The sequence below is a fragment of the Rhodococcus sp. MEB041 genome (assembly GCF_030208955.1).
In the GTDB taxonomy this organism is placed as follows: Bacteria; Actinomycetota; Actinomycetes; order Mycobacteriales; family Mycobacteriaceae; genus Rhodococcoides.
The window spans coordinates 115,344-228,607 of record NZ_JARVSZ010000004.1; the positions used below are offsets into that span (position 1 = coordinate 115,344).

Here is a 113,264-nt window from a genome sequence, read left to right on the forward strand (position 1 = left end):
CCCCATCGTGCGTCGCATCGCCCTCGGGTCGCTCCGTAACAAGCTGCTCATCATCCTGCCGATCGCGCTGCTGCTGAGCCAGTTCCTGCCGTGGCTGCTGACGCCGATCCTCATGGTCGGCGGTGCCTACCTCAGTTACGAAGCGATGCACAAGATCTGGGGCGCCATCTCCGGACACGGCGCTCACGATCACGAGGAGGACGGACCTCGCGACGAGGACGCTGTCGTCGCCGGAGCTGTGCGCACCGACCTCATCCTGTCCGCCGAGATCATGGTCATCGCGCTCGACACCATCGCCGCCGAGGGTTTCTGGAGCCGACTGATCATCCTGGCCGTCGTCGCCGTGGTGATCACCGTCCTCGTCTACGGCGTTGTCGGTCTCATCGTGAAGATGGACGACATCGGTCTCCGGTTGGCCGACACCTCGTCGGGCATCGCGCAGACCGTCGGGCGCGGCCTGGTCAAGGGCATGCCCAAGGTCATGGCGGTGCTGTCCGTGGTGGGCACCGCGGCGATGCTGTGGGTCGGCGGCCACATCCTGCTCAACGGCATCGACGAGCTGGGCTTCCACCCGATCTACGAGTTCGTCCACCACATGGAGGACGCGGTCCACGACGTCGCCGGTATCGGGGGTGTGCTGGCCTGGATCGTCAACACGCTGGCATCCGCGCTGATCGGTCTCGTCGTCGGCTCCATCGTCGTGGCCGTGATGACCGGGGTGTCCTCGTTGCTGGCCAAGCGTCGCGGTGGGGCTGTCGCACAGGAGCACTAAGCTCTCCTCCCATGGCGGGAGTGTTCGAACGGCTGGTCGGTCAGCACGAGGTGGTCGCCGAGCTGTCCGACGCGGCGGCGGCTGCGCGTGAGGGTGACATCGGTTCCCGCATGACGCACTCGTGGCTGTTCACCGGGCCTCCCGGGTCCGGCCGCTCCATCGCCGCTGTCTGCTTCGCGGCTGCGCTGCAGTGCACGGATCCGGACGTCATCGGGTGCGGCCACTGCCACGCCTGCACCACCACCATGCACGGCACCCACGGCGACGTGCGCCGCATCGTGCCGCAGGGCCTCAGCATCTCGGTCAAGGAGATGCGCGAGGTGGTGCAGATGGCAGCGCGTCGCCCCACCACGGGGACGTGGCAGATCGTGGTCATCGAGGACGCGGACAGGCTGGGCGAGCGCGCCTACAACGCGCTCCTCAAGGCGGTCGAGGAGCCGCCGGCCCGCACCATATTCCTGCTCTGCGCACCGTCCGTGGATCCGGAGGACATCGCCGTCACCATCCGCTCGCGCTGCCGGCACGTGGCTCTGGTGACGCCCAAACCCGCGGACATCGCACGCGTACTGCGGGAGAACGACGGCCTGGACGAGAAGACCGCCGCGTGGGCCGCCTCGGTGGGCGGCGGACACGTGGGCCGCGCGCGCCGCTTGGCGACGGACCCCGAGGCACGCGAGCGACGGCAGCGGGCACTGGGCATCGCCAAGGCGGCGCTCCGCCCCGCCACCCAGTACGCGGTGGTCGAAGAACTGGTGAAGGCCGCCGAGTCCGACGCGGTGCAGATCAACGCCGACCGCGACGAGCGGGAGACCGACGAACTGCGGACGTCCCTCGGCGCCGGCGGCACCGGCAAGGGTGCAGCGGGCGCGCTGCGCGGATCCGCCGGCGTGCTCAAGGAACTGGAACAGCGGCAGAAGTCGAGGCGCACTCGAACCGGTCGAGACTCGCTGGACCGGGCACTCATCGACCTCGCCGGGCTGTACCGCGACGCTCTCGCACAGTCGTACGGCGCCTCGTCGACGATGACGCACCCCGACATGGAGGACCAGGCCCGTGGCCTCGCCTCGGTGTCGACTCCCGAGTCTTTGCTGCAGTGCATCGAGGCGATCCTCCGGTGCCGCGAAGCCCTGGAGATGAACGTCAAGCCCAAGTTCGCGGTCGACGCGATGGTCGCCACACTGGGCGCGGCGGCCCGCTGACCCCCGTTTTGGGTTCGGGCGGGGGGACCGGTTAAACTTGCGATGGCTCCTCCGGGAGCCGCGCCGCCTTAGCTCAGTCGGTAGAGCATTTCACTCGTAATGAAAAGGTCAAGAGTTCGATTCTCTTAGGCGGCTCCACACAGTTCAGAAAAAGCGGCCTCGCGATACGCGTGGCCGCTTTTCTGGTCTCTGATCCCCTGTCCTAGCCGTTGACATCCATCTCTGCGGGAGCCTGTCGCACCGAGAACAGATTGCCGAACGGATCGAGCAGCTGGCACAGACGTTCACCGGTGAAGACCGTCTTGGGTCCCCGGTGTGCAACCGCTCCGTGGGCTGTCCAGTCCGCGACGATCGCATCCACGTCGGTCACGGTCCAGTAGGCGGAGACTCCTGCCGGCCCGGACGAGTTGTAGTCGTCGTTCTCGTGCAGCGTGAGCCGCACCCCGTCGATGTCGAAGGCCACCAGTGCCCCGCCCCGCTGGATCGGTGTGCGACCCAGCCGGGCGGAGTACCACTCGACTGCGGCTTCGAGATCGTCGACGAAGTAGAAGACGTTGCCGACGGGCCCGAGGGCGAGGGGGGTGGTCATCGGGCGAGGAAGTCGAGAATGTCTGCGTCCAGGGCCTTCTGGTAGTCGCCGTAGATGCCGTGCGGTGCGCCCGGGTACACCTTCAACGTGCCGTCCCGGACGAGGTCGATGGACTTCAGGGCCGCCGCCGCGATGGGGACGATCTGGTCGTCGTCACCCTGGGCGATGAAGATCGGGACCGTCAGCGCCTTCAGATCCTCGGTGAAGTCGGTCTCGGAGAACGCTCTCACGCAGTCGTAGGCGGCAGCGAGGTTGACGAGCATTCCCTGACGCCAGAAGTCGTCGATCGCGCCTTGCGAGACCGCGGCGCCGTCACGGTTGGCGCCGAAGAACGGCTGCGCGAGATCCTGGTAGAACTGCGAGCGGTCGGTCAGCACGCCGTCGCGGATGTCGTTCAGTGCCTCGATCGGGGTGCCCTCCGGGTTGGACTCCGACTTCAGCATGATGGGCGGGACGGCGCCGGCAGTGATGACGCGGGCGACGCGGGATCCGCCGTGCTGGGCGGCGTAGCGGACGACTTCGCCGCCGCCGGTCGAGTGGCCGATCAACGTCAGTTCCTGCAGATCCAGAGCCTCGACGAGCTCGGCGAGGTCACGGGCGTAGGTGTCCATGTCGTTGCCGGTGTAGGTCTTGGACGACCGGCCGTGTCCGCGGCGATCGTGGGCGATGGCCCGGTAGCCGGCGTCGGCGAGCAGCTTGAGCTCGACCTGCCAGGCATCCGACGACAGCGGCCATCCGTGGCTCAGCACCACGGGCTTTCCGGTGCCCTGCTCGGTGTAGTAGATCTCGGTTCCGTCGGTGGTGGTGATGTAGGGCATGGCGACCTCCAGGTTTCGTGGGTCCCGATCAGTGGCTGACGACAAGGTTCCTGCACGCCTGACCGGGGGTCGTCACGTCCGGCCGGGGTCTCGCACTACCGGTCGGCCGGTACGCCGAACAGGTGTTCCTCCTTCTCGGTCGTACCGGTCACCGTGTAGGACAGAGCCTCGGTCATCCGCTGGTGATCCGACTCGGTCCAGCGCTCACGGTGCTGCCGCTCGAGATCGCCCCACGACCGGGCGGTGAACTGCTCGACACGCAGAGACGGGTCCTCGCCGTTCCTGAACAGTGCCCAGGAGTACCCGCCGGTCCGGCGGCGAGCTTTCCCGACGGCCGCCATGGCGCGGTCGAAGTCGGTCGTCGAGTCGGGCCGCACCCGGTACGTCACCGAGACGACCACGGGGCCGTCGTCGGGTTCGGGTTCGAACATCACCATCGGTGTCGGCCACGCCGTCGACACCCCGCGCGGCAGCGTGCCGGTGTCGGCGCGCAGAGGCAGGACCGTGACGCTGGCGGCGGTGACCACCAAGAGCACCGCCGAGATCAGTAGCGCCGCAGCGAAACCGACGTGCGACGCGACCAGACCCCAGACGAACGAGCCCAGCGCCTGGGAGCCCATGAACACCAACAGGTAGATCGACATCCCCCGAGCTCTCACCCAGTGCGCGAGAGAGAGCTGAATCGCCGCGTTGAGTGTGGTCAGGGTGGCGATCCACGCGGCGCCCGACAGCAGCAGCAACGGGACGGCCGCGCCGGCGGGGAGGTAGGCCACGGAGACGACGCCGACGGCATAGGTGACCGCGGACAGTGCCAGCACGGCGTTGCCCGACATCGACTGTCGCAACCGCGGGTAGAGCGCCACGCCGGACACTGCGCCGACACCGAGCATTCCCAGGACGAGCCCGTACCCCGACGCGCCGAAGTGCAGGTGGCGCGACGAGGCCAGGGGCAGCAGGGCCCACAGCGCCGATGCCGGGAAGGCGAACAGGGCCGAGCGCAGCAGGATCCGGCGCACGATCGGTGCGGACTGCATGTAGTGCAGCCCGGTCAGCATGGACCTGCCGAGGCGCTCTCGGTCGACGGACCGGTCGTCTGCGGGCCGACGCCACCAGACGAGCGCGCCGATGATGACGACGAACGTCAGGGCGTTGATGGCGAACACCGCGGCGGGTCCGGCCGCAGCCACGATCACGCCGCCGATGGCCGGGCCGACGGCGCGCGCACCGTTCACGGTCACGCCGCCCAGGGCGGATGCTGCCGGGATCTGTTCGGCCGGGACCAGTTCCGGCTGAATGGCCTGCCATGCGGGAGACGACAGCGCGGAGCCGCACCCCAGCAGGAACGTCATCGCCAGCAACATCATCGGGGTCAGCACGTCGGTGAAGGCGAGCACCGCGGTGGCCGTCGCGGCGACGGCGGTGTACGTGCTGATCGCGATCAACAACCTGCGCCGATCGAGCAGATCGGCGAGTCCGCCGGCGAGGAGGGCGAAGAACAAGGTGGGCAGCAGGCTGGCCGTCTGCACGAGGGCGACCACGGTCGCGCTGCTGTTCTGCTCCACCAGGAACCACTGTGATCCCACCGTCTGCATCCACAGGCCGATGTTCGACACCAGCTGAGCGATGAACAGCGTGCGATACACCCTGCCACGCAGCGGCGCCCATGCTGAGGACGAGTGGGTGTCGGGGCCTGCGGCGAGGTCGGCGGTCATGGGTGGACCTTCCGGTCGGTCGATGCGTGCGCGGTGGCGACGATGCCGCCAGGCATATCACGACCACCGGGCGGTGTCGAGACGGCGCAGCACGGGTCGTCCATCCGCCTCCTCGCGGTGAGGATGAAGCCCGAGCCACATCCTCGACGTGGTCACGGCGGCGTGAGGACCGAATCCACTGCATGCTGGAGAATGGCGGTCGCTCGGTGCAGCGTGGCGGGATCGGTGGGCATCGCCCGGTCCCAGAACAGGCCGTCGAGAACCGTGTTGAGGAACGCGGCGTTCAGCGACTGATCACCCTGTGGCGCTGCACCTTCGGCGGCGAGAATGTCGAGCCACTGCTCGACTCTCCGTTGCGCTTCCTCGGCGAAGGACGCGTAGGCGGCTCGGATGTCTGCGGTGGGTTCGGGTACTGCGAACGCCTCGACGGTGCTGATCAACGCGCGCCGCGCCTGCGCACCGACGGCAGGCACCAGAACCTGCTCGAGGCAGCGCACGAGGCGATCCCGAGCTGGTATCGATCGGTCGTGGATGACGTCGGCGTCCGGTGTCACCACGTCGTAGATCGTGGCGAGAACGGCCTCGCGCAGTGCGCGCTGGGTGGGGAAGTGATGACGGAGAGATCCCATGCTCACTCCGGCGCGCGCGGCGACCGATCGCACGCTGAGTGTCGACGCCGGATCCTCACCGATCATCTCGCAGGCAGCGATGAGTATCCGCGCCCGCGTGTCCGGGCCGGGTTCGTCCGGTGTCGGCATCGCGTCCCCTCTGTTCCTCTGCGCTCGTTCCTGCTCTGAGCAGGACCGATCACGCGACCAGCACAATGTGCTAGCACGGTGTGCTAGCGTCGTCGCCATCGTTCGCGACAGTACAGCGTGCTAGTGGCACGGCCGGCGGAAGAGGAGCGAATCATGTTCGATCGAGTCAGGCGCCGCCGCGCGGCTCGTCTGGGTGCGACCCGGCGACGGGCGAGCACTGCAGCCGTTCCGATGGTGGCAGTTGCTGGGACGTGCGCTGTTTCATCTCCCACCGTCGGGCCCCCATGAGCCGGAATGGTCCGTCGACATCCGACACTGGCAGGACCAGGCCTCCGGTTCTGTCACGGCCGATCTGTACAGAGACGGTCTGTGCGAAGCACGGTCGGCACTGCCCGCCGCGTTCCCCGTCGAGGACGGCCGCATCGAGGTCGCGATGAGTGGTTTCGGTGTCAAGCGGTGCCATCTCGTCTCCGCTGACGGGAGCGAGCGGCAGCTGAGCCCCGACCCTCGCTCGGCCGAAGGGCGCCGGGCCCGATTCGACAGGCGGCACCCCGCGGCGAGTTCGGTCATCGGCGTCGTCTCGATCGCCCTCGTTCTCAGCGGAGTCCTGTCGCTCGCGGTGTATCTCGTCGAGACGGTGTCTCGAATTCCGCCGATCGCCGAGTCGGTCGGTGTCATCGCCGCACCGATCGATCTGCCGACGTGGTCGACGGTCGCCTCCACCGTCGGTGCCGCCGTGGGCAGCACGGAACGCGCTCTGCGACTGCGTTATCACTGGCTCGACGCCGCCGGCAACTGATCGGCCGTCGGCCACCTCTGCTACCGAATGGACATCCCGTGAACCGATACGACACGCGTACCGCTGCGGTGGCCGCGATCAGCCTCGTTCTCGTCGGCTGCTCGACGACCTCCACCGCGTCTCAGCCCGATGCTGCAGTGCAGCAACCATATTCCATGCCCGACCTCGAGTGGTCCTCATGTCCCGACGACGTCGGTGACCCAGCGGAGGAACCGTCGCGCCTGCAGTGCGCGTCGGTGCCCGTGCCGATCGACTACGACGACCCCGACGCTGGACAGATCGACGTCATGATCTCTCGGCTGCCCTCCCAGAAGCCGGAGGAACGGCGAGGGGTGCTGTTGCTCAACCCGGGCGGCCCCGGTGGTACGGGGCTCGACCAACCGACGTTCCTGGTGAATCGGGGCATGCCGCAGTCCGTGCTGGACAGTTACTGCCGGAGAAGGACGCCCAGTGTCCTCGGGCGACGCAGTGAGCACCGGCTGACGCCGTGACATCTGTCATGACCGGTCGATGACAGTGTCACCGTATCCGGTGCACGCAGGCACTGGCAGCGGTCGGTCAGCTCGACGACTCTGGTTGTCGATGAACACATTCGACCGGATCGACCGAGGCGCAAGGAGGGCGACATGACGAACCCGCCGCACGACAGCACGCAGGACGCACCGACCACCGATGCCGGCGCGAGGGTGGTGGACAGTCTGGGTGGCACCAGCGGCATGATCCGCACCGCGATACCGGTGATCGTGTTCGTCGTCGCGAACGCCGTCTGGACGCTGCCGGTCGCGATCGGCGCCGCGGTGCTCGTCGCACTGGGACTGACCGTCCATCGCGTCCGAGGTGGTGAGTCGATCGCCGGGGCGAGCGGCGGTCTCGTCGGCGTTCTCGCCGCCGGCGCCGTCGCGGCGATGAGTGGCAGTGCGAACGGCTACTTCCTTCTCGGCATCTGGACCAGCCTGGTGGCCGGCGTCGTGGTACTCGCATCGGTGCTGATCCGCCGACCGGTGACCGGCCTGCTGTGGAACGCGCTGCACGGCAACCGATATGCCTGGCGACGGAACTCCTCGGTGCGCCGCGCCCACGACGTCGCCACTCTCACCTTCGCGGTGCTCTTCGGTGCCCGGTACCTCGTGCAGGACTGGCTGTACGACACCGACGCCACCGGCTGGCTCGCCGTCGCGAGAATCGCGATGGGTGCGCCGTTGTTCGCGGTCGCCGTGGTGGTCACCGTCTGGGCGTTCCGGCGCTCGACCAACCACTTCGTCCGTTGAGACACACCACTGACAGACAGCTCGACACCCGCCCCACCAGAGGAAAGGACCTCCCATGACCACTGCACCCGATCTGATCGCGATCGACGACCTCTTCGGCCCGCCCGCCGCGGTCGGTGCCCGAATCTCTCCGGAAGGCAACAGAATCGCCTTCCTCGCACCGTGGAGGAACAGGCTCAACGTCTGGGTGCAGGACATCGCCCCGGATCTCTCCGCCGTGGGTGATGCACGATGCGTGAGCGCTGACGAGACCCGCAGCGTCACGAACTTCCAGTGGACCGACGACCCCCGGTGGCTGCTGTACCTGCAGGACAGCGGAGGCGACGAGAACCACCACGTGTTCCGTGTCGATCTCGACGATCCCCGCAGTCCCGCCGTCGATCTCACGCCGTTCCCCGGCGCTCGTGCGATCGAACTCCTGCCCGTGCACGGGAGTGCAGGCAGCTACACGGTGATGCTCAACGCGCGGAACCCTGCCGAGTTCGACCTCCACAGGATCGACGTCGCGACGGGTGAGATCACCGTGATCGGACGCAGCGCCGGGCCGGACCGGTTGCTGATGCTCGCGGAGGACGACACGCTCGTCGAGCAGGAGATGACCGACGACGGCCACCTGCTCCTGTCCCGGGTCACCCCGTCGGGAACACGGAATCCGATCGCGTCGATCGACGCGACGGACTACCCGATCGGGATCACCCCGACTCAGATGACCCCGGACGGTACAGGCTTGTGGATGGGCTCGACCCGCGGCCGCGACCTGACGCACCTCGTGCGCCTCGACCTCGACACCGGCGAGGAGACCGTCGTCGACTCGCACCCGACGTTGGAACTCGACGCAGCCCGCCGCGCTGTCGAACAGACATCGTCGCCCTTGATCTGCGACGCCGAGACCGGCGGCCTGCTCGGGGTGCGATACCTGGGCGAGCGCCAGGAGATACGGGTCCTCGACGAGCGCTTCGGAGAGGTTTTGGCAGCACTCGAACTGCTCTCGGACGGCGATGTCGGCGAACTGTCCTCGGACCGGAGCGGACTGCGCTGGACCGTCAGTTTCGTGCACGATCGGGATCCCGCCGTCACCTATCTCTACGACCACACCACGGGTGCGAGCCGCCAGTTGTTCCGTCCGTATCCGCATCTCGAGCCGACCGCGATGGCGCCGATGGAACCGGTGACCATCGAGGCGCGCGACGGGCGTGCGCTGCCGTCCTTCCTGACGTTGCCTCTCGGCGTCGACCCGACCGCGCTGCCGATGGTGCTGTTCGTCCACGGCGGCCCATGGTATCGCGACTCGTGGGGTTTCGATCCCGCCGTGCAGATGCTCGCCAACCGCGGGTATGCGTTGCTGCAGGTCAACTTCCGCGGTTCCACCGGCTACGGGAAGGCTCACACCAACGCTGCGGTGGGGGAACTCGCGGGCGCGATGCACGACGACCTGGTCGATGCGGTGGAGTGGGCCGTACAGCAGGGGTACGCCGATCGTGAGCGCGTCGCGATCATGGGCGGCTCGTACGGCGGGTACGCCGCGTTGGTCGGCGCGACCTTCACCCCCGACGTGTTCACCGCGGCGGTCGATCTGGTCGGCATCTCGGACCTCGCCAACTTCATGAGGACACAACCGTCCTTTCTCCGGGCCAGCCTGGTCACTAACTGGTACCGGTTCGTCGGCGACCCGAGTGATCCGGAGCAGGAAGCGGACATGCTCGCGCGGTCCCCGATCAGCCGTCTCGACGCGTCCACGGCGCCCCTGCTCATCGCGCAGGGAGCCAACGACCCTCGTGTCACCAGAGCCGAGTCCGACAACGTCGTCGCCACCCTCCGCTCGTGTGGGGTCCACGTCGACTACCTCGTCTTCGACGACGAAGGACACGGGTTCGTCAACCCCGAGAACACCATCGCGTTCTACCGCGAGGTCGAGCGGTTCCTCGCCCAGCACCTGGGTGGGCGCGGACATTCCGCGAGTCCCTCGTCCGTCCACGCACCGAGCGGGTCGCTGTCGTGAGCCGCAGAACGGCAGGAGTCACCGTGGCAGTCACTGCGCTGGTGCTCGCCGGGTGTGCGCAACCGCGGACCGAGCCGGATCTGAGCAGTGTTCACGACCGGGACGTGGCCTTCGAGTCGTGTGACGGGTACGCGGTGACGTCGGCCGATGCCACTGCGTTCGCCGCCGACCCGACCTTCGAGTGTGCTCGCGTGACCGTGCCGTTGGACTACGACGATCCCGACGGTCGGACGGCGCAGATCGCCCTGCTGAAGGCACCCGCGCGGGGTGAGCGAATCGGGTCACTGCTGCTCAATCCGGGTGGGCCCGGTGGGCCGGGAATGAGCATGGCCGCCGCGGGTGCGACGACCTTGGCGGACAGTCGCGTGACCGAACACTTCGACCTGATCGGCTTCGATCCTCGCGGGGTCGGTGCGTCGACACCGGCGATCGACTGTTTCACCGATGCCGAGAACGACGCCGGCGAGGCGTACACCACGGTGCTGACCGGCTCGAGAACGCTGACGGAGAACGACTCGCGTCGCCTGGTCGAACGCTGCGCCGAGCGCTCGGGCGGCGACGACGTCCTCTCGGCGGTCGGAACTCGAGATGCCGCGCGGGACATGGACATTCTGCGAGAGGTGCTCGGCGACGAGAAACTGAGCTACCTCGGTCAGAGTTACGGAACGCGACTGGGAGCGGTGTACGCCGAGATGTTCCCTCAGAACGTGCGCGCCATGGTCCTGGACGGCGCCATCGACCCCGCTCAGAGCACGGCCGACCGCAGAGTCGACCAGTTCACCGGCTTCCAGCGCTCGTTCGACGAGATGGCCGCGTCCTGTGCGGCGTCTCCGGACTGTCCGCTGGGCCCCGATCCGAGCAGGGCGGTCGAGAGGTTCCAGGACATCGTCAGGCCTCTCGTCGAGGATCCCATCGTCACCGAGAGCGGTCGGCGCCTCGACTTCGACGCTGCATACGGAGCGGTGGTCGCGGGACTCTACGACTCGACGGTGTGGCCTGTCATCATCCGAGGAATAGCCGAGGTCACTGCGGGACAGGGAGACACGCTGCTGAAGATCCTCGACGTGTTCGGCGGCCGCGACGAGGACGGCACCCACCCCAACTTCAGCGAAGCGCTCTACGCCGTCAATTGCATGGACGAGGACCGCAACACACCGGAGGAGGAAGTCGAGCTCAAACGGAGAATTCAGGAGATCGCGCCGTTCACGGACGCGGGACTCGGTCCGGAGGGGGCTCGTGATCCGTGCGAGTTCTGGCCGGCCGAGCCGACACTCGGAATTCCCTACGCACAGGATGTCGAGGGCGTTCCCGACACTCTGACGATCTCGATCACGGGTGATCCGTCCACACCCTACGAAGGGGGTGTGAACCTCGCGGACACTCTGGGCGGAACGCTGCTCCCCGTGGACGGCGAGCAGCACACCGTCGCGATCTCCGGTGCGAATGCCTGCGTGAACGACATCGTGGCCGACTATCTCGTCGAGCTGGCCACACCCGAGGCAGGGACTCGCTGCACCCTCTGAACGCTCGCTCAGGCGGTGCGCGCGAGGTGAAGTCGCAAGCGCAACACGGCGTCTCGCACGCGAGTCTTGACGGTGGCGTGAGGTACGCCGAGCCGCTCGGCTGCTTCGCGGCAGGACAGGCCCTGGAAGTAGACCAGGTCGACTGCGCTCCTCTGCAGACTGGTCAGTTCGATCAGCGCCTTCGTCAGCAGATCGTTGTCGGCGTTCGTCCACACCGCTTCCCAGACGCCGTCGTGAGCGCGGTCGAAATGCGATGCGGTGTACGCCGTGTCCCGCCTCGCCGACGCCGTGTCGGAGCGCGAACGGTCGATCGCTCGTCGGCGCGCGAGAGTCGCCAACCAGGCGTGAGGTGTCCCTCGGTCGGAGTCGAACGTTCCGGCCGAGGTCCACACCTGGAAGTACGTCTCCTGAGCCGTGTCCTCGGCGCGCGCACGGTCTCCGAGAACTCGCAACGCCGCTGCGAACACCACGGGTCGAGTGACCAGCATCAGTTCGACCATCGCGCGGTCGTCCCCGGAGGCGATCAGGCCGAGCAGGACACCGCATCGGTCGCGAAGGTCTCGGTCCAGCGCAGCGGCGTTCGCCTCGGTCGCTGCACGATCGGACCGATCGACATCGAGAAATGACGGGCGCGCTCGTCGCGGAGATGCGTACTCCGCCGTGGTCATGGGCTGATTCTGCATCATGCGGGCCCCGACGCTCGCATGAACGGACACCGCGTATCTCGCGTCGTGCGCCGTGCGGTCCGTTTCCTGAGCAGCGGGCGACCAGGAGTTCGTGAATCGCGCCAGTCTCGGTGTCCGGGAGTGTTCGAGGGTCGGTAACCCGTGAGAAGCGCCGTGAGATCGGATGTGTCGTTGCTCTCCCGGGTTCCCGACCGACTCCGACTGATCGGCGTCGGGTGACTCACGGATGGTCGACAGGCCGGGGCAGTGTCCCGTGTCGGATCAACTGGTCGTAGATGCCCTCGAACATCGTCGCCATCTCCTGCACCTGAGGGGGAGTGAGGGCGTCGAAGAAGACGGACCGCACGAAGTCGATGTGTCGCGGTGAGACGTCGGCGAGGGTGTCGTTGCCATTGTCGGACAGTGCAACTCGGGTCACTCGACGGTCGTCGGGGTCGGTCGTAAGGGTCACGAGTCTCCGTGTGCTCAGGCTGCGGAGCTGATGCGAGACCCTGCTGCGCTCGGAGCCGATGCGGGTGGCGAGGTCGGACACCGAGAGCGTGCGCTCGGGATCGCTGACCAGCGCCACCAGCACGTCGTAGTCGGCCAGAGAGATGCCGTGATCGCCGCGCAGGTGGTGATCCATCTCGTAGCGCAGCCGCAGGTGCACCTTCATGTAGGCGTACCAGGCCCGTGTCTCCTCCTCGCCGAGAAAGGCGTAGGGAGACTCGGATGCCACGTCGTACTCGGTCATCGTCCTGTTGTACCCGGCCGCCGACGGACGGTCCGCATCGAGGCGGGCACCGACCTCAGGTGAGGATGACGGTGTAGACCTGTGCCAGGAGGCCGTCGCGAACGATGCCGACATCGGCTCCGCGGACGACGGGATCGGAGCCCTCGGGGCCGAGTGCCCACGCCAGGTAGCCGGCGTCCTGCATGAGGTGAACGCTGCCGTCCGCGGTGAACACGAATCCCGGTGCATCGTCGAGGATCGCCTGCACCTTGGCATCGAGTGCGTCGTGGCCCTGCACCCGAGCCTCGGCATCGGAGAAGACGACGTCCTCCGTGTACGTCCGCGCGATTGCGGCCCGCCTCGCCGCGGGGTCCCGTTCGCCGAAGACCTGCAGGAGGTTGGCGTGCATCAGCAGCTCGATCGACTCTGCCATCGCTGGGCTCCAGTTCCATATGGGTGAAGGTTCACCCAAATTAGGCGCGGCCGGTCTCCACGTCAACCGCGTCGCGAGAGGGTGGCGCCACAATGGAACGGGTCAATGGACCGTCCGTGGGGGATCTGCCATTCATGCCCGAGTCGACCTCCGGTGATGGATCCTGATCGTGGAGATCGAGAGTGTGGTGTGACCTGCCGGGTCACCCTCGCGGTCAGAGCTGAGTCGGGCGATGAACTATGCGGAAATGTCCACCGATCTGTTGCAGGAACGGTACGAGCGGCTGGTGACGGACCGCCGTTCCGCCATTGCCCGCGACGCGCCACCGGACGACGTCGTGTCGGTCTCCAACGAGTGGACCCGGGTGCGCCGCGAGTTGGACCGTCGCGCCCGTCGAGTTCTGTGATCGACGAAACCCGTGGGCTCGATCTTCCGCCCCCTGCGGCGGTGCTGAGAGACGATGGGGGTGTGCTCGACGACGATCGAATTCCCCGTGATCCCCCGACCCCCGACGTCCCGACGCGGTTGCGGCGCGCCGGAGCCGGCGGAGTCGCCACGGTGGAGAAGACCCTCGCCGTGCTCGAGGTGGTGGCCGATCGCGGCGGCGCCACCGCCAAGGAGGTCTCCGAGGTGCTGGGCTTCCCGCTGCCCACGACCTACCGTCTGCTGCAGGTACTCGTCGGTTGCGACTACCTCGTTCATCTCCGAGCGCGACAGCGGTTCGAGCTGGGATACAAGTTGGCTCGTCTCGGTGTCAGCCTGCATCGCCAGGTCGGCGTGCCTGTGTCGGTGCGGCAGCGTATCTCGAAGCTGCACGAGACACTGGGGACGGCAAGCTACTTCGCCGTCTACCGCGGGTCCGACGTTGTGGTGGCGCATGTCGCCGACTGCGCCACCCACCCCCGCATCACGCCGCTGAACTTCGGTTTCCACGAGGCCGGGCACGCGACTGCCTTCGGCAAGATCCTGCTCGCTGCGATGTCCCGCGAGGACGCAGCCGAGTACCTCGACACCCATGGCACCGAGCGGCTCACGTCCACGACCATCACCGACCGCGACGAACTGGAACACCACCTCGCAGAGGTGTCCCGTCGTGGGGTGGCATGGGAGCGTGGGGAGTTCGTTCCGACGAAAGCGTGCGCTGCAGTGGCTGTCCATGATGCGTCGGGTGCGGTCATGGGAGCCGTGGCCATCAGCACCCCCGATCGGGAAGTGGACCGTCGACGGGCGGCCGAGGTGGAGCACGCGTTGCGGTCCGCGGCGAACGAGATCAGCCGGTGGTTGCGCACCGGCTGACCTCGTCCGCGTCAGGAGAACTGGATGCCACCGTCCACGAGCATCGTCTGGCCCGTGACGTAGTCGGAATCCGGAGATGCCATGAAGCTCACGAGCTTCGCCACATCGTCGGGCACCGATACTCGGCCCAGCAGGATCGACTGGGCGTTCTCGGCGAGCGCCTCGCCCTTCTGCTGGCCGTGCTTCGCGGCGAGCTTCTCGTCGATGAGATCCCACATCGCCGTGCCGACGATGCCGGGGCCGTAGGCATTGACGGTGATGCCGTGTTCGGCCCACTCCATGGCCGCGGCCTGGGTGAGACCGCGTACGGCCCACTTCGTCGCCGAGTAGGGGCCGAGAAGTGCGAAGGGTCGGAACGCGACGATCGAGGCCGCGCCGATGATCTTGCCGCCGCCTCCCTGCGCGATGAACTGGTTGGCCGCGGCTCGGTAGGAATTGAAGACGCCTTTGACGTTGACGTCGAAGATCTTGTCGAAGTCGGCGCTGTCGTACTTCAGCAGCTCTTCGACCTGGGCGATTCCGGCATTCGCGACGAAGACGTCGAGGCGCCCGCCTGCGTCCACTGCGGTACGCACCAACGATTCGACCGAGGATTCGTCCACGACGTCGACCGCGGCGCCCGTGGCCACACCGCCGGCACCGACGATCGTCTCGACGGTCTCGTCGACACCGTCCTTCGAACCAGGCAGGTCGGCGACGACGACGTGAAGACCGTCTCGGCCCAGGCGTTCGGCGATACTCTTGCCGATTCCTCGGGCTGCTCCGGTGACGACGGCGACGCGTGGGTTCTGGCTCATGGAGACCTCCGTGACTCGGTGAATGATTCTCATCCAGATCACACCCGCACGGTCCCGGGCGTCCAGAGTCGTTATCGCGGAGTGAGAACGGGGACGTGTGGACGGTTCTGTCCGCGGGCACGCCGAACTCGAGCAGAGAACGCAGCACGAGCGGGGCGAAGTGCAGGACTGACGGGGCGCCTCAGCGCCCGAGGAAATGCGGATCGCGCCCGATGAATCCGAGAAGCCTCGTCTGATCGTCGGCGTCGTCGGGTACTGCGACAGCCGGCCCGTACTGGCCGGACGACCGCATGAGCTCCTCGATCGGCCGCATGCCGTCGACCAGTTCGGCGCAGTAGTCGGCGTCGAGTGAGAGATCCTGCCCGCCGGCCGCGGCGAGGTCCCACGAGTGCATGAAGACGTCGGGTACGTAGAACTGGCCGACCGCCGCGGGAAGTGGCATCTCGCCGATCATCGGATGGTGGAACGGGGTCGCGGCGTCCGGCCCGTCCAGCACTCTCTGCACGGCGTCGCTGTGGACACGCCAGGCATCGACCGGGTCCTCGAGTGGTGAGCGCCCACGATCGAGTTCCAGCCCGGTGGCCGTCGCCAGAAACGCCGGGAACCAGTTGACGAGGTGCGCCACCACATCCCGTGCGGTCCAACCGTCCACGGGCGCCGGGGCATCCCAGGCCGACGTGGACTCGACGAGCGTGGTGAAGGTCGCGGCGACGGCGCGGTGACGGTCGGCGGTCTCGCGCGGCAGTGTCATGCGCGCACTGTGCACCGTCGTCGCCCTCACGTCAATCGTTCGCGAGCGAGTCCGAGCCGAGCAGGGTGCCCGTGTCGGCGGGCGCTCGGATCGTTGCGTCACCGGTCTCCCCGCGCACAGGATGCGACCCGAATTCTGTCTGTGCCGCTGCGCTGTTCGACGGTGACGGGTCATTGATATCGAGCCCCGGTGAACTCGAACGGCGGGTGAGTCGACGTCGGCGTGAACAACGTGGATACGACGTGGATCAGGCGACGACGCCGTGCGGTCGTCAGCCGAATTCGGGTGTCGGTCCGAAGTGGGGAAGTCTCGTCGACAGTGGTTGCCGAGCCGTCGACTGTTCCGGGCGACCGTGCGCGATGAGTCCGAGTTCTGCGATGTGAGAGTCGAACGCATCGCGACCGACCCGGGTCAGCTCGACCCACGTCACCAGTCGCGAGTCCCCGCGGGAGAGTGATGTCGTCTTCTTCGTCGACACGTAGCCCTCGTCCGACAGAGCTCGGAGATGTTTGGACAGAGACGCATCGCTGATCTCGAGGGTGTCGCGGATGATGGCGAAATCGATCTCGTCGACTCGGCGTAGAAGCCCGCAGATGCGCAGCCGGACCGGTGCGTGGATGACGGCATCGAATCGTGGTTCGGGGCCCCGATCCTCGGTCACGACCGTGGTCCGGAGTGCGCCCGGCCGGACGGGCGTCGGACGTCGTCTGCGTGCAGATGGCGGCGATACTCGCGGTCGAACAGGCGGCCGCCGAACAGCACGAGCACGAAACACAGCGCCTGTGGCACGAGGACCCACCACGCGGACAGAGATGACACCAGACCGTAGGAGACGCTCAACGATCCGAGCACGGTCACCAGCAGCCCACCGAGAACACACCACCCGACCACACCCACTCCTGATGGGCGTACCCCCGTCAGGCGGGGATAGAGCACCGTCGTCACGATCGCGGCCGCGACCAGAACAGACGTCGACACCGAACGCACGTGGCCGTCGGGCAGCGACGGTGTACCGACGTACAGGGCGGTCAGTGCCGCGAAGGTCGGATAGAACCATGTCGGCGCCACGAGATTGTCGGCGAGAACGACTCGGTCGGCATGGATCTCACTCAGCAGGGCGCGAGCATCGTCTGGCGACTGATGGCTTTCCATGACGGAAACACTAACACTTTCCGTACCGGAAAGTGTTAGGTTCGACGGGCCATGCAGTCCACTCGAGGAGGGTCATGAAGAAGCGCCCGATCAGCACTCGCGCCGTCGTCGTCACCGGCGCCCTGACGGCAGTCGTCACGGTGGGTGGCACCGTGAACGCCGGTGCGCAACCGATGTACTTCTCACCAGAGCACCGCATCCACACTCTCGCCGAGGTTCCCCAGTGCCTCGCCGGAACGGTCGATGTCAGAGTGACCAGCGGCTACACCCCTGACGAGATTCACGCTGACTTCACGACCCATCTGTACAGCCCCGCGTGGGTGGGGCTGGCCGACTACGAGTGCTACGTGACCATGTACGCGGACTGGCACAATCACGACACCGGCGCTCGCGGTACCGCTGAACACCGAGTGGCGAGCTGGCGTTTCCAGGGCCCCAACGTGACCAACCCCTATCTCGACATCGACACGGGTGCAGGACCGGTCACCGTCACGTTCAGGACGAACACCCCGCACACGCCGAGCCCCACTTTCGAGGTGCCGGCCCGATGACGGCGATGCGGACGTTCGTCGTTCCGATCGCTGCACTGTGTGCGTCGGCTCTGGTGGGGTGTTCCGGCGGGGATTCCGCGACGGATGCGGGGACCACGGTGGCCACGTCGACGGTGGAGTCGACCACCGCGACATCGGCGGTGAAGTCGACCACCGCGACACCGGCGTCGGAGGAGTCCGCTGCCACCCCACCGGAGCAAACTCCGGAGGAAGCGGCCGATCTCGTGCCCGGGGGTGCGCCCTTCCAGCCGTCCGGCAACGAGGCAGGCAACGTCGATCCCGCGGTGTTCCTGACCGAACCCGGGAAGTACAACTTCACGTCGCCGATGGGAAACCTGCACTGCGGTATCTGGGCGTCGGACGGTCCAGAGGGACGAGTGGGATGCCAGGCCGAGGACGGCCGAAACCCAGTCGAGGGTGCGCAGTGTTCGAACGCGGCCAACGACAAGGTGGCAATTCGTGTCACCGGTGCGGGTTCGGGGAGCTTCTGCACGACGCAGGGCATCTACGTCGATCAGAACGCTCTGGTGCTCGACGTCGGCCAGGTGCTCTCTGTCGACGGGGTGGTGTGCAAGTCCGGGCCGGACGACATCATCGCCTGCACCGCACCCACGGGCGGGTTCACGTTCTCCCGCGACATCAACTACACGTACTGACCGACGTCAGGGAACGAGGTTGCCGATCTTGGCGGAGATGGTCGAAGTGAGAACCTTCGCGACGACGAGAGCCAGGCCGGGAACCGGAGCGTCGAATCCGATGGTGTAGTCGAGAGCGGTGCCGCCGTCGGTCGTCGGGGTCAGGCGCTGGGTGCCCCAGTGTCCGCGCAGCGGTGAGCCCTTGGTGATCTTGTACTCGATGAGGGTGTTCGGTTCGGAGACGATCGTCGTCTCGTGGAAGGCGGGCAGCGGGCCGAGCTTCAGTGCGCGCGTGGAGCCGACACCGTTGCGCGAGCTGTCTCCGTCACGAACACGCGTGATCTTCGCTCCGAACAGGGGGCCGAGGTTCTCGTGCTCCGACAGGGCTGCGAACACGACATCCGGTGCGGACGTGAACGTGTGGGTGACGTGGACGCGCGTGGGTGCTGCCATCAGAGGGACTCCTGTTCGATGCGGGACCCGATCATGTCAGCACCGGTGCCGCTGTTCCGAGCCGGGAGGCGCCGACGGTCTCGTAGGGTGACGCGGTGTCCTCGAACGAGATGCCTGCGGGTCCCTCCTGGCCGACGCTTCCGTCCCACAGGTCGTGGCTCGACGGCGAATCCGCCCGGTTGCTCGACTTCGGCCGCACTCTCGATCACCCGTCGGGAGGCGCGGCGTGGCTCGACGACACGGGCGAGCTGGACCTGACGCGGCCGGTGTTCACCTGGATCACCGCGCGCATGGTGCACGTGCAGTACCTCGGTGCGCTGCTCGGGCATCCGGGCTCTCGCCGCAGAGCCGACCGACTGTTCGACGGACTCCTGACGGTGCTGCGCGACGACCGACACGACGGCTGGGTCGAGTCGACCGACGACGCGACCAAGTCGGCCTACACGCACGCCTTCGTCGTTCTCGCGGCGTCGACGGCCACCGCGGCGGGTCACCCTCGCGGACCTGCACTGCTCGCCGAGGCACTCGCCGTCGTCGATGCCCGGTTCTGGGACGACCGCAGTGGCATGTGCGTGGACACCTGGAACGCCGACTGGTCGGAACTGGACGACTATCGCGGGATCAACGCGAACATGCACATGGTGGAGGCGATGCTCGCGGCAGTGGACGCCGGCGCCCCCACGGTGTGGCGCGAGCGGGCCGCTCGCATCTGCGACAGCGTCATCGAGTGGTCCGAGGCCAACGACTGGCGCATCCCCGAACACTTCACCACCGAGTGGGAACCGCTGCTGGAGTACAACTCCGACAGTCCGGCCGATCAGTTCAAGCCCTACGGTGCGACGGTCGGTCACGGTTTCGAGTGGTCGCGCCTGATGCTGCAGGTCTCCCTCGTGGCCACCAGCGCGCGCGGCCACGACCACGTGGACGTCGCTCGATCGCTGTATCGGCGCGCCGCTGCCGACGGATGGCAGGAAGGGTCGACGCCCGGCTTCGTCTACACGACCGACTGGACCGGCCAGCCCGTCGTGACCCAGCGATTGCACTGGGTGCTGTGCGAGGCGATCGCCGCCGCCGCGACCCTGCTGCGGTGGACCGGAGAAGGGCAGTACGAGAACGACTATCGCGCGTGGTGGGATCACGCAGCCGACTGCTACGTCGACCGAGCGCGCGGATCGTGGCACCACGAACTCGACGAGCACAACGCCGTGGCGACGAGTGTGTGGGGCGGGAAGCCCGACATCTACCACGCAGCCCAGGCGGTGTGGATCAGTCGGTATCCCACGGGATCGAGCCTTGCGGCGGTGCTGAGCGGCGGTATGCTCGATCCACGGTGACCCGATGCCCGTCCGCGTCGTCGCACGGTTCCCCTACTGCATCGGGATCGACATGGCATCACGTACCGCCGACGAGGGAATTCGCCGGCACCGTCCCTCTCGACCGCGGCGCGATGGCGCGGCGCTCCGGTACCTCGACGAGTGGCGTGACCACGTCGAGCGCACGGAACGGCGCGTCGCTCGCGGTGGCGCCCACCCCGTGTCACGTGCATGGGAATGGACCGGCCCCACGGGGTGTCCGATGTGTGACGGTGACCTTCCGACCGATGCTCGGGCGCGTCTCGCCGGGCTGCTGCACAACGGCGGGCGGCGCGCTCATCGCCTCGCGGTCGCCGTCGACACCCTCGATACTCGCTTACGCTCGGCGACAGTCGAATCGGAGCGACCGCGATCGATGCCGTGGTGGCAACGACGAGTGCCGTGGATGTGACGCAGTCATCCGGACCGTCCCCAGTGCCCCACCGCCTCGTCGAGGGTGAGAACGTCCGCGTACTTCGCCCGCAGGTCGAGCAAGTTCGACTCGTGCATCCCCGCCTCCCGATCACCACATGCGTCCGCGACCACGAGTGGCCGGAATCCGTGTTGCAGAGCGTCGGTGGCGCTGGCGCGGATGCAGCCACTGGTGGTCAGGCCGCAGATGTAGAGGGTGTCGACACCGCGTGCGGTGAGGGTCGCGGCGAGCGACGTGCCGAAGAAGGCACTCGCGTACTGCTTCGTCACGACGGTCTCGCCCGCTGCGGGCCGCGGGGCCGACGGGAAGTCGCCGAGATCCGAGCCCTCCTCGAACACGCTCAGCGCCGGGATCTTCCGCATGAACAGCCCGCCGTCGGCGCCGCCGGCCTGATAGCTCACGCGAGTGAAGACGACCGGTACCCCGGCGTCGCGGGCTGCCGCGACGAGAGTCGCGGCAGCGGCGACGGCGTCCTCCACGGGAGCGCGCAGGGGCGACCCGTCGACGAGGTACGCCTGCACGACGTCGATCACCAGTACCGCCGCGCTGCGCCCCGGTCCGAGATCGCCGGCGAAACCCGACTCGCGATACGACCCGAGCGTGTCCGTCACGCGCGCACCGCCTTCCGTACGTTGACGGGCGGACGTGGCGCCGGCAGACCGGTCTCCTCCTCGCACCGTTCGAGGATGACCTCGAGGGACGGACCCTTGTCGAACACCTCGATCTCGCCCCGCTCGGCTGCCATGCTCTCGCGTCGGCCCGCGGATGCGTCGGCATCGATGACACCGTCCGCGTCGCAGACGACGCCGTAGCCGGTCAGAGCGCCGTCGGCGCTGACGAGGCCGCGACGCACCTCGAGCGCCACCAGCTCGGGATCGCGCGTCAGCGGGTCGCCCCAGCCGCCGCCACCCCACGTCACGAAGTGCAGCACATCGCCCCGCGACACCTCGACGTCGTGAATCTTGCTGGGGAGGATCTCGGTCTCACCCGACGCGCGGATCAGCCACTTGCGTCCGCGTGCACCGGGTTTGCCGCCGTTCACACCCCACGGATAGGTGAGCCAGCGATCATCGTGGATCGCGATGGTGCCCGGCTCCTCGAAGTAGTAGGCCACGTCCACGCCGTTGCCGCCGCGATGCAGACCGGCGCCGCCCGTGTCGGTGACCGTCTCCCACCGCTCGATGCGCAGCGGGTAGTACGACTCCAGGTACTCGCAAGGGATGTTGACGAACGACGGCCACAGCGAATGTCCGTCCGGACCGTCACCCATCGGTCGGCCGGGGATGCCGCCGAAACCGATGGAGTACAGCTGGAACCACTCACCGTCCCGCGGTCCGCCGTCGTAGTGGCCCGAGTACATGAAGTGGGGTGACGACGAGAACCCGGCGGCGTTGAGGATGTCGGGATTGTTCTTGCCCAGGAGCCCACCGAAGAGGTCGAACACCCGCCCGATGCCGTGGTTGCGGCCGTTGAGCGCCGCGGGATAGCGCGGTTTCCAGAACGAGTCCTCGGGAATGGTGACGTCGATCAGCGGATAGAAGCCGTCGTTCCAGAGGATCTGCGGATCCGCCACGGTGATGACGTAGATCCCGAAGAACATCCGGACGAGGTTCTCGTTGATGAAGTAGTTGATCGGACCGACCGCCTGCGGCGCCGCCTTGCTGAAGTCGAGGTGGATCTTCTCGCCGTGCCGGGTCAGTGTGATCGCGAGTTCGTAAGGCCCGTAACCACATCCGTCGTCGCAGATGAAGTCGTTGAACTCGATCGTCTCACCGTCGACGAAGAGCATCGCGAGCAGCACCTTCATCGCCTGGTAGTTGCGGTCCAGCAGTGCGTCGAGGGCGGACAGGTAGACGTCGACACCGAATCTGTCGCACAACTCGACGATGCGCCGGGACGCCGTCGAACACGCGGCGACGAGACCGTTGAGATCGGCTCTGTTCCAGTCGGGCTTGCGGACCTGGTTGAGGATGATGTCGAGCGCGGTCTCGTTGAGCTGCCCCTCGCTGTACAGCTTGAAGGGCGGGATGATGACGCCCTCCTCGAAGATGGTGTGCGCGTCGGTGGGCATCGACGACGGGGTCTTTCCGCCGACGTCGGACATGTGGCCGAACATCGACGACCATCCGACGACGCGGCCGCTGTGGAAGATCGGCAGCACGATGAGCCAGTCGTTGGCGTGGCTGATGGCGGCACCGCACGCGTACGGATCGGAGGTGAGGAGGATGTCGCCCTCACCGACGGTCCCGTTGAAATTGTCGAGGAAGTCGGGCACGGACAGACCGAACTGCCCGACGACCATCTTCCCGCTCGGATCGGCGATGAGCGGGAACTCGTCGTGCTGCTCGCGGATACCGGGTGAGAGTGCGGTACGGAAGAGCACCTCGTCCATCTCGTATCGCGCGTTGCGGAGCGCGTTCTCGATGATGTCGAGCGTGATCGGGTCCACGGGAACCGTGGTGAAGGGCGTGGTCGAGGTCTCGATGATCGTGGCCATCAGGTCTCCTGAGATGAGTTCCGGGCGAGAGGGGATCAGCGGGGAGCGATGAGAAGGCTGGCGCTGGAATGGACCGTCGCGGCGTGACCGGAGAGGACCAACGTGGTCGAGTCCATCTCGGTGATCACGGCGGGTCCCTCGACGACGTTGCCTGCCAGCAACTTCGCCCGGTCGTAGATGCCGGCCTTCGCGTACTCGCCGTCCATCCACACGTCGTTCGTGGACACCAGTGCGGCCGACGGATCCGCACCGCCCTCCTCGAGCGGCTGGAACGCCACGTCCGGTCGCGGCCCGCTGACCGTGACGCGCAGGTTGATGACCTCACGTTCGTTCTTCAGCAGGAAGGAGAAGAGACGCTCGTGCTCGGTGTCGAATGCCGTTCCCAGAGTGGACAGCAGATCGCCGGACTCGAGTGCGCTCGCGTCGAGGTCTACGGGGATCTCGAAGCCCTGGCCCTGGTACCGGAGATCCACCTGGTACTTCGCCGTCTGCTGATCCGCGGGCACGCCCTCGGCCGACAGTCGTGCGGCCGCGGACGTCGCGAGTTCCGCCAGGGCGGTGCGCAGCTCGGCGTCGTCGGTGTCGGAGAACGCACGGATCATCGTGCGAGCGCTCTCGTCGCGGACGCAGGTGGTGGCGTCTCCGTAGGCGCAGAGGACGCCGGGCGACGGCGGGACGATGACGGGCCACGCGCCGGTGAGACGCCCGAGTGCGTTGGCGTGCAGCGGACCTGCGCCACCGAACGACACCAGTGCGAAGTCGCGGGGGTCGTAGCCTTGCTGCACGCTCACCAGTCGGAGTGCGCCGAACATGTTCTCGTTGACGATGTCGACGATGCCCGACGCCGCTTCCTCGGGACTGCCGAGCCCGATGGCGTCGGCGATGGTCGCCACTGCCGTCCTGCTCGCGTCGACGTCGAGGCTCACCTCACCGCCCGCGAGGGCGGCAGGCAGGTACCCCAGCACGACGTTGGCGTCGGTCACCGTCGGCTCCGTGCCGCCGTTGCCGTAGGCCGCAGGCCCGGGGTCGGCTCCCGCGGACTGCGGACCCACCCGCAGCGCCTTCGTGAGCTCGGGGACATGGGCGATCGACCCGCCGCCGGCGCCGACCGTCCGGACGTCCACACTGGTGGCGCGCACAGCGAGGTCGCCGACCTTGGTCTCACGACCGATCCGCGGCTCACCGCCGAGGACCAGTGCGACGTCCGTCGACGTGCCGCCCATGTCGAAGGTCAGGAAGTCGGAGTAGCCGGCCTGCTCGGCGAACCACACCGCGCCGGTGACGCCTCCCGCCGGGCCCGACAGCAGCAGGGACACCGGTGACTCGGCCGCCTTGGCCGACTGCACCAGGCCACCGTCACTGCGCAGGATCGACAGCGGCGCCGTGATGCCCTTGTCCTGCAGCGACCGGTCGAGGTTCCGCACGTAGCGGGAGACCTCCGGCTGCACGTAGCTGTTGGCCACCGTCGTCAGAGTGCGTTCGTACTCGCGCATCTCGGGAAGCACCTGGCTCGAGATGGAGACCGGAATGCCGGGCAGTTCGCTCTCCGCCCAGGCCGCGACCTGCTTCTCGTGCGCGTCGTTCGCATACGAGTTGATCAACGAGATGGTCAGCGCCTCGATGCCCGCACCGGCCAGTCGACGCAGTTGCGCGCGGGCCTGCTCCTCGTCGAGAGGAGTGATCTCCGACCCGTCGGCAGCCAGTCGCCCGACCACCTCGACGGTGTTCTCGAGCGCCGCGAGCGGTTCCGGCTTGGGCCAGATGATCCACCCCGCGAGCCCGCCCGGGACGAAGGAGCGCGCGATCTGCAGCACCTGGCGAAACCCGTCCGTGGTGACGAGCCCGACGCGCGCACCACGTCCCTGCAGGATGGCGTTGGTCGCGACCGTGGTGCCGTGCAGAACCTGCCCGATCTCCGACGGCTCGATCTCGGCCTCCGCGCAGACCTTCGCGATGCCGTTGAGCACACCGATCGACTGGTCCGCAGGGGTGGACGGTGTCTTGGCTCTGAAGGTGGTGCCGGTCGTCTCCTCGAGAAGCAAGACGTCGGTGAAGGTGCCGCCGACGTCGACGCCGAGTCGATAACGCATGGTGTTCTCCCGTGCTATGAGGGTGAGAGGAGCGAAGGTCAGATGATGCCGCGCTCCGCGAGCGCCGCCCGGTCGGATTCCGTGACTCCGAGGAGTCGTCCGTAGATGTCGGAGTTGTGTTCCCCCAGTTCGGGTCCGGCGTGCCGGACCGAGCCGGGACTGTCGCTGAGCTTCGGTGCGACGTTCGCCATGGGGATCTCGCCGAAGTCCGGGTGCGCCAGGCGCACGATGGCCTCGCGCGCGGCGAAGTGTGGATCGTCGAACATGTCCCGCGCCGTGTAGATGCGCCCGGCGGGAACGCCCGCCTCGTGCAGAAGGTCGAGCACGGTGTCGGTGTCGAGGGCGGACGTCCAGGCCCCGACGATGTCGTCGAGCTCGGTCATGTTCTTCCCGCGCGCCTCGTGGTCGCGGTAGCGGGGATCCTCGATCAGGTCGGTCCGGTCCATCGCGGTGACCAGTCGGCCGAACACCGAATCCTGGTTGGCCGCGACGAGGATCATCTCGCCGCCCAGGGTGGGATAGACGTTGCTGGGCGCGATGTTCGGCAGCACGGAGCCGGTCCGCTCACGCTGATACCCGCCGATCTCCCACTCGGGCAGCAGGGATTCCATCATGGCGAGCACCGCTTCGTAGATGGCCGAGTCGACGAGTTGCCCCCGTCCGGTGTTCTCCCGGTGATGCAGCGCGGTGAGGACGCCGATCGTGGCGAACACGGCTGCGAGTGAATCACCGAGGGAGATGCCGGTACGAGACGGCGGCATCTCGGGATTGCCGGTGACGTAGCGGATTCCGCCCATGGCCTCGCCGATGGACCCGAAGCCCGCCCGCGGTGCGTAGGGGCCGTTCTGGCCGTACCCGGTGACCCTGGCCATGATGAGGCGCGGATTGATCTCCCGGAGTGCGTCGAACCCGAGGCCCCAACGCTCCATCGTGCCGGGGCGGAAGTTCTCCACCACGATGTCGGCGTCCGCGATGATCCGGCGGGCGAGGTCCTGACCCTCGGCGCTGCGCAGGTTGCAGGTCACGGACTTTTTGCCGCGCGCGACGACGGGCCACCACAGGGACTTGCCGTGCGGCTTCTCCCGACCCCACTGGCGCATCGGATCGCCGGTGCCGGGCGGCTCGAGTTTGATCACCTCGGCGCCGAAGTCGGCCAGCAACTGTCCGCAGAAGGGGCCGGCGAGAAGCTGACCCATCTCCACGACACGCAGATCGGACAGTGGGCCGGTGGGGGCCTCGCTCATGAGGACTCCTTCGTCTCGTCGGTCGTGAGGGCTTGGAGCAGAACATGTTTGGCGGCGCGGACGTGGGCGCGCATCACCGAGTCCGCCCACGTCTCGTCGCCGGCGCGCAGAGCCGCGACCAGGTCGCGATGGTGGGCGTGACTGCGTGCGAGATCGACGGGGGCATAGCGATGGAAGGTGCGCATCACCAACGGCAGCTGGATCACCGCTCCGAGCATCGAGATGAGGCGGGTGCTGGCCGCGGCAGTGCGCACGATGGCGTGGAACTCGTCGTTGAGCTGCGCCATCAGGTCCAGGCGTTGATCTGCTCCCTCCCCGGCCGCGGTTTCCATGAGGTCGCACAGCTCGGCGAGTCGGTCGATGTCCTTCTCGCCGATACGTGAGGCCGCCCGTGCCGCGGCCATGGCCTCGAGCGTCATCCTCAGGTCGTAGATCTCCTCGAGGTCGTCCGCCGTCCACTGGTACACCCGAGCCCCGCGATGCGGCAGAACCTCGACGAGTCCCTCCATCTCGAGCTGTCGCAGCGCCTCACGCACCGGTGTCCGGCTGGTCTCGGTGAGTTCGGCGATCTCGACCTCTCCGAGACGTGCACCGGGCGCATACGTCCCGGACACGATGCTGTCGCGGATGTGCGCGTAGACGCGGTCGACGGCCCTCGCCATGGATGCGACTCCCTGTGGTCGATGGTGAATTGTTCACAATGTAGGCCCATGACGATGGCGTGTCCCGGTAATCGTCGTTAAATTCTCGTTTCCGATCCGCTATTGCATACAACGGGGTGTCGGCGCAAGATGGGCCCATGACTGCGGTGCAACTTGTCGAGGTGGGTCCCCGTGACGGACTGCAGAACGAGGACGCTGTCCTCTCCGTCGACGACAAGATCGAACTGATCACGCGCAGCGCCGCCTCGGGTGCCACGCGCATCGAGGCGGTGAGTTTCGTGAATCCGAAGCGGGTGCCGCAGATGGCCGGCGCCGAGGAGGTCATGGCAGGCGTCCCGCGTGACGGCTCCGTCTCCTACATCGGATTGGTGCTCAACCGACGTGGACTCGACCGCGCGCTGGCGGCCGGCGTCGACGAGGTCAACGTCGTGGTCGTCGCGACGGAGGAGTTCAGCAGGCGCAATCAGGGGTGCTCCGTCGACGAGGCGGTGGCGGCGGCGCACGACATCATCACGGATGCGCGTACGGCGGGGGTGCCGGGCACGGTCACCATCGCCGCATCGTTCGGGTGCCCGTTCAGCGGTGAGGTGGATCCGGCGCGAGTCGGCGAACTCGTCGCGCGGATCGCCGAATGCGCACCGGCCGAGATCGCCCTCGCCGACACCATCGGCGTGGGAGTGCCGGCGCAGGTTCGTCGACTGGCGGAGCTCGCCACCCGGAACGCTCCGAACATCCCGCAGCGCTGGCACTTCCACAACACGCGCAACACCGGTTACGCCAACGCGCTGACAGCACTGGAGACGGGGGCGCAGGCCCTCGACGCCAGCATCGGCGGCTTCGGTGGGTGCCCGTTCGCACCCGCGGCCACCGGGAACATCGCGTCCGAGGACCTGATCTACGCGCTCGACCGCTCCGGCGTCGAGACGGGAGTGAGCATGGACGTGCTGGTCGACGCCGCGGCGTGGCTCGGCTCGGCGCTGGGCAAGGACGTGCCGGGGTTCCTCGGGCGTGCGGGTGGCTTTCCACCACGGTGACCTGCGGGAAAGACGGCCGTGACTCGTGTTCCCGCGGGAGTTTCGTGTTCCCGCGGTAGATGCAACGCCTACGGGAACACGAAAGGCCAGCGGGAAGGCCGGAGGCCGGCCGTTTCTCAGCGGGAAGGCCGGAGGCCGGCCGTTTCTCAGCGGGAAGGCCGGAGGCTCAGACGACCCGGAACCGTTCGAGGACCACGAGAGTCGAGTCGTCGATGGTGAGGCCGGCCAGCGTGTCCGCCATCTCGTCGGATCGCCAGAAGCGTTCGTGCCCGGCACGCCATGCGGCGACGTCGGCGTGACCCTCACCCTCCGCGACGGCATGCGTATCGTCGACGTCGCCGAGAGCGCTGACGCGTACATCGGTGATCTCGATGACGCAGGCAGTGGCGCCGCCGGAGTCGATCACCCTGTGACGCTCGCCCACTCGGGGCAGCGGCTCGTTCTCGTACTCCACCCGCAGTGAGGTGGTCGCCGTCTTGCGGCCTGCGCCTATCGCCGACACGAGGGCATCGCGTAGCGGCCCGGGGAAGGCGAACTCGGCCACGGGGAGAGAGTCGATGTCGGCCATTCCTCGAGTATGGCGCACGCGGGTCGGGGTTCCCGCGGACGTTCCCGGTTGCTGCGGACGCTGCAACACCTACGAGAACCTGTGCGGTCAGCGGGAAGGCCGGAGGCCGGTCGAGGTCAGCGGCTCAGCGAGTACACGAGCGTGTCCGTCCACTCACCCTTGCACCAGCAGTCCTGCAGGCGCAGTTCCTCGTCGCGTAATCCCACGCGCTGGGCGAGACGTGCGGAGGCTGCGTTGCGCGCGTCCATCTCCGCGGTGACGCGCCGGACCCGGTCCAGAGCGAGTACCTCGTCGAGCACTGCCTGCACCGCTTCGGTGGCGTAGCCGTGGCCTGAAACGTCGCGCGCGAAGGTCCACCCGAGTTCGACGGTGTCCTCGGCGACGAACCACGCGGAGACGGTGCCGATCACCCGGCCGTTCAGCTCGACCAGAGCATTCAATGCCCCCGTGTCGAGACTCGTTCGCTCGCACCGTCTCTGCACTGCGATCCGTGCGTCCTCCGCCGTCCACGGCTCGTGCATGAGGTACCGGCAGACCTCGGGATCGGTGTAGAAGTCGAGCCGGTGCTCGTCGTCGGGGGAAAAGGTGCGCAGAGTGAGCCGGGCGGTGACGGCGACGACGGTCACGAGGGCGGCCTCGTCACCGCTGCCAGGACGAGGAGAAGAGCCGCCGCGGCGCCACCGACCAGGAATCCTGTACCGGGAGAACGGGAGTCGACCACCACGCCGATACCCGCGGAGGCGAGAGCAGCGCCCGCGTTCACCGCGGTGTTGATCCAGCTCGACGCCTCGGTGCGCACGTCGGCGGTGGTGAGGTGATCGGACAGCAGGTACCCCGTCACCAGGGCGGGCGCGATGCAGAAGCCCAACAGGAACAGTCCGACGTGCAGCGGCACCGTGGTCGAGACCAGCGACAGCACGGAGGTGAGGACGGCCATCATCAGGACCGTCGTCAGAAGTCGACGGGTCAGCGAGCCGGCCCAGCTCCGGCGCCCGTACAGCAGTCCACCGCAGACACTTCCGGCTCCGAGCGCCGCGAGAAGCGTTCCGGCCGATCCGATGGCTCCCTGCTTCGCGGCGAAGGCTGTGGCGGCGATCTCCACGGTTCCCAGGACGGCCCCGACCCCTGCCATCGCTGTCAGGACACCGACGAAGCCGGGCCGGCGGAGTGGGCGCGACGAGGGAGTGGTCCCTGTCGTGCGCGGGCCGTGTCCGCGCGAGTGCTGGCTGGTGGTCATGCCGACCGTGCCGACGACGGCGACGCATCCCGTGGCGGCGAGTGCGATCGACGGGGACAGGGCGGTGACGAGGGTGGCGCCGAGGAGGGGACCGATGGTGAACATCGACTCCTCGCTCACGGCATCGAGACTGTAGGCGCGGGTGCGGGTCGGCCCCGGCTGCGTCAGCGAGCTCCAGACGACACGCATCGAGGCACCGAGTGGGGGAGGGAAGAATCCGGTGACCAGACTGCCGAGCACCAGGGACCAGGCCGGGGCATCGATGTACGTCAGAACGGCCAGAGTGCCCAGGGCCGTGGCGAATCCGACGGCCATCGAGACGAGGGCTCGCCGCTGACCGATGCGGTCGACGAGACGTGCCCGATACGGTGACGCCACCACATTGGCGACACCGAACGCACCCGTCGCGGAACCCGCGACCGCGAACGATCCGGTGGCACGCTGCACCGCCAACAGGATGACCAGTCCGACCATCGCGAAGGCCAGGCGGCCGAGCAGTGCGGGGAGGAAAGCGCGTGCGGCACCGGGTAATCGGACGATGCCGAGATAGCCGAGCGGATCCGCGGCGCGGTCGTCAGTGGGAGGAGGGTACGCCACCGGTCACCATGTCGAAGACGGCGTCGAGTTGAGCCCGGCCCTCGTCGACGTCGGGGTGGCGCTCGGCGATCTGGTTCAGCAGGGCGCGCTGGAAGATGCCGTCGATGGTGATGTAGGCGGTGGCCGGCGTGAGAACAGGCGCCGCTCCGACGAGTTCGCAGTACCGGGCGACGACGCGCCAGATCATCTCCTCGCGCCGGGACTCGATCTCGAGGACGTCGGCGCGGAAGGAGGAATCGAACAGGCTCTGATTGCGCAGGTCGTACCAGAGGCGGTGGATCGCCGCGTCGGCGAGCAGAGTGCCGAAGAAGGTCTCGGTGAACGAGCGTCGCAGCTGCTCCGCGGACTCGGCCCCGGCGACGACGTCGTCGTACCGCGTCACACAGATCTCCTCGTACTGCCGCACGGCATGCGCGATGAGATCGAGCTTGTTGGAGAAGTAGTAGTGCAGGACGCCGTGCGAGTACTCGGAGTTCTGAGCGATCTCGCGGAGGCTGGTGCGGGCGTAACCGAGTTCCGCCAACGTCGCGAGAGTCGCCAGTGCGAGCTCGCTGCGACGCGCCTCGAACTTGTCTCGAGAGCGCTCCTCGACGCGAAGTCGGGGGTCGGTGGTCTGGGTCACCCGGAAAGCATACCGCCGCATCGACGAACTCTTGACAGTCGTCAAGATTTTTCTTGACGACTGTCAAGACTTGTCCCTAGTGTTGCCTGCATCACATCGAACAGCGGATGTGATTCCACGCGAAGAACGCTTCGAACAAGGAGAGCGGACATGACGAGTTACGACCTGACCGGACGAACGGCACTGGTCACAGGCGGTGCGCAGGGCCTCGGCGCGGGAATGGCGCAGGCTCTCGCGGCGGCAGGAGCGTCCGTCGCCATCGCCGACATCAATGCCGCGGGTGGTCAGGAGACGGTCGAGGCGCTGCGGGCCACAGGAGCGAAAGCGGAGTTCGTCCAGCTCGACGTCACGGACGACGCGGCCTGGGAGGCGGCGGTCGAGTCGACCATCGGCGCACTGGGCGGCCTCGACATCGTCGTCAACAACGCGGGTATCGAGGTCACCAGTCTCATCGCCGATCTCGACGCCGAGGCGGCGTCCGCGATGCTGCAGGTCAACGTCATCGGCACCGCACTCGGCGTGAAGCACGCATTCCGCGCGATGCGCCCCGGTGGCAAGGCCGGCAAGGGCGGATCGGTGGTCAACATCGCCTCGGTCGCCGCCACCATCGCGTTCCCCGGAATCAGCCTCTACTCCGCCACGAAATCGGGCATCGACCGACTGACCCGGGTCGCGGCCGCCGAATCGGGAAAGCTCGGCTACGGCGTGCGCGTCAATTGCATCTATCCGGCACTGACCCCGACCGCGATGGGCAACAAGCTCGCGGTCGACACCGCGGAACTCGGCCTGTTCCCGTCGGTCGAGGCGGCAGTGCAGACCGTCGTGGAACTGACGCCCCTCGGTCGACTCGGCCAGGTCGACGACATGGCGGACGCCGTGGTGTTCCTGTCGTCCGACGCCGCGAAGTTCATCACCGGCGCGGGGCTCCCCGTCGACGGCGGCATGGGCATGTGACCTGCCGCCCCACCAGCACGGCTCTCGACCACCCCACTTCGAACCAGGAGATCAACCATGCCCACTGACAAGCGCGTCGTCGTCTACGGAGCGTCCGGCTACACGGGTCGCCTCATCTGTGAGTACCTGCGCGAGTACAACATTCCCTTCCTGGCCGCCGGCCGCGATCACGCCCGCCTGAAGGATGCCGTGAGTGCCGTGCCGGGTATCGACACCGTCGAGCACGAGATCGTCGAGGTCGAGCACACCGTGGAGGCGCTGACCGAGGCCTTCCGCGGCGCGACCGTGGTCCTCAACACCGTGGGACCGTTCGCCCGCTACGGCCACGAGGTGGCGCAGGCCTGCCTGGCCATCGGTGCGCACTACACCGACACCAACGGCGAGCAGAACTGGATGATCGACGCCGAGGCGCAGTACAGCGCCGACTTCGCCTCGCAGGGACTGGTTCTCACGCCGGGCCTCGCGCAGATGTACTCCATCGGTGAGATCGCCGCGAACATCTGCCTGGAGAACCCGGGTCTGAACAGCCTCGACATCCAGGTGTTCTGGAAGGGGCACCCCACCGTCGCCTCGACCAACACCATCCTCACCAACGCCGCGTTCTCCAAGGCGTACTACCTGGAGGAGAACGAGTACGTCGAGTGGCCCGCCGACGCCGGGCTCTACACCGTGAGCGTTCCCGGTCAGCACGATCTCGGCCTGGCGTTGCCGTGGGGCGGCACGTCGCATCCGGTCTGGTTCAAGAACGACCCGCGGGTCACCACCGCGAAGGCTCTCGGCGGTGTCTTCAATCCGCCTCTGATGAAGGCGGTTCCGCTGTTGGTGGCCGCCGCGCTCGAACAGATGGAGGGCAAGTCGGACGAGGAGAAGTACCGCATCATCGACGAGCAGTCGTCCGCGATCCGCAGCGAAATGCCGCCCCGGGAGAACCCGCGCCTGAACACCTCGCTGGACTCGGTGTACGCATCGGGTCCGCTGGGCCGCGCACACTGCGTCATCCACGGCAACTGCAACTACAAGCAGACCGCACTGCTCAACGCACACGGGGCTGCCGCACTCCTGCAGGGAGCTCCACGCAAGGTCGGATTCGCCTCCAGCTGTGAGGCGTTCGGTCATCGCGAGTTGCTCGGCACGCTGCGGGCGTTCGGTCTGGTCCTGGACCCGATCGTCTCCGTGCACCGCTGAGATGCGACTCTCCGACTACCTGGACAAGGGCGTCTCGCTCGGCCGTGGGGCACCGTGCCTCACGGCCGGGGGTGACACCTCCACCTACGGTGAGGTGTACGACCGGTCGGTCGAGATCGCCGCGGCGCTGCAACACGACGGTGTCGAGGCCGGCGATCGCGTCGCCGTCCTGTCCGGTAACGATCCGCTGGCGCTGACGTGCGTGTTCGGCATCTCGCGCGCCGGCGCGGTGTGGTGCCCGGTGAATCCGCGGAACGAGGCCGACGAGAACCGCCAGCTGTTCGATCTCTTCGGATGCCGAACTCTGTTCTTCCAGAGCCGATTCACCGATCTGGTCGACCGGATCCGAGGCGATCTGCCGCACCTCGTGCGACTGGTCTGCCTCGACGGTGACACGGAGTGGTCGATCCCGTTCGAGTCGTGGCTCGCCGAACACCGCGGCGAGCTCGACGCGGACAGGCGGCCGCCGCGCGGGCTCGCGATGCTGGCGGGAACGGGCGGCACCACGGGAAAGCCGAAAGGGGTGCGGCTGACCGAGGACAACATGATGACCTCGACGGCGCTCGCGCTGATGAGCTATCCCTTCGGTGTGCGTCCGCGGTATCTCGCGCTGGCGCCGCTCACGCACTCCGCCGGTGTGCTGACGTTCCCGATCCTGAGTCTCGGCGGCGAGGTGGTCATCATGGCGGCCCCCGACATCGGGGAGTTCCTGGCGCTGATCGAACGGCACCGCATCACCCATGCGTTCCTGCCTCCGACGGTGATCTACGGCGTGCTCGACCACCCGGATCTGGATCATCGGGACCTGTCGTCTCTCCGCTGCCTCTGGTACGGGGCGGCGCCGATGTCGCCGACGCGGCTCGAGGAAGCGCTCACGCGCATCGGGCCCGTGCTGGGGCAGCTGTTCGGACAGACCGAGGCGCCCAACATGATCGCCACCCTGGCGCCGGCGGACCACTTTCGTCCGGACGGCACGGTGGCGACGGAACGGCTCACCTCGGCCGGTCGTCCGACACCCTTGACCACGGTCGCGATCATGACCGAGAAGGGCGACCTCGTCGGCACCGGTGAGCGTGGCGAGATCGTCGTGCGCGGTCCCCTGGTCATGGACGGCTATCACGACAATCCGGCGGCGACGGCAGAGGTGGGCGCTCACGGTTGGCACCACACGGGCGACATCGGGTACCTCGACGACGACGGGTTCCTCTTCGTCGTCGACCGTGCCAAGGACATGATCATCACGGGCGGATTCAACGTCTACTCGGCCGAGGTGGAGCAGGCACTGCTCGCGCATCCCGCGGTCAAGGAGTCGGCCGTGGTGGGACTTCCCGACGAGAAATGGGGAGAACGGGTCGTGGCGGCTGTCGAGCTGCGCGCCGGGCAGGAGGTGGATCCCGCCGCACTGATCGCCTTCGTCAAAGAACGCATCGGCAGCGTGAAGGCGCCGAAGAACATCGAGGTCTGGGATCTCCTGCCCCGGTCGAAGGTCGGAAAGATCCTGAAGAACGAGGTCAGGTACACCATGACGATGTAGTGGGTGGGTCGCTCGACCTCTGTACACGGCGGACGGCCGGGCCTACCGTGAACGGACCGATCGGTACGCCCAGCCAGGAGGTCCATCATGTCTCGTCGAATCACCCGCGCACTCGTCGGCGCCACCGTGGCGGGCGCCGGAGCCGCCGCGATCGTGTTGTCCGGCGGGCCAACGGCGACCGCAGCACCGTCGATCGGCCCGCTCTACTTCCAGACCTTCGGCGAGTTCTACTTCCCGCCCGCAAAGAATTGCCAGCAGACGGCGGCGGAGTACCGGGAGCGTGGCGACATCATCCTCGTGAACTGTGCTCCCGGCTTCGCCTTCGGCACGTACCAGCTCGTCGGTATCCGAGCAGGCTTCGGTAGCTGACCCCGAGCCCACCGGCGCAGTCGCTACGGTGGGCGGATGCCATTGTCGCCGCGGGTACCGGACCTCGGAGCCCTCGATGTGATGGTGTCCGTCGCCCGGTTGGGCAGCATGACGGCAGCGGGCCGCGAACACGGGTTGAGTCAGCAGGCGGTCAGCGCGCGAGTGCGTGCTGCGGAACGGGACATCGGTGTCCGCATCTTCGATCGCGGGACGAGCGGTGTCGCCCTGACCCCCGAGGGCGTCGCGGTCATGGAGTGGGCGGGCGGCATCCTCGACTCGGCCGAGAAGTTCGCGACAGGAGTGACATCGCTTCTGCGCGAGGGCAATGCGACGCTGACCATCGCCGCCAGCATGACCATCGCCGAGCACCTGGTTCCCGCGTGGATGCTCTCGATGCGCAGGCAGTCACCCGACGTCCAGGTGCAGATGCGACTGATGAACTCGGCGGAGGTCGCCGAGCAGGTGCTGGACGGGCGCGCGGACATCGGGTTCGTGGAAGGGCCCGACGTGCCGGCCGGACTCGGCGTCGCCGTCGTCGCGCACGACGAGTTGATCATCGTCACGGGACCGTCCCACCCGTGGGCGACGAGTCGCGTGGCCTCGCTGGAGCTGCTGCAGACGACGGCTCTGGTGCAGCGTGAGCCCGGGTCGGGAACCCGCACCACGTACGAGAGTGCCGTTCGCCCCACGGTTCCGCCGCTCATCGAGCTCAACTCCGTCACCGCCGTCAAGTCTGCTGCCATATCGGCGAATGCGCCGGCGGTGGTGTCGTCTCTCGCGGTGGAGGGGGAGCTGCGGAGCGGCGCGTTGGTGCGCATCGTCATCCCCGGACTGGCGATGACACGGGAACTGCGCGCGGTCTGGAGCCTGTCGTCGGCGTTGCGCGGTTCCCGTCGCGACTTCGTCGACATCGCCGCTGCTCGGCGGTAGCCCACAACCAGCAGTTGTGGGGTGACAAGAGCCCGACCACTACAGACTCTGGCCGTCCCGGCGCACTGTGAAGGCATGACGACTTTCCGGACCGCCACACCGCACGGGATGCTCCGCGACCTCGACTCGCCCGGCAGCGTGATCGAGCACATCACGCCGAACTGGTTCGCATCGGTGATGGGGACCGGAATCGTCGCCACTGCCGCAGCAACGCTGCCCGTGCAGAATGTCGTGCTCCACATGGCAGCCGTCGTCATGTGGCTGCTCGCCTCGACTGTCCTCGTCGTCGTGTCGACCCTGTTCGCCGCGCACTGGCTCGCGCACCGCCGCGTCGCGCTGGCGTACGCGGCCCACCCCGTGATGATGCAGTTCTACGGCGCGCCGCCCATGGCTCTGCTCACCGTCGGTGCCGGTGCGAGCCTCGTCGGCGTGGACATCCTCGGGCAGAGCCTGGCCACCTCGATCTTCGTCGTCCTCTGGACGGTGGGTACCGCGCTGGGGCTCGCGACCAGCGTCGTCGTCCCGTACCTGATGATCACCCGCCGCCGCAGCGCCGACACGGTCGCGCTCCCGGCATGGCTGATGCCCGTGGTGCCGCCGATGGTCTCGGCATCCACCGGTGCACTTCTCCTCCCGCACATCGCCGACGGGCAGTGGCGGCTCGCGATGCTCGTCGGCTGCTACGCGCTGTTCGGATTGGCACTCGTGACCGGGCTGATGGTGACGACCGCGGTTCTCGGTCGACTGCTGCACGGCGCCGTCCTCCCGGTCCAGGCTGCACCGACTATATGGATCACTCTCGGCGTCATCGGCCAGTCGGTCACCGCGGCCAACCTCCTGGGTGCCGATGCGGCGATGGTGTTCACCGGTGACCGGAGCGAGGTGGCGGTGGTCCTGCGTGCGGCGGGAATCCTCTTCGGAATGGTGATGGGCGGCTTCGGAGCGATGATGTTCGCCCTGGCCACGGCGCTGACCGTGCACGCGGCGCGCCGAGGACTGCGCTTCTCGTTGGCATGGTGGTCGTTCACCTTCCCGGTCGGAACATGCGTCACCGGCGCGGCGGCGTTGGGGCGCGCGCTGGAGTCGTCCGTCGTCGAGGCACTGGCGGTCGTGCTGTTCGCCGTGCTGGTGACGGCGTGGACGACGGTGGCGACGAGGACGGTGCGCGAGGCGTATCGCGGCCGGGTGTTTCTTCCGGCGTGAGAGTCGCACGACGGCGAAGTGGGCACACTGGAGGCATGGAGATCACCGGCCACCTCACGCCCGACGAGTTCTGGACCCAGCAACGCGCGATCGAGGATCAGATCCGCGCCGAGTCGACCACCTTCCCGACCTACACGGTGAACGGGTGGAACGGGGTGCGGGTGATGGGCCCGTGGTCGCGGGAGAACGACGTACTGACCAGCGTGACACTGCGGCACGGTGAGGTCGACTGGGACGGCGACGACATCGACGGTCCCTTCGTCGAGGTCACCACCACCACGAAGGACGCGCACCGCACGGCGCTGAAGGCGATGCTGTCGGCGATCGGTCTGACGCCGATGTCGCCCGAGTACAAGCGGCGACGTGAGGCCATCGCGGCGACGGAGGCGCGTCGCGTCGTCGTGCCGGTGAACGGCGCGGACACCGACTTCGAGATGCACGGCGGGCAGGAACGGTGGTGGGCGTCGGCGACGGTGGGCGACCACGGTGTGGTGATCGAGGCGCGGCACCACCCTGTCGAGGCGGTGGCGCTGACGTCGGAGACCGACATGGAGCCCTATCTCGACGGCCTCCGCGCCGCGATCCGTACGAGTCGGGGCGAGTGATGGCACTGCCCTCGCACGGCCGATTCCCCTACTCGCCCATCACGTCCCGTCCGTCGTTCTCGTGGCCGGGCGGCGCGTCCCTCGCGGTGTACGTCGCCGTCAACTGCGAGCACTTCCCGTACGACGACGGAGCTCCCGGGCTGGGATGGACGCCGGGAATGGACCAGCCGAACACCTACAACTGGGGTTGGCGCGAGTACGGCAACAGGGCGGGCGGCTTCGCGTTGGCCGACACATTGCGCGACAGCGGAATTCGTCCGACTCTGCTCGTCAACGCCGAGATCTACGAGCACGCTCCCGATCTGGTGGCGGCGTATCGCGCACTCGGCGCGGACGTCGTCGCCCACGGCCGCACCAACGCCGAGCAGCCGAACCAGCAGGACGAGGACGCGGAACGTCGCACCATCGAGGCGGTACGACGGGCGATCGAGTCACACGAGGGTTCGCCGCCTCGGGGTTGGATGAGCCCCGGCGCGAACCCGAGCCGGGTGACGGAGGACCTGTTGGCGGAGCAGGGATTCGAGTACACGCTCGACTGGCCGATCGACGACCAGCCGGTGTGGATGGCCACGCGCGGTGGACCTCTACTGAGTGTTCCGTACCCGCACGAGGTCAACGACCTTCCGGTGTTCGTCCATCACCACGGGTCCGCGGAGGATTTCGAGCACATCGTCGTCGACTCGTTCGACGAGCTGAAGGAGCAGTCGCGGCGCGCACCGCGCGTGTTGGCCATCTCCACCCACACGTTCCTCACCGGGCAACCGCACCGGCTCAGACGCTTTCGTCGCGCGCTGGATCACCTGACGTCGCACGCCGACGGTGTCTGGTTCACCACCGCCGGCGACATCGCCGAGCACTATCGGACGGTCACTCCGCCGCCTGCGTGACGTAGTCGTGCAGCTGCGCCTCGGTGAGGTTCGCCTCGGTGAGTGCCGCGAGGGCCTCCGGATCGAGGTTCTCGGCACTGCCGTCCGCGAAGCGCCGTGCACCCTCGGCCGTGACACCGCGTGCTCGCAACTGGGCGAACACCTCGTCGGTACTCACACGCCCGCCGGGAGTGCCCGTGCCGCGACTCCCGCTCCCATGTTGTACCCGAGATGACCGCCGAGAGCGCCGCCCAGACCGGCGACGGCGAATCCGGCGAGTGCGAGCGCCTTCGACGTGGTGTCCGGCGGCGACGACGCGTCCGCTGCCTTCGCGCGCCGGCGATACGACGCCGTGAACAGAGCCAGGGCTACGGCGTTGGTGCTCGCGTGGATCAGACCCACTCGTCGCTGTTCCGCGTTGAGCGTCGACCACGTCGCCCACCCCGTCACCAGTGCGGTGGGGGCGGTCACCAGTCCGGCACCGATGAGGCGCCGCGCTGCCGCGGAGTCTCCACCGGTGACATCGAGAAAGACTGCGCTGGTCCACAATCCGACCGAGGAGTAGGCCATGATGGGATGCATCGGGTGGCCGACGAAGGTCCCACGGAGGAGGCCGTCGACCTTCGTCCCCTCGAGAGCGGATCGGAGCTTCCCGGCGACGGGGTCGCTGACCGGATCGAGGAACGTCGCCTTCTCGAGCGGGTGGAACAGCGGTGTGAGATTCATACCGTGTCGGATACCCGCAGCGGTCGAGGGTAACCGCGACGCACGGTGCGCTCGAGAATGCCGAGGGTCACGCGCAGGGACGATCCGGACACCACGGGGAATATGTCACGCTCCCGCCAGTCGGGATCAATGTCGGACCAGTCGTAGTAGGACGTGACGAGGGTGCCCTCCGTGCCGTCCTCGAAGGAGTGCGGCGCGAGCCGGTACCCGTAGCGGTGGCCGATGGGCGGTCGGACCGTGCCGACGATCGTCCACGAGATGTCCCGATCGCGCTCGAAGGTCGCGATGGTGACCTCGACGTCGTAGGTACCCATCGGGAGGTCGCCGAGTGCCTCGCGATCCATGTGCACGACGAAGGTGTCTCCCGCGGACGTCACGGGTGCGCCGTCCGCGCTCATCAACATGCCCGAGCCGTCGATGGCGACGTGGCCGTCGGGATCGCAGAGCACGTCGAAGATGTCCGCCGCGGGCAACGGCATCACGCGCTGAAACTCGAGTCGTTCGTCGGTCATGGGTCCAGTCTGCACTTGTGCAGGAAGCGGGTGCGCAGGTCGTCATTGAAGACGGAGCGCGACGGGCACAGACTCGTGACCATGACGGACCTCACAGGACGATCGGCTCTCATCACCGGTGGTGCCAGCGGAATCGGGGCCGCGATCGCCCGCGCCCTCGCGGCGAACGGCGCCCGGGTCACCGTCGCCGACCTCGACGGTGACGCCGCCACGGCGCTGGCACACGAGATCGGGGGAGACGCGTGGCAGGTGGATCTCTCCGACGTCGACGCGCTCGCGGACCTCACCCTCGAGACCGACATCCTGGTGAACAACGCGGGAATCCAGCACGTGTCGCCGATCGAGGACTTCGACCCGGTGATGTTCCGCCGCATCCTGACACTCATGGTGGAGGCACCGTTCCTGCTGGTGCGTGCCGCTCTGCCGCACATGTACGAGTCCGGGTACGGACGCATCGTCAACATGTCGTCCGTGCACGGCATCCGGGCATCGGCCAACAAGTCGGCGTACGTCACGGCGAAGCACGCGCTGGAGGGACTGTCGAAGGTCACCGCTCTCGAAGGCGCCGAGCGGGGCGTCCGCAGCAACTGCGTCAACCCCGGCTACGTGCGAACACCCCTCGTGGAGAAGCAGATCGCCGATCAGGCGCGCGTCCACGGCATCGACGAGTCCGAGGTGCTCGAGAAGGTGCTGCTGACCGAGAGTGCGATCAAGCGGATGGTGGAGCCGGAGGAGGTGGCCGCACTGGTGTCCTTCCTCGTCGGAGACGAGGCGTCGATGATCACCGGAGCGTCGTACACGATGGACGGCGGCTGGAGCGCGAGCTGATCACTCGCCGCGCGAGACGCTCTCCACGAAGTCGCGGGCGATGTCACGGAGCTTGCGGTTGGCACGCTGTGACTCCGCGGACAGCATGCCGAACGCGGTGTCGCTGTCGACGCCGTGCAGCGCCATGAGAATGCCCTTGGCCTGCTCGATGGGGGCGCGGTGCTCGAGTGCGTCCTGCAGGCCCGACGCGACCTCGCGGGCCGACCGCACGCGCGCGTAGTCGCCGATCGCCGTGGACACGGTGGACGTCAGCAGCTCGAGGATCGACTCGTCGATCGACCCGAACGCGTCGGGGGCGGTGCCGTACAGGTTGAACGATCCGAGCTTCATGTCGGCGGTGTGCAGGGGCGCGGCGAGGAACGAGCGCACGCCCTCCTCGCGAGCAGCGTGTACGAACTCCGGCCAGCGCTGCTGCGCCGCATCGACGTCGACGCGCACGATCTCTCCGGTCCGGGCGGCCTCGAGGCACGGACCCTCACCGATCTCGTACTGATGGCGGTCGACCTCGAGCGTGCGGTCGTCGGTGTGCACGGCCGTGTACGTCAGGCCGCCGAACAGGATGCTCACACCGACGCTGGACGCACCGTCGACGGCCTCGTGTGCGATCTCCGCGGTGCGCTTCAGCAGCACCGCCAGATGGTCGTCGTCGCGGACGCTGCCGCCGACCACGCTCAGCATGGCCGCGAGTCGACGGGGAGCGACCGACCCGGTGGCCACCTCGGTGACCAACTCCGCCGCACGCGACGTCGACTCGTCCGCCTCCGCACGCTCCGAGTCCGCTGTCGCCGCCACGGCGCTGTCCCTGCTCTCCACGGTTGAGAATCATCGCACGACGCGGGGACACCAGCAGCGACTCCGGTTGAGTTCGGTGGCCAGCGGGTATCGCAAGCATCAGGTACTCGTGTTGTCCGGACATCACGAAGTGCCAGAGCCGTCGAGTGAAGAAGCCCGCCGATGTCTCGGAGACCCCCACTGTGTGCCTGCGCACCGGTGGGGTTCTTCGTGTCGTGGGCTCAACCGCGGCGTGCGTGCTCCGCGATCACGGCTGCATTGAGCGCGGCCGCGGCGCTGACGATCGCGGCGGCGTCGTCCGGGTCGCACTCGCCGTCGGCGACGCGCGCGACGGCATCCTGCATGCGTACGCACAGAGTGGCGACGGAATCGTCGTCGGTCGGCTCGTCCGCCACGGCGCTCGTACCCGCCGATTCGTCGTCGGTCGGCTCGTCCGCCACGGCGCTCGTACCCGCCGATGCGTCGTCGGCCGGCTCGGTCCGACGGACGTCCTCGATCACGTCGTCCCGCCCGGCGTCCGCGAGTCGCTCGAACTCCTCGGCCGGTGTCTCGGGACGGTAGTTGCGAGGGCTGCCGTTCACTACGGTGCGCGTGCCCGGCGACAGCGCCACGAAATTGACCCGAGCCCCGCCGGGATCGCCGCTGACCCGGAAGACCCGATCCGGGCGTGTGACACTGCGCACGATCATGCCGTCCGCGATGGCGTGCGGATTGCGTGGAGCCACATCGAACCTCGATTCACTGGTTGTGGGCCATCATGGTCGTATGACTTCCGTGATGGAGCGCCTGCTGGACATCGCACCGATCTGGGTGTTCCTCATCGTCTTCCTGCTGGTGTTCCTCGAGGACGCGATCTTCGTCGGTTTCGTGATCCCGGGAGAGACGGCCGCGGTCATCGGCGGTGTCGCGGCGAGTCAGGACCACGTGAGTGTCGTGGCAATGGCGGCGGTCGTGGTCGTCGCGGCCGTGGTGGGTGACTCGGTGGGCTTCGAGATCGGCAAGCACTTCGGCCCACGACTGTTGGCCATGAAGATTCTGGACAAGCGTCGCGACAAGCTGGACAAGGCGCGGGACCTGTTGGCGCGCAAGGGCGGGACGGCCGTCTTCCTCGGCCGGTTCGTCGCCTTCTTCCGGGCGGTGATGCCGGCGTTGGCCGGAATGTCGCGCATGCCGTACCCGAAGTTCCTCGCGTACAACGCACTCGGTGGGCTCGTCTGGGGGACGGGGTTCGTGGTGCTCGGATTCGTCGCCGGCAACTCGTACGAACAGGTCGCGAAGACGGTGGGACGGGACGCGGCGATCATCGTGGTCGCGGTGGTGGTGATCGCGCTGATCGTGTGGCGCGTCCGGGCTCATCGCTCCGAGAAGGGCGCGGCGCGGGCCTACGATCCCAGCGCGAGCACCGACAGCAGCTCGTAGGCCACGTGTGACGCGGCGATTCCGGTGATCTCCGCGTGGTCGTACGCGGGCGCGACCTCGACGATGTCCGCACCGACGATGTTCGCTCCCACCAGCCCGCGCAGGGTGTTCAGCAGTTCCCGCGACGTCATGCCGCCCGCCTCGGGTGTGCCGGTGCCCGGGGCGTGGGCCGGGTCGAGGACGTCGATGTCCACGGAGACGTAGACCGGGCCCGTGTCGAGACGGCGGCGCATCCGCTCGACGATCGAGGCCACCCCGTCCGTCTCGTAGTCGTCGGACCGGATGATCTGAAACCCCAGGACGGCGTCGTCCTCGAGGTCCTTCTTGCCGTACAGCGGACCGCGGATCCCGATGTGCTGCGACCGCTCGAGGTCGATCAGCCCCTCCTCGCTGGCCCGTCGGAACGGTGTCCCGTGCGTGAAGGGTGCACCGAAGTACGTGTCCCACGTGTCGAGGTGCGCGTCGAAGTGCAGCACGGCGATCGGCCCGTGGTCGCGGTGCAGCGCGCGCAGGATCGGCAGCGCGATGGTGTGGTCGCCACCGAGAGTGAGGACCGTGCTGCCGTCCTTGCGCAGATCGGTGATCGCGTGCTCGACCGTCGTCAGTGCCTCGGCGATGTCGAACGGATTGACCGCGATGTCGCCGGCATCGGCCACCTGGCGGTGCGCGAACGGCGACACGTCCAGCGCGGGGTTGTACGGCCGGAGCAGTTTGGACGACGCGCGGATGTGGCCGGGACCGAAGCGCGCGCCCGGCCGGTAGCTCACGCCCGAGTCGAAGGGCACTCCGACGATGCTCACGTCCGCCCGGGAGACCTCGTCGAGTCGCGGCAGCCGCGCGAAGGTCGACGGTTCCATGTACCGCGGGTATCGCGAGCCGTCCAGAGGTCCCCTGATGTCGGTCATGAGCAGTGATGTTTCCTCACTTCAGGCGGTTGGTCAACACTTGTTTCCTGACGCGGAGCAGGGCATGATCGCGGCGTGTCCACCATCGGAAACCGGCTGCGGGAGGCCCGGGCCGCCCGTCGTCTCACTCTCGACGCGCTCGCGTCGACCGTCGGTGTGACCAAGGGCTACCTGTCCAAGGTCGAGAACGACCGCGCGTCCGCGTCCGTCGCCGTCCTGGTGCGCTGGTGCGACGCGCTCGAGATTCCCATGGGGTCGCTGTTCGACGACGTTCCGCACGGCGACGTCGTCCGCGCCGGCGAGTACCCCCCGATCGCCCTCGGGGGTCATGCCCAGACGGAGTACCTGCTGACTCCGGCGGGCGAACAGCGCGTGCAGGTCATCCACGGCAGGATCGAGCGCGGAGGAGGCAGCGGCGACGAGTCGTACGAACTGCCGGCCGAGGTCGGGTTCGTCCTGGTGCTCACCGGTCGGCTGATCCTGACGCTCGACGAGCGCACCGTGCAGCTCGACGACGGTGACGCGCTCACCTTCGATCCTCGTCGTCGGCACAGCTTCCGCGCGGAGGTCGACACCACGGTGCTGTGGGTTCTGACGCCGTCCCTGCCCTCCCGCCACGACAGAACCAGAATCGAGACGACCCCATGACCACGCCCGTCACTCCCGACAGCTCGGTCCACGAGCGATCAGCAGGGGACCGTGAGCAGCCGGTCACCATGTTCGGCCCCGACTTCCCCTTCGCCTACGACGATTTCGTCGCGCACCCGGCCGGGCTCGGGTCGGTCCCTCCGGAGCGCCGCGGCACCCGCGTCGCCATCGTCGGTGCCGGTCTCGCCGGTACCGTCGCCGCCCGGGAGCTGCTGCGGATGGGACTCGAACCCGTGGTGTACGAGGCGGGGTGGATCGGCGGCCGCATGCACTCGGTCCCGTTCGAGGGGCACGAGGACACGGTCGCCGAGATGGGCGCGATGCGGTTCCCGCCGTCGTCCACCGCCCTGTTCCACTACCTCGACCACCTCGGCATCGAGACCACCCCGTTCCCCAACCCGCTCGCCGAGGCGACGCCCAGCACCGTCATCGACCTCAAGGGCACCAGTCACTACGCGCGGCAGCTGACCGATCTCCCCGACGAGTACGCCGAGGTGGCCAGGGCGTGGCAGCGCACGCTCGAGGAGCAGTCCGAACTCGTCCCTCTCCAGCGCGCCATCCGCGCCCGGGACGCGGCGGCGGTGAAGCGCATCTGGAACGACCTCGTGGTGCGACTCGACGACACGACGTTCTACGGGTTCCTCGTCGGATCCCCCCACTTCGCGTCGTTCGCGCGTCGAGAGCTGTTCGGGCAGGTCGGTTTCGGCACCGGTGGCTGGGACACCGACTTCCCGAACTCGATACTCGAGATCCTGCGCGTCGTGGCCACGGAGGCGGACGATCACCACCGCGGCATCGTCGGCGGATCCAGCCGCCTGCCACGTGGTCTGTGGTCGGAGGCCGTGTCGGACGCGGCGCACTGGCCGGCGGGCACCTCGGTCGCGTCGCTGCACGGCGGCACACCCCGCCCGGGTGTCACGGAGATCCGGCGACGGACCGACGACGCCACCGGCGACCACACCTTCGCGGTGACCGACTCCTCGGGCCGGACGGACGAGTTCGCCTCGGTCGTCGTGACCGCGCAGAGCTGGATGCTCCTCAACACGATCGACACCGACGACGACCTGCTGCCCATCGATCACTGGACGGCCGTCGAACGCACCCACTACATGGGGTCGACCAAGGTGTTCGTGCTCGTGGACCGACCGTTCTGGAAGGACGTCGACCCCGAGACGGGGAGGGAACTGGTCAGCATGACCCTCACCGACCGGTTGAGTCGGGGAACGTATCTCCTCGATCACGGCGACGATCGGCCCGGCGTGATCTGTCTGTCGTACACGTGGAGCGACGACTCGCTGAAGCTGCTGCCGCTCTCACCCGACGAGCGGTTGACGCTGATGCTGGGATCGCTCGAGGAGATCTATCCCGGGGTGGACTTCCGCAGCCACATCGTCTCCGATCCGGTGACGCTGTCGTGGGAGACCGAGCGACACTTCATGGGTGCCTTCAAGGCCAACCTGCCCGGCCACTATCGCTATCAGGAACGCCTGTTCTCGCACTTCGTGCAGGACGAGCTCGCCCCCCGGCATCGCGGGATCTTCCTCGCCGGCGACGACATCTCGTGGACGGCGGGATGGGCCGAGGGCGCCATCCAGACCGCGCTCAACGCGGTGTGGGGAGTCATGAACCACCTCGGCGGATCGACACATCCGGACAATCCCGGGCCGGGCGACGTCTTCGAGAGCATCGCCCCGCTCCGCCTCGGGGACTGATGCGTCGACCGGCGCGGTGAATCTCGGTCCGGGAGGACTTACCGAGCGGTAGCGTTCCTCCGGTGGTTCAGTTGCTCTCGCGCTCACGGGCGGCCGATCGGCCGCCCGTGACGACGCCTGCGACCGTTCCGGTGCGGACCGTCTCGGCGCAGGCGCTGGCCATCGTGCTCGTGCTCGCCGTCGCGGTGCTCGTGTTCCACCTGACCCGGCCGACGGCCGAGGAACCGGCCGTCGGGGCGGTCGCCGCTCCCGCTGCGGACCTGCGGCCGAGCTTCCTGGCGGAACCGGAGCGCAACCTGGGCCCGCTGCGCCAGATCGCGAAGGTCAACCGCGCCACGGCGGAGGAGGAGTACGCGGCCGCCATCGCCGTGCTCTCGACGGCGGCGAGCGCCGAGGAGAAGGATCGCCGACTGTACGAGCTGCCACCGGCCGTGATCGGCGCCCGCATCGGTAGCTACGCCTCACCGGCTCGCGGCACGTACACGTCCGGTTTCGGCCCGCGGTGGGGAACGATGCACAACGGAATCGACATCGCCGGCCCGATCGGCACACCGATCCTGTCGGTGGCGGACGGTCAGGTGATCGAGGCCGGCCCTGCGAGCGGCTTCGGGTTGTGGGTGCGCGTGCGACACGACGACGGCACCGTGTCCATCTACGGTCACGTGGACACCCTGGTCGCGGTGGCCGGTCAGCGGGTCGCGGCGGGGCAGCAGATCGCGACGATGGGGAACCGCGGCGACTCCACCGGGCCGCACCTGCACTTCGAGACCGTCGTCGCGGACAAGCACGTGGATCCCGAACTGTGGTTGATCGGCCGCGGTATCTCGCTCGGACCGGAAGGCGACTGACGAATCCCATTCGTCACACCAGTAACACGCTCGGATACGATCAGGGCATGAGACGGGCACTTCTGACGGCGGCGACGGCACTCGCCGTGGCCGTGGGCATCGCACCTCTCGGCGCCGGTCCGGCCGCGGCCGACACCGCCGGCTCCTGCTCACCCGAGCATCCCCGTCCCGTCGTGCTGGTGCACGGCACCTGGGTCGACGGTCCGGACACCTGGTCCACCCTCACTCCTCAGCTCGAGGCGGAGGGCTACTGCGTCTTCACTCTCGAGTACGGCTACCGCGCCGAACCCGGCGAGAACCTGCTGCAGACCTACGGCGGCGACGACATCGCCACGTCCGCGCGGGAACTGCGCGCCTTCGTCGACGACGTCCGATCACGCACCGGCGCAGCCGACGTGGACGTCGTCGGGCACTCCCAGGGCGGTGTCGTGGCGCGTCAGTACCTGAAGTTCGAAGGTGGAGCCGACGCCGTGCACACCCTCGTCACCCTCGGTGCCACCAATCACGGCACCACGTTCTCGGCGGGGCAGCTCGTCGGATCGCTCGCGCAGCAGTTCGGACTGCCGGTCGGCGAGGTCGCCGCCGCGGCCGTCGGACCGTCGTTCGTCCAGCAGATGGTCGGCTCGTCGTTCCTCGACGTGCTCAACGCGGGCGGCGACACCGTCCCGGGCGTCGACTACACCGTGATCGCCACCCGCGCGGACACCGTCTCCACGCCGCCCGAGAACACCTTCCTCGCCGCGGGCCCGGGCGCGACCGTGGACAACGTCTGGGTGCAGGACGGCTGCCCGAGCAACACCGCCGGGCACATGGAACTGACCACTGACCCCCGCGCACTGTGGATGGTGCAGCGCGGGCTCGACCGGTCCTACGCCGATCGGGTCCCCAGCCCCTGCTGAGTGTCGGGGTGCGCGCGCTGGTGCGGTGGCCGGCTGGAAGGGGTGTGCACACGGCCGGCGTGTGGTGAACACCCGTTGCCGCAGGCTGGAGGGGGTGTGCGGTTGACGCAGGGGGTGTGCACGCAGCTCGGTGCACCTCGCGATCCCGTCGATTCTCACGTTCCGCCGCCCTCACGCGTTTACTGATCGTGATGCTTCCGTTCGAGACCGTCGTGGCCACCCACGGCCCCGTGGTGCTGCGGGTCTGTCGCGCCGTGGTCGGTCCCGTCGACGCCGACGACGCGTGGTCGGAGACCTTCCTCGCCGCACTCCGGGCGTACCCCGACCTGCCCGAGGACGCGAACGTGCAGGCCTGGCTGGTGACCATCGCGCACCGCAAGGCCGTCGACGTTCATCGCGCGGCAGCTCGTCGGCCCGTGCCCACCGACTCCGTTCCGGACGTCGCCATGATGGTGCCCGACGAGAACCACGCCCTGTGGTCCGCGGTCGCGGCCCTGCCCGACACTCAGCGACTGGCCGTCGCGTACCACCACATCGGGGGGCTCCCTCATGCGGACGTCGCTGCGCTGCTGGGTAATTCGACCACCGCCGCCCGGCGTGCCTGTGCCGACGGCATCGCGACGCTACGCCGCACGACCACGAGGAGTGAGCTGCTGTGACCACCGCCGCCGAACTGACCGCGCTCCACGAGCGACTGACGCACCGCGCCGCCGAGGAAGGACTGCTCGACGTCGCGTACCGCACCCTCGACTCACCCGTCGGCACGCTCCTCGTGGCGGCCACCGAGCGAGGTGTCGTGCGCGTGGCCTTCGACGTCGAGAACCACGACACGGTCCTGCAGACGCTGGCCACCCGCATCAGTCCGCGGGTGCTCCGAGCGCCGGCCCGGCTCGACCCGGTGGTCCGGGGGCTCGACGCGTTCTTCGCCGGGACGTCCCGCGTCGTCGACGTCGACCTGGATCTGCGCCTCGCTGCAGGGTTCCGTCGCGACGTCCTGACGCATCTCCAGCGCATCCCCTACGGCGAGACCCGGAGCTACGCCGCCGTGGCCGCGGAAACGGCCAGCCCGAAGGCCGTCCGCGCCGTGGGATCGGCCTGCGCGCGCAATCCGCTGCCCCTGGTCATCCCATGTCATCGCGTGGTGCGGTCGGACGGAACGCCCGGTCGTTACGCCGGCGGTGAGGCCGCCAAGCAGCTTCTGCTCGCGCTCGAGACACAGAACTACTAGGCGGTATTAGTCTCGAAGCATGTCCTCTGCTGCTGATGTTCCCGCGCACCTCGTTCTGTCTCGTCGCGATCTCGAGTTCCTCCTCTACGAATGGCTCGACGTCGAGTCGTTGACCGAGCGGAAGCGCTTCTCCGATCATTCCCGGGAGACGTTCGACGCGGTGATGGAGCTCAGCGAGCAGATCGCGGTGAAGCACTTCGCGCCGCACAACAAGAAGGCGGACGCGAACGAGCCGCACGTCGGCGAGGACGGCAAGGTCGTCCTGATTCCCGAGGTCGAGCAGGCGCTGAAGGTGTTCAACGACGCCGGCCTCATCTCCGGGCAGTTCGACGACTCGCTCGGCGGCATGCAGCTGCCGACCACGGTGTCGAAGGCGTCGCTCGCGTGGTTCCAGGCCGCGAACACCGGCACCGCGACCTATCCCTTCCTCACGATCGGCAACGCCAATCTCCTCATCGAGTACGGCAGCGAGAAGTTGGTCGACGCCTATGTCCGGCCCATGCTCGAAGGCCGTTTCCATGGGACCATGTGCCTGTCCGAGCCCGGTGCCGGATCGTCGCTCGCCTACATCACCACCAAGGCCGTCGCGCAGGGTGACGGCACCTACGCGGTGACCGGAACCAAGATGTGGATCTCGGGCGGCGAGCACGAACTCGGTGAGAACATCGTGCACCTCGTCCTCGCCAAGATCCCCGGCGGTCCGGCGGGCGTGAAGGGCATCTCGCTCTTCGTCGTGCCGAAGAAGCTGGTGAACGCGGACGGGTCGCTGGGCGAGCGCAACGACGTGAACCTCGTCGGCCTGAACCACAAGATGGGATACCGCGGTACCACCAACACGCTCCTCGCGTTCGGCGAGAACGGCGGCGCCACAGGCTATCTCGTCGGCGAGCCACACAAGGGCCTGTCGTACATGTTCAAGATGATGAACGAGGCGCGCATCGGCGTCGGCATGGGCGCGACCGCGCTGGGCTACACCGGCTACCTGCACTCGGTGGCGTACGCCCGGGACCGTGCACAGGGCCGGCCCGTCGGTGACAAGGATCCGGCTGCCCCGCAGGTGCCGATCATCGACCACTCCGACGTGCGCCGCATGCTGCTCGCGCAGAAGTCCTATGTCGAGGGCGGTCTGGCCCTGGGTCTGTACTGCTCCCGGCTGGTCGACGAGCAGATCACCGGCGAGCAGGACGCGGCGGATCGCGCCGGGTTCCTCCTCGACGTGCTCACCCCCATCGCCAAGGCGTGGCCGTCGCAGTGGTGCCTCGAGGCCAACAACCTCGCGATCCAGGTGCACGGCGGGTACGGCTACACCCGCGACTACAACGTCGAGCAGTTCTACCGCGACAACCGCCTCAACCCCATCCACGAGGGAACGAACGGCATCCAGGGCCTCGATCTCCTCGGACGCAAGGTCGTCGCGCAGGGCGGCCGAGGACTTCAGCTCCTCGTCGAGACCATCACGGAGACCATCGACGCGATGTCGGGCGAGTACGCCGACGCCCTGCGAGCGGCAGTGGATCGCCTCGTGGCCGTCACCGGCACGCTGTGGGGTCAGGGCGACGCCGAGGTGGCGCTGGCCAACTCGTCCGCGTACCTCGAGGCGACCGGTCACGTGGTCGTCGCGTGGCTCTGGCTCGACCAGCTCCGGGCGATCGGCGACAAGGAAGGCGCCTTCTACGACGGCAAGCGTGTCGCGGCGCAGTACTTCTTCCGATACGAGCTCCCCAAGACGGGCCCACAGTTCGACCTGCTCGAGAACCTGGACCGTACGACGCTGGACCTCGACACCTCGGTTCTGTAGCGCTGCGCCCGCGCTCCACGGATCGTTCGGTGCACCCGCGATCAGGGGTGCGGGTGGCGAACTGCTGCGCGGCGAGCAGCGCGTACCGCGTAATGCCCGTCACACACACCTGGCAACGCGGTGTACCGACTGCTTAGATACAAGATGTGCGCAACACAGATGCAACCGAGACGTCGTCCGACCGGGCGTACGCGACGGTCAAGGAGCTCATCGTCTCCGGCGAGCTGCCGGGCGGGGAGCTGATCAGCGAGGGGCAGATCGCCGAGCGCACCGGCACCAGCCGCACCCCGGTCCGTGAGGCCTTCCTCAGGCTCGCGGCCGAAGGATGGATGCGGCTCTACCCCAAGCGCGGGGCCCTCGTGGTTCCCGTCGCCCCCGACGAGGCCACCCATCTCGTCGCCGCCCGTCGACTCGTCGAGACCGGATCGCTCGAGGCGTTCGCACAGGATCCGGGCAGCCGGGCCTCCGCTGCCGCACAGATGCGGGAGAGCCTCGACCGGCAGCGCGTTCTCGCGGAGGCGGGCGACTCCCTCGGCTTCGCTGCCGAGGACGCAGACTTCCACACCATCGTCGTCACGCACGGGGACAACCCCCTGCTGTCGACCTTCTACTCAGGATTGCGCGACCGGCAGCGCCGCATGACCGCGAACTCCGTGGCGCGCAATCCGGACGTGTTGGCGTCGATCATCGGCGACCACACCCGTCTCACCGCACTCGTCGAGCAGGGCGACGTCGCCGCGTACGACGACGCCCTCTCCCTCCACATGGCAGCCACGCACGCGCTGCCGCGTGGAATCCGCTGAAGGACCCCACCATGACCGTTCTCGACCGCACGACCACCACCCGCACCTGGCTGCCCGTGGCGCTCGGCATGCTCGCCGTCGCCTGGGGCGGCAACGAGTTCACGCCGCTCCTCGTGATGTACCGCGAGGGTCACGGCTTCTCACCCGTCGTCGTCGACGTGTTCCTCTTCGCCTACGTCGTCGGCATCGTGCCGGCCCTGCTGATCGGGGGCCCGCTCTCGGATCGCTACGGACGGCGGCCGCTCATGGTGCCCGCGCCGGCCGTCGCCGCCGCGGGATCTCTCGTCATCGCCCTCGGCGCGCACTCGGCCCCGATCCTCGCGACCGGCCGCGTGCTCAGCGGCATCGCGTTGGGGCTGGGTATGGCCGTCGGCGGCAGTTGGTTGAAGGAACTGTCCGCGGACGGCTCGGGTGCCCGCCGTGCCGCCATGTCGCTCACGGGCGGATTCGCCACGGGCGCAGGGGTCGCCGGGGTGCTCGCGCAGTGGGCACCGTGGCCTGAGGTGCTGCCGTACCTGGTGCACGTCGCGTTGGCAGCACTGGCCACCGTGGCCCTGCTCGGGGTGCCCGAGACGCGAGCGCGTGCGGTGGACGGCGCCTCGTTGCTGTCCGATCTGCGTATCCCGTCGGCGGGTCACCGTCGGTTCGTGTCCGTCGTTCTTCCCATGGCGCCGTGGGTCTTCGGCGCGGCCAGCGTCGCGTACGCAGTGCTGCCCGGTCTGATGGCCGACCACTCCGGCGCGTTCCCCATCGCGTTCTCCGCACTGCTCGGCGTGGTCGCGCTGTCGTCCGGCTTCGCGATCCAGGCCGTCGGCCGACGCATCGACACCGCGTCGAGTGCGCGCGCCGTCCTGGTCGCGCTGGGCATCATCGTCGTCGGCATGGTGCTGGTCTCGGTCGCCGCCGACGTGCTGACGATCCCGATGGCGCTGCTCGCCGCCGCGGTGCTCGGGTGCGGCTACGGCATGGCGATGGTGTCGGGCCTGCAGGAGGTGCAGCGCATCGCGGGACCGCGTGATCTGGCCGGACTCACCGCGGTGTTCTACTCGGTGACCTACCTCGGCTTCGCGGTGCCGGCGATTCTGGCGCTGCTCGTGCAGGAGTTCCCCGACGCGATCACCTACCCCGAACTGTTCACGGCCGGTGCGGTTCTCGCCGCGGTGTCATTGGCGCTCGTCGCGACGAGAACGCGGTCGCACCTGCCGTCAGGGCAGTCGGGGTAGCCGCTTCTTCTCGAGCCAGGACTCCCAGAACTCGTCGGTGCTGCCGTACTGCTTCGCCAACCCGACGAAGTCCGACGTCGCCACGGTGGCGTGGCGAAAGGTCGTGGTCCACTCGCGGATCAGATCGAAGAACGCCGCGTTGCCGATGGTGCGCCGAAGTGCGTGCAGGGCAAGGGCTCCGCGCTTGTACACGCGGTCGTCGAACATGTCCTCCGGTCCTGGATCTCCCAGCACGATGTCCTGCGGCAGGGACGACAGGCGGCTGTGTGCGCGGGTGGCCTCCTGGTGCGCGGACGGTCCGCCCGAGCTCTCCGACCAGATCCACTCGGAGTAGCAGGCGAAGCCCTCGTGCAACCAGATGTCGCTCCACCGCGCGATGGTGAGGCTGTTGCCGAACCACTGGTGCGCCAGTTCGTGGGCGACGAGTCGCTCGTACTCGCGGTCGCCGTCACAGTGATTGGCGCCGAAGATCGACAGCGTCTGTGCCTCGACGGGGATCTCCAACTCGTCGTCGGTGACGACGACGGAGTACGACTCGAACGGATAGGGGCCGAACGACTCGACGAATGTCTCCATCATCTGCTGCTGACGGCCGAAGTCGTGATCGAAGTTCTGGCGCAGATGCGCCGGCAGGATCGCGTCGATCGGCACGGGGGAGTCGCTGACCCGGTGTTTCTCGTACTGGCCGATCTGCACGGTCGCGAGGTATGAAGCCATCGGTTCGGGCTGGTCGTACACCCAGGTGGTGCGCGAGGACTTCACGTACTTCCGCGTCAGTGTGCCGTTCGAGACGACGTGGTACGGGGAATCGGCAGTGATCGAGATGGTGTACGCCGCTTTGGAACTGGGATGGTCGTCGCACGGGAACCACGATGCGGCGCCGTTGGGTTGGCTCGCGACGAGGGCGCCGTCGGTGAGCTCCTCCCACCCGACCTCACCCCACACGCTGCGAATCGGTGCGGGGTTGCCGCTGTAGGCGACGGTGGCCGTGAAGGAGGCGCCCTCGTCGATGGCACGCTGCAGCGTGACCGTCAGCTTGCCGCCCCGATGGGTGAACCGGACACCGCGCATTCCGGCGACACTCACCTTGGACGGGGTGAGGGCCGGACCCATGTCGAGTGAGAACTTGGTGATCGACCGGGTGGCCACCGCATGCACGACGGCCTTGCCGGACAGGCGGTTCGACTGCACCTTGTACTCGAGGTCGAGGGCGTATCGCTCGACCGAGTACCCGCGGTTGCCGTTCTGCGGCAGGTACGGGTCGATGGGAGAGTCCGGCATCACTTCTCGGTCCAGGGTGCGATGGGGTTGCCCTGCCACCGGCTCGACTCGGGGACGGTGTCGCCGCGCATGACCAGCGAGGCCGGTCCGACCGTGGCACCCGCCCCGATTCCCGCTGCGGGCAGTGCGACGCAATGCGGGCCCAGCGTGGCTCCCGCCCCCAAACTCACCGTGTCCATGCTCATGATCCGATCATGGAACAGATGTGTCTGCACGACGCACCCTCTGTTGACGGTGGCACCGTCGCCGAGCGTGATGAGGTCGGCCTCCGGCAGCCAGTAGGTCTCACACCAGACTCCCTTCCCGATGTGGGCGCCGAGCCAGCGCAGCCACAGGTTCAGCACCGGGGTTCCCTCGGCGGCGCGGGCGAACCACGGTGCCGCGACGACCTCCACGAATGTGTCGGCCACTTCGTTGCGCCACACGAACGAACTCCACAGCGGGTGCTCCACCGCACCGATGCGGCCGACGAGCGACCACTTGGCGACGGCGGAGATTCCGGCCGCGACGGCGCCGGCGATCAGCAACACGACACCGCTGAGCAGGGCGGCGGCCCAGTAGCCCAGCGTTCCGGCGATCCAGGTCAGGGCGGCGAGGACGCCGAACCCGATGCCGAACGACACGACGACTGGCACGAGTCGACAGGTCTCGACCACGGCGCGGGCGATCTTGAGTCGCCGCGGCGGGTCGAAGGTGCGGGTGGTGTCGGACGAGTTGGGCGCTCGGCGCAGGCGCACCGGCGGGCTGCCGAGCCACGACGATCCCGACTTCGCCTTGGCGGGTGCGGCCGACAGCACGGCGACGAGGCCGTTCTTCGGCACGCGTCGACCCGCGGCCGCCATGCCGGAGTTGCCGAGGAACGCACGCTTGCCCACCTTGGCCTCGCCGAGCAGCATCCAGCCGCCGCCGAGCTCGTAGCTGGCGATCATGGTGTCGTCCGCCAGGAACGCACCGTCGCCGACTGTCGTGAACTTCGGGACCATCAGGACCGTCGACGCCTCCACGTCCTTGCCGATGGTCGCGCCGAGCAGCCGGAGCCATCCCGGAGTGAGCAGACTCGCGTAGAGCGGGAAGAGGAACGTACGGGCCGAGTCCATCAGGCGTTCGGTGGCCCACACCTGCCAGCCGATGCGACTGCGTACCGCGTGGTGGCCGGGAATCAGCCCGATCGACAGCAACCGCACGGACACGAGCGTGACCGCTGCGAAGACGAGCAACGACATCGCGGTGGCGGGAGCGAGCAGCGCCAGCCCGAGGCCGATCGCACCGGGCAGTGTGGTCGCGTGCGCGACTCCGACAGCGACGAGGAGCAGGCCCGCGGCAATGGACAGGAGGGGAAGTCCCGACAGCAACAGCGACGTCACGCCGTAGACGGGCACCCAGCCGCGACCGCGCGGCGGCGCCTCGTCCGGCCACGGGTGCATCGCCTTGCCGACCTTCGCGGCGGGCGAGCCGGACCACTGCTGACCGGCCTTGACCTTGCCGGAGACTGCCGATCCCGCAGTGATCTCGGCGCGGCGGCCGATCCTGGCTCCGGGGAGCAGGGTCGACCGCGCACCCACCGTGGCGCCGGCGCCGACCTCGATCGAGCCGATGTGCACGACGTCGCCGTCGATCCAGTAGCCGGACAGATCGACCTCCGGCTCGAGCGAGCATCCGTCACCGAGAGTCAGCATGCCGGTCACCGGAGGCAGGGTGTGCAGATCGACGTCGCGGCCGACCGTCGCACCGAGTGCGCGGGCGTAGTAGACCATCCACGGCGCGCCCGACAGGTTCGAGGCACCGCTGGCGTCGGTCAACCGGTTGGCGGTCCACAGCCGGAGGTGCACGCTGCCGCCGCGCGGATGGGCGCCCTCCGTGACGCCGCGCATGAGGAGCCGTGATCCGGCGACGGAGATCGCCATCCGGCCCACGGGCGTCACGAACAGCAGGAACCCGAGCGCGAGCCACCACCAGGACACCGTCGGCAGCCAGGGGCGGGGAGCGAACCAGCTGAACGTGTTCGCCATGATGCCGAGCCAGGTCACCCACTGCAGCCCGGTCAGCGTCGTCAGCGGCAGGGTCGCGAGGACCTGCACCACCTGGGCCGTCCGGGGTGTGGGGACGACGATGCGCTTCTCGGTCACCGGCGGGGGGACGAGCGAGTCGAGCAACGCGACGAGCGAGCCGAGTCGCGGATGGTCGTAGAGCTGAGCGACCGTGATCTCGGGGAAACGCTCGCGCAATCGAGTCACGAGCAGTGCGGCCGACAGCGATCCGCCACCGGCAGCGAAGAAGTCCGCGTCCAGGGATCCGATCTCGGCGCCCAGCACGTCGCTCCACAGCTCGGCCACCCAGCCGGCGGTCCCGGCGAGAGAGGCGTCGTCCGGACTCGAACCACGCTTGGGCAGCGGCCACGGCAGAGCCGCGCGGTCGACCTTGCCGGAGGTGCGGGTGGGCAGTTCGTCGACGAGTGCGAGACGCGGAACCATAGCGGCGGGAAGCTGTTCCGCGAGGAGCTCGCGCGCGCGGACGAGGTCGAAGTCCGGGTCGGTGCTGGCGAGATAGCCCACCAGCACGGGTGTTCCGGAGCCGGTGGTCCGCACTGCGGCGGCTGCGCCGCTCACACCGGGGAGGGCCTGCAGGGCGTTGTCCACCTCACCGAGCTCGATGCGGCGCCCGCCGACCTTCACCTGATCGTCGGCGCGGCCCTGGAAGAGCAGCCCCTCGAGCTCGAGCCGCACGAGATCGCCGCTGCGGTAGGCGCGGTCCCATCCGAGAGTCGCCATGGGAGCGTACTTCTCGGCGTCCTTCACCGGATCGAGGTAACGCGCGAGGCCGACGCCACCGATGACGAGCTCACCCACCTCGCCCACCGCGACCGGCTCCTCGTCCGGGCCCACGACGGCGAGGTCCCATCCGTCGAGCGGCAGCCCGATGCGCACCGGTCCGACACCGTCCATGAGAGCGGCGCAGGCGACGACGGTGGCCTCGGTGGGGCCGTAGGTGTTCCAGACCTCGCGGCCCGGAACAGCCAGTCGCTCAGCGAGATCCGGCGGGCAGGCCTCGCCGCCGAAGATGAGCAACCGGACGTCCTCGAGCGCTTCGCGAGGCCACAGCGCCGCCAGGGTCGGCACCGTCGACACCACGCTGATGTCACGTGCGACGAGCCAGGGGCCGAGGTCCATGCCACTGCGTACGAGGGAGCGAGGCGCGGGAACGAGGCACGCGCCACTGCGCCAGGCGAGCCACATCTCCTCGCACGACGCGTCGAACGCCACGGAGAGCCCCGCCAGCACTCGATCGCCCGGGCCCATGGGTCGGTCCTGCAGGAACAGTCGTGCCTCGGCGTCCACGAACGCCGCCGCGTTGCGATTGCTCACCGCGACGCCCTTGGGCTTGCCGGTCGAGCCCGAGGTGAAGATGACCCAGGCGTCGTCGTCGGGTGTGGGATGGCCGACCGCGCGCCCGGTCCCCGCGGTGTCGGTTCGGGTGACGCCGCCGTCCGCGATGATCGCGGTGACGCCGGCCTCCGAGAACACCAGCTCGGCCCGCTCGTCCGGGTCGTCGACGTCCACCGGGACGTAGGCCGCACCGGCGGCGATGACCGACAGGATCGCCGCGTAGAGCGAGTAACTGCCCGACGGCATGCGGACCCCGACGCGATCGCCGGCGCAGACGCCGTGTCGGGACAGCCACCGAGCGCCCTCGTCGATGTTGTCGAGCAGTTCGCTGTAACTGATGGTGGTGTCGCCGTCGTCGATGGCCGGCGCATCAGGGAATGCCCGCGCGGTGTCCTCGAGGATGTCGACGAGGGTGCGCACCGGGGCCGCCACGGAGGAACGGAGGTAGGCCTCGGGAACACGGGTCTGCAGTGACAAGACGAACGGCCTCTCGCATCGAACAGGGACGACGGAACGCTGGCGGGTGTGACGACACGTTATTGCACGCCCAGTTTGCGGGTTGGTGAACAACTCCGCCGACCAGGCGCGCGTGCGGCGAACCGGTTGACAACTCGGGCGACCGTTTGACATCCTGCTTCCAGGTCACGAGTACCAGCATCAAGCCCCGGCTCGCTGGTCGGCAACCCTCCTCCGCGGTGGGGTGCTCCGGGTGACGACCTGGCCGCGCTCCGACGACGGAGGCGGCAAGCGCGGATCGACGCCTCTCGTCAGATCGCGGCCCTCGTGCCGTGCGTCGATCCCTCGACGGAGGGATTCATCATGACCACAGTTCTGCAGCGCCCCATCGCATCCGTGCACGGCCGCGACCAGCAGGTGACGTGTGCCGACGGCCGCACCACTCGCAGCATCGATCTCGACTACGCGGCCAGCGCTCCCGCGCTCGACGCGGTGGTCGAGCGAGTACGAGAGGTGTTGCCGCACTGCGCGAGTGTGCACCGCGGCGCCGGCCACAAGTCGCAGGTCTGCACCCGGGAGTACGAGTCCGCCCGGAACACGGTGCACCGCTTCTGCGGCGCGGATCCCGACGACGTGGTCGTGTTCACGCGGAACACCACCGACGCGCTGAATCTCCTGGCGGGCTGCGTTCCCGGGGACACGGTGGTGCTGGACATCGAGCATCACGCGAATCTGCTGCCGTGGCGGAACCGCCGGGTGGTGCGATCGGCGGACTCGGTCGAGGAGACTCTGACTCGGCTCGGCGACGAACTCGCGTCGAGACCTGCTGCGCTGCTTGCCGTCACGGGTGCCTCCAACGTGACGGGCGAGGTCCTGCCCCTCGATCGACTCGCGGATCTGGCGCACCGACACGGTGCCCGCATCCTCGTCGACGGGGCGCAACTCGTTCCGCACCGCGCCGTGGACATCACCGCGGCGGGCATCGACTACCTGGCTTTCAGTGGTCACAAGCTGTACGCGCCCTTCGGAGCGGGAGTGCTCGTGGGACGGCGTGACTGGCTCGATGTGGCCGAGCCGTACCTCGCTGGCGGTGGAGCCACCCGGCACGTGTCCGTCCTCGGTGCGTCGGTCGACATCGACTGGGCGCCGTCCCCGGCGCGGCACGAGGCCGGCACACCCAATCTCCTCGGCGCCGTCGCGATCGCCGCGGCGTGCGACGAGATCGGCGCGATCGGCCACGGTGCCATCGCCACTCACGATCAGGAGTGCACGGACGCCCTGCTCGGCGGGCTCACCGCTCTGGCCGGTGTGTCGGTCCTCCGCCTGTGGAGCGACTCCGCCGACATCGTCGGCATCGTGTCCTTCACCGTCGACGGTGTCGACGCGGGTGCACTCGCCACCACACTGGCCGACGATCACGGCATCGCGGTGCGGGCTGGGAAGTTCTGCGCCCACCCCCTCCTCTCGCGGGTAGGCGCGGCCGACGGTGCCGTGCGGGCGAGCATCGGGCTGGGGACCACCGCCGACGATGTCGACCGGTTCGTGGAGGCGGTGCGTGTGACGTGCCTCTCACTGCGGGATCGCGTCACCACCGGATCGTTAGCATCAGCATCATGACGAGGAGCAGGTTGTGGGGTCGACGACACGTCGACCTCTGCCGTGCGACCTCAAGCGCCTGTCCGGTCCGGTGATCGTGCGACTCACTTCACCTCACAGCCACCGCTGCACCCACGACTGACTGGACAACTCATGACCACGGTGTCTTCCGACTCCCTCGTCTTCCTCGACGGCGTCTCCGGTACCTCCCCGGACGTCGTCCGGTTCTCCGCCGCCGATCTCTCCGAGGCCCAGAGCCGCTACGCGACCCTCAAGGCCGAGCACCCCGGTGCTCGTGTCGTGGTGGACATCGACGTGCACATCGCCGCCGACGCCCGGACCGCCCGCCGCGAGGTGCTGGCGTCGGACAGCAAGCCTCGCCCCGGCACGCTGCAGTACGTCGGCACCGCGTCGGGTCTCGCAGGCCTCGTCGCCGACATCGTGACGGTCGACGTGGCGGACGGCGTGACCCTGCGTCCGGTGGTGGAGCAGACGCGGGAGTCCGTCGTCCGGGCGATCACCACCGAGGTGGTACCCGCCCTGGAGGTTCGGCGCCTGCGCGCGTCCTGAGGCTCAGCCCTCGCGGGTCTCGGGGCCCATGTCCACAGCGAGCCCGGCGGTGATGCGCAGCAGTTCGGGGTAGGTCGTGCGGAAGAGGGTTGCGGGGTGACCCGCTGCAGCCCACAGCCGTTCGAAGCGTTCCAGCGCCGTGTCGACGAACGTCGGCAGATTCGTCGGGTGGCCCACGGGCGCGATCCCGCCCACCGGTTGCCCGGTGGCGTGTTCGACCACGTCGATCGGTGCGCGGGTCAGCGTGCCCTCGAGACGTCGACCGGTGGCATCGAGGTCCACGTTGTGTGCACCCGACACCAGCAGCAACACCGGGTCGTCGTCGAGCAGGAACACCAGCGACTTGCAGACGGCACCGAGCGGAACCCCGCTCACCGCCGCGGCCTGACGCGCCGTGTGCGTCGGCTCGGACTGCGTCACGATCACGCCGTGATGACCTCGGGCGATCAGAACGTCCGACACGTGTGCCGCAGCGGGATGGTGGATCCGCGTCATGGTCGCAGGATAGTCAGTCCACGCCGCCGGGACATCCGGTGAGCGGGAGCGCTGGCTATCCTGACCGGATGACACACACGGATGCGTGGAAAGCCTTCACGGTGACGACCGACGCCCATGTCGCGACGGTGACCCTCATCGGCCCGAACAAGGGCAATGCGATGGGTCCCGACTTCTGGTCGGAACTGCCTCTCGTCTTCTCCGCGCTCGACGCGGACCCCGAGGTACGCGCCATCGTGCTCGCCGGCTCGGGCCGCAACTTCAGCTACGGTCTCGACCTGCCCGCCATGGCAGGCGATTTCGGTGCGGTCATGGGGGACAAGGCACAGGCCGGTCCGCGCAGCACGTTCCACGACATGATCAAGCGCATGCAGGCGTCGATCAACGCGGTGGCCGACTGCCGCAAGCCCGTGGTGGCCGCCGTGCAGGGGTGGTGCATCGGCGGTGGGATCGATCTCATCTCGGCCGCCGACATCCGCTACGCCAGCGCGGACGCGAAGTTCAGTGTGCGCGAGGTGAAGGTCGCCATCGTGGCGGACATGGGGTCGTTCGCCCGTCTGCCCGCGATCATCGGCGACGGTCATCTTCGCGAACTCGCGTTGACCGGAAAAGACATCGACAGTGCCCGGGCGCAGCAGATCGGTCTGGTCAACGACGTGTTCGACGACGCGGAGGCCGTGCTCGCCGCAGCGCGTGCCACGGCCACCGAGATCGCGGCGAACCCGCCTCTCGTGGTGCACGGGATCAAGGCGGTTCTCGACCACGGTCGCGTTGCGGCAGTGGAGGATTCGCTGCGCTACGTCGCCGCGTGGAACGCTGCTTTCCTGCCGTCCGAGGATCTGACGGAGGCCATCACCTCGGTGTTCGAGAAGCGCCCCGCGTCGTTCCAGGGCAAGTAGAGAGATCCCGGTGGAACGGCCCGATCAGCGGAAGGCGCTCTTCGGGTCGTTCCACAGCTGATCGGTGAAGTCCTCGAGGACGACGAGCACCACCGAGTCCTCGGCGCGGCGCAGGATCGACTTGCTCGCCCGGACCTGGAGGATGTCGCCCTTCGAGTCCGTCATGCGCCAGAGCGAGTCGGCGCGGGTGGCGACGGTGGTCAGGAACGTCTCGGCGATGTTGACTCCGAGCGGTTCATTGGCGGGGAAGATGTCCTGCAGTGTGAGGGTCTCGTTCGACCGGGGGGACTCCTCGTCGAAGCCCATCAGTTCGTCGAAGGCCTCGTTGGCGAAGACGACCGTGCCGCCGGGCTCGACGGCGAGGACGGCCAACGGAATGCGGTCGAGCACGACGGTCACCGGCAGTGACGGGAACTGCGTCGTGGTCGAGACCGCCTCGGACGTGGGATTTCTCCGGTCGCTCACAGCGTCACTCATCGGTGGTACCGCACCCTTACGTCGTGGCTCGTTCGTCCTGACACGGCCCGGGGGACCGCGGATGCGATGCTATCAGCGGACAGCACCGCATCCGGGTTTCCGACGGTCTCTAGTGGTCGCCCTGGTTCTTCAGGCGCTCGACCGATGCCTCGAACTCCGCCTCGGCCTCGGCGCGGCCGACCCAGTTGGATCCGGTGACGTGCTTGTTCGGCTCGAGATCCTTGTAGTGCAGGAAGAAGTGCTCGATCGCGTCGAGCTCGAACTGCGAGACGTCCGAGAGATCCTGGATGTGGTCCCACCGCGGATCGCCCGCCGGGACGCACAGCACCTTGTCGTCGCCACCGGCCTCGTCGACCATCTTGAACATCGCCACGGGGCGGGCCTCGACGAGGACACCGGGGAACACGGACTCCGGCAGCAGGACGAACGCGTCGAGCGGATCGCCGTCCTCACCGAGGGTGTTCTCGATGAAGCCGTAGTCCGCGGGGTAGCCCATCGCCGTGTAGAGGTAGCGGTCCAGGCGTACTCGCCCGGACTCGTGGTCGACCTCGTACTTGTTGCGCTGACCCTTGGGGATCTCGATGGTCACGTCGAACTTCACGTCCACTGTCCTTTGCTCGGTGGCCCGGCTACCTGCTCGGCGGCCACGTACTGTCGTGCAGTCGTCTGTCGGGCGCATCGAAGGACGCGCCGGTGGTCAGACAGTAACCGGCCGCGTCGATAGGGTGCGAGGAGAGGTGCATCGCCGGAGAACGGCCACGGACCCGCGAGTGGAGGAGAGACGTGAGCTCAGGGAAGCGGCCGTCCGGCACGCCGTTACGCACGCGCGTGCTCCTGATCGGAGCCTCGGTCGTGGTGCTCGTGCTGGCGATCGTCGGCGTCGCGCTGATCACCCCCACGCTCTCCGAGGACTCGACACCCGTGGCGACCTCACCCGAGCCGTCGCCCGTTCTGCCCGCCCCGCAGGTGGTTCCGGTCTCACCCGATGCGCCGAAACCGAGCCCGGCGGGTCTCGAGGCGGTGCTCGCCGCACCCCTGCGCAATCCCGATCTGGGCCGCTTCACCGGATCCGTCGCGGACGCGATCACCGGTGAGGTGCTGTGGAGCGCCGATGCGGACACCCCCATGACGCCGGCGTCGACCACCAAGATCCTCACGGCCGCGGCCGCCATGATGGCGCTGCCCGCCGACCACCGTGTGACCACCAAGGTCGTGGCGGGCGACGCGGCCGGTCAGGTGGTGCTCGTCGGTGACGGCGACCCCACGCTCACGGCGGAGCCGGTCGGACGACCCGGGTTCTACGACGGGGGAGCCCGCATCGACGACCTCGCCGAACAGATCCGCAGGTCCGGCACGACCGTCACGTCCATCGCCGTGGACGGCGGCGCGTACTCGGGGCCGGAGCAGGCGCAGGGCTGGTTCCCCGGCGACGTGGCCGCCGGATACATCGCACCCATCGAACCGATCACCCTCGACGGGGGTCGCTCGGTGCCGACGGTCGACGAGTCGCCGCGCAGCGCCACTCCCGGTCTCGACGCCGGTAGGGCGTTGGCGCGTGCTCTCGGCCTGGACCCGGCCGTCGTGACGGACGGTCGCGCGCAGTCCGGTGCCGGATCCCTCGCGACGGTGCAGTCCGCGCCTCTGCGGCAGCGGCTCGGGCAGATGCTGGGGTTCTCGGACAACGTGCTCGCGGAGGCCGTCGGTCGCGAGATCGCCGAGGAGGTGGGCCGGCCCGCGTCGTTCGACGGGGCCACGGACGCCGTCCTGGAGACACTGCGGAAGAACGGCGTCGACGTCACCGGAGTCACGCTCGAGGACACCAGCGGACTCTCCGTCGACAATCTCATCCCTGCCCGGGTGCTGGGCGCGCTCGTCACCCGGGCCGCCGGGTCCGGCACCGAGAACCTGCGGCCGATGCTCGACTACCTGCCCGTCGCCGGTGCCACGGGCACGCTCGCCGCCCGCTACGCGTCGGGCGACCGCACGGCCGCGGGGTGGCTGCGCGCCAAGACGGGAACGCTCTCGACCGCCAGTGCGTTGGCCGGATACGTGACCGACGAGAGCGGCCGGGTGTTGACGTTCGCGTTGATGTCCAACGACAGGCCGCCCGAGGTCGGTCGTCCGGCCCTGGACGCACTCGCGTCGACGCTCCGCTCCTGCGGCTGCACCTGACCGGTCGATTCCGAGAGAGAACAGGGGTGAGGGCATGTCCGACACTGGTGTGATCGATTGGGGTCTGGCCGCCCGGACGGGTGCCCGGCTCGCACCACGGGGTCCGAAGACGTCGCGGTACACCGCGGACGCGGCGCTGCGCGAACTGGCCGACGCGTCGGTACGCGCCGAGGGCCCCGTGCGCGAGGTCACGGGCCTCGCCGACGGTCTGCCCGTCCCGGCGGCGCGCGTGCTCGATCGGCCGGAGTGGATCGCCGCCGCGTCCGAGTCGATGCGGCACCTGGTCAGTGATTCCGACGGCGACGACAGTTCGTTCCTCGGAGGCAAGCCCGGCGGCGTGCAGGCGGGCGCGATGCTGGCGTTCCTGTCGACGGCCATTCTCGGGCAGTACGACCCCTTCACCGGTCCGGACGGAACGCTGTTGCTGGTGGCCCCGAACATCGTGTCCGTGGAGCGATCGCTTCGCCTGCGGCCCAGCGACTTCCGACTGTGGGTGTGTCTGCACGAGGTGACGCACCGCGTGCAGTTCTCGTCGTCGCCGTGGCTCGCGGGCTACATGAAGGACAACGTCACCACGCTGCAGGGCGGCGCGGACGAGCCCCTGGCCGACGTCGTGGGACGCCTCGCGGCGGCGGTGCGGTCCCGCGGGCAGGACGGCGGCGACGGCGGCATCATCGGTCTGCTCCGGGCGACGCAGGCACCCGCGCAGCAGGAGGCACTCGATCGTCTGCTGGTGCTCGGAACGCTGCTCGAAGGCCATGCCGACCACGTGATGGACGCGGTGGGTCCCGCGGTGGTGCCGTCGGTCTCGGCGATCCGCAAGGCCTTCGACGCCCGTCGCACGCGGAAGCAGAACCCGGTGCAGCGCGTGATCCGCGCGCTGCTCGGGATGGACGCGAAGATGGCGCAGTATGTCCGCGGCAAGGCGTTCGTCGACGCCGTCGTCGGCCAGGTCGGCATGGAGCGTTTCAACACCGTGTGGACCGACGCGGACACGTTGCCGCTGCTCTCCGAGATCGAGGCGCCGGAGAAGTGGACGCAGCGAGTTCTGGGATGACCGGCGTCCCGGCATGACCGGGGCACGCCCGATGCCGGAGGGCCCGCACCTGCTCACGGTGCGGCGGGCGGTGCGCGCCTGGTTCGGGGAGCACTGCCCGGAGCGCGCCGTCGTCGTCGGGCTGTCGGGTGGTGCGGACTCGCTGGCGCTCACCGCCGCCTGTGTGGCCGAGGGCGCGCAGGTGCACGCCGTGGTCGTCGACCACGCGCTGCAGGCGGGTTCGGCCGAGGTGGCGCACAGGGCCGCCGAGCAGGCACGAGACCTCGGGTGTTCCCGCGCCGAGGTGAGGACCGTGTCGGTGACCGGGGCGGGTGGACCCGAGGCCGCGGCCCGGCGCGCCCGGTACGCCGCTCTCGACGCGGTCCGCGGTGACCGCCCGATCTTGCTGGGCCACACGCTGGACGACCAGGCCGAGACCGTCCTGCTCGGACTCGGCCGCGGATCCGGGTCCCGATCGCTGCGGGGGATGGCGGCCTGGGACCCGCCGCGAGGTCGGCCGCTGTTGACCGTGCGCCGCGAGTCCACCGTCGGCGCGTGCGCCGAACTGGGTCTCGCCGCGTGGGACGACCCGCACAACCTCGACCCGTCCTTCGTTCGGGTCCGACTCCGCGGCGAGGTGCTCCCGCTGCTGGAGGACGTCCTGCACGGCGGTGTCGCCGCCGCGCTCGCGCGCACCGCCGACCAGCTGCGCGAGGACGGCGCCGTTCTCGACGCACTCGCCGCGGACATCGCCGTGTCCGCCCGCGTCGGCGACGCGCTGGAGGTGTCCGCCCTCGTGGAGGTACCGGGTGCACTCCGTCGGCGGGTGATCCGCGAGTGGCTGGCCGACTGTGGAGTGCCGTTGCGCAACGAGGCGCAGGTGCGCGCCGTGGACGATCTCGTCGGCGCGTGGCGCGGGCAGGGCGGCGTCGCGGTGGCCGGGGGCGGCCCGGTCGAGAGGTTGGTCGTCGAGAGACGACGTGGCAAGCTCGACCTGGTTCGGTGGACCGGCCGGGCCGCGAGCGAGTGAAGGGACACCCGTGTACGAGGGCGACATCGCATCGATCCTGATCTCCCGAGAGGAGATCGACAAGCGTATCGCCGAGCTGGCCGAGGAGATCGCCGCTCGCTATCCGGTGGGGGCTCCCGAGGGTGATCTGCTGCTCGTCGGAGTTCTCAAGGGCGCCATCATGTTCATGACGGATTTCGCACGCGCACTGCCGATCCCGAGCCAGCTCGAGTTCATGGCGGTCAGTTCGTACGGATCGTCCACGTCCTCGTCGGGCGTCGTCCGCATCCTCAAGGACCTCGACCGCGACATCCACGGCCGCCACGTCCTCATCGTGGAGGACATCATCGACTCCGGTCTGACGCTGTCGTGGTTGATGAAGAACCTCGCCACGCGCCAGCCCGCGTCGCTCGAGGTGGTCACCTTGCTCCGCAAGCCCGACGCGGTGAAGGTGGACGTCGACGTCGCGAACGTCGGCTTCGACATCCCGAACGAGTTCGTCGTGGGCTACGGCCTCGACTACGACGAGCGTTACCGCGACCTTCCCTACATCGGACTGCTGGAACCCCGGGTCTACGGAGGCTGATCGAATGTCGCGCGAACAGGTCGGCCCCACCGCCACGTCCATCGCGGACGACGTCCGGAACGGGCGGGTCCAACCTGCCGCGGTAGCCCGAGAAGCGTTGGACCGCATCGCCGCTGGGAACGACGACCTGCACGCGTTCGTCGTGGTGCGTCCCGACGAGGTGCTCCGGGAAGCAGACGCGGTCGCCGTCCGAGCGGATCTGCGCGCCCTGCCGCTCGCCGGCGTCCCGGTGGCGATCAAGGACAACGTCCCGGTGACGGGCTACCCGATGCGCAACGGTTCGCTCGCGACGTCCGACACGCCCGCCGCCGCGGATCACCCGGTGGTCGCTCGCCTGCGCGGCGCGGGCGCCGTGGTCGTCGGTCTCACCTCGGTTCCCGAGCTGTGCCTGTGGGGCGCGACGGACGGTGCCGACGGCATCGCCCGCAATCCGTGGAACCGTGACCTCACCCCGGGCGGATCGTCCGGTGGCGCCGCCGCCGCGGTCTCCTCGGGCATGGTGCCCGTCGCCCACGGCAACGACGGCATGGGGTCCATCCGGATCCCCGCCGCGAACTGCGGACTGGTCGGCATCAAGCCGGGGCTCGGCCTCGTCCCGTCCGAACTGGGCAACGGCTCGTGGTTCGGCATGTCGGAGAACGGTCCGTTGACCACGACCGTCGCCGACGCGGCGCTCCTGCTCTCGGTCATGGCGGACGATCCGGATCTCGCCTACGTCGACGCTCCCGAGACCACGCGCATCGGGGTCGCCGTGGAGTCGCCGTCGCCCGTCGTGCGAGTGGATCCCCACTTCCGGCAGGCCGCACTCGACGTCGCCCGGGAGCTCGAGCGGATCGGGCACCGCACCAGCACGGCAGCGCTGCCCTACCCGGCCAGTCCACTCGGGCAGCTCGCCCGCTGGACGGCCGGCGGAGCCGCGGACGCCGCCGGGCTCGACGTGTCGGCGCTGCAGAAGCGAACCCGTCGCCACATCGCGGTGGGTCGGCGAGCGGCACGGTTCGTGCGGCCGTCGCAGACCGAGACGCTCACGCGACGCATGCGCTCGTACTTCGAGAGTGTCGACGTGGTGCTGACGCCGGCGCTCGCCGCGCCGCCGATCCGTGCGGACCGGTGGAGCGAGCGCGGGTGGGCAGCCAACATGGCGGCCAACATTCGCTACGCACCCTTCGCGGCACCGTGGAACTTGCTGGGGTGGCCCGCCGTGAGTGTGCCCGCGGGACTCCATCCCGAGTCGGGGACTCCGCTGGCCGTGCAGCTGGCGGGCCCTCCCGGGTCCGAGCGTCGACTGCTGGCGCTCGCGGCACAGATCGAACAGCATCGGCCCTGGCCACGCACCGCGGCCGACCGGTAACACTCGTCACGCGCAGCTGGGCGCGGGAACCTCACCGCGTGTCGGCGCGTTGACCGAGATGTGCGCGCCGCCCGGCCGTCCGCATCCGCGGTAACCTGGCTTGTCCGGTGCGCAACCGGCAACGATCGAGAACTGCTGCCGGCCGACCGACGCGAACCATGACCACCTGCCTGTGAGTCCGACTGCCATCGAGGGCGACGCTGTATGAACCGCAAGACTTTGTTCCGCAACCTGGCGATAGTCGCCGGCATCCTGTTGGTGATCTTCGCCTTCAGCTACTTCGGCGACGACACGCGGGGGTGGAAGAGTGTCGACACGTCGGTCGCCGTCGCGCAGCTCGACGACCAGAACGTGCAGACCGCGCAGATCGACGACCGTGAGCAGCAGGTTCGTCTGACGCTGAAGAGCGGCAACGACGCCACCGGCAACGAGACGCAGATCATCTCGCAGTACCCGGACGCCGCGTCGCAGCAGATCTTCGACAAGGTCGCCGCGTCGGGTGCCGAGAGCTACGACACCGAGGTGACGCAGGACAGCTGGTTCACGTCGATCCTGGTGTTCCTGCTCCCCATGATCATCCTGCTGGGCATCTTCATCTTCGTGATGTCGCGCATGCAGGGCGGCGGGCGTGGCGGTGTCATGGGCTTCGGCAAGTCCAAGGCCAAGCAGCTCACCAAGGACATGCCGAAGACGACGTTCGCGGACGTGGCAGGGGCGAACGAAGCGGTCGAAGAGCTGTACGAGATCAAGGACTTCCTGCAGAACCCGGCCCGCTACCAGGCACTCGGCGCGAAGATCCCCCGCGGCGTGCTGCTCTACGGCCCTCCCGGAACCGGCAAGACGCTGCTCGCCCGCGCCGTCGCCGGTGAGGCCGGCGTGCCGTTCTTCACCATCTCGGGTTCCGACTTCGTCGAGATGTTCGTCGGTGTCGGTGCCTCACGTGTGCGCGACCTGTTCGAGCAGGCCAAGCAGAACAGCCCCTGCATCATCTTCGTCGACGAGATCGACGCCGTCGGTCGCCAGCGCGGGGCCGGTCTGGGCGGCGGACACGACGAGCGCGAGCAGACTCTCAACCAGCTACTGGTCGAGATGGACGGCTTCGGTGAGCGCACCGGCGTCATCCTCATCGCCGCGACCAACCGTCCCGACATCCTCGACCCGGCACTGCTGCGCCCGGGCCGTTTCGACAGGCAGATCCCGGTCGGCGCCCCCGACCTCGCAGGACGCCGCGCGATTCTCGCGGTGCACTCGAAGGGCAAGCCGATCGCGCAGGACGCCGACCTCGAGGGTCTGGCCAAGCGCACCGTCGGCATGTCGGGCGCGGATCTCGCGAACGTCATCAACGAGGCCGCACTGCTCACGGCGCGGGAGAACGGCACCGTGGTCACCGAGGCCGCCCTCGAGGAGTCGGTGGACCGCGTCATCGGCGGACCTCGACGCAAGAGCCGCATCATCAGCGAGCACGAGCGCAAGATTACGGCGTACCACGAGGGCGGTCACACCCTCGCGGCGTGGGCGATGCCCGACATCGAGCCGATCTACAAGGTCACCATTCTCGCCCGCGGCCGCACCGGTGGTCACGCGATGACGGTGCCGGAGGACGACAAGGGTCTGATGACGCGCTCCGAGATGATTGCGCGCCTCGTCATGGCGATGGGCGGCCGCGCTGCCGAGGAGCTCGTCTTCCACGAGCCGACCACGGGAGCGTCGTCCGACATCGACCAGGCCACCAAGATCGCTCGCGCCATGGTCACCGAGTACGGCATGAGCAGCAAGCTCGGCGCCGTCCGGTACGGCCAGGAGCAGGGCGATCCGTTCCTGGGCCGCTCGATGGGCGTCCAGTCCGACTACTCGCACGAGGTCGCGCGGGAGATCGACGGGGAGGTGCGCAACCTCATCGAGGCCGCGCACACCGAGGCGTGGGCCATCCTGAACGACTACCGCGACGTCCTCGACATCCTGGCCACCGAGCTGCTCGAGCGCGAGACGCTCACGCGCAAGGATCTGGAGAAGATCTTCACCGGCGTCGAGAAGCGTCCCCGCATCACCGCGTTCAACGACTTCGGTGATCGAGTTCCGTCGTCCAAGCCCCCGGTGAAGACGCCGCGCGAGCTCGCGACCGAGCGCGGGGAGCCGTGGCCCCCCGTCTCGATCGTCAAGGAGCCGAGCTACGCCGGCCAGGCCCAGAACGGTCAGGCACAGAACGGCCAGAACGGCCACGCCCAGAACGGGCACGGCCAGAACGGTCACGGTCAGAACGGGCAGGGCCAGAACGGGTCGACCCCGAACGGTCAGGGTGGCGCACATCGCGGCGGCCGTCCCGGCTCTTCGATGCCCGACTACGGCGCGCCGGCCGGCTGGTCCGCACCGGGATGGCCTCCTCGCGAGAACGAGGCACCGCGGTACCCGGAGCCGCAGGGTTACGGCCAGCCGCAGGGCTACGGGCAGCCGCAGGCCTACGGCCAGCCCCAGGGTTACGGGCAGCCTCAGGGTCAGGGTGACCCGCAGGGCTACCAGGGTCCGCGTGGGTACCAGGAACCGCGCGGGTACGACGAGCCCCAGCCCTACCAGGAACCGCAGCCATACCAGGAGCCGCAGCCCTATCGGGAACCGCAGGCCTACCGGGAACCGCAGCCCTATCAGGAGCCGTACCAGGATCCGCAGCCGTACGGGCAGTACCCCGGTTCGGGTGTGGGGGAGCCGGCTCAGCCCGAGCCGCGTTACCGCAACCCGCAGAACCCGGAGGGGCAGTACCAGCCTCCGCGTGACGAGGCCGAGGATCCCCAGCTGCCGCCGAACACCCAGCGGTGGGAGGGCCCGGACGCGCGCTAGAGTCGCTCGTCCGACCCTCTCGTCCGTGCGGCCGCACCCGCCCGCACATCACTCCGGCTGCTCTGATCCATCGGCAGCGCATCCGTCAGCGAAGGGACCTCCCGTGTCCGTCAACCAAGCCGATCAGTCGATCGACGAGCCCGTGTCCGTGGTGTCCGGTCGGACGTTCGATCAGGAGCGCGCCGAGGCGGCCGTTCGCGAGCTGCTGCTCGCGGTGGGTGAGGACCCCGAGCGCGAGGGGCTGAAGGACACGCCCGCTCGAGTGGCGCGTGCATACCGGGAGATGTTCGGCGGACTGTTCGTCGATCCCGACGAGGTGCTGGGAACGACGTTCGACGAGGCGCACCGCGAGCTCGTCCTCGTGCGGGACATCCCGATGTACTCGACGTGCGAGCACCACCTGGTGTCCTTCCACGGCGTCGCGCACGTCGGCTACATCCCGGGCAAGTCTGGCCGGGTGACGGGCCTGTCGAAGCTGGCGCGGGTCGTCGACCTGTACGCGAAGCGGCCGCAGGTGCAGGAGCGTCTCACCTCGCAGGTCGCCGACGCGATGATGCGCAAGCTCGAACCGCGCGGAGTCATCGTGGTGATGGAGGCCGAGCACCTCTGCATGGCGATGCGGGGAATCCGTAAGCCGGGCGCCAGCACCACCACCTCCGCCGTACGCGGTGTGTTCCAGTCCAGCGCGGTGTCCCGGTCCGAGGCGCTGGATCTCATCCTTCGCAAGTAGGCGCCGCTCGTGTTCACGCTTCCGCACGCGGACGGGCCCGTGGTGATGGGCGTCGTCAACGTCACGGCCGACTCGTTCTCGGACGGCGGCCGCTACCTCGACGTCGACGCCGCGGTGCGTCACGGCCTCGAACTGCACGCCGCGGGTGTCGACATCGTCGATGTGGGGGGCGAGTCGACACGTCCGGGAGCCGACCGCGTCGACCCGTCCGTCGAGGCGGAGCGCGTCGCACCGGTGATCGCCGAGTTGGTCTCTCACGGCGTGTGCGTCAGCGTCGACACGATGCGGGCATCCGTGGCGACTGCGGCGATCGGTGCGGGCGTGTCCATCGTCAACGACGTCTCCGGTGGCCGCGCCGATCCCGACATGGCGGGTGTCGTCGCCGATGCGGGCGTCGCCTGGGTGCTCATGCACTGGCGTTCCACCGTCGACTGGACCCACCGACCGGGTGCCGCGGAGGAGCACGACTACGGCGACATCGTCGAGGACGTGCGCAGCGGACTGCTCCGTCAGGTCGACGCGGCCGTCGCCGCCGGGGTGGACAGTTCCCGCATCGTCCTCGATCCGGGGCTCGGCTTCGCCAAGAACGCGGAGCACAACTGGGCGTTGCTCCGCCGACTCGATCGTCTCGTCGACACGGGCATTCCCGTGCTGGTGGGTGCGTCCCGCAAACGATTCCTCGGCACTCTGCTCGCCCGCGACGGGCAGCCTCGCCCTCCGCACGGCCGCGACGCTGCGACGGCCGCGATCTCGGTGCTGTCCGCCGTGGCGGGCGCCTGGGGGGTGCGCGTCCACGACGCCGTCGGCACTCTCGACGCTCTCGCCGTGCACCGGCAGTGGCACGGCCCGACCGAACCGAAAGGCACGACATGACCGATCGCATCGAGCTGCGCGGATTGACCGTGCGCGGCAATCACGGTGTCTTCGACCACGAGAAGCGCGACGGGCAGGACTTCCTCGTCGACCTCGTCGTCCACATGGATCTCGCCCCGGCCGCGGCATCGGACGACCTGACGAAGACGGCGCACTACGGCGAGTTGGCCGAGGCCGCCGCCGCGGTCGTCGCGGGGCCGAGTCGCGATCTCATCGAGACGGTCGCGAGCGAGATCGCCGACGGTGTCCTGACGGATCCGCGCGTGGAACGCGTCGAGGTCACCCTGCACAAGCCGTCGGCTCCGATCCCCCTGACCTTCACGGACGTGGCCGTCGTGGTGACCCGATCGAGGTCTGCGTGACCCGCGCGGTGCTCTCGATCGGGAGCAACATCGGGGACAGCGAACAGCAGTTGCGGGCTGTGGTCGAGGGTCTCGGTGACGCCGTCGTCGCAGTGTCGACCGTGTTCGCCACCGCCCCGTGGGGCGGCATCGACCAGCAGGACTTCCTCAATGCCGTCGTGATCGTGGACGACGAGAACACCGACTGCCGGGGCTGGTTGCGACGGGGACAGCAGTTGGAGACGGCCGCTCACCGCGAGCGGGTGCAGCGCTGGGGACCGCGGACCGTCGACGTGGACATCGTCGTGTGCGACGACGTCGTCAGCGACGACCCCGAGCTGATTCTTCCGCACCCACTGGCGCACGAGCGCGCCTTCGTCCTCGCACCGTGGCTGGACGCGGATCCCGACGCCGTGCTGCGTGGCCGATCGGTGCGCGACCTGCTGGCCGAGCTGCCGGAGTCCGAACGTGCCGGTGTGCGTCGCACCGAGACACGGCTGTGGGACCCGGTGCGCTGCGGGCGGGCCGGCGGTGACTCCACGTGAGCCCGACGCGCGTGCGCGACCTCGTCGCGCTCGCGGCGTTCGCCGTGGTGGCCACCTGGATCCTCGCGTCCTCGTTCTACGGGTCTGTTCCGCCGATCTCGACGTTCGCCGGAGCGTCGCTGTATCCGGTGGCGGTCGTCCTCGTGGTCGTGGGTCTGCTGGTGCGGTCCCGATTGCGCACCCGGAGGATCGGCCCCGGGCCCGGCCAGCTGCATCCGATCACGGTCGCGCGCGCCGTCGCGCTGGCGAAGGCCGCGGCCCTCGTCGGTGCAGCGGCGGCGGGAGTGTGGGCCGGTCTGCTGATCCATCTGCTGCCCCTGCGGTCCTCGGTGCGCGCGGCGTCGGAGGACACGCCGGGAGCGCTGATCGGCCTCGTCGCCGGGATCGTCGCCGTGGCCGCTGCCCTGTGGCTCGAGCACTGCTGCCGGACACCGGACGACGGAGCCGACGAGCCCGCCCACTGACCCGATCGCGGCCGTCCTCGGACACCCCGTCCGTGCATGGTGAAGTGCGACAGCCGCCCGAGCCGTTACCCTGGGATTCATGACGGACACCGGCAGGAGCAAGGCGAACCGTCGCACGAAACGCGGCGGCAACCACACGGCTCTCGCCGGTCTGGTTCTGCTGGGCGTGGTGGCCAGCGTTCTGATGATCCTCAGCGACAGCGTTCCGCTGCTGCGCGTGGGCATCGTGGCAGCGCTGTGGGCCGCCGTTCTCGGCGCGTTCGCGATGACGAAGTACCGCCGCGACGCCGCGGTGGATCAGATGAAGGCGCGCGATCTGCAGACCGTCTACGAGCTCCAGCTGGAGCGGGAGATTGCCGCGCGCCGCGAGTACGAGCTCGGCGTCGAGTCGCGGGTGCGCGCCGAGATCGGTGCCGACGGAGACGAGATGCGTGCTCTCCGAGCCGAACTCGCGTCGCTGCGCCGCAGCCTCGAGATGCTGTTCGACGGCGAGTTGCCGGACGACCGCGCTGCCATCGCCGGCGAGGCGATGCGGATGCGGGAGCTGGCCGAGCGCTCCTACAGCGGCTACGAGCCGGCGCCGTCCGGTCTGTACGTTCCCGGATCGCGCACCCGCCCGCCGAGCTTCGCCCCCGATCCGACCTACTCCCGGCCCGGCTTCGCCACTCCCTTCGACGACCCGGTCACGGCGGAGACGTCGGTCATCGGCGGCGAGTTCGATCACGACGGCACCTTCCATCCGGCACCCGCACCGCAGTCGCCGCGCACCCCCGAATGGAACCCGTCGAGTCACCGCGCCGACAGCATTCCCGTCGCCCCCGAGCCGGAACCCCTGCCCGAGCCGGAACCCGAGCCCGAGCCGGAACCGCTGCCGGAACCCGAACCCGAGCCCGAACCACTGCCGGAGCCCGAGCCGCTCCCCGAACCCGAGCCGCAGCCTGAACCCGATCCGCTGCCGACCCTGGACGTCGAGCCCGAACCCGAGCCGGAAGAGCCCGAGCTTCCGGAACCCGCGCCCGTCGCACCCGTGCAGTCGGGCGGTCGACGACGCGCTGCGGATCCGGACGCCGAGTCCGACGCACCGGTCGACGCAGGATCGGGAGCACATTCGAGTGGGCGCTCCGTCGCGGACATCCTCGCGGGGATGGGCACCGCGGACGCGTCGACAGGATCGGGTCGCCGGCGCCGCCGTGCCGAGTAGTCGCCGCGCCGAGTGAGATCTGCGTCGAGCGAGATCTGCGCCGCGGGTGTGACCGGCGTCGCATGGCGGTCGGTCGACGCCGGACACTAGTGTGGGCGTCGATGAGTCCGGTACCCGCCGAGCGGGACTGGAACTGTATCCCCGAGAGGACCCTTCATGTCCCCCGATCGAGTCACGTCCGACCCCGCCCCGGCGCGCCTGTCCGTCGGTGTCGTGTCCGCAGGCCGAGTCGGTACCGCGCTGGGTGAGGCGCTCGAACGCGTCGGCCACGTCGTGTTCGGCTGCGCCGCCGTCTCCGACGCGTCCCGGCGCCGCGCCGAGACCCGCCTCCCCGACGCGGAGATCATGCCGGCCACGGACGTGGCGCGGCGCAGTGAACTGCTGATCCTGGCGGTGCCGGATCAGGAACTGGACGCGCTGGTCCGCGGGTTGGCGCGCACCGATGCGGTGTCGCCCGGAACTCTCGTGCTGCACACGTCCGGCGCCAACGGTGTCGGCATCCTCGCGCCGCTGGCGGGCCGAGGAGTGGTGACGATGGCCGTGCACCCCGCGATGACCTTCAGCGGCAAACCCGAGGACGCCGACCGTCTGGCGACCGCGTGCTTCGGCATCACGGCGGCCGACGAGATCGGCCTCGCGATCGCGCAGGGACTGGTGCTCGAGATCGGCGGCGAGCCCGTGGGTGTGCCCGAGGAGGCGCGCACGCTGTACCACGCCGCGCTCGCCCACGGGTCGAACCACCTGGTCACTCTGGTCGTCGACGCCCTCGACGCGCTGCGGGACGCGTTGGCCCACGAGGAACTTCCCGGCCAACAGCCGGTGGAACAGCGTCCCGGTGGTGTGGCGGAGCGGGTTCTGGCGCCACTGCTGTCGGCGGCGTTGGACAACGTGCTGCGCAGCGGACAGGGCGCGTTGACCGGTCCGGTGGCGCGCGGCGACGGGGCGACGGTGTCCAGGCATCTCGACGCGTTGACCGATCTCGACCCGCGGATCGCCGCGGGCTATCGCGCGATGTCACTGCGTACGGCCGAGCGGACCGGCGCGGACGACACCGTGATGAACGTCCTGCGGGACAACGAATGAGGAGGCAGCCGTGAGTGCACTCGACGGCGCGTACACACCGGGTGAACTGACGGTGCATCACGCACCCGATGTGGTCCGTTCGGTCACCCGAGCCCTGCGCTCGGCGGGACGCCGAGTCGCGCTCGTGCCCACCATGGGTGCGTTGCACGCCGGTCACGTCCAGCTCGTGGAGATGGCGAAGCGGAGCGGCGCTGTCGTCGTGGTGTCGATCTTCGTCAACCCGCTGCAGTTCGGGGCGGGGGAGGATCTCGACGCGTACCCGCGCACCCTCGACGCCGACCTGGACGTGCTGCGCGCAGCCGGGGTGGAACTGGCCTTCGTCCCGAGTGTGCAGGACATGTACCCGCACGGTCCGCGGACGACGGTGCACCCCGGTCCGCTCGGTGCCGAACTCGAAGGCGCTTCGCGGCCCGGCCATTTCGCCGGGATGCTGACGGTGGTCGCGAAGCTGCTCGGCATCGTCGCACCCACCACGGCCTACTTCGGGGAGAAGGACTACCAGCAGCTGGTCCTCATCGACCAGATGGTGCGCGACCTGAACATCGACGTCGAGATCCGCGGCGTACCCATCGTCCGCGAGTCCGACGGTCTGGCCCTGTCCTCGCGCAACCGGTACCTCGACGAGCACCAGCGGTCCCTCGCGGTGGCCCTGTCGGCAGCGCTGATCGCCGGCACCCATGCTGCCGAGGGTGGTTCGGATGCCGTTCTGGCGGCGGCACAGTCGGTGCTCGACACGGTGCCGGAGGTGGACGTCGACTACCTCGAAGTACGCGGAGCCGATCTCCGTGACGCACCCGAGGAGGGAGACGGCCGGTTGCTGGTCGCCGCCCGCGTGGGCACCACGCGCCTGCTCGACAACGTGGGCGTCGCTCTCGGTACCGGATTCCAGGGTCGCGATCCGGAATCCGCAGCCGGACAACGTCATCTCGGCCACTCCTGACTCCACTCCGACCGACCTGCCCGCAACTCCGCCCGGCTCCAGACAGGTAAGGACCCACCATGCTCCGCACGATGATGACCTCGAAGATCCACCGCGCCACCGTGACCCACGCCGATCTGCACTACGTGGGGTCGGTGACCATCGATCAGGACCTGCTCGACGCCGCCGCGCTGCTCGAGGGTGAGCAGGTGACCATCGTGGACATCGACAACGGTGCTCGGCTCGAGACCTACGTCATCGCGGGGCAGCGTGGTTCGGGAGTGGTCGGGATCAACGGCGCCGCAGCGCATCTCGTGCACCCGGGTGATCTGGTGATCATCATCGCCTACGGCATCCTCGATCCGGCCGAGGTCGCCGAGTACGCTCCGAACGTGGTGTTCGTCGACGCCGACAACCGCCCCGTCCAGGTGGGAACCGACCCGGCGGACAGCCCGGCCGGTTCCGGACTGATCTCGCCGCGCACACTCACCGCGGACACGCGTGACACGGTCTCGGTCTGATGCTGCTCACCGTCGACGTCCGCAACACCAACATCGTGTTGGGCGTGTTCACCGGCAGCGGTGACCACGCGCGGCTCACGCGGCAACGCCGGATGCGGACGGACGCGTCGATGACGGCGGACGAGCTCGCGTTGACCTTTCGCGGTCTCCTCGGTCCCGACGTGGAGACCATCACGGGTGTCGCGGCGCTCTCGACGGTCCCGTCGGTGCTGCGCGAGATCCGGACGATGCTGGGGCGGTACTGGTCGCACGTTCCCCACGTGGTCGTCGAGCCCGGCGTGCGCACGGGAGTGCCTCTGCTGGTGGACAATCCGAAGGAGGTGGGCGCCGACCGCATCGTCAACAGCCTCGCGGCCCACCACCTGTACGACGCGCCGTGCATCATAGTCGACTTCGGGACGTCCACGTGTGTCGACGTCGTGTCGGCCAAGGGGGAGTTCCTGGGCGGATCGATCGCACCCGGACTCGAGATCTCCATGGACGCGCTCGCGTCCCGCTCCGCGGCGCTGCGCAAGGTCGAACTGGTCCGGCCCCGAGGCGTTCTCGGCAAGAACACCGTCGAGGCCATGCAGTCGGGTGCGATCTTCGGCTTCGCCGGTCTCGTCGACGGCATCGTCGACCGGGTGTGCCGCGAGGTGCCCGGCTTCGACGGCGACGACGTCGTCGTGGTGGCCACCGGCGACACGGCGTCGCTCGTCATGGACGACTCCTCGTCGATCGATCGCATCGAGCCGGACCTCACGTTGGCGGGACTGCGGCTGGTCTACGAGCGCAATCAGGCCCGTCGCCGCTGATCGAGGCCACGACGGTCGAGGTGGCGCGCTGCCGAACGGTGTGCCACACTTTCGGGGTGACTGATCGCACGGGTGCTCGGGAGTGTTGTCGGGGCTGACGCCTGCCCTGACTGTCATCACACCTCCCTGGAGTCCTGTCGTGCTCTCGCTCTCTGCTGTCGCCCCCACCTCTCTGCGTCCCGCCGATCTGCTGCGCCTCACCGATCAAGGTGCGGCGGACGTGCTCGACGGTCGCCATGATGCGCTTCTCCCGCCCGGTGGAGTGTTCCCAGCCGGTGAACGGTGGTGTGCCCGTCTGCATTCGGACGATCTGGTCGACCTGTGGCTCATCAGCTGGGTACCGGACAAGTCCACCGAACTGCACGACCACGCCGGATCGCTCGGCGCGCTGACCGTCCTGAGCGGCTCGCTCAGCGAATACCGTTGGAACGGTGAGGGTCTGCATCACCGCCGCCTGGACGCGGGTGATCAGGCGTCCTTCCCGCTGGGGTGGGTCCACGACGTCACCCACGCACCGGCCCCGACATCGGACCCGGTGACCGTGAGCGGTCCGACACTGAGCGTGCACGCGTACTCGCCGCCGCTGACGGCCATGTCCTACTACGAGATCGGCGAGCGCGGTGCTCTGCGCCGCACCCGGTCCGTCCTGACCGACCTGCCCGAGGGAGACGCGTGATGACGACTCGACCCACCACCCGATCGAGCATCGACGACATGCTCGAGCGCGCACGGTCCACGTACCGCCGCACGGACGTCTCCGAGCTGGCCGATGCCGTCGCCCGCGGCGCGGTGCTCGTCGACATCCGCCCCCAGGCACAGCGCGCGCTGGAGGGGACCATGCCGGGGGCACTGGCCGTCGAGCGCAACGTCCTCGAGTGGCGGTGCGACCCCACGAGCAGCGCACGCCTGGCCATCGCGGTGGATCACGACGTCGAGTGGATCGTGCTGTGCTCCGAGGGCTACACCTCCTCGCTGGCCGCCGCGGCGCTGCAGGAACTGGGGCTCACGCGAGCGTCCGACGTCATCGGTGGGTACCGCGCCATCGTCGACGCCGGGCTCACCGGCGTCGTGGGGAGCGCACGGCACTGCCTGCGCGAAGGGCGCACTCTCGTCGCGCACTGACCTCTCTATAGGCTGGGCAGTCGTGACCGAGACACCACGAGCAGACACCGACCCCGCCGCCGTTCCCACCGACGACACCCCGGAACAGGTGCGCATCCGCCGCGAGAAGCGCGCCCGGCTGCTGGAGTCCGGGCGCGAGGCGTATCCGGTGTCGGTCGCGAGGACGCACTCGCTGGCCGAGGTCCGGGCTGCGCATCCCGCGCTCGAGCCGGACACACACACCGGCGAGCAGGTGGGGGTGGCCGGTCGCGTCATCTTCCTGCGCAACACCGGCAAACTCTGCTTCGCGACGCTGCAGGACGGGGACGGCACGCAGCTCCAGGCCATGATCTCCCTCGCCGGTGTCGGCGAGGACGCGCTGGCGCTGTGGAAGTCGGACGTCGATCTCGGCGACATGATCTTCGTGCACGGCGAGGTGATCAGCTCCCGACGCGGCGAGCTGAGCGTCATGGCGGACGAGTGGCAGATGGCGTCCAAGTCGCTGCGGCCCCTGCCCGTCGCCCACAAGGAGATGAACGAGGAGTCCCGCGTCCGCCAGCGGTACGTCGACCTCATCGTGCGTCCCGAGGCGCGGGAGAACGCCCGCCGCCGCGTCGCCGCGCTGCGCGCACTGCGTGACGGGCTCGAGCGCCGCGGATTCCTGGAGATCGAGACCCCGATGCTCCAGACGCTGCACGGCGGCGCCGCGGCCCGACCGTTCACGACGCACTCGAACGCGCTCGACATCGACCTGTTCCTCCGCATCGCTCCCGAACTGTTCCTCAAGCGGGCGGTCGTGGGCGGCATCGACCGGGTCTTCGAGATCAACCGCAACTTCCGCAACGAGGGCATCGACTCCACGCACTCCCCGGAGTTCGCGATGCTCGAGACGTACGAGGCCTACGGCACGTACGACGACTCCGCAGTGATGACGCGCGAGCTCGTGCAGGAAGTCGTCCAGGCCGTGTACGGGTCGCTCCAGGTCACCCTCGCGGACGGTTCCGCGTACGACTTCGCGGGCGAGTGGACCACCATCGAGATGTACCCGTCGTTGTCGGCCGCCGTCGGCATCGAGGTGACACCGGAGACGAGCCCGGGCGACCTGCGTGCGCTGGCCGATCGGGTGGGTCTCGCCGTGCCGACGGACAAGGGGTGGGGCCACGGCAAGCTGGTCGAGGAGCTGTGGGAGCACAGCTGCGGGGACCAGCTCCACACTCCGACGTTCGTCCGCAACTTCCCCGTGGAGACGTCGCCTCTGGTCCGGGCCCATCGCAGCATCCCCGGTGTGGTGGAGAAGTGGGACCTCTACGTGCGGGGCTTCGAGCTCGCCACCGGCTACTCGGAGCTCGTCGATCCCGTCGTGCAGCGCGAGCGCTTCGTCGATCAGGCCCGGCTGGCGTCGGTCGGCGACGACGAGGCCATGGTCCTCGACGAGGACTTCCTCACCGCCATGGAGTACGCGATGCCGCCCACAACGGGTACGGGAATGGGCATCGACCGCCTTCTGATGGCGCTCACAGGGCTGGGTATTCGCGAGACCATCCTCTTTCCATTGGTGCGTCCCGACCGCGGCTGACGCCCGAATGGAACATTCCACTCGGTACGCTGCAAGGCCTCGGTAATGCGCGCTATTATCGATCCTGCTCAGCGAAAAGTGTCGCTGTGTTCGGAGGGGGGAATGCGTCGAATGGTCAAGAAGGTGACGGTCACGCTGGTCGACGACGTCGACAACGTGCCGGCTGACGAGACGGTGTCGATCGGGTTGGACGGCACGTGGTTCGAGTTGGATCTGTCCAACTCGAACGCCGATGAGCTGCGGAAAGTCATGGATCAGTGGATCCAGCACGCACGGCGGGTGTCGACGCGGACGACCGGGGGAGGGCCGGTCGCGAGCTCGTCCGGGGGCACGCGGACACGCGGAGCGGCCGATCGGGCGCGCAGTGCTGCAATACGGGAATGGGCGCGCACGCAAGGTTTCGAGATCAGCGCGCGGGGCCGCATATCGTCCGAGATCGTGCGGGCCTGGGAACTTTCTTCGTGATTCTGTCCTGTCTGTCGGAGTCATTGTCATTCGATTGAATGACAATGACTCCAATGGATGGGCGGAATGTCCGTCACGTCTCATCACGCCGACCCATTGCCGTGGGTGCCGATCAGGAGTAGGCCGTTCGCTGCGGGCGAAGGCGGGAACGGTGAATCCGCTGTCGCTCGTGGTAACGAATCTCCGGTGCAGTGCGTTGTGACTGCATACAAGGGTGCCGGTGTCGTCCCGATGGACGCGCCGAGGGCATGGGAGCCACCGTTCGCCGTCGGATGAACTTCCCCGGCGGAGCGGCACTCGAAGGTCACGGCAACTAGAGTGAGAGTCGGGCTCGAGGTTCGGACTAGAGGGTCCGACGCCTGCCCCGTCATCAGTGTGAGGGAGAGCGATGTTCGAGAGGTTCACCGACCGCGCACGGCGCGTCGTCGTCCTGGCCCAAGAAGAGGCCCGGATGCTCAACCACAACTACATCGGCACGGAGCACATCCTGCTGGGTCTCATCCACGAGGGTGAAGGCGTGGCGGCGAAGTCTCTGGAGTCGCTCGGGATCTCCCTCGAAGGTGTACGCAGCCAGGTCGAGGAGATCATCGGCCAGGGCCAGCAGGCACCGTCCGGGCACATCCCGTTCACTCCGCGTGCCAAGAAGGTCCTCGAGCTCAGCCTGCGTGAGGCGCTGCAGCTCGGACACAACTACATCGGCACGGAGCACATCCTGCTCGGCCTCATCCGTGAGGGCGAGGGTGTGGCTGCGCAGGTGCTGGTCAAGCTCGGCGCCGATCTCAACCGCGTGCGCCAGCAGGTCATCCAGCTCCTGTCCGGATACCAGGGCAAGGAGCCCAGCGAGTCCGGCAGCAGCCGCGGCGAGGCGGGCACACCGTCCACGTCGCTGGTGCTCGACCAGTTCGGCCGCAACCTCACGCAGGCCGCACTCGAGGGCAAGCTCGACCCGGTGATCGGACGCGCGAAGGAGATCGAGCGCGTCATGCAGGTGCTGAGCCGCCGTACCAAGAACAACCCGGTACTCATCGGTGAGCCCGGCGTCGGCAAGACCGCCGTCGTCGAGGGCCTCGCGCAGGCGATCGTCAACGGCGAGGTTCCCGAGACGCTCAAGGACAAGCAGCTCTACACGCTGGACCTGGGCTCGCTCGTCGCCGGCAGCCGGTACCGCGGTGACTTCGAGGAGCGCCTGAAGAAGGTGCTCAAGGAGATCAACACCCGCGGCGACATCATCCTGTTCATCGACGAGCTGCACACGCTCGTCGGCGCGGGTGCTGCCGAGGGCGCGATCGACGCGGCCTCCATCCTGAAGCCGAAGCTCGCTCGTGGTGAGCTCCAGACCATCGGTGCCACCACGCTCGACGAGTACCGCAAGTACATCGAGAAGGACGCGGCCCTCGAGCGTCGCTTCCAGCCGGTGCAGGTCGGCGAGCCGTCGGTCGATCACACGATCGAGATCCTCAAGGGTCTGCGCGACCGGTACGAGGCGCATCACCGCGTCTCGATCACCGACAGCGCGCTCGTGGCGGCCGCGACCCTGGCCGACCGGTACATCAACGACCGCTTCCTGCCGGACAAGGCGATCGACCTCATCGACGAGGCGGGCGCGCGCATGCGCATCCGTCGGATGACGGCGCCGCCAGACCTGCGCGACTTCGACGACAAGATCGCCGATGCTCGTCGGGAGAAGGAGTCCGCGATCGACGCGCAGGACTTCGAGAAGGCCGCCAACCTGCGCGACAAGGAGAAGCAGCTCGTCGCGCAGCGCGCCGAGCGCGAGAAGCAGTGGCGTAGCGGAGACCTCGACGTCATCGCCGAGGTCGACGACAACGAGATCGCCGAGGTCCTGGGCAACTGGACCGGCATCCCCGTGTTCAAGCTGACCGAGGAGGAGACCACGCGTCTCCTGCGCATGGAGGACGAACTCCACAAGCGCATCATCGGCCAGGTCGAGGCGGTCAAGGCGGTCTCGAAGGCCATCCGCCGTACCCGCGCAGGACTGAAGGACCCGAAGCGTCCGTCCGGCTCGTTCATCTTCGCCGGCCCGTCCGGTGTGGGTAAGACGGAGCTGTCGAAGGCTCTGGCGAACTTCCTGTTCGGCGAGGACGACGCGCTCATCCAGATCGACATGGGCGAGTTCCACGACCGGTTCACCGCATCGCGTCTGTTCGGTGCGCCCCCCGGATACGTGGGCTACGAAGAGGGTGGCCAGCTCACCGAGAAGGTGCGCCGCAAGCCGTTCTCCGTGGTGCTGTTCGACGAGATCGAGAAGGCTCACCAGGAGATCTACAACACGCTCCTGCAGGTGCTCGAGGACGGCCGTCTCACCGACGGTCAGGGTCGTACGGTCGACTTCAAGAACACCGTGCTGATCTTCACCTCGAACCTCGGTACGTCGGACATCTCCAAGGCCGTCGGGCTGGGCTTCTCCTCGGGTGAGGGCAGTGGCTCCAACTACGAGCGCATGAAGCTCAAGGTGCACGACGAGCTGAAGAAGCACTTCCGCCCCGAGTTCCTGAACCGCATCGACGACATCGTCGTCTTCCACCAGCTCACCAAGGACGAGATCATCCAGATGGTCGATCTCATGCTGGCGCGGGTGGAGGTTGCGCTCAAGAACAAGGACATGGCCATCGAGGTCACGGACAAGGGCAAGGCGCTCCTGGCCAAGCGTGGATTCGACCCGGTGTTGGGTGCGCGTCCGCTGCGTCGCACGATCCAGCGCGAGATCGAGGACCAGCTGTCCGAGAAGATCCTGTTCGGCGAGATCGAGCCGGGTCAGATCGTGCTGGTCGACGTCGACAACTGGGACGGCGAAGGACAGGGCGAAGACGCAGTCTTCACCTTCCGCGGCGAGAAGAAGCCGATCAGCCTTCCCGACGAGTTGACCGTCGACCTGGCGAAGTCAGGCGAGAGCTCCGAGTAGTACGTACGCACGGCAACGGGCGGGACCCTCACGGGTCTCGCCCGTTCTGCGCTCGTGGTGTCTCTCGCGATGAGTTCGGCCGCACCGCCCGGTCTGTACCGGTATGGCTACTGCAACCGTGAACTCGATGCTCCTGTCCAGCCCCGATCCCGAAGCGCTCGCCCGGTGGTACGGGGAGGTGTTCGAGGCGCCGCCGATGTCGATGGGCCCGTACACCGTGATCGACCTCGACGGCTTCTTCGTCATGTTCGACAAGCGTGACGACGTGACGGGCCCGAATCGAGAGGGTGCGCGCGTCGTCCTGAACGTGGAACCGGACGACCCGGAGGCGGTCGCCGGTCGAATCGACGCGCTCGGCGGCGAGTGGGTGAGTCCCCTCGAGAGCCGCGACGGGGACCTGTTCGCCACCGCGAAGGATCCCGACGGCAACTGGATCCAGCTGGTCCGTCTGCGGGACGAGATGGAAGCGCAGATGGGCGCTCCGACGACGCCGTTCTCCGGCATCGCGGTCCGAGACATGGAGGACACCACGCGCTTCTACCGCAATGTCCTGGGCATGCGCGTACTGCCGTCCGAGATGGGTACTTCCTGGATTCGCATCGACCGACGCACCAGCATGCTCGCCTACCCCAAGCCGGATCACGTACCGGCCACGCACACCGTGCTGAACATCCCGACGCGTGACATCGACGCCACGGTCGCCGACCTCACAGCGCGAGGTGTCGAGTTCGTCCGATACGACGGGGCACCGCAGGACGACAAGGGTGTCATGCGGGGGAACGGCCCGGACATCGCGTGGTTCACCGACCCGTCCGGCAACGTCCTTGCGGTGATCGCCGTCGACCCGAGCGTCTGACCTGGCATCGGTTCGAAGTCGACAGCCGCTGGATACTCTGAACGAGTCAAGAGTTCCCCAGCGACAAGGATGGCTGATGCCTACTCGTACAGCACGGACAGCATGGAACGGTTCACTCGAGGAAGGCTCGGGACAGGTCGAGCTCTCCAGCTCGAAGGTCGGCACGTACGACGTGTCGTTCCCCAAGCGTGCGGCGGACGACGCGGGCGGCACCACCAGCCCCGAGGAGCTCATCGCCGCAGCGCACTCGTCCTGCTACGCCATGCAGCTCTCGGCCGTCATCGCCGAGGCCGGTGGCACTCCGCAGAGCCTCGACGTCACCGCCGAGGTGTCGCTCGGACCGGACGAGGTCGGCTTCAAGCTGACCGGCATCACGATCACGGTGCGCGGTGAGGTCGACGGTCTGGACGCCGACGGCTTCGCGAAGGCAGCGCAGAACGCCAAGGAGACCTGCCCGGTGAGCAAGGCCCTGACGGGCGTCGAGATCACGCTCGACGCCGCTCTCGAGAGCTAACGCAACAGCTCGAACGTCCCCTGGACGACGGCGAACGCGTAGGCGTTGTCCAGGGGGCCGATCGCCTCGTCGGACTGCAGTTGGGTGGCCACCACCCAGTTCTGTCCCCGAGCGTCGGTCAAGAGCCAGGACCCCGCCACGTCGCCCGCGGCGTTGCCGTTCTTGTAGCCCACGTACGGCCAGCGGCCGGGATCGACCTCGGCGCCGGGGTTCAGCGCGAGGACCTGGCGCACGACGTCGCTCTGCGGACCCGTGATCAACGCCGCGTACGCGCGGCAGATGTCGTTCGCGCTGCCGAACCACTCGACTCCGTCCGGCGTACCGGGCCTCGTCGCGATGCCCTGGTAGTCGAGGTCGGCGGTCACCGGATCGACGGGTTCGCTGTCGATGGTGCGATTCTCGATACCGGCCAGGATGTCGCGGCGGGTCTGCGTGTCGGCGTCGCGCCACTGCGCCCGCAGGTCCGGCCGTCCCCACCCGAGCACGAAGAACTCGCGTGTCGTCGGAAAGGGCGTCAGCGCCGCAGGATTCGCGGCGCCCATGATGGTGACCTCGGACTCGACCGCGTCCCGTCCGATGCGATCCATCAGCAGATCGGTGGCCGTGTTGTCGCTGATCGCGATCATCGCGTCGGTCGCCTCGCGCACCGTCACCGGTGTTCCCTCGGGAGCGAACTGCAACTGTCCCGACGGGGCCGACTTGCGTGCGTCGGTCACGGTCAACTGCTCGTCCCACGACAGCGTCCCGTTGTCGACGGCCCGCGCGACCGCGCCGAGCACGTACAGCTTCGCGACGGAGGCGAGCGGCAGGGAGTCGTCCGCGTTCAGGCTGTGAACGGGAGTACAGGTGCCGTCGGTGACGCGGGAGGCGACGTAGGACGTGCGGGCACCGAGAGCGGTGAGCGCGGCGTCCGACGAGGCGAAGGAGTCGACGCCCTCGGTGTCGGGCAGAGCCTGGATCCCGGACAGCAGGCCGTCCTCGGTGGCGCGCAGTCGTAGCGTCACGGGCGCGTTCCGGCCGGTGCTCAGTTGCACGGTGGACTCGAGGCCGTCCTCGGTCCGTTCGCCCACGGTGAGGGGGCCACTCGCCAGGATCTGCGCGACGGGACCGAGCAGCCCGCCGACCTGAGCCAGTGCCTGCGCCAGCTCGGGCGCCGCGAAGGAGTCGATCGCGGCCGGGTCGAGCGTGGTGGGGTCCGGCGTCGTGATCCAACCGAGGACGGTGTCGGTGACCGCCGTGATCGGCGCGCCGGCGGCCGGGGCAGCGGTCGTGTCGGCGGGTTCCGTCGTGGATCCGTCGCCGCGCGCGGCTCCCGACTCGAGCAGCGGATCGACGCCTGCGGAGCATCCGGCGAGCGTGAGAGTCGCGGTGACGGCAGCGGCCAGAATGGCGTACCTGCGTGACGTGGGCATGTGTCGCCGACCTCGTTCCCGCTCGAACTGCTGTGGCTCGAACTGCCGTGAAGAACCGACCTTACCTACAGTCATGTCCGGGTTTACTGGTCGGCCGGTCCGTCTCGACGGGCCGGAACGTCCAGGACGACGTCGAACTCCAGCAACGAGGCACCCGAGGCGACCGGCTTCGCCCGCTCACCGGAATGGGCCTCGCGAGCCGGTCCACCCGACCAGGCCTGGAACGACTCCTCGTCCTCCCACTGCGTGACGACGAAGTAGCGGCTCTCGCCCTTGACCGGGCGGAGCAGCTAGAAACCGAGGAAACCGGGTGAGCCGTCGACCGATCCGGCGCGGGCGGCGAAGCGCTTCTCGAGTTCGGGGCCGGCGCCCTCGGGCACCTCGATGGCGTTGATCTTGACCACTGGCATGGACCCGAGGCTACCTGCGACGGTTACGGTCGAGCGATGCTGGACGACCACGGCGGCTCCGGAGTGCCCCTCGTGTTGCTGCACGGCCTGATGGGCGGCCCGGACACGTGGCGGCGGCAGGTGCCCTGGTTGCGGGAGCACGGCCACGTCCTCGCCGCCCGGGCGGCGGGACACGGGCGTGCTGCTCCGGCGACCCTCACCACGGAGGCGTTCGTCGACGAGCTGCGCGAGGCGCTGGCGCCGTTCGAGTCCGTGATCCTGATCGGTCACTCCATGGGCGCGCTCCACGCGTGGTGCCTCGCGGCGCGCGAACCGGATCGGGTGCGCGGGATCGTCGTCGAGGACATGGCTCCCGACTTCCGCGGTCGCACCTCCGACGGGTGGGCCGCCGTCATCCGTGCGTGGCCCCAGCCGTTCCCCGACGAGGCCGCGGTTCTGGCGTACTTCGGTGACGTCGCGGGGCAGTACTTCCTCGACTCCTTCGAGCGGACGCCGGACGGGCTGCACCTGCACGGAGACGTGGACACGTTCGCGGCGATCTCGGACGAATGGGGACGACGCGACTTCTGGGACGAGTGGCGAGCAGTGCGTGCTCCCGCGCTGCTGCTCGAGGCGGAGCACACGGTCACTCCAGCGGGTCAGATGGCGAGAATGGCTGCACTGCATCACGACTCGACGTACGAGGTGGTCGCCGGCGCCGGGCATCTGGTGCACGACGATCGGCCGGGGGAGTACCGGCGCGCTGTCGAGTCGTTCCTACGAGCCCTCCCCGGCGAGCGCGAAGGCGCCGGCGGACGTCTGCTCGACGAGCCCGTCGACCAGTAGCGAGTTCAGGGCACGGTCACGTTGGCCGGGATCGGTCGTCCACACCAGATCGAGCTCGGACTTCTCCACCGGACCCATCGTGGAGCGCAGTACGTCCATCAGTTTTCCGCGCACCTGCCGATCGGTTCCGGCGAACTTCTGCACCTTCCTCGGCGGTCCGTCGTGCGCCGGCCGACCGGCCTCGACCCACGCGCACGACGGGAGCGGGCAGTCCGCGCAGGCGGGATTGCGTGCGGTGCAGATGACGGCGCCGAGCTCCATCAGTGCCGCCGACAGAGTGGCCGCGGTGGCGACGTCCTCGGGTAGCAAGGCCTCGGTGTCTGCGAGATCTCGTGTGGTGCTGGGGTTTCCGGGCTCGGCGCGGCCGTGGACCGCACGGGCGACGACGCGCCGCACGTTGGTGTCGACGACGGGGACCCGCTGCCCGTAGGCGAAGCAGGCGACGGCGCGCGCGGTGTACGCCCCGACACCCGGCAGGGTCAGCAGCGTCTCGACATCCGACGGCGTCTCGTCGCCGTGGTGCTCGGCGAGGACGGCGGCGCAGTCGTGCAGGCGTGCGGCGCGACGGGGATAGCCGAGCTTGCCCCAGGCCCGCAGGACGTCGGCCCGCGACGACGCGGCCATGGCGGACGGCACCGGCCATCGCTGTACCCACTCGACCCAGATCGGAGCGACCCGCGCCACCGGAGTCTGCTGCAGCATCACCTCGCTCATCAGGATCTGCCACCCGCTGACACCGCTACGGCGCCACGGCAGATCCCTGGCCTCGCGTCGGTACCACGAGACCAGAACCTCGCTGTCCATGTCTGTGATCCTTCCCGGAAGTCGGGGCCGCCACCGGCGGGTGACTCATGTTTCGGTAACAATGAGTCCATGCCTAATTCGAGTCCCCGCTCAGCATGGAACGCACTCGTCGAGGGTAATCGCCGTTTCGTCGACGGCCGCCCGGAGCATCCCAGCCAGGGGGTGGATCACCGCGCGTCGCTCGTCGACGGTCAACACCCCACCGCGATCGTCTTCGGGTGCTCCGATTCCCGGGTGGCAGCCGAGATCATCTTCGACCAGGGCCTCGGCGACATGTTCGTCGTCCGCACGGCCGGCCAGGTCGTCGACTCGGCTGTTCTGGGTTCCCTGGAGTTCGGCGCCGAGGTCCTCGAAGCGCCGCTGATCGTCATTCTCGGCCACGACAGCTGTGGTGCCGTCAAGGCGACCATCAACGCGCTGGACGAGGGCACCGTCCCCGGTGGCTTCATCCGCGACATCGTCGAGCGGGTCACGCCGTCCGTCCTCAACGCCCACCGACTGGGGTACACGCGCGCCGACGACGTCGAGGCGCGCCACGTCCTCGAGACCGGAAAGTTGCTGATCGATCGGTCGTCGATCCTCGAGAAGCGCGTCGCCGCGGGAAAACTCGCCATCGTCGGCCTCACGTACAAGCTGGCCGAGGGCAAGGTGGAGTTCCAGGGCGCGCTGGGCGACATCGGACACGTCGAGATGGGGTCGACCGACCGCACCGATGCGAGTGATCTGCTCACCTCGTCGGCGACGGCGAGCGACACGCCGTAGTAGGTGCCGCTCGGTCACCGCGTCGGCACATACGGTTGACCTGTGCTCGAGCCGAACGGACCCTTGCCTCCCGAGATCTACTGGCGACGCCGCGCGCTCGCGATCGGTGGCGCAGTGGTGGTCATCGGACTCGTGGTGTGGCTGGTGGTGTCGCTCGCCGGTGGCGGGTCGCAGGATTCCGAGTCCACCGCGGCGTCCGCCTCGCTCGCACCGTCCGCTGCCACGACGTACCGCCCCGACGCGTCCGCGACCGGAGGCTCCGCTCCGGCAGGAGGTTCCGGTGGTGGCGGCGGAGGCGGAGACGCCGCGTCCTCGTCGTCGGCGACGTCCACGTCCGCCACGACGTCCTCTGCGCCCGTCGCTCCCGGTCAGTGCGCGGATCAGTCTCTCGCCGTGAAGGCCTCGCCCGATCAGCCGTCCTACCCCGCGGGGCAGGAGCCGGCGTTCACCGTCGTCGTCACCAACATCGGAACCTCGGCATGCGAGCGCGATCTGGGTTCGGGTCTGCAGCAGGTGCTGGTCTATACGCTGGAGGGGCAGCGACTCTGGTCGAACGTCGACTGCTTCCCCACCACGACTCCCGACATCCGCACGCTGCAGCCCGGTGAGCAGGCGCCGTTCGCCGTGAAGTGGTCCGCGACCACCTCCGAGCCCGGGTGCGCGGCGCCGCGGAACCCGGTGGGCCCCGGTGGATACAGCGTGGTCGGCCAGCTCGGCCAGCTGCGCAGCGCGCCGGAGACGTTCAACATCACGTAGCGCACGTCCGTTCCGCCTCAGCGAGGTCGGTTCCCGCGGCAGTTCCGCGTTCCGGCAGGTGCTGCAGTCGCAGCGCGAACACGAAAACCATACGGGAGCCGGCCGACTAATCGAACGGGAAGGCCGGGAGCCGGCCGATTAGTCGAACGGGAAGGCCGGAGGCCGGCCGACTAATCGAACGGGAAGGCCGGGAGCCGGCCGATCAGTCGAACGGGAAGGCCGGAGGCCGGCCGACTAATCGAACGGGAAGGCCGGAGGCCGGCCGATCAATCGAACGGGAAGGCCGGAGGCCGGCCGATCAATCGAAGGGCCCCGAGATGCTGGCCTCGGCCATGCGGGACAGGCCTTCTCTGATGTGCCGGGCCCACAGCCCACCGATGCCCTCGACGGACTGCAGGTCGGCTGCGGTGGCGGCCAGCAGTGTCTGCAGGGTGCCGAAGTGCCCGACCAGTCGGTGGATCTGCGTGAACTGCAGCCGCGGAACGCGGGTGAGCAACCGGTACCCGCGGGGACTCATCGGTGCGTCGAGCGCCTCGATGGTGCCGGGGTAGCCGAAGGCACGAGCGATGACCGTGAGGTCGAGCAGGTCGACGTCGGTGAGCCGGTCGAGTGCCGCGAGGGAGCGTTCGACGGCCGCGGTGGTGGGTGTGTCGGTGCCGGCGAGGTAGTCGCGGACGACGAGTTGGCGCGCGGAGTCGTTGTCGCCCACCAGTTCTTCGAGCTGCAGGGCGAGCTGGCGCCCGTCGATACCGAGCTCGAGAACGTTCTGTTCGATCTCGACGGACACGCGCCGGACCATCTCGAGGCGCTGCGCGACGGTGAGCGCGTCGCGCAACGTCACCGAGTCCTCGATCTCCGTGACGGACAGTTGGCGGCTGACCTCGTCGAGGCGCGCCTTGTACCGCTCGAGGGTGGCCACGGCCTGGTTGGCGCGGGACAGGATGGTCGCGGAACCCTCGATGACGTGCCGGGTTCCGCCGACGTAGACGCTGAGGATGCTCATCGACTGGCTGACGGACACCACGGGGTAGCCGGTGTGGATCGCGGTGCGCTCGGCGGCGCGGTGGCGGGTACCGGACTCGACCGTGGGGATGGTGTGGTCGGGGACGAGCTGCACGTTGGCGCGGACGATGCGCGAACCGTCGGTGGACAACACGACGGCGCCGTCCATCTTGGACAGTTCGCGGAGCCGGGTGGGGGCGAACTCGACATCGAGGTCGAAGCCGCCGTCGCAGATGCTCTCGACCTGTTCGTCGTACCCGAGGACGATCAGTCCGCCGGTGCGGCCACGCAGGATGCGCTCGAGACCGTCGCGCAATGTGGTGCCCGGGGCGAGGTCGGCGATGGCGTCACGCAGGGACGAGTGGGGTACCGGGAAGCCGAGGGAGATGTCCGGAGTCGTCACGGTGTCGGTCACTGGTCCCCCTCCCACGTCGTTCCCGGTTGCCGGTGGTGCAGAGTCAGGGTACCGGTACTCACCGCACCGGCGTTCCGTCCGCGGGTCGAGTGGTCTACTTCCGTCGTCGCTCGAAGGCTCCCTGCATCGCGCCGGCGACGTCGGTGACCCGGACGACCCGCATGCCCGGTGGATCTCCGGCCGTGTCGTCCTTCACGCCGCGGCGCTGGTCGGACGGGACGATCGCGGAGGTGAACCCCAGCCGCGCGGCCTCGGCGAGGCGCCGGTCGACGCCGACCACGCGCCGGACCTCTCCGGCCAGCCCCACCTCGCCGAGTACCACCATTCCCGGGGGCAGGGCGGTGTCACGGGCCGCGGAGGCGACCGCGAGTGCCAACGCGAGATCGACGACGGGCTCGGTGGTCCGCATACCGCCGATGGTGGCGGCGTAGACCTCCCGGCTGCTGAGCTGCACGCCGCAGCGACGTTCGAGGACCGCGAGGATCATCGACACCCGGGAGGCGTCGAGACCGCTGACGGCCCGGCGAGGCGTGGGCATGTGCGACGGCGCGACGAGTGCCTGGACCTCCGCGAGCAGGGCCCTCTTGCCGTCCATCGTGACGGTGACGGCGGTGCCGGGGACCGAGTCGGCGCGGTGGTGCAGGAACAGGCCGGACGGATCGCTGACGCCGTGGATGCCGCCCTCGCGGAGTTCGAAGCAGCCCACCTCGTCGGCGGCGCCGAAGCGGTTCTTGACGCCGCGGACCATGCGCAGGGTGGAGTGCTTGTCGCCCTCGAAGTGCAGGACGACGTCGACGAGGTGCTCGAGCGAGCGCGGCCCGGCGACCGCGCCGTCCTTCGTGACGTGGCCGACGAGGATGACGGCCGTGCCGCTGCCCTTGGCGAGGGACGTCAGCGCCGAGGTGATGGCACGGACCTGGGTGACGCCGCCGATGACGCCGTCCACGTCGGACGCCTGCATGGTCTGCACGGAGTCGACGACGACGAGAGTGGGCGCGACCTGGTCGACGTGGCCGAAGATGGTGGCCAGGTCGTTCTCTGCGGCGAGGAACACGCGCTCGTGCACGGCGCCTGTCCGGTCGGCGCGCAGACGCACCTGCCCCGCCGACTCCTCACCCGTGACGTAGAGCGCGATGTCCTGCGGGCTGCGCTCGGCCCACTGCTTGACCACCTCGAGCAGGAGGGTGGACTTGCCGACGCCCGGTTCACCCGCGAGCAGCACCACCGAGCCGGGCACGATGCCGCCGCCGAGCACGCGGTCGAGCTCGTCGACCCCGGTGGGACGGGCGATGGAGGACGTGCTGGAGACCTGTGTGAGCGGAAGTGCCGGCGACGTCGGGATCATCGACGCGCCGCCCGCCCGAACGGCGCTCGCACCCGGGCGGGACGACACGGAGGCGAGGAGGGTGACCTCGTCCATCGAGCCCCACGTCTCGCACTCGGGGCAGCGGCCGACCCACTTGGCCACGGTGTGCTGACAGGCCGAACAGCGATAACTGGTACGAGTCTTGGCCACTCGCGAAGACTAGAGGTGTCTACCGACAGGAATGCTCGGCCGACGGGGGACCGTCAGCCGTTGGCCTCGTCGTCGAGGCGCGGGGTGACGGGGCCCGGATCGACGGGCACGCTGACGGTGACGTCGCCGGCCTGCTGGAACGTGAAGGTGACCGGGACGGTGAGTCCGGGGCGCACGTTCTCGGAGAGGTCCTCCATCACGGCGGTGATGGACTGCGACCCCTCGGGGGCGGTGGGGTCCTGGTCCGCGGGCACTCCGGACGCGACGGACGCCTGCGCCGGGATCTCGATGGAGGTGCCACCGGTGGCACCGGTGACGACGACCTCGGCTGCACCCTCGGTCTCGATGCCGGTGATGCGGTCCGGTGTGGTCTCGCTGGTGTTGATCGCCGTGAAGATCAGCTCCGCGCGGCCACCGGGCTCGAGCACGAACTCGTCGGAGGAGGGGTAGGCGACGTGCACGTTGCGCAGGGAGACGGTGCCCTGGTCCGCGCCGTTACCGTTGACCGCGGCGACCTGCGTCGCCGTCTGGGAGATCTGCCCGGCGCTGCACGCGGAGAGGCTGATCACCGTGCCGAGAGCGAGCGCGACGCCGGTCGCGACTCGGGCCGGCCGGATCCGGGCGGTAGATGCGGTCACTGGTCGTCCTCCACTGGTCGTCATCGAGAGTTGTGCCGACGGGCGGCCACCACCACGCAGCGTAGTAGTTCGCCGTCCGGACGTGTGGATCGGGTGACGCCAGTCGGTGCCGGAGCGGGCCGAACAGCCTGCTCGATACATGTATCCCGCCCCCTGTCAAGAGCGTCCCCACCAGCCCTGTGCCCCTGACCTGCACCGTTGGAACGACCCCGGATCGGAGGCGTGTTAAACTGGCCATATCGAAAGGGGCACCGAACACATGATTTTCAAGGTCGGAGACACCGTCGTTTACCCGCACCACGGAGCGGCGCTGATCGAAAATATCGAGACACGCACCATCAAGGGCGAGGCCAAGGAATATCTCGTTCTCAAGGTAGCCCAGGGTGATCTCACCGTTCGAGTTCCTGCCGACAACGCCGAGTACGTGGGTGTCCGGGACGTCGTCGGCCAGGAGGGTCTGGACAAGGTGTTCCAGGTTCTCCGCGCGCCGCACACCGAGGAGCCCACCAACTGGTCGCGCCGGTACAAGGCCAACCTGGAGAAGCTCGCGTCGGGTGACGTGAACAAGGTGGCCGAGGTCGTGCGCGATCTGTGGCGTCGTGAGCAGGACCGCGGCCTGTCCGCTGGTGAGAAGCGCATGCTGGCGAAGGCACGTCAGATCCTGGTCGGCGAGCTCGCACTCGCCGAGGGAACCGACGAGGTCAGGGCGGACTCCATGCTGGACGAGGTTCTGGCCGCGGCGTCCTGACGCGCGTGTGACGGACGTCGTCGCGCTCGTTCCGGCAGCCGGATCGGGCGTACGCCTCGGGGAGAACATGCCCAAGGCGTTCGTGGAACTCGCGGGACGCACTCTGCTCGAGTGGGCGCTGGACGGCCTATCGGCCTCCGGCGCCCTTTCTCGTGTCGTGGTGGTGGTCCCGAACATTTTGCAGGACACGACCTCTCGTCTGGTCGAGTCCTGCGTCCTGCCGGTCGACGTCGTCGTCGGCGGAGCCGAGCGCACCGATTCGGTGCGGGCCGGCCTGGCAGTGGCCGGTGCGGCGGACATCGTGCTCGTGCACGACGCCGCACGCTGCCTGACGCCGCCGAGCCTGATCACCCGCGTCGTCGAGGCGGTCGGCGCCGGCGCGTCGGCCGTGGTGCCGGTGCTGCCCGTCGTCGACACGATGAAGTCCGTCGATGCCGCCGGTGTGGTCACCGGAACGGTCGACCGGGCCACGCTGCGCTCGGTGCAGACGCCGCAGGGATTCGACGGGGTGACCCTGAGGCGTGCCTACGATTCCTTTCCCGAGACGGCCACCGACGACGCCGGCCTGGTCGAACGTCTGGGAGTCGACGTGCACACGGTCGTCGGCGACGCCGAGGCCTTCAAGATCACCACCCCGATGGATCTGGTCCTGGCTCGCGCACTCGTCGCCCGCCGGACACAGTCGTGAGAGGGAGACCATGCGCGTAGGGATCGGTTCCGACGTCCACCCCGTCGAGGTGGGGCGTGAGTGCTGGATCGCCGGACTGTTGTTCGAGGACGCCGACGGCTGTGCCGGGCATTCCGACGGCGACGTCGCGGCGCACGCACTCTGCGACGCGCTGCTGTCCGCGGCCGGTCTGGGAGATCTGGGCTCGGTGTTCGGCACGGGTCGCCCCGAATGGGACGGCGTCAGCGGCGCCACCATGCTGATGCACGTCCGCGAACTGCTCGCGCAGCACTCGATGCGCGTGGGCAACGCCGCGGTCCAGGTCATCGGCAATCGTCCGCGCGTCGGCCCACGTCGGGTGGAGGCGCAGACACTGCTCACGAACATCCTGGGGGCGCCCGTCTCCGTCTCGGCCACCACGACCGACGGGCTCGGCCTGACCGGCCGCGGCGAGGGTGTGGCCGCGATCGCCACCGCTCTCGTGCTGGAGAGTGCGGTCCCGGACGACGCTCGCGTGGTACAGGGCGAGTCGAATCCCCGGTAGGATCGGCCGTCGTGACCCTGCGCTTCTACGACACCGCGACCAGGGCCGTGCGTGAGTTCACTCCGCTGGCCCCCGGACACGCCTCGGTGTATCTGTGCGGGGCCACGGTCCAGGGGCATCCCCACATCGGTCACGTGCGCAGCGGCGTCGCGTTCGACGTCCTTCGGCGGTGGCTGACGGCCGCCGGCTACGACGTCGCCTTCGTCCGCAACGTCACCGACATCGACGACAAGATCCTGAACAAGGCCGCCGACGCCGGCCGTCCGTGGTGGGAGTGGGCGGCGACGTACGAGCGCTCCTTCACCGCGGCCTACGACGCCCTCGGTGTGCTTCCCCCGTCGGCCGAACCGCGCGCCACGGGTCACATCACGCAGATGGTCGAGCTGATCGGTCGGTTGATCGACGCGGGTCACGCGTACGCGGCCGCCGGCGACGTCTACTTCGACGTGCGGAGCTGGGGCGAGTACGGCGCTCTGTCCGGGCACAGGCTCGACGACGTCCACCAGGGTGAGAGCGTCGGTGCGGGCAAGCGCGATCCGCGCGACTTCACGCTGTGGAAGACGGCCAAGCCCGGCGAGCCGTCGTGGCCCACCCCGTGGGGACCCGGCCGCCCCGGGTGGCACATCGAGTGCTCCGCGATGGCGGAGACCTACCTCGGGTCCGCGTTCGACATCCATTGCGGTGGACTGGATCTGGTGTTCCCGCACCACGAGAACGAGCTGGCCCAGTCCCGCGCAGCGGGAGACGGTTTCGCGCAGTACTGGCTGCACAACGGCTGGGTCACCATGAGCGGCGAGAAGATGTCGAAGTCGCTCGGCAACGTCGTCTCGATCCCGACGATGCTCGAGACCGTGCGTCCGCAGGAACTGCGCTACTACCTCGGCAGCGCGCACTACCGGTCGATGCTCGAGTACTCGGCCGAGGCACTGCAGGAAGCGGCATCGGCGTACCGGAGCATCGAGGCGTTCGTGACGAAGACCGCGGAGCGCGCGGGCGAGGTGCCGATCGGTACCTGGACGCCCGCGTTCGCCGAGGCGCTCGACGACGATCTCTCGGTGCCCAAGGCGCTCGCCGAGATCCACGGACTCCGCCGCGAGGGCAACAGTGCGTTGGCCGCGGGGAAGCTGGACGAGGCCGTCGAGGCCGCGTCGTCCGTCCGCGCCATGACGTCGATCCTCGGCGTGGATCCCCTCGATCCGCACTGGGCGTCCGGCTCGGCCGACGCGTCGGCGGAACGGGCGGCGCTCGATCTGCTCATCGCGGACGACCTCGAGCTGCGCAGCGCCGCCAAGGCAGGCAAGGACTGGCCGACGGCCGACCGTATTCGTGACCGCCTCGCCCGCGCGGGCGTGGAGGTCACCGACACCCCGAACGGCCCGGAATGGTCGATCGCACAGCCGGAAGGCACGGAGAAGTAATGGCAGGCAATTCGAGTCGACGCGGAGCGGTGCGCAAGACCGGCACCAAGAAGGGCCAGACCGTCGGGTCCGGCGGCAAGCGCAGCAAGGGCCTCGAGGGCCGCGGAGCGACCCCGCCGGCGGCCGAGCGCACCAAGCACGCCCGGCGCGCACGGCCGACCAGCCGGGACGCGTCCGGTTCGGGTCGCGGCCGTCCGCCGGTCCGCAAGACCGAGGACGGTCCGGAGAACGTGCTGGGCCGCAACCCGGTGCTGGAGTGCCTGCGCGCGGGAGTGCCGGCGACGGCGCTGTACGTCGCGTCGGGCACCGAGGCCGACGATCGGCTGAAGGAGAGCGTCCAGATCGCCGCGGACAAGGGCATCTCGATCCTGGAGGTCTCCCGCACCGATCTCGATCGGATGAGTGCCAACGGCATGCACCAGGGCATCGCGCTCCAGGTGCCGCCGTACCGGTACGCCCACCCCGACGATCTCCTCTCGCAGGCGCGCCAGCGTCAGGAGCCGCCGCTGCTGGTCGCTCTCGACAACATCACCGACCCCCGCAACCTCGGTGCCGTCGTCCGGTCGGTCGCAGCGTTCGGTGGACACGGCGTGGTCATCCCGCAGCGACGCAGCGCGAGTGTCACGGCCGTCGCGTGGCGCACCAGTGCCGGCGCGGCAGCGCGTCTCCCCGTCGCCCGTGCTACCAATCTGACTCGGACGCTGAAGGACTGGGCCGACAAGGGCGTCATGGTGGTCGGTCTCGACGCCGACGGTGACACTTCGCTGGACGACTTCGACGGCACCGGGCCGATCGTGGTGGTCGTCGGGTCCGAGGGCAAGGGTCTGTCTCGCCTCGTCCGCGACAACTGCGACAGCATCCTGTCGATCCCCATGGCCGGTCCGGTGGAATCGCTCAACGCGTCCGTCGCAGCGGGTGTCGTGCTCGCGGGCATCGCGCGGCAGCGCCGGGGCTGACCCGACTCAGCGGACGCGGACCGACTCGATGAACGGGGCCGGCAGCTGAGCTCCAGTCTGGGTCGGATGGGGTGCGCACACCCATTGCCTGAACCGCACACCCTGCGCAGTCGGCGGTGAGGGGTGTGCGCTCACCGGAGAGGGTGTGCACACCCCCCGCAACGTGCCCGGCCGCAAGCTCGATCGGTGTCGGTGGTCGGGTGCAGAATCACCCTGTGACCAGGACCACCTATTTCACGGCCAGCACCCTCGACGGCTACCTCGCCGACGAGAACGACTCTCTCGAGTGGCTCTTCCGTCAGGACATCGACGAGCACGGCCCGATGAACTACGGCGACTTCATCGCGGACATCGGCGCGATCGTCATGGGCGCCACGACCTACGCCTGGGTCCTCGAGCACAACGCGTCGACCGGTGAGGCGTGGACGTACGACATGCCGGCCTGGGTGGTGACCCATCGAGACTTCGCGGACTCCGAGCACGACGTTCGATTCGCTGCGGGGGACGTGGCCGACCTGTGGCCGGCGATCGAGGACTCGGCCGACGGCAAGGACGTCTGGATCGTGGGTGGCGGTGATCTGGCAGCGCAGTTCGCCGCGGCCGGACACCTGGATCGGATCGTCGTCTCGATCGCGCCGGTCACCCTCGGTGCCGGCAGGCCGCTGTTCCCGCGTCGGTTCGATCTCCGACTCGTGGACTTCGCGCGCAACGGCGCGTTCCTCTGCGCGGAGTACGACGTCGTGGAACCGCACGCGCAGACCTGAGTCCTGTCATCATCTGTCCATGACAGCGGCGGGTCGCAGAGTGCGCGGTGTGGTCCTGGTGGCCGTGGTGATCGCCGCGTACGTCGCGGTGGTGCTCACCTACGCGCTGGGAAGCCCGCCGAACGGCCCCGACCTCCGTGAGGCCGCACCCGACGCCGCGCTCGTCTACCTCGACGTGGACACCGTCTCCGGTGAGAACTTCTCGCTCGACGCCCGCGTGTCCGTGTATCCGGGGACCGAGTTGACCGATGCCGACGGCAACCTGGTCGACGACCTGATCGTCGACGTGACGCCGACCGCGAGCGCCGGCACCCTGACGTTCCCCAGTGGGACCCGTGTGGGCCCGCTCCCGGTCTCCCTGTACGCGGACGGCGACATCCGGCGATGGCCGTTCGACACGTACGACGCGTCGTCGATCCAGGTGCGGGTGTTCTCCGGCGCCGGCGCGGACCGGCAGCCCGTACCCGCCGAGATCGTGGTGACCGACTCGCTCACGTCCTGGGCGGTGGAGGCCGTCGACATCGACTCCTCGTCGGCGCAGGCCTTCGACATCCGCGTCGCGCGCACGGTGGGCACCACGATCTTCGACATCGCGATCTGTGTGGTCCTGGTAGTGCTGCCGCTGTGCACGCTGTTCGTGTCGATCCAGACGCTGCGCCGCCGCAAGCAGTTCCTGCCGCCGATCATGACGTGGTTCGCGGTGACGCTCTTCGCGGTGCTGCCCATCCGCAACCTGTTTCCCGGCGCTCCGCCGATCGGGTCGTGGGTCGACTACACCGTGGTGCTGTGGGTGGTGGCGGGTCTGGTGACGGCGATGGTGCTCTACGTCGTCGCGTGGTGGCGCCAGGGCCCCTAGGTCGAGCGCGACCCGGGGTGGGGCTCGTCCGCGCGTACCGTCGAGTCATGATCGAACGGCTGAGGACGACGGTGACACAGGTGGCCGAGGCCGCACTGGGAATCGTGGGGGTTCGGGTGGGTACCGAGGAACCACCCCACACCACCGAGTCGCTCAAGGGGGCGGTCGAGATTCGCCGATACGAACCCCGGATCGCGGCGGAGACCGTCGTGGACGCCGACGAGGAACGCGCCCGTAACGAAGGCTTCCGCCGGCTGGCCGGGTACATCTTCGGGGGCAATCAGGGATCCGACAGGATCGCGATGACGGCTCCCGTTGGGCAGTCGGCGTCGCGCGGGCAGACCATCGCGATGACCGCACCCGTGTCGCGCGCCGCGAGCGACGAGGGATGGGTCGTCCGGTTCTTCATGCCGTCGCGATGGACGATGGACACTCTGCCGGCGCCGAAGGACGATCGGGTGCGCCTGGTGGAGGTGCCGGCCGAGACGGTGGCGGTGCTGCGGTTCAGCGGTGACCGCGGTGCGCGGGCCGTGGCCGAGCGCACCACGGAGCTGCTGGAGATCCTGAAGTCCCGCGGCATCGACACGACCGGCGAGCCGATGTCCTGGTTCTACGACCCGCCCTGGACGGTGTCGTTCCGCCGCCGCAACGAGATCGCCGTTCCTGTCTCCCGATGATCAGACACTGAAGCGGATCGTCTGTCCCGGCGCACACTGCGCCGCGGATCCGAGGTCCGCCGACACCACGACGGCGATCACCGGGTAGCCGCCGGTCACCGGATGGTCGACGAGGAACAACACGGGCAGTCCCGACGGCGGTACCTGCAGTGCGCCGGTCACCATGCCCTCGCTCGGGAGTTCGTCCTCCCGCGATCGCGACAGTGGCTCGGCGCCCTGGAGTCTCATGCCGACGCGGTCCGAATCCGTCCGCACCGTCCAAGGTTGGGCGAGCAGCAGGTCGAGCGCGTCGTCGGTGAACCGGTCCGCGCGCGGGCCGGGAATCACCCGCAGGGTCGTACGGTGCTCGAACGGGTAAGGATTCACGTCGACCCCGGGCCAGTCCTCGGCGTCGTGACCGATCGGCAGCACGGCGCCGGGCGCCACTCGCTCGGGTCCGATACCGGACAGGGAGTCGGTCGATCGGCTCCCGAGAACCCGGGGCACGTCGATGCCGCCGCGGACGGCGACGTACGTGCGCAGTCCCACCGGTGCCCAGTCGAGGCGGATCTCGGCGCCCGACCCCACCACGACCACGGCGCCGTGCCCCTGCGGTACGCCGTCCACCGTGAACGGGGTCGGAGCCCCCGTGACCGCCAGAACCACCTCGGTGCGTGCGCGCAGCACCAGTCCGCCGAGCGTCACCTCGAGCGTCGCGGCGTCGATCGTGTTCCCCACCAACCGATTCGCCGCGTCGTGCGAGCGTCGATCGGCAGCGCCGGACGTGCCGACGCCCAGCGAGGACCACCCGGTGCGTCCGCGGTCCTGCACCGTGGTGAGCGGCCCGGTCGCCAGTACCTCGAGCATCACGTCACCGCGCGGAACTGCACGCGCGTGCCGGGCGCGAGCAGCGCGGGGTCGTCCCGGTTCACGTCCCACAGCGCCGCGTCGGTGCTGCCGATGATCTGCCACCCGCCGGGCGACGAGGTCGGGTACACCCCGGTGTACTCGCCGGCCAGCGCCACGGATCCCGCCGGCACCGAGGTGCGCGGATCGGCGCGGCGCGGGATCGACAACGGATCGGATCCGACCAGGTACGCGAAGCCGGGGGAGAAGCCGCAGAACGCGGCGGTCCACATCTGACCGGTGTGCACGGCGACGATGTCCAGTCCCGTTGTCGCACAGACCTCGTCGAGATCGGGCCCGTCGTATCGGACGTCGATCGTGATCGTCTCACCGGAGCGGCCGAGCACCTGCGCCGGTGGCGTCTCGCGGAGCCACGCCGTCACCCGAGCGGGTTCCGCGTCCTCGGTGAGGATCACCAGCACGGTGGCGGCGGCGGGGATCATCTCGGCGATTCCCGGGTGCCCGACGGCCCACCCGGCGTGGTGCGCCGCGACTGTGCGGACGTCGTCGAGATCGACCAGCAGGGCGCGGTCGCCCGCCGGGGCGATCCTCACGACACGAACGGGGTCAGGGTGACGCCGTTGCGGGACAACACCGCACGCACGGCCAGGGCCATGTCCACCGCGGCGGGGGTGTCGCCGTGCAGGCACACCGAGTCGGCGTTCACCGGCACCGTCACCCCGTCGACGGAGTCCACGACGCCCTCGGTGACCATCCGCAGCACGCGTCGTGCCACCGCCTCGACGTCGGACAGGACCGCACCGGGGTCGCGGCGGGAGACGAGGGTTCCCGCTGCCGTGTAGCCGCGATCGGCGAACGCCTCGGTGACGGTCCGCAGGCCCGCCCGCGCGGCGATCTCGAGGAATGCCGAGCCGGGCAGCCCCAGGACGGGCAGGCCGGGGTCGTACGCGGCGACGGCGTCGACGACCGCCTGTGCCTGTACTCGGTGGTGCACGATCGTGTTGTACAGCGCTCCATGTGGTTTGACGTACCGCACGCGTCCGCCGACGGAGCGCGCCAGGCCGTCGAGAGCCCCGATCTGGTAGATCACGTCGGCGCGCAGGTCCTCCGCGGTGATGTCGAGGAAGCGCCTGCCGAAGCCGACGAGGTCCCGGTACCCCACCTGGGCGCCGATACGCACGTCGGACCGGACGGCGTCGGCGCACGTCCGCAGCAGCGTGGCCGGATCACCCGCATGGAAGCCGCACGCAATGTTGGCGCTGGTGACCACACGCAGCATCGCCGCGTCGTCACCGAGCGTCCAGGTGCCGAAGCCCTCGCCGAGATCGGAGTTCAGATCGACCATCCACACGAGGGTAACGGTCAGGCGTGGACGACGGTGCGGGACGGTGTGCGTCGACCGACTGCCCGGCAGACGAGGTAGATGACGAACGAGATGGTGGTGACGAAGGTCGAGACCGGCACCCCGGGAGCGAGCGAGAGCAGGATGCCGCCCACGGCCGCGACCTCGGCGAAGAGAATCGAGAGCCACGTCGCCGTGACGGGGTTGGCGGTGACGCGGGACGCCGCTGCCGCGGGCGTGATGAGAAGCGAGAGCACCAGCAGGGCGCCGACGATCTGGACGCCGAGCGCACACGCGACACCGACGAGGATCGCGAACACGATGGACAGCAGTCGCATCGGTACGCCGCGCGCCTCGGCGCCCTCGGGATCGGTGCTGGCGAACAGCAGGGGCCGGTAGACCACGAAGAGCACGACGATGACGACGAGCGCCACCGCGAGCAGCAGGCCGAGGCCCGTGCTGCCGACACCGACGATCTGCCCGACCAGCAGCGAGAAGCTGGTGCCGGTGCGGCCGGGATACGCCCACAGGAAGAGCACCGACAGGCCGAGCCCGAAGCTCATGATGACGCCGATGACGGAGTCGCGTTCGCGCGCACGACGGCCCAGCAGGGCGAACAGGACGGCCGCGATGACGGATCCCAGGATGGCGCCGACCCCGACGGCCAACCCCACCAGCAGTGCCGCGGACGCGCCGGTGAGGGACAGCTCGGACGAGCCGTGGACGGCGAACGACCACTGTCGACTGACGATGAGGGGGCCGAGCGCCCCGGCGAGCACACCGAGGATCGCCGCGGCGATCAGCGCCTGCTGCACGAAGTCGTAGGTGAGGAGATCGGCCGTCGTACCGAAGTCGAATGCCTTGCTCAGGGCGTCGAGAACCTTGTCCATGCCTACTCCGACTCGTCCACGTGGTGCATGCCGCCGGCGCTCCCGAGGGCGTCCATGGCGTCTCCGGTGCCGACGACCACCAGCCGCCCGCGGACGCGCAGGACCTCGACGTCGGTGTCGTACAGCTCGGAGAGCACCTCGGAGGTCATCACCTCCTCGGTGGTGCCGATGCGGAACTTGCCGTCGACGAGGTAGACCACCCGGTCGACGATCGGCAGGATCGGGTTGAGCTCGTGCGTCACGAACACCACCGAGGTGCCGTGCGAGCGCCGACGCTGGTCGATCAGGTGCGCGACGACCTGCTGGTTGGCGAGGTCGAGGCTCAGCAGCGGTTCGTCGCAGAGCAGCACGTCCGGATCGCCGACGAGTGCCTGCGCGACGCGTAGCCGCTGCTGCTCACCGCCGCTCATCTGCCCCAGGGGCGCGTCGGCGAACGCGTCCGCACCGACGGAGGCGACGGCGATGTCGACGGCCTCGCGACGGGCGTGGCGCCCACGGAAGCCGATGCCCCAGCGGTGTCCGTCCCACCCGAGGCCGACGAAGTCGCGCCCGCGCAGCGGAACGCCCTCGTCGATGGCCTTCTGCTGGGGGATGTAGCCGACGGAGGATCGACCGCCGGCGATGGTCGCGGTGCCGGCGGTGAGGTGGGCCTGCCCGAGCAGCACCTTGAGGAGCGACGTCTTGCCGGAGCCGTTCGGGCCCAGCACGGCGACGAACTCGCCCGGTGCGACCTCGAGGTCGAGATCGGACCAGAGCACCCGGTCGCCGTAGGCGAGGGTGGCTCCGGTCAGTCGGACAGCGGTCACACGACCCCCAGCGCGTCGGCGAGATCCTGCGCTGCCGTGCGCTGCCAGGAGACGTAGTCCTGCCCTGCGGGCAGGGTCTCGGTGACCTCGACGACGCGGATGCCGTTCTCCTCGGCGATGCGGCGCACGTCCTCGGTCACGGCGTCCTCCGTCTGGATGTTGTAGACCAGCACGTCGACGCCCTTGCCGGTGAACAGGTCACGCGTCGCGGCGACGGCGGCGGGCGAGGGATCGTTGCCCTCCTCGATCGCGTCCTCGAAGTCCTCGGGGGTCTTGTCGTCCACCCCGGCTCCTTCCAGCAGGTAGTGCGCGATCGGCTCCGTCTGCGCGACGGGTGCGCCCGGCTTCTGCTGGGCGATGCGATCCGTGATGTCGGTGATCTCGTGGATGTCGTCGTGGAACGCCTCGGCGTTCTCGGTGTAGTACGCCGCGTTGTCGGGGTCGACCTTACCGAGTTCGGTGGCGATCGCCTCGGCGGTGGCCGCCGCGATCTCCGGGTCGTACCAGACGTGCTCGTTGGTCTCGCCCGAATGGTCGTGGGCACCCGCCTCGTCGGCATGGTCGGCGTCGTCCGCGTGCCCCTCGAGCAGCGAGTACGCGTCGACGGAGGGCACGTCGCCCGCGGAGCCGAGCACGTCGTCGACGAACTCGTCGTAGCCGCCGCCGTTGTACACGACGAGCGAGGCCTCGGACAGTGCCGCGGCGTCGCCGGGGCTGGCCTCGTAGGAGTGCGGATCCGCGGACGGATCCGAGATGATCGCCGTGACGTCCGCTCGGTCTCCGACGACGGCCTCGGCGACCGAGCCCCACACGTTCGTCGACGCGACGACGGTGGGCCGACCGGACTCGGCCGTCGCGGTGTCGTCGGAGCTGCATCCCACCAGGGCGGTCGCCGTCAGGGCGGTCATACCCAGGGCGGTGACGAGCGTGCGGAGGGGAATTCGGGCGGGTGCGTACACGAGGGGTGCTCCTGGGTCGGTCGAACGTTATCGTTAATGGAAACCGTTGTCGTGACCTTACCGCCCCACCACCCCGACGGCGAAACCGTGCCGGAGCCGACGTGCGCGACCCCGACCGGATACCGTCTCTTCATGGCGAGGTCGACGGAACCGCGACGGATGGCCACGCTCGCGTCGCTGGCCGCCGAACTGAACGTCTCGCGCACCACCGTGTCCAACGCCTACAACCGCCCGGACCAGCTCTCACCCGAGATGCGGGAACGTGTGCTCGACGCGGCCAGGGCCCGCGGTTATCCGGGGCCCGACCCGGTCGCCCGCTCGCTGCGCACCCGGCGCGCCGGTGCGGTGGGGCTCGTCCTCACCGAGGCGCTCAGCTACTCGTTCTCCGATCCCGCCGCCGTGCAGTTCCTCACCGGCCTCGCCGAGTCGTGCGAGCGGGCCGGACGCGGTCTGCTGCTCATTCCCGCGGGGCCCGCCTCGACGCCGGAGGACGCCGCGGCCGTCGTGCAGCAGGCGGGGGTCGACGCATTCGTCGTCTACTCGGTGTCCGACGACGATCCGCACCTGACGGCGGTCCGTGACCGTCATCTGCCGACGGTCGTGTGCGACCAGCCTCGGGACGCGGAGGACACCTCGCTCGTCGGAATCGACGACAGGGTGGCGATGCGACGGATGGCCGAGGAGGTGCTCGCGAGGGGCCACACTCGCATCAGCGTGGTCTGCATGCGGCTGCGCCGCGACCGGCACGACGGACTCGTCGATCCGGAACGCCGGAGCGGCATCACCTTCCATGTCCAGCGCGAGCGTCTCGCCGGCATCCGCGACGCGATGATCGCGGCCGGCGTCGATCCCGACATCGTGATCGTCGAGCGCTTCGACCACACGCGGGAGGCCGGACGGTCGGCGGCCGCCGAGGCGCTCCGGGCGGCGCCGGACACCACCGCGCTGGTGTGCACGTCCGACGTGCTGGCTCTGGGTGCGCTCGATCACTGTGCCGCGCAGGGTGTCTCGGTACCCGAACAGATGTCGGTCACCGGTTTCGACGGGGTCGACGAGGCGCGCCGCATCGGCCTGACGTCGGTCCAGCAGCCGGTCCTCGAGAAGGGTCGGCTCGTCGGTGAGATCGTGCTGGGCGTCAGCCATTCCGGGGTGGACCGGACCGAGCACCTCCCGACGCATCTGCTCGCCGGGGTGACGCTCGGCCCGGTGCGGACCGGCTAGCGGGCCAGCAGCTGGGCGCAGCGCAGCAGGCCGAGGTGGCTGTAGGCCTGCGGGTGGTTGCCCAGCGAGCGCTCGGCCACGGGGTCGTACTCCTCGCTCAGCAGGCCCGTCGGGCCTGCCGCGGCGACGAGCTGGGTGAAGAGCGCTTCGGCCGGAAGTCGCTGCCCGATCAGAAGATACGCCTCGACGAGCCAGGCGGCGCACAGGTGGAACCCGCCCTCGCCACCGGGGAGGCCGTCGTCGTGGTGGTAGCGGTACACCGTGGCGCCGCTGCGCAACTCGGCCTCGGTCGCGGTGACCGTCGCCGCGAAGCGCGGGTCGCTCGGATCGATGAGACCGGACAGGCCGATGTGCAGGGTGGCCGCATCGAGATCGGTTCCGCCGTACGCGGCCGTGAAGGACTGCGCCTCGTCGCTCCAGCCCTTGTCGAGCACCTGACGACGGATGACGTCACGCAACGTGCTCCAGCCGAGTTGCGCCTCGCGGCCGTATGCCTCGGCCAGGGTGATGGCGCGATCGACGGTGAGCCAGCACATCACCTTGGAGTAGACGTGGTGGCGCGGGTTGCCGCGGATCTCCCAGATGCCGTTGTCCGGCTCGGACCAGCGTCGCTCGACGGCGTCGACCATGGCGCACACCAGGTCCCAGTCCTGATCGGTGAGCACCTCGGCGTTCGCGGTGACGCCGCTCGCGGTGCGGGCGCGGGCCAGTGTCGCGATGAGATCGACGATGGGTCCGAAGACGTCGAGCTGCACCTGCTGGTTGGCCGCGTTGCCCACCCGCACGGGGCGGGATCCCGCGTACCCGGGCAGGGCGTCGATGACGGCCTCGGGCGGCAGCGACTGCCCCCACAGCGTGTAGAGCGGGTGCAGGCGTTCCGGTCCGGGGACGGTCTCGAGCACGTCGTGCACCCAGTGCAGGTAGTTCTCCGCCTCGGACAGCGAGCCCAGGGACACCAGCGCGGACGCCGTCAGGGCCGCGTCGCGCAGCCAGCAGTAGCGGTAGTCCCAGTTGCGGACACCGCCGATCTCCTCGGGCAGCGACGTCGTGGCCGCGGCCATGATCGACCCGGAGTCGGCGTGCACCAGGCCGCGCAGGGTGAGCGCGGACCGCTTCATCAGATCGGGCTTGAGCTGGGGGAGGGTCAATCCGGCCGCCCAGTCGTGCCAGTAGGACTCGGCCTCGGCGCGACGCTCGGCTTCGGGCACCTCGGACGGTCCCAGATCCGACGTCCCGCAGCGCAATTCGAGGATCACGGGACCGGTGGACGGATCGATCTCCGCCCGCGCGGTCTCCTGGCCGTGCTCGCTGGTGACGGTCCAGGTGATGCCCGGCGCGCGCAGCACCATCGGGTCGTTGGTGCCGAACACGCGGAGGCCGTCGTCCTCGGCCTCGAGCCGGACGCGTGCCTGCCCGAACTCGGGGCGCGGCGCGAACGTGACCACGGCCTTCGCCTTGCCGGTGATCACGCGGGTGAAGTCGGTGCGATCGCTCGGCACGTCGTGCGCGAGGTAGTCGTCGACCTGCAGGCTGGCCCAGCGAGTCTGCACCGTCATGGTGCTGTCGATGTACTGCTGGCTCAGCGGGAGGGACGGACGCAGCGGGCCGACGGTGAAGTGGCCCGCCTCGTCGCCGCCGAGCAGGTGTGCGAAGACGGCGGCGGAGTCGGGTTCGGGGTGACACAGCCACGTGAGGCCGGCCTCGGGCGTCAGGAGTGCCACCGATCGTGGGCTCGCCATCATGGTGAGACGCTCGATGCGCGGGGCGTCCGCACCGGAGAGCCAGGTGCGGCGCTCCTCCAACAGGAACGCGAGCGCCGCGGCCACCTGCTCGAGGGTGTCGACGCGGTAGCCGGCGAGCGACTCACCGTCGCCGACCTTGACGCCGATGTCCGGCCCGTGCAGCCGTCGGAACGCCTTCTCGTCGGTGACGTCGTCGCCGAAGAAGACGGCGGCGGAGGCGCCGCCCTGGTGCCGCAGGATGTCGAGGGCCTGGCCCTTGTCGGTCGCGATGACGGCGAGCTCGATCACGGACTTGCCCTCGGTGACCTGCACGCCGTCCCAGGTGGCTGCGCCCGCACGGACCTCGTCGAGGGCGCGCTGTCCGGCCTCGGGGTCGGCGTTGCGCACGTGCAGTGCGGCGCTGGCGGGCTTGGTCTCGACGCTGATGTTCGCGCCGCGGGACGCGACCGTGCGGAGCTCGGCGACCACGCGCTCGAGCAGTGCCGTCGCCTCGCCGCCGAGCTCGGTGACGAAGCCGGCGTCGAACTCGGACCCGTGGCTGCCCACGAGCTGGACCTCGACGGGCAGGCGGGAGAGGATCGCCAGGTCACGCAGCGCGCGCCCCGAGATCACAGCAGCCTGGGTGCCGTCGAGACCGGCGAGAGCGCGGAGTGCGCGGACCGATTCGGGCAGCGGGAACGCCTTCTGCGGGTCGGAGACGAACGGCGCCATGGTGCCGTCGTAGTCGGAGGCGACCAGCAGTCTCGGCACCCGCGCGACGCCGACGAGGGCGCGGCGAAGGTCGAGGGGGAGGTCCACAGCGCTCACAGCGCACGACCTGGACGGTGACCGGGGCTTCTCACCCGGTCAAACCTAGGCGACGGGGGCCCTGCTCGCCTCATCGGGGAGAGAGGTCCGAGGAGCGGCCGCGAGGGTGTCTGTGACTCGCGATGACTGGAAATCGTGTGTCACGACTATTCGCATTAACTTTTTGGACGATTGTTCGTAATGTAATACTGAGAGCGTGACGTCGCATACGAGGCGAACAACGAGGAGCGTCATGTCGAAGCCCGTCCAGTTACCCGAGCCGATTGCCACGACGTGGGAGTGGCAGTTGAACGGATTGTGCCGCGGTATGGATTCTGCCGTCTTCTTCCATCCGGAAGGTGAACGGGGACATAAGAGAACAGCCCGCGAGGAGCAGGCCAAACGGGTCTGCGAGCAGTGCCCCGTGCTGATGCGGTGCCGTGATTACGCGGTGGCCGCCGGTGAGCCGTACGGCGTCTGGGGTGGTTTGTCGGCGCCCGAGCGGATGCTGGGAAATGCGCTTTCCGATCAGCGCGCAATCGGTTGAACAGATGAATTCACGGTGATCGAAAACTGCACGAAGCTTGAATTGGTGGACATTATCCGACGCGGTGCCTGTACAGCGTAAAGTTCTTCGGGTGTTCCCCTCGGACGGTGCCCGGTCTACCGTGATTCGCATGTGCCGAAACATCACCGAACTGCGCGGCCTCGAGCCTGCGGCGACGGACGAGGAGATCGAGGCGGCCGCGCGTCAGTACGTGCGCAAGGTCAGCGGACTCCGCACACTGTCGGACGCGAACCGGGACGCCTTCGAGACCGCCGTGGCCGAGGTCACCGCGTCGACCACCCGGTTGCTGAGCGTGCTCCCGCCCCGCAAGCAGCCGCCACAGACGGTGCCTCCGCTACGCCGCCTGGCGCACGCGCACCCTCACTGACCCAGGGGATCGTGCTGGACGTTCTGCATCGGCGTCCCCACCTTGCGCAGTGCGTACAGAGTGGTGCGCACCATCGACGGTGACCCACACACCTGGATCTGCCGATCGGCCCACGATCCGAACCGCGTGACCACCTGCCCGAGCTTGCCCACCATGGTGTGGTTCATGCCCGGTGGGAACTCGCGTGCCGGACCGGGCCGCCACCACGGCTCCTCGGGCTGCTCCACGACCGGCACGATGGTGAGCCACGGGTTGGTGCGTGCCAGGTTCCACAGCGTGTCCAGGTCGTAGAGGTCGCTCGGATACTCGCCGCCCACGAACAGATGCACCCGCGGATTACGGCTCCGCATCGCCATGTCCATCAGCTGCGCACGCAGGGGGGCGATGCCGGTGCCACCCGCGATCATGAGCACGTCCTCGCTGCCAGGCGACGTGTCCACACTGAGTCCGCCCAGCGGCGGCCCGAGCAGCCAGCGGTCGCCCACCGTGGTCTCCGAGACGATGGCCGGACTCACCCAGCCGGCCGACACCCGCCGGACGTGGAACTCGATGCCGCGGTAGTCGTTGGGTGCGATCGCGGGGGAGAGGTACCGCCACATCCGCGGACGCTGCGGGATCTGCACGCTGAGGTACTGGCCGGCGGCGAAGGGAATGTCGGCGTCCGTCTGCAGGCGCACGATCGCGAGGTCGTCGAGCACGCGATGGTGCTCGACCACCGTCGCTCCCCAGTACGGCGGCAGGTCCTCGGTGTCGGCCCCGACGGCCATCGAGTTGCAGATCATCGACACCACGCGGCGCCACGCCGCGTCGGTCTCGTCTGTCCAGACGTCCGGGTCCGCCGTGGTGCGGAACGCGTCGACCAGCGCGTTCTGGGCGGCGAGAAAGTGCGCGCCGGTCAGGCCGTGCTTGCGGTGGTCACGCCCGAGTTGATGCAGGAAGGGCAGGAAGTCGCGGTCGTCGAGGTGCCGGACGACGTGGTCGACGGCGCGCAGGAGGCGGTGCCGCTGCTGATCCATGGCGGCGGGGAAGAAGCCGCGGAAATCGGGGTACTCGGCGAACAGCCGAGCGTAGAAGGCGCCGGCCACGGTGTCCGCGCCGTCGTCGGACAGCGCGGAGGCAACTCCGGCGCGCACTCGCGCCAGGGCCTGCGGGTCCAGCAATGGGCACCTTCGATAGTCGTGGCGGGTGACGGGTTCGTGCGCGAGTGGTGTGTCCGAGAGTAGTGGTCGTGTCCGGTCACGGCCAGCGCGCTGGGCGGCGCCCTCCTGCGTGATGCGGCGTCAACAAACTTGAGCGGAATAGACTCAAGTCGACTAAGGTTGTTCTCGTCGACACACCCGTTCGACCCGAAGGAAGGTGACCGGTGGACTCGTTCACTCCCACCACGAAGACCCAGGCAGCGTTGACCGCTGCACTGCAGTCGGCATCCGCAGCGGGCAACCCGGACATCCGGCCGGCTCACCTGCTCGTCGCACTGCTCGACCAGACGGACGGCATCGCCGCGCCGTTGCTGAAGGCTGTCGGCGTCGACCCGAGCGCGATCCGCTCGCAGGCGCAGACTCTGGTGGACCGTATGCCGTCGGCCACCGGCTCCACCACCCAGCCGCAGCTCGGACGTGACGCGCTGGGCGCGATCACCGCCGCTCAACAGCTGGCCACCGAACTCGACGACGAGTACGTCTCGACCGAGCACCTGGTGGTCGGACTCTCGACGGGCGATTCCGATGTCGCGACGCTGCTCCAGAGGAACGGGGCGACACCGGCGGCGCTGCGCGAGGCGTTCACCACCGTGCGTGGCAGTGCCCGCGTCACGAGCCCGGACCCGGAGGCGACGTACCAGGCTCTGGAGAAGTACTCGACCGACCTCACCGAGGCCGCACGCAGCGGCAAGCTCGATCCGGTCATCGGTCGCGACACCGAGATCCGTCGTGTGGTGCAGGTGCTCTCGCGCCGTACCAAGAACAACCCGGTGCTCATCGGTGAGCCCGGCGTCGGCAAGACCGCGATCGTCGAGGGCCTCGCGCAGCGCATCGTCGCCGGCGACGTCCCGGAGAGCCTGCGCGGCAAGACCGTCGTGTCGCTCGACCTGGGATCGATGGTCGCGGGCGCCAAGTACCGCGGTGAGTTCGAGGAGCGGCTCAAGGCCGTGCTCGACGACATCAAGAACTCGGCCGGCCAGGTCATCACGTTCATCGACGAGCTGCACACCATCGTCGGCGCGGGCGCGACGGGCGAGTCCGCCATGGACGCGGGCAACATGATCAAGCCGATGCTCGCGCGTGGTGAGCTGCG

At 68.8% G+C, this 113,264-nt stretch carries 118 protein-coding genes, 1 tRNA gene, 1 pseudogene and 1 riboswitch (2 of these 121 cut by a window edge); of the genes and pseudogenes, 74 read left to right on the forward strand and 46 right to left on the reverse strand.

Annotated elements, in window-relative coordinates:
- The 3 genes from QRN16_RS12505 to QRN16_RS12515 all read left to right on the forward strand — a co-directional run.
- On the forward strand, positions 1-772 hold the 3' portion of the coding sequence (locus tag QRN16_RS12505; RefSeq protein ID WP_222647574.1) for a DUF808 domain-containing protein. Its footprint begins 182 nt before the window's first position; 772 of the gene's 954 nt are visible here — the last part of the coding sequence; its start codon lies beyond the left edge, outside the window; the stop codon is at positions 770-772.
- 11 nt (positions 773-783) lie between these two features.
- On the forward strand, positions 784-1,971 hold the full coding sequence (locus QRN16_RS12510; protein ID WP_285187260.1) for a DNA polymerase III subunit delta': 1,188 nt from the start codon (positions 784-786) through the stop codon (positions 1,969-1,971).
- 62 nt (positions 1,972-2,033) lie between these two features.
- Positions 2,034-2,109, forward strand: a tRNA-Thr gene (locus QRN16_RS12515).
- Between the two features lie 64 nt (positions 2,110-2,173).
- Here QRN16_RS12515 and QRN16_RS12520 read toward each other — a convergent pair.
- From QRN16_RS12520 to QRN16_RS12535, 4 genes are all read right to left on the reverse strand, one after another.
- Complete coding sequence (locus QRN16_RS12520; RefSeq protein WP_285187262.1) at positions 2,174-2,560, reverse strand: VOC family protein; 387 nt, start codon at positions 2,558-2,560, stop codon at positions 2,174-2,176.
- Positions 2,557-3,378: an alpha/beta fold hydrolase gene (locus tag QRN16_RS12525; protein WP_285187264.1), complete on the reverse strand. Its 822-nt coding sequence runs from the start codon at positions 3,376-3,378 to the stop codon at positions 2,557-2,559. Before QRN16_RS12525 ends, QRN16_RS12520 begins: the two co-directional genes overlap by 4 nt.
- A 95-nt stretch (positions 3,379-3,473) precedes the next feature.
- A complete protein-coding gene (locus tag QRN16_RS12530; protein ID WP_222638929.1) occupies positions 3,474-5,090 on the reverse strand; it encodes an MFS transporter in 1,617 nt (538 codons plus the stop codon).
- Between the two features lie 152 nt (positions 5,091-5,242).
- Positions 5,243-5,848, reverse strand: coding sequence for a TetR/AcrR family transcriptional regulator (locus tag QRN16_RS12535; RefSeq protein WP_222646892.1), 606 nt, complete (start codon positions 5,846-5,848; stop codon positions 5,243-5,245).
- 193 nt (positions 5,849-6,041) lie between these two features.
- Between QRN16_RS12535 and QRN16_RS12540 the strand changes: the two genes are divergently transcribed.
- The 5 genes from QRN16_RS12540 (at position 6,042) to QRN16_RS12560 (ending at position 11,437) form a co-directional block, all read left to right on the forward strand.
- Positions 6,042-6,647, forward strand: a complete 606-nt coding sequence (locus QRN16_RS12540) for a hypothetical protein (protein WP_222638994.1) — start codon at positions 6,042-6,044, stop codon at positions 6,645-6,647.
- A gap of 38 nt (positions 6,648-6,685) precedes the next feature.
- The gene (locus tag QRN16_RS12545) at positions 6,686-7,138 is read left to right on the forward strand and encodes a hypothetical protein (RefSeq protein WP_285187269.1); all 453 of its coding nucleotides are present in this window, start codon (positions 6,686-6,688) and stop codon (positions 7,136-7,138) included.
- A 135-nt stretch (positions 7,139-7,273) separates the two neighbouring features.
- Positions 7,274-7,915, forward strand: coding sequence for a DUF3159 domain-containing protein (locus tag QRN16_RS12550; protein ID WP_285187270.1), 642 nt, complete (start codon positions 7,274-7,276; stop codon positions 7,913-7,915).
- A gap of 55 nt (positions 7,916-7,970) precedes the next feature.
- Positions 7,971-9,914: a S9 family peptidase gene (locus QRN16_RS12555; protein WP_285187271.1), complete on the forward strand. Its 1,944-nt coding sequence runs from the start codon at positions 7,971-7,973 to the stop codon at positions 9,912-9,914.
- 23 nt (positions 9,915-9,937) lie between these two features.
- Entirely contained in the window at positions 9,938-11,437 is a 1,500-nt protein-coding gene (locus tag QRN16_RS12560; protein WP_285187272.1) for an alpha/beta fold hydrolase, read from the forward strand.
- 8 nt (positions 11,438-11,445) lie between these two features.
- Here the strand turns inward: QRN16_RS12560 and QRN16_RS12565 are convergent, their stop codons facing one another.
- The 3 genes from QRN16_RS12565 to QRN16_RS12575 form a co-directional block, all read right to left on the reverse strand.
- Positions 11,446-12,105 carry a sigma-70 family RNA polymerase sigma factor gene (locus QRN16_RS12565; protein WP_285187273.1) on the reverse strand — a complete coding sequence of 220 codons (660 nt, stop codon included), beginning with the start codon at positions 12,103-12,105 and terminating at the stop codon, positions 11,446-11,448.
- 238 nt (positions 12,106-12,343) lie between these two features.
- Positions 12,344-12,856 carry a MarR family winged helix-turn-helix transcriptional regulator gene (locus QRN16_RS12570; protein ID WP_285187274.1) on the reverse strand — a complete coding sequence of 171 codons (513 nt, stop codon included), beginning with the start codon at positions 12,854-12,856 and terminating at the stop codon, positions 12,344-12,346.
- Positions 12,857-12,911: 55 nt separating this feature from the next.
- A complete protein-coding gene (locus QRN16_RS12575; protein ID WP_285187275.1) occupies positions 12,912-13,268 on the reverse strand; it encodes a nuclear transport factor 2 family protein in 357 nt (118 codons plus the stop codon).
- 247 nt (positions 13,269-13,515) lie between these two features.
- Here QRN16_RS12575 and QRN16_RS12580 point away from each other — a divergent pair, with 247 nt between their 5' ends.
- Positions 13,516-13,674, forward strand: a complete 159-nt coding sequence (locus tag QRN16_RS12580) for a hypothetical protein (RefSeq protein WP_285187276.1) — start codon at positions 13,516-13,518, stop codon at positions 13,672-13,674.
- A 62-nt stretch (positions 13,675-13,736) separates the two neighbouring features.
- Positions 13,737-14,564 carry an IclR family transcriptional regulator gene (locus tag QRN16_RS12585; RefSeq protein ID WP_285187277.1) on the forward strand — a complete coding sequence of 276 codons (828 nt, stop codon included), beginning with the start codon at positions 13,737-13,739 and terminating at the stop codon, positions 14,562-14,564.
- Positions 14,565-14,575: 11 nt separating this feature from the next.
- Here the strand turns inward: QRN16_RS12585 and QRN16_RS12590 are convergent, their stop codons facing one another.
- The 4 genes from QRN16_RS12590 to QRN16_RS12605 all read right to left on the reverse strand — a co-directional run bounded on the left by QRN16_RS12590 (position 14,576) and on the right by QRN16_RS12605 (position 17,264).
- Complete coding sequence (locus QRN16_RS12590) at positions 14,576-15,361, reverse strand: SDR family oxidoreductase (protein WP_027506520.1); 786 nt, start codon at positions 15,359-15,361, stop codon at positions 14,576-14,578.
- 181 nt (positions 15,362-15,542) lie between these two features.
- Complete coding sequence (locus tag QRN16_RS12595) at positions 15,543-16,112, reverse strand: maleylpyruvate isomerase N-terminal domain-containing protein (RefSeq protein ID WP_285187278.1); 570 nt, start codon at positions 16,110-16,112, stop codon at positions 15,543-15,545.
- A 271-nt stretch (positions 16,113-16,383) separates the two neighbouring features.
- Positions 16,384-16,773 (reverse strand): transcriptional regulator, encoded by a 390-nt coding sequence (locus QRN16_RS12600; RefSeq protein ID WP_222650631.1) that lies wholly within the window; start codon positions 16,771-16,773, stop codon positions 16,384-16,386.
- Positions 16,770-17,264, reverse strand: coding sequence for a hypothetical protein (locus tag QRN16_RS12605; protein ID WP_285187279.1), 495 nt, complete (start codon positions 17,262-17,264; stop codon positions 16,770-16,772). The genes QRN16_RS12600 and QRN16_RS12605 overlap by 4 nt, the downstream gene beginning before the upstream one ends.
- A 74-nt stretch (positions 17,265-17,338) precedes the next feature.
- Here QRN16_RS12605 and QRN16_RS12610 point away from each other — a divergent pair, with 74 nt between their 5' ends.
- Together QRN16_RS12610 and QRN16_RS12615 are read left to right on the forward strand one after the other, a co-directional pair.
- On the forward strand, positions 17,339-17,815 hold the full coding sequence (locus QRN16_RS12610) for a hypothetical protein (RefSeq protein ID WP_285187280.1): 477 nt from the start codon (positions 17,339-17,341) through the stop codon (positions 17,813-17,815).
- A complete protein-coding gene (locus QRN16_RS12615) occupies positions 17,812-18,471 on the forward strand; it encodes a hypothetical protein (RefSeq protein ID WP_285187281.1) in 660 nt (219 codons plus the stop codon). Before QRN16_RS12610 ends, QRN16_RS12615 begins: the two co-directional genes overlap by 4 nt.
- A 6-nt stretch (positions 18,472-18,477) precedes the next feature.
- Here the strand turns inward: QRN16_RS12615 and QRN16_RS12620 are convergent, their stop codons facing one another.
- Positions 18,478-18,903, reverse strand: a complete 426-nt coding sequence (locus QRN16_RS12620; RefSeq protein ID WP_037186314.1) for an SRPBCC family protein — start codon at positions 18,901-18,903, stop codon at positions 18,478-18,480.
- Between the two features lie 95 nt (positions 18,904-18,998).
- On the opposite strand from QRN16_RS12620, the gene QRN16_RS12625 reads away from it, so the two are divergent.
- Positions 18,999-20,237, forward strand: coding sequence for an AGE family epimerase/isomerase (locus tag QRN16_RS12625; RefSeq protein ID WP_285187282.1), 1,239 nt, complete (start codon positions 18,999-19,001; stop codon positions 20,235-20,237).
- A gap of 435 nt (positions 20,238-20,672) precedes the next feature.
- Here the strand turns inward: QRN16_RS12625 and QRN16_RS12630 are convergent, their stop codons facing one another.
- The 5 genes from QRN16_RS12630 to QRN16_RS12650 are packed head-to-tail and all read right to left on the reverse strand — an operon-like array spanning position 20,673 to position 27,181.
- Positions 20,673-21,299, reverse strand: a complete 627-nt coding sequence (locus QRN16_RS12630) for an isochorismatase family protein (protein ID WP_285187283.1) — start codon at positions 21,297-21,299, stop codon at positions 20,673-20,675.
- Positions 21,296-23,185: a hydantoinase B/oxoprolinase family protein gene (locus tag QRN16_RS12635; protein WP_037186312.1), complete on the reverse strand. Its 1,890-nt coding sequence runs from the start codon at positions 23,183-23,185 to the stop codon at positions 21,296-21,298. Before QRN16_RS12635 ends, QRN16_RS12630 begins: the two co-directional genes overlap by 4 nt.
- A gap of 35 nt (positions 23,186-23,220) precedes the next feature.
- Positions 23,221-25,275, reverse strand: a complete 2,055-nt coding sequence (locus tag QRN16_RS12640; protein ID WP_285187284.1) for a hydantoinase/oxoprolinase family protein — start codon at positions 25,273-25,275, stop codon at positions 23,221-23,223.
- Positions 25,276-25,313: 38 nt separating this feature from the next.
- A complete protein-coding gene (locus tag QRN16_RS12645; RefSeq protein WP_285187285.1) occupies positions 25,314-26,519 on the reverse strand; it encodes a CaiB/BaiF CoA transferase family protein in 1,206 nt (401 codons plus the stop codon).
- Positions 26,516-27,181: a GntR family transcriptional regulator gene (locus QRN16_RS12650; RefSeq protein ID WP_027506512.1), complete on the reverse strand. Its 666-nt coding sequence runs from the start codon at positions 27,179-27,181 to the stop codon at positions 26,516-26,518. The genes QRN16_RS12645 and QRN16_RS12650 overlap by 4 nt, the downstream gene beginning before the upstream one ends.
- A 137-nt stretch (positions 27,182-27,318) precedes the next feature.
- Here QRN16_RS12650 and QRN16_RS12655 point away from each other — a divergent pair, with 137 nt between their 5' ends.
- Positions 27,319-28,215 (forward strand): hydroxymethylglutaryl-CoA lyase, encoded by an 897-nt coding sequence (locus QRN16_RS12655; protein WP_285187286.1) that lies wholly within the window; start codon positions 27,319-27,321, stop codon positions 28,213-28,215.
- 166 nt (positions 28,216-28,381) lie between these two features.
- Here QRN16_RS12655 and QRN16_RS12660 read toward each other — a convergent pair whose 3' ends face one another.
- From QRN16_RS12660 to QRN16_RS12675, 4 genes are all read right to left on the reverse strand, one after another.
- Entirely contained in the window at positions 28,382-28,783 is a 402-nt protein-coding gene (locus tag QRN16_RS12660) for an ASCH domain-containing protein (protein ID WP_027506510.1), read from the reverse strand.
- A 116-nt stretch (positions 28,784-28,899) separates the two neighbouring features.
- Positions 28,900-29,409, reverse strand: a complete 510-nt coding sequence (locus tag QRN16_RS12665; protein ID WP_222633198.1) for a GNAT family N-acetyltransferase — start codon at positions 29,407-29,409, stop codon at positions 28,900-28,902.
- Positions 29,406-30,617 carry an MFS transporter gene (locus tag QRN16_RS12670; protein WP_285187287.1) on the reverse strand — a complete coding sequence of 404 codons (1,212 nt, stop codon included), beginning with the start codon at positions 30,615-30,617 and terminating at the stop codon, positions 29,406-29,408. Before QRN16_RS12670 ends, QRN16_RS12665 begins: the two co-directional genes overlap by 4 nt.
- Positions 30,595-31,239, reverse strand: a complete 645-nt coding sequence (locus QRN16_RS12675; protein ID WP_027506507.1) for a TetR/AcrR family transcriptional regulator — start codon at positions 31,237-31,239, stop codon at positions 30,595-30,597. The genes QRN16_RS12670 and QRN16_RS12675 overlap by 23 nt, the downstream gene beginning before the upstream one ends.
- Before the next feature lie 150 nt (positions 31,240-31,389).
- Between QRN16_RS12675 and QRN16_RS12680 the strand changes: the two genes are divergently transcribed.
- From QRN16_RS12680 to QRN16_RS12715, 8 genes are all read left to right on the forward strand, one after another.
- Positions 31,390-32,193 carry an SDR family NAD(P)-dependent oxidoreductase gene (locus QRN16_RS12680; protein ID WP_042574244.1) on the forward strand — a complete coding sequence of 268 codons (804 nt, stop codon included), beginning with the start codon at positions 31,390-31,392 and terminating at the stop codon, positions 32,191-32,193.
- A gap of 57 nt (positions 32,194-32,250) precedes the next feature.
- Positions 32,251-33,378 (forward strand): DUF5938 domain-containing protein, encoded by a 1,128-nt coding sequence (locus tag QRN16_RS12685; protein ID WP_056443486.1) that lies wholly within the window; start codon positions 32,251-32,253, stop codon positions 33,376-33,378.
- 1 nt (position 33,379) lies between these two features.
- Positions 33,380-34,912, forward strand: coding sequence for an AMP-binding protein (locus tag QRN16_RS12690; protein ID WP_285187288.1), 1,533 nt, complete (start codon positions 33,380-33,382; stop codon positions 34,910-34,912).
- Positions 34,913-34,999: 87 nt separating this feature from the next.
- The gene (locus tag QRN16_RS12695; protein ID WP_285187289.1) at positions 35,000-35,281 is read left to right on the forward strand and encodes a hypothetical protein; all 282 of its coding nucleotides are present in this window, start codon (positions 35,000-35,002) and stop codon (positions 35,279-35,281) included.
- A gap of 36 nt (positions 35,282-35,317) precedes the next feature.
- A complete protein-coding gene (locus tag QRN16_RS12700) occupies positions 35,318-36,211 on the forward strand; it encodes a LysR family transcriptional regulator (protein WP_285187290.1) in 894 nt (297 codons plus the stop codon).
- Positions 36,212-36,286: 75 nt separating this feature from the next.
- Positions 36,287-37,414: a TDT family transporter gene (locus QRN16_RS12705; protein WP_285187291.1), complete on the forward strand. Its 1,128-nt coding sequence runs from the start codon at positions 36,287-36,289 to the stop codon at positions 37,412-37,414.
- A gap of 35 nt (positions 37,415-37,449) precedes the next feature.
- Complete coding sequence (locus tag QRN16_RS12710) at positions 37,450-38,019, forward strand: hypothetical protein (RefSeq protein ID WP_027506500.1); 570 nt, start codon at positions 37,450-37,452, stop codon at positions 38,017-38,019.
- Positions 38,019-38,906 carry a polysaccharide deacetylase family protein gene (locus tag QRN16_RS12715; protein WP_056443505.1) on the forward strand — a complete coding sequence of 296 codons (888 nt, stop codon included), beginning with the start codon at positions 38,019-38,021 and terminating at the stop codon, positions 38,904-38,906. The genes QRN16_RS12710 and QRN16_RS12715 overlap by 1 nt, the downstream gene beginning before the upstream one ends.
- Here the strand turns inward: QRN16_RS12715 and QRN16_RS12720 are convergent.
- Genes QRN16_RS12720 through QRN16_RS12730 form a run of 3 tightly spaced genes read right to left on the reverse strand, consistent with a single transcriptional unit; the run spans position 38,887 to position 40,123 of the window.
- Positions 38,887-39,063, reverse strand: coding sequence for a hypothetical protein (locus tag QRN16_RS12720; protein WP_155957085.1), 177 nt, complete (start codon positions 39,061-39,063; stop codon positions 38,887-38,889). The genes QRN16_RS12715 and QRN16_RS12720 overlap by 20 nt on opposite strands.
- The gene (locus tag QRN16_RS12725; protein ID WP_027506498.1) at positions 39,060-39,611 is read right to left on the reverse strand and encodes a DUF2231 domain-containing protein; all 552 of its coding nucleotides are present in this window, start codon (positions 39,609-39,611) and stop codon (positions 39,060-39,062) included. The genes QRN16_RS12720 and QRN16_RS12725 overlap by 4 nt, the downstream gene beginning before the upstream one ends.
- Entirely contained in the window at positions 39,608-40,123 is a 516-nt protein-coding gene (locus QRN16_RS12730) for an SRPBCC family protein (protein WP_056443507.1), read from the reverse strand. Before QRN16_RS12730 ends, QRN16_RS12725 begins: the two co-directional genes overlap by 4 nt.
- Before the next feature lie 81 nt (positions 40,124-40,204).
- On the opposite strand from QRN16_RS12730, the gene QRN16_RS12735 reads away from it, so the two are divergent.
- Entirely contained in the window at positions 40,205-40,951 is a 747-nt protein-coding gene (locus QRN16_RS12735) for a 3-hydroxybutyrate dehydrogenase (protein ID WP_027506496.1), read from the forward strand.
- Here the strand turns inward: QRN16_RS12735 and QRN16_RS12740 are convergent, their stop codons facing one another.
- Complete coding sequence (locus QRN16_RS12740; RefSeq protein WP_056443510.1) at positions 40,952-41,764, reverse strand: GAF and ANTAR domain-containing protein; 813 nt, start codon at positions 41,762-41,764, stop codon at positions 40,952-40,954.
- Between the two features lie 200 nt (positions 41,765-41,964).
- Positions 41,965-42,468, reverse strand: a complete 504-nt coding sequence (locus QRN16_RS12745; protein ID WP_285187292.1) for a hypothetical protein — start codon at positions 42,466-42,468, stop codon at positions 41,965-41,967.
- Between the two features lie 40 nt (positions 42,469-42,508).
- On the opposite strand from QRN16_RS12745, the gene QRN16_RS12750 reads away from it, so the two are divergent.
- On the forward strand, positions 42,509-43,162 hold the full coding sequence (locus tag QRN16_RS12750; protein WP_051613522.1) for a DedA family protein: 654 nt from the start codon (positions 42,509-42,511) through the stop codon (positions 43,160-43,162).
- Here the strand turns inward: QRN16_RS12750 and speB are convergent.
- Positions 43,126-44,067 carry an agmatinase gene (gene speB, locus QRN16_RS12755; RefSeq protein WP_027506493.1) on the reverse strand — a complete coding sequence of 314 codons (942 nt, stop codon included), beginning with the start codon at positions 44,065-44,067 and terminating at the stop codon, positions 43,126-43,128. The genes QRN16_RS12750 and speB overlap by 37 nt on opposite strands.
- Before the next feature lie 75 nt (positions 44,068-44,142).
- Here speB and QRN16_RS12760 point away from each other — a divergent pair, with 75 nt between their 5' ends.
- The 9 genes from QRN16_RS12760 to QRN16_RS12800 all read left to right on the forward strand — a co-directional run bounded on the left by QRN16_RS12760 (position 44,143) and on the right by QRN16_RS12800 (position 53,226).
- Positions 44,143-44,715, forward strand: a complete 573-nt coding sequence (locus QRN16_RS12760; protein WP_056443515.1) for a helix-turn-helix domain-containing protein — start codon at positions 44,143-44,145, stop codon at positions 44,713-44,715.
- A complete protein-coding gene (locus QRN16_RS12765; RefSeq protein WP_222638890.1) occupies positions 44,712-46,427 on the forward strand; it encodes a flavin monoamine oxidase family protein in 1,716 nt (571 codons plus the stop codon). The genes QRN16_RS12760 and QRN16_RS12765 overlap by 4 nt, the downstream gene beginning before the upstream one ends.
- 62 nt (positions 46,428-46,489) lie before the next feature.
- Positions 46,490-47,275, forward strand: coding sequence for a M23 family metallopeptidase (locus QRN16_RS12770; protein WP_231476416.1), 786 nt, complete (start codon positions 46,490-46,492; stop codon positions 47,273-47,275).
- Between the two features lie 47 nt (positions 47,276-47,322).
- The gene (locus tag QRN16_RS12775) at positions 47,323-48,174 is read left to right on the forward strand and encodes an esterase/lipase family protein (protein WP_285187293.1); all 852 of its coding nucleotides are present in this window, start codon (positions 47,323-47,325) and stop codon (positions 48,172-48,174) included.
- 191 nt (positions 48,175-48,365) lie between these two features.
- Positions 48,366-48,833, forward strand: coding sequence for an RNA polymerase sigma factor (locus QRN16_RS12780; protein ID WP_285187294.1), 468 nt, complete (start codon positions 48,366-48,368; stop codon positions 48,831-48,833).
- Entirely contained in the window at positions 48,830-49,402 is a 573-nt protein-coding gene (locus QRN16_RS12785; protein ID WP_056443522.1) for a methylated-DNA--[protein]-cysteine S-methyltransferase, read from the forward strand. The genes QRN16_RS12780 and QRN16_RS12785 overlap by 4 nt, the downstream gene beginning before the upstream one ends.
- 19 nt (positions 49,403-49,421) lie before the next feature.
- Positions 49,422-51,200 carry an acyl-CoA dehydrogenase gene (locus tag QRN16_RS12790; protein WP_285187295.1) on the forward strand — a complete coding sequence of 593 codons (1,779 nt, stop codon included), beginning with the start codon at positions 49,422-49,424 and terminating at the stop codon, positions 51,198-51,200.
- Between the two features lie 146 nt (positions 51,201-51,346).
- Positions 51,347-52,003: a GntR family transcriptional regulator gene (locus tag QRN16_RS12795; protein WP_037186307.1), complete on the forward strand. Its 657-nt coding sequence runs from the start codon at positions 51,347-51,349 to the stop codon at positions 52,001-52,003.
- Between the two features lie 11 nt (positions 52,004-52,014).
- On the forward strand, positions 52,015-53,226 hold the full coding sequence (locus QRN16_RS12800; RefSeq protein ID WP_222638886.1) for an MFS transporter: 1,212 nt from the start codon (positions 52,015-52,017) through the stop codon (positions 53,224-53,226).
- Here QRN16_RS12800 and QRN16_RS12805 read toward each other — a convergent pair.
- Positions 53,209-54,507, reverse strand: coding sequence for a M1 family metallopeptidase (locus QRN16_RS12805; protein WP_285187296.1), 1,299 nt, complete (start codon positions 54,505-54,507; stop codon positions 53,209-53,211). The two genes, QRN16_RS12800 and QRN16_RS12805, sit on opposite strands and share 18 nt — an antisense overlap.
- Complete coding sequence (locus QRN16_RS12810; protein ID WP_285187297.1) at positions 54,507-58,367, reverse strand: Pls/PosA family non-ribosomal peptide synthetase; 3,861 nt, start codon at positions 58,365-58,367, stop codon at positions 54,507-54,509. The genes QRN16_RS12805 and QRN16_RS12810 overlap by 1 nt, the downstream gene beginning before the upstream one ends.
- Positions 58,368-58,530: 163 nt before the next feature.
- A riboswitch (SAM riboswitch) is annotated at positions 58,531-58,646 on the forward strand.
- A gap of 63 nt (positions 58,647-58,709) precedes the next feature.
- Between QRN16_RS12810 and QRN16_RS12815 the strand changes: the two genes are divergently transcribed.
- Positions 58,710-59,963, forward strand: coding sequence for an aminotransferase class V-fold PLP-dependent enzyme (locus tag QRN16_RS12815; RefSeq protein ID WP_285187298.1), 1,254 nt, complete (start codon positions 58,710-58,712; stop codon positions 59,961-59,963).
- Positions 59,964-60,095: 132 nt separating this feature from the next.
- Positions 60,096-60,512 (forward strand): hypothetical protein, encoded by a 417-nt coding sequence (locus QRN16_RS12820; RefSeq protein ID WP_037186306.1) that lies wholly within the window; start codon positions 60,096-60,098, stop codon positions 60,510-60,512.
- A gap of 3 nt (positions 60,513-60,515) precedes the next feature.
- Here QRN16_RS12820 and QRN16_RS12825 read toward each other — a convergent pair whose 3' ends face one another.
- The gene (locus QRN16_RS12825; protein WP_027506483.1) at positions 60,516-61,007 is read right to left on the reverse strand and encodes a YbaK/EbsC family protein; all 492 of its coding nucleotides are present in this window, start codon (positions 61,005-61,007) and stop codon (positions 60,516-60,518) included.
- A gap of 68 nt (positions 61,008-61,075) precedes the next feature.
- Here QRN16_RS12825 and QRN16_RS12830 point away from each other — a divergent pair, with 68 nt between their 5' ends.
- Positions 61,076-61,906, forward strand: coding sequence for a crotonase/enoyl-CoA hydratase family protein (locus QRN16_RS12830; protein WP_027506482.1), 831 nt, complete (start codon positions 61,076-61,078; stop codon positions 61,904-61,906).
- A gap of 24 nt (positions 61,907-61,930) precedes the next feature.
- Here QRN16_RS12830 and QRN16_RS12835 read toward each other — a convergent pair whose 3' ends face one another.
- Together QRN16_RS12835 and QRN16_RS12840 are read right to left on the reverse strand one after the other, a co-directional pair.
- Entirely contained in the window at positions 61,931-62,383 is a 453-nt protein-coding gene (locus QRN16_RS12835; protein ID WP_027506481.1) for a nitrogen regulation protein NR(II), read from the reverse strand.
- Between the two features lie 109 nt (positions 62,384-62,492).
- Positions 62,493-62,984, reverse strand: coding sequence for an inorganic diphosphatase (locus QRN16_RS12840; RefSeq protein WP_027506480.1), 492 nt, complete (start codon positions 62,982-62,984; stop codon positions 62,493-62,495).
- A 182-nt stretch (positions 62,985-63,166) separates the two neighbouring features.
- Here QRN16_RS12840 and dacB point away from each other — a divergent pair, with 182 nt between their 5' ends.
- The 23 genes from dacB to QRN16_RS12955 all read left to right on the forward strand — a co-directional run bounded on the left by dacB (position 63,167) and on the right by QRN16_RS12955 (position 86,275).
- Positions 63,167-64,555 carry a D-alanyl-D-alanine carboxypeptidase/D-alanyl-D-alanine endopeptidase gene (gene dacB, locus QRN16_RS12845; protein WP_285187299.1) on the forward strand — a complete coding sequence of 463 codons (1,389 nt, stop codon included), beginning with the start codon at positions 63,167-63,169 and terminating at the stop codon, positions 64,553-64,555.
- 34 nt (positions 64,556-64,589) lie between these two features.
- Positions 64,590-65,612 (forward strand): Rv3626c family coenzyme F420 biosynthesis-associated protein, encoded by a 1,023-nt coding sequence (locus QRN16_RS12850; RefSeq protein WP_027506478.1) that lies wholly within the window; start codon positions 64,590-64,592, stop codon positions 65,610-65,612.
- Between the two features lie 13 nt (positions 65,613-65,625).
- Positions 65,626-66,621, forward strand: coding sequence for a tRNA lysidine(34) synthetase TilS (gene tilS / locus QRN16_RS12855; RefSeq protein WP_285187300.1), 996 nt, complete (start codon positions 65,626-65,628; stop codon positions 66,619-66,621).
- 10 nt (positions 66,622-66,631) lie between these two features.
- The gene (gene hpt, locus QRN16_RS12860; protein ID WP_027506476.1) at positions 66,632-67,186 is read left to right on the forward strand and encodes a hypoxanthine phosphoribosyltransferase; all 555 of its coding nucleotides are present in this window, start codon (positions 66,632-66,634) and stop codon (positions 67,184-67,186) included.
- 4 nt (positions 67,187-67,190) lie between these two features.
- Positions 67,191-68,537: an amidase gene (locus QRN16_RS12865; protein WP_285187301.1), complete on the forward strand. Its 1,347-nt coding sequence runs from the start codon at positions 67,191-67,193 to the stop codon at positions 68,535-68,537.
- Positions 68,538-68,741: 204 nt separating this feature from the next.
- Positions 68,742-71,369 carry an ATP-dependent zinc metalloprotease FtsH gene (gene ftsH / locus QRN16_RS12870; protein ID WP_285187302.1) on the forward strand — a complete coding sequence of 876 codons (2,628 nt, stop codon included), beginning with the start codon at positions 68,742-68,744 and terminating at the stop codon, positions 71,367-71,369.
- Between the two features lie 103 nt (positions 71,370-71,472).
- Complete coding sequence (gene folE, locus QRN16_RS12875; protein WP_027506473.1) at positions 71,473-72,099, forward strand: GTP cyclohydrolase I FolE; 627 nt, start codon at positions 71,473-71,475, stop codon at positions 72,097-72,099.
- 45 nt (positions 72,100-72,144) lie between these two features.
- Complete coding sequence (gene folP / locus QRN16_RS12880) at positions 72,145-72,972, forward strand: dihydropteroate synthase (RefSeq protein WP_051613538.1); 828 nt, start codon at positions 72,145-72,147, stop codon at positions 72,970-72,972.
- Complete coding sequence (folB, locus tag QRN16_RS12885) at positions 72,969-73,334, forward strand: dihydroneopterin aldolase (RefSeq protein ID WP_027506471.1); 366 nt, start codon at positions 72,969-72,971, stop codon at positions 73,332-73,334. The genes folP and folB overlap by 4 nt, the downstream gene beginning before the upstream one ends.
- Positions 73,331-73,858 carry a 2-amino-4-hydroxy-6-hydroxymethyldihydropteridine diphosphokinase gene (folK, locus tag QRN16_RS12890; RefSeq protein WP_027506470.1) on the forward strand — a complete coding sequence of 176 codons (528 nt, stop codon included), beginning with the start codon at positions 73,331-73,333 and terminating at the stop codon, positions 73,856-73,858. The genes folB and folK overlap by 4 nt, the downstream gene beginning before the upstream one ends.
- Complete coding sequence (locus tag QRN16_RS12895; RefSeq protein ID WP_027506469.1) at positions 73,855-74,322, forward strand: DUF3180 domain-containing protein; 468 nt, start codon at positions 73,855-73,857, stop codon at positions 74,320-74,322. The genes folK and QRN16_RS12895 overlap by 4 nt, the downstream gene beginning before the upstream one ends.
- A 79-nt stretch (positions 74,323-74,401) precedes the next feature.
- Positions 74,402-75,523, forward strand: coding sequence for a DUF6779 domain-containing protein (locus tag QRN16_RS12900; protein WP_285187303.1), 1,122 nt, complete (start codon positions 74,402-74,404; stop codon positions 75,521-75,523).
- 156 nt (positions 75,524-75,679) lie between these two features.
- The gene (locus QRN16_RS12905) at positions 75,680-76,606 is read left to right on the forward strand and encodes a Rossmann-like and DUF2520 domain-containing protein (RefSeq protein ID WP_285187304.1); all 927 of its coding nucleotides are present in this window, start codon (positions 75,680-75,682) and stop codon (positions 76,604-76,606) included.
- 10 nt (positions 76,607-76,616) lie between these two features.
- Positions 76,617-77,546: a pantoate--beta-alanine ligase gene (panC, locus tag QRN16_RS12910; RefSeq protein ID WP_027506466.1), complete on the forward strand. Its 930-nt coding sequence runs from the start codon at positions 76,617-76,619 to the stop codon at positions 77,544-77,546.
- Positions 77,547-77,605: 59 nt separating this feature from the next.
- Entirely contained in the window at positions 77,606-78,046 is a 441-nt protein-coding gene (panD, locus tag QRN16_RS12915) for an aspartate 1-decarboxylase (protein WP_027506465.1), read from the forward strand.
- Positions 78,046-78,840, forward strand: a complete 795-nt coding sequence (locus QRN16_RS12920) for a type III pantothenate kinase (protein ID WP_027506464.1) — start codon at positions 78,046-78,048, stop codon at positions 78,838-78,840. Before panD ends, QRN16_RS12920 begins: the two co-directional genes overlap by 1 nt.
- Before the next feature lie 139 nt (positions 78,841-78,979).
- Positions 78,980-79,516 carry a cysteine dioxygenase gene (locus QRN16_RS12925; RefSeq protein ID WP_235579015.1) on the forward strand — a complete coding sequence of 179 codons (537 nt, stop codon included), beginning with the start codon at positions 78,980-78,982 and terminating at the stop codon, positions 79,514-79,516.
- Complete coding sequence (locus tag QRN16_RS12930; protein ID WP_027506462.1) at positions 79,516-79,962, forward strand: rhodanese-like domain-containing protein; 447 nt, start codon at positions 79,516-79,518, stop codon at positions 79,960-79,962. The genes QRN16_RS12925 and QRN16_RS12930 overlap by 1 nt, the downstream gene beginning before the upstream one ends.
- Positions 79,963-79,984: 22 nt before the next feature.
- On the forward strand, positions 79,985-81,517 hold the full coding sequence (gene lysS, locus QRN16_RS12935; RefSeq protein WP_285187305.1) for a lysine--tRNA ligase: 1,533 nt from the start codon (positions 79,985-79,987) through the stop codon (positions 81,515-81,517).
- A 111-nt stretch (positions 81,518-81,628) separates the two neighbouring features.
- Positions 81,629-81,982 carry a histone-like nucleoid-structuring protein Lsr2 gene (locus QRN16_RS12940; RefSeq protein WP_285187306.1) on the forward strand — a complete coding sequence of 118 codons (354 nt, stop codon included), beginning with the start codon at positions 81,629-81,631 and terminating at the stop codon, positions 81,980-81,982.
- Between the two features lie 388 nt (positions 81,983-82,370).
- A complete protein-coding gene (locus QRN16_RS12945) occupies positions 82,371-84,905 on the forward strand; it encodes an ATP-dependent Clp protease ATP-binding subunit (RefSeq protein ID WP_027506459.1) in 2,535 nt (844 codons plus the stop codon).
- Positions 84,906-85,008: 103 nt separating this feature from the next.
- Positions 85,009-85,761, forward strand: coding sequence for a VOC family protein (locus QRN16_RS12950; RefSeq protein WP_222633171.1), 753 nt, complete (start codon positions 85,009-85,011; stop codon positions 85,759-85,761).
- A 76-nt stretch (positions 85,762-85,837) separates the two neighbouring features.
- Positions 85,838-86,275, forward strand: a complete 438-nt coding sequence (locus QRN16_RS12955; protein WP_027506457.1) for an OsmC family protein — start codon at positions 85,838-85,840, stop codon at positions 86,273-86,275.
- On the opposite strand, the gene QRN16_RS12960 is transcribed toward QRN16_RS12955, so the two are convergent.
- Both QRN16_RS12960 and QRN16_RS12965 read right to left on the reverse strand, forming a co-directional pair.
- Positions 86,272-87,687: a serine hydrolase gene (locus QRN16_RS12960; protein ID WP_285187307.1), complete on the reverse strand. Its 1,416-nt coding sequence runs from the start codon at positions 87,685-87,687 to the stop codon at positions 86,272-86,274. The two genes, QRN16_RS12955 and QRN16_RS12960, sit on opposite strands and share 4 nt — an antisense overlap.
- 83 nt (positions 87,688-87,770) lie before the next feature.
- Positions 87,771-88,097 (reverse strand): annotated as a pseudogene (locus tag QRN16_RS12965) (antibiotic biosynthesis monooxygenase family protein).
- Between the two features lie 36 nt (positions 88,098-88,133).
- Here QRN16_RS12965 and QRN16_RS12970 point away from each other — a divergent pair.
- Positions 88,134-88,922: an alpha/beta fold hydrolase gene (locus QRN16_RS12970; protein WP_051613515.1), complete on the forward strand. Its 789-nt coding sequence runs from the start codon at positions 88,134-88,136 to the stop codon at positions 88,920-88,922.
- Here QRN16_RS12970 and QRN16_RS12975 read toward each other — a convergent pair.
- Positions 88,854-89,726, reverse strand: a complete 873-nt coding sequence (locus tag QRN16_RS12975; RefSeq protein WP_037186305.1) for an iron-sulfur binding domain-containing protein — start codon at positions 89,724-89,726, stop codon at positions 88,854-88,856. The genes QRN16_RS12970 and QRN16_RS12975 overlap by 69 nt on opposite strands.
- Before the next feature lie 69 nt (positions 89,727-89,795).
- Between QRN16_RS12975 and QRN16_RS12980 the strand changes: the two genes are divergently transcribed.
- Together QRN16_RS12980 and QRN16_RS12985 are read left to right on the forward strand one after the other, a co-directional pair.
- Positions 89,796-90,488 carry a carbonic anhydrase gene (locus QRN16_RS12980; RefSeq protein ID WP_051613514.1) on the forward strand — a complete coding sequence of 231 codons (693 nt, stop codon included), beginning with the start codon at positions 89,796-89,798 and terminating at the stop codon, positions 90,486-90,488.
- Between the two features lie 42 nt (positions 90,489-90,530).
- Positions 90,531-91,244 (forward strand): hypothetical protein, encoded by a 714-nt coding sequence (locus QRN16_RS12985; protein WP_056443587.1) that lies wholly within the window; start codon positions 90,531-90,533, stop codon positions 91,242-91,244.
- Positions 91,245-91,542: 298 nt separating this feature from the next.
- Here QRN16_RS12985 and disA read toward each other — a convergent pair whose 3' ends face one another.
- The 3 genes from disA to QRN16_RS13000 form a co-directional block, all read right to left on the reverse strand.
- On the reverse strand, positions 91,543-92,634 hold the full coding sequence (gene disA, locus QRN16_RS12990; RefSeq protein WP_027506453.1) for a DNA integrity scanning diadenylate cyclase DisA: 1,092 nt from the start codon (positions 92,632-92,634) through the stop codon (positions 91,543-91,545).
- 121 nt (positions 92,635-92,755) lie between these two features.
- Complete coding sequence (gene radA, locus QRN16_RS12995; protein ID WP_027506452.1) at positions 92,756-94,177, reverse strand: DNA repair protein RadA; 1,422 nt, start codon at positions 94,175-94,177, stop codon at positions 92,756-92,758.
- A 53-nt stretch (positions 94,178-94,230) separates the two neighbouring features.
- Entirely contained in the window at positions 94,231-94,815 is a 585-nt protein-coding gene (locus QRN16_RS13000; RefSeq protein WP_027506451.1) for a copper chaperone PCu(A)C domain-containing protein, read from the reverse strand.
- 259 nt (positions 94,816-95,074) lie between these two features.
- On the opposite strand from QRN16_RS13000, the gene QRN16_RS13005 reads away from it, so the two are divergent.
- From QRN16_RS13005 to QRN16_RS13040, 8 genes are all read left to right on the forward strand, one after another.
- A complete protein-coding gene (locus tag QRN16_RS13005; RefSeq protein WP_027506450.1) occupies positions 95,075-95,563 on the forward strand; it encodes a CarD family transcriptional regulator in 489 nt (162 codons plus the stop codon).
- A gap of 7 nt (positions 95,564-95,570) precedes the next feature.
- Positions 95,571-96,251 (forward strand): 2-C-methyl-D-erythritol 4-phosphate cytidylyltransferase, encoded by a 681-nt coding sequence (gene ispD / locus QRN16_RS13010; RefSeq protein ID WP_222633166.1) that lies wholly within the window; start codon positions 95,571-95,573, stop codon positions 96,249-96,251.
- Between the two features lie 10 nt (positions 96,252-96,261).
- Complete coding sequence (gene ispF, locus QRN16_RS13015; protein ID WP_027506448.1) at positions 96,262-96,774, forward strand: 2-C-methyl-D-erythritol 2,4-cyclodiphosphate synthase; 513 nt, start codon at positions 96,262-96,264, stop codon at positions 96,772-96,774.
- Positions 96,775-96,785: 11 nt separating this feature from the next.
- Positions 96,786-98,192 (forward strand): cysteine--tRNA ligase, encoded by a 1,407-nt coding sequence (gene cysS, locus QRN16_RS13020; RefSeq protein ID WP_027506447.1) that lies wholly within the window; start codon positions 96,786-96,788, stop codon positions 98,190-98,192.
- Positions 98,192-99,148: a 23S rRNA (guanosine(2251)-2'-O)-methyltransferase RlmB gene (gene rlmB, locus QRN16_RS13025; RefSeq protein WP_027506446.1), complete on the forward strand. Its 957-nt coding sequence runs from the start codon at positions 98,192-98,194 to the stop codon at positions 99,146-99,148. Before cysS ends, rlmB begins: the two co-directional genes overlap by 1 nt.
- Before the next feature lie 215 nt (positions 99,149-99,363).
- A complete protein-coding gene (locus tag QRN16_RS13030) occupies positions 99,364-99,912 on the forward strand; it encodes a dihydrofolate reductase family protein (RefSeq protein ID WP_285187308.1) in 549 nt (182 codons plus the stop codon).
- Between the two features lie 19 nt (positions 99,913-99,931).
- The gene (locus tag QRN16_RS13035; protein ID WP_222638869.1) at positions 99,932-100,768 is read left to right on the forward strand and encodes a DUF4436 domain-containing protein; all 837 of its coding nucleotides are present in this window, start codon (positions 99,932-99,934) and stop codon (positions 100,766-100,768) included.
- A 47-nt stretch (positions 100,769-100,815) separates the two neighbouring features.
- Positions 100,816-101,445 carry an SOUL family heme-binding protein gene (locus tag QRN16_RS13040; protein WP_285187309.1) on the forward strand — a complete coding sequence of 210 codons (630 nt, stop codon included), beginning with the start codon at positions 100,816-100,818 and terminating at the stop codon, positions 101,443-101,445.
- Here the strand turns inward: QRN16_RS13040 and QRN16_RS13045 are convergent, their stop codons facing one another.
- Genes QRN16_RS13045 through QRN16_RS13070 form a run of 6 tightly spaced genes read right to left on the reverse strand, consistent with a single transcriptional unit; the run spans position 101,446 to position 106,237 of the window.
- Positions 101,446-102,291, reverse strand: coding sequence for a 5-oxoprolinase subunit C family protein (locus QRN16_RS13045; protein ID WP_285187310.1), 846 nt, complete (start codon positions 102,289-102,291; stop codon positions 101,446-101,448).
- Entirely contained in the window at positions 102,291-102,878 is a 588-nt protein-coding gene (locus QRN16_RS13050; RefSeq protein ID WP_374198537.1) for a 5-oxoprolinase subunit B family protein, read from the reverse strand. The genes QRN16_RS13045 and QRN16_RS13050 overlap by 1 nt, the downstream gene beginning before the upstream one ends.
- A gap of 2 nt (positions 102,879-102,880) precedes the next feature.
- Entirely contained in the window at positions 102,881-103,636 is a 756-nt protein-coding gene (locus tag QRN16_RS13055; protein WP_056443617.1) for a LamB/YcsF family protein, read from the reverse strand.
- Between the two features lie 17 nt (positions 103,637-103,653).
- Positions 103,654-104,523, reverse strand: coding sequence for a metal ABC transporter permease (locus QRN16_RS13060; protein ID WP_027506439.1), 870 nt, complete (start codon positions 104,521-104,523; stop codon positions 103,654-103,656).
- 2 nt (positions 104,524-104,525) lie between these two features.
- Positions 104,526-105,329, reverse strand: a complete 804-nt coding sequence (locus tag QRN16_RS13065; RefSeq protein WP_027506438.1) for a metal ABC transporter ATP-binding protein — start codon at positions 105,327-105,329, stop codon at positions 104,526-104,528.
- Positions 105,326-106,237: a metal ABC transporter solute-binding protein, Zn/Mn family gene (locus QRN16_RS13070; RefSeq protein ID WP_222633240.1), complete on the reverse strand. Its 912-nt coding sequence runs from the start codon at positions 106,235-106,237 to the stop codon at positions 105,326-105,328. Before QRN16_RS13070 ends, QRN16_RS13065 begins: the two co-directional genes overlap by 4 nt.
- Before the next feature lie 183 nt (positions 106,238-106,420).
- On the opposite strand from QRN16_RS13070, the gene QRN16_RS13075 reads away from it, so the two are divergent.
- Entirely contained in the window at positions 106,421-107,509 is a 1,089-nt protein-coding gene (locus QRN16_RS13075) for a LacI family DNA-binding transcriptional regulator (protein ID WP_056444302.1), read from the forward strand.
- On the opposite strand, the gene otsB is transcribed toward QRN16_RS13075, so the two are convergent.
- Positions 107,506-110,058: a trehalose-phosphatase gene (otsB, locus tag QRN16_RS13080; protein WP_222633161.1), complete on the reverse strand. Its 2,553-nt coding sequence runs from the start codon at positions 110,056-110,058 to the stop codon at positions 107,506-107,508. The genes QRN16_RS13075 and otsB overlap by 4 nt on opposite strands.
- Before the next feature lie 232 nt (positions 110,059-110,290).
- On the opposite strand from otsB, the gene QRN16_RS13085 reads away from it, so the two are divergent.
- On the forward strand, positions 110,291-110,584 hold the full coding sequence (locus tag QRN16_RS13085) for a WhiB family transcriptional regulator (RefSeq protein ID WP_027506434.1): 294 nt from the start codon (positions 110,291-110,293) through the stop codon (positions 110,582-110,584).
- Between the two features lie 130 nt (positions 110,585-110,714).
- Complete coding sequence (locus QRN16_RS13090; protein ID WP_027506433.1) at positions 110,715-110,972, forward strand: DUF2277 domain-containing protein; 258 nt, start codon at positions 110,715-110,717, stop codon at positions 110,970-110,972.
- Here QRN16_RS13090 and QRN16_RS13095 read toward each other — a convergent pair.
- Positions 110,966-112,129, reverse strand: coding sequence for a globin domain-containing protein (locus tag QRN16_RS13095; RefSeq protein WP_027506432.1), 1,164 nt, complete (start codon positions 112,127-112,129; stop codon positions 110,966-110,968). The two genes, QRN16_RS13090 and QRN16_RS13095, sit on opposite strands and share 7 nt — an antisense overlap.
- A gap of 206 nt (positions 112,130-112,335) precedes the next feature.
- Here QRN16_RS13095 and clpB point away from each other — a divergent pair, with 206 nt between their 5' ends.
- Positions 112,336-113,264, forward strand: partial view of an ATP-dependent chaperone ClpB gene (gene clpB, locus QRN16_RS13100; RefSeq protein WP_285187311.1) — the start only. The gene runs 1,618 nt beyond the window's last position; the window shows 929 of its 2,547 coding nt (coding positions 1-929); the start codon lies at positions 112,336-112,338; its stop codon lies beyond the right edge, outside the window.

Bases quoted from the DNA above. Each gene is read 5' to 3' on its own strand.
- QRN16_RS12950 (WP_222633171.1), top strand. From the start codon at position 85,009: ATGGCTACTGCAACCGTGAACTCGATGCTCCTGTCCAGCCCCGATCCC.
- QRN16_RS12800 (WP_222638886.1), top strand. From the start codon at position 52,015: ATGACCGTTCTCGACCGCACGACCACCACCCGCACCTGGCTGCCCGTG.
- QRN16_RS12695 (WP_285187289.1), top strand. From the start codon at position 35,000: ATGTCTCGTCGAATCACCCGCGCACTCGTCGGCGCCACCGTGGCGGGC.
- QRN16_RS12960 (WP_285187307.1), bottom strand. From the start codon at position 87,687: ATGCCCACGTCACGCAGGTACGCCATTCTGGCCGCTGCCGTCACCGCG.
- QRN16_RS12765 (WP_222638890.1), top strand. From the start codon at position 44,712: ATGACCACGCCCGTCACTCCCGACAGCTCGGTCCACGAGCGATCAGCA.
- rlmB (WP_027506446.1), top strand. From the start codon at position 98,192: ATGGCAGGCAATTCGAGTCGACGCGGAGCGGTGCGCAAGACCGGCACC.
- QRN16_RS12780 (WP_285187294.1), top strand. From the start codon at position 48,366: ATGCTTCCGTTCGAGACCGTCGTGGCCACCCACGGCCCCGTGGTGCTG.
- QRN16_RS12900 (WP_285187303.1), top strand. From the start codon at position 74,402: ATGACGGACACCGGCAGGAGCAAGGCGAACCGTCGCACGAAACGCGGC.
- QRN16_RS12575 (WP_285187275.1), bottom strand. From the start codon at position 13,268: ATGGCAGAGTCGATCGAGCTGCTGATGCACGCCAACCTCCTGCAGGTC.
- speB (WP_027506493.1), bottom strand. From the start codon at position 44,067: ATGACCGACATCAGGGGACCTCTGGACGGCTCGCGATACCCGCGGTAC.
- QRN16_RS12615 (WP_285187281.1), top strand. From the start codon at position 17,812: ATGACGGCGATGCGGACGTTCGTCGTTCCGATCGCTGCACTGTGTGCG.
- QRN16_RS13040 (WP_285187309.1), top strand. From the start codon at position 100,816: ATGATCGAACGGCTGAGGACGACGGTGACACAGGTGGCCGAGGCCGCA.
- QRN16_RS12550 (WP_285187270.1), top strand. From the start codon at position 7,274: ATGACGAACCCGCCGCACGACAGCACGCAGGACGCACCGACCACCGAT.
- QRN16_RS12700 (WP_285187290.1), top strand. From the start codon at position 35,318: ATGCCATTGTCGCCGCGGGTACCGGACCTCGGAGCCCTCGATGTGATG.
- QRN16_RS12940 (WP_285187306.1), top strand. From the start codon at position 81,629: ATGGTCAAGAAGGTGACGGTCACGCTGGTCGACGACGTCGACAACGTG.
- QRN16_RS12565 (WP_285187273.1), bottom strand. From the start codon at position 12,105: ATGACCACGGCGGAGTACGCATCTCCGCGACGAGCGCGCCCGTCATTT.
- QRN16_RS13060 (WP_027506439.1), bottom strand. From the start codon at position 104,523: ATGGACAAGGTTCTCGACGCCCTGAGCAAGGCATTCGACTTCGGTACG.
- QRN16_RS12685 (WP_056443486.1), top strand. From the start codon at position 32,251: ATGCCCACTGACAAGCGCGTCGTCGTCTACGGAGCGTCCGGCTACACG.
- QRN16_RS12930 (WP_027506462.1), top strand. From the start codon at position 79,516: ATGACGACTCGACCCACCACCCGATCGAGCATCGACGACATGCTCGAG.
- QRN16_RS12620 (WP_037186314.1), bottom strand. From the start codon at position 18,903: ATGGCAGCACCCACGCGCGTCCACGTCACCCACACGTTCACGTCCGCA.
- QRN16_RS12750 (WP_051613522.1), top strand. From the start codon at position 42,509: ATGACTTCCGTGATGGAGCGCCTGCTGGACATCGCACCGATCTGGGTG.
- QRN16_RS13075 (WP_056444302.1), top strand. From the start codon at position 106,421: ATGGCGAGGTCGACGGAACCGCGACGGATGGCCACGCTCGCGTCGCTG.
- QRN16_RS12970 (WP_051613515.1), top strand. From the start codon at position 88,134: ATGCTGGACGACCACGGCGGCTCCGGAGTGCCCCTCGTGTTGCTGCAC.
- QRN16_RS12920 (WP_027506464.1), top strand. From the start codon at position 78,046: ATGCTGCTCACCGTCGACGTCCGCAACACCAACATCGTGTTGGGCGTG.
- QRN16_RS12650 (WP_027506512.1), bottom strand. From the start codon at position 27,181: ATGGCGAGGGCCGTCGACCGCGTCTACGCGCACATCCGCGACAGCATC.
- QRN16_RS12975 (WP_037186305.1), bottom strand. From the start codon at position 89,726: ATGGACAGCGAGGTTCTGGTCTCGTGGTACCGACGCGAGGCCAGGGAT.
- QRN16_RS12790 (WP_285187295.1), top strand. From the start codon at position 49,422: ATGTCCTCTGCTGCTGATGTTCCCGCGCACCTCGTTCTGTCTCGTCGC.
- tilS (WP_285187300.1), top strand. From the start codon at position 65,626: ATGACCGGGGCACGCCCGATGCCGGAGGGCCCGCACCTGCTCACGGTG.
- folB (WP_027506471.1), top strand. From the start codon at position 72,969: ATGACCGATCGCATCGAGCTGCGCGGATTGACCGTGCGCGGCAATCAC.
- QRN16_RS12605 (WP_285187279.1), bottom strand. From the start codon at position 17,264: ATGGAAAGCCATCAGTCGCCAGACGATGCTCGCGCCCTGCTGAGTGAG.
- QRN16_RS12640 (WP_285187284.1), bottom strand. From the start codon at position 25,275: ATGCGTTATCGACTCGGCGTCGACGTCGGCGGCACCTTCACCGACGTC.
- QRN16_RS12980 (WP_051613514.1), top strand. From the start codon at position 89,796: ATGCCTAATTCGAGTCCCCGCTCAGCATGGAACGCACTCGTCGAGGGT.
- QRN16_RS12905 (WP_285187304.1), top strand. From the start codon at position 75,680: ATGTCCCCCGATCGAGTCACGTCCGACCCCGCCCCGGCGCGCCTGTCC.
- QRN16_RS12865 (WP_285187301.1), top strand. From the start codon at position 67,191: ATGTCGCGCGAACAGGTCGGCCCCACCGCCACGTCCATCGCGGACGAC.
- QRN16_RS12525 (WP_285187264.1), bottom strand. From the start codon at position 3,378: ATGCCCTACATCACCACCACCGACGGAACCGAGATCTACTACACCGAG.
- QRN16_RS12710 (WP_027506500.1), top strand. From the start codon at position 37,450: ATGGAGATCACCGGCCACCTCACGCCCGACGAGTTCTGGACCCAGCAA.
- QRN16_RS12815 (WP_285187298.1), top strand. From the start codon at position 58,710: ATGACCACAGTTCTGCAGCGCCCCATCGCATCCGTGCACGGCCGCGAC.
- ispF (WP_027506448.1), top strand. From the start codon at position 96,262: ATGCGCGTAGGGATCGGTTCCGACGTCCACCCCGTCGAGGTGGGGCGT.
- QRN16_RS12825 (WP_027506483.1), bottom strand. From the start codon at position 61,007: ATGACGCGGATCCACCATCCCGCTGCGGCACACGTGTCGGACGTTCTG.
- folP (WP_051613538.1), top strand. From the start codon at position 72,145: ATGGGCGTCGTCAACGTCACGGCCGACTCGTTCTCGGACGGCGGCCGC.
- QRN16_RS12655 (WP_285187286.1), top strand. From the start codon at position 27,319: ATGACTGCGGTGCAACTTGTCGAGGTGGGTCCCCGTGACGGACTGCAG.
- QRN16_RS12835 (WP_027506481.1), bottom strand. From the start codon at position 62,383: ATGAGTGACGCTGTGAGCGACCGGAGAAATCCCACGTCCGAGGCGGTC.
- QRN16_RS12715 (WP_056443505.1), top strand. From the start codon at position 38,019: ATGGCACTGCCCTCGCACGGCCGATTCCCCTACTCGCCCATCACGTCC.
- QRN16_RS12570 (WP_285187274.1), bottom strand. From the start codon at position 12,856: ATGACCGAGTACGACGTGGCATCCGAGTCTCCCTACGCCTTTCTCGGC.
- QRN16_RS12735 (WP_027506496.1), top strand. From the start codon at position 40,205: ATGACGGACCTCACAGGACGATCGGCTCTCATCACCGGTGGTGCCAGC.
- QRN16_RS12555 (WP_285187271.1), top strand. From the start codon at position 7,971: ATGACCACTGCACCCGATCTGATCGCGATCGACGACCTCTTCGGCCCG.
- QRN16_RS12955 (WP_027506457.1), top strand. From the start codon at position 85,838: ATGCCTACTCGTACAGCACGGACAGCATGGAACGGTTCACTCGAGGAA.
- QRN16_RS12635 (WP_037186312.1), bottom strand. From the start codon at position 23,185: ATGGCCACGATCATCGAGACCTCGACCACGCCCTTCACCACGGTTCCC.
- QRN16_RS12590 (WP_027506520.1), bottom strand. From the start codon at position 15,361: ATGAGCCAGAACCCACGCGTCGCCGTCGTCACCGGAGCAGCCCGAGGA.
- QRN16_RS12945 (WP_027506459.1), top strand. From the start codon at position 82,371: ATGTTCGAGAGGTTCACCGACCGCGCACGGCGCGTCGTCGTCCTGGCC.
- QRN16_RS12805 (WP_285187296.1), bottom strand. From the start codon at position 54,507: ATGCCGGACTCTCCCATCGACCCGTACCTGCCGCAGAACGGCAACCGC.
- QRN16_RS12820 (WP_037186306.1), top strand. From the start codon at position 60,096: ATGACCACGGTGTCTTCCGACTCCCTCGTCTTCCTCGACGGCGTCTCC.
- QRN16_RS13005 (WP_027506450.1), top strand. From the start codon at position 95,075: ATGATTTTCAAGGTCGGAGACACCGTCGTTTACCCGCACCACGGAGCG.
- QRN16_RS12530 (WP_222638929.1), bottom strand. From the start codon at position 5,090: ATGACCGCCGACCTCGCCGCAGGCCCCGACACCCACTCGTCCTCAGCA.
- QRN16_RS13035 (WP_222638869.1), top strand. From the start codon at position 99,932: ATGACAGCGGCGGGTCGCAGAGTGCGCGGTGTGGTCCTGGTGGCCGTG.
- ftsH (WP_285187302.1), top strand. From the start codon at position 68,742: ATGAACCGCAAGACTTTGTTCCGCAACCTGGCGATAGTCGCCGGCATC.
- panD (WP_027506465.1), top strand. From the start codon at position 77,606: ATGCTCCGCACGATGATGACCTCGAAGATCCACCGCGCCACCGTGACC.
- QRN16_RS12725 (WP_027506498.1), bottom strand. From the start codon at position 39,611: ATGAATCTCACACCGCTGTTCCACCCGCTCGAGAAGGCGACGTTCCTC.
- QRN16_RS12705 (WP_285187291.1), top strand. From the start codon at position 36,287: ATGACGACTTTCCGGACCGCCACACCGCACGGGATGCTCCGCGACCTC.
- QRN16_RS12680 (WP_042574244.1), top strand. From the start codon at position 31,390: ATGACGAGTTACGACCTGACCGGACGAACGGCACTGGTCACAGGCGGT.
- QRN16_RS12690 (WP_285187288.1), top strand. From the start codon at position 33,380: ATGCGACTCTCCGACTACCTGGACAAGGGCGTCTCGCTCGGCCGTGGG.
- QRN16_RS13055 (WP_056443617.1), bottom strand. From the start codon at position 103,636: ATGGTCGATCTGAACTCCGATCTCGGCGAGGGCTTCGGCACCTGGACG.
- QRN16_RS13045 (WP_285187310.1), bottom strand. From the start codon at position 102,291: ATGCTCGAGGTACTGGCGACCGGGCCGCTCACCACGGTGCAGGACCGC.
- QRN16_RS12850 (WP_027506478.1), top strand. From the start codon at position 64,590: ATGTCCGACACTGGTGTGATCGATTGGGGTCTGGCCGCCCGGACGGGT.
- QRN16_RS13085 (WP_027506434.1), top strand. From the start codon at position 110,291: ATGTCGAAGCCCGTCCAGTTACCCGAGCCGATTGCCACGACGTGGGAG.
- QRN16_RS12730 (WP_056443507.1), bottom strand. From the start codon at position 40,123: ATGACCGACGAACGACTCGAGTTTCAGCGCGTGATGCCGTTGCCCGCG.
- QRN16_RS12775 (WP_285187293.1), top strand. From the start codon at position 47,323: ATGAGACGGGCACTTCTGACGGCGGCGACGGCACTCGCCGTGGCCGTG.
- QRN16_RS12580 (WP_285187276.1), top strand. From the start codon at position 13,516: ATGTCCACCGATCTGTTGCAGGAACGGTACGAGCGGCTGGTGACGGAC.
- QRN16_RS12645 (WP_285187285.1), bottom strand. From the start codon at position 26,519: ATGAGCGAGGCCCCCACCGGCCCACTGTCCGATCTGCGTGTCGTGGAG.
- QRN16_RS12595 (WP_285187278.1), bottom strand. From the start codon at position 16,112: ATGACACTGCCGCGCGAGACCGCCGACCGTCACCGCGCCGTCGCCGCG.
- QRN16_RS12535 (WP_222646892.1), bottom strand. From the start codon at position 5,848: ATGCCGACACCGGACGAACCCGGCCCGGACACGCGGGCGCGGATACTC.
- QRN16_RS12510 (WP_285187260.1), top strand. From the start codon at position 784: ATGGCGGGAGTGTTCGAACGGCTGGTCGGTCAGCACGAGGTGGTCGCC.
- QRN16_RS12660 (WP_027506510.1), bottom strand. From the start codon at position 28,783: ATGGCCGACATCGACTCTCTCCCCGTGGCCGAGTTCGCCTTCCCCGGG.
- QRN16_RS13070 (WP_222633240.1), bottom strand. From the start codon at position 106,237: ATGACCGCCCTGACGGCGACCGCCCTGGTGGGATGCAGCTCCGACGAC.
- QRN16_RS12520 (WP_285187262.1), bottom strand. From the start codon at position 2,560: ATGACCACCCCCCTCGCCCTCGGGCCCGTCGGCAACGTCTTCTACTTC.
- QRN16_RS12830 (WP_027506482.1), top strand. From the start codon at position 61,076: ATGACACACACGGATGCGTGGAAAGCCTTCACGGTGACGACCGACGCC.
- QRN16_RS12610 (WP_285187280.1), top strand. From the start codon at position 17,339: ATGAAGAAGCGCCCGATCAGCACTCGCGCCGTCGTCGTCACCGGCGCC.
- QRN16_RS13090 (WP_027506433.1), top strand. From the start codon at position 110,715: ATGTGCCGAAACATCACCGAACTGCGCGGCCTCGAGCCTGCGGCGACG.